Origin of the sequence: Pedobacter frigiditerrae (genome assembly GCF_032678705.1) — a bacterium.
In the GTDB taxonomy this organism is placed as follows: domain Bacteria; phylum Bacteroidota; class Bacteroidia; order Sphingobacteriales; family Sphingobacteriaceae; genus Pedobacter; species Pedobacter frigiditerrae_A.
Genome location: NZ_JAVTSS010000002.1, coordinates 1 through 115,343, shown reverse-complemented (window position 1 = coordinate 115,343; position 115,343 = coordinate 1). Strand labels below are relative to the sequence as shown.

The 115,343-nt window shown below is 34.8% G+C and carries 109 protein-coding genes (1 of these 109 running past the window's edge); 47 read left to right on the top strand and 62 right to left on the bottom strand.

Going from position 1 to position 115,343, the window contains the following annotated elements:
- On the top strand, positions 1-239 hold the final stretch of the coding sequence (locus tag R2Q59_RS11025; protein WP_316785541.1) for a M20/M25/M40 family metallo-hydrolase. 1,216 nt of this gene lie to the left of the window's left edge; only the last 239 of its 1,455 coding nucleotides appear in the window; its start codon lies beyond the left edge, outside the window; the stop codon is at positions 237-239.
- Positions 240-375: 136 nt separating this feature from the next.
- On the opposite strand, the gene R2Q59_RS11020 is transcribed toward R2Q59_RS11025, so the two are convergent.
- From R2Q59_RS11020 to recJ, 7 genes are all read right to left on the bottom strand, one after another.
- Positions 376-804 carry a CBS domain-containing protein gene (locus R2Q59_RS11020; protein WP_316785540.1) on the bottom strand — a complete coding sequence of 143 codons (429 nt, stop codon included), beginning with the start codon at positions 802-804 and terminating at the stop codon, positions 376-378.
- 394 nt (positions 805-1,198) lie between these two features.
- On the bottom strand, positions 1,199-1,606 hold the full coding sequence (locus tag R2Q59_RS11015) for a YkvA family protein (protein ID WP_316768847.1): 408 nt from the start codon (positions 1,604-1,606) through the stop codon (positions 1,199-1,201).
- Between the two features lie 40 nt (positions 1,607-1,646).
- Positions 1,647-2,495, bottom strand: a complete 849-nt coding sequence (locus R2Q59_RS11010) for a YARHG domain-containing protein (protein ID WP_316785539.1) — start codon at positions 2,493-2,495, stop codon at positions 1,647-1,649.
- Positions 2,496-2,508: 13 nt separating this feature from the next.
- Positions 2,509-3,084, bottom strand: coding sequence for a DUF2306 domain-containing protein (locus R2Q59_RS11005; RefSeq protein WP_316785538.1), 576 nt, complete (start codon positions 3,082-3,084; stop codon positions 2,509-2,511).
- A gap of 67 nt (positions 3,085-3,151) precedes the next feature.
- Positions 3,152-4,660 (bottom strand): GH3 auxin-responsive promoter family protein, encoded by a 1,509-nt coding sequence (locus R2Q59_RS11000; RefSeq protein WP_316768842.1) that lies wholly within the window; start codon positions 4,658-4,660, stop codon positions 3,152-3,154.
- Between the two features lie 7 nt (positions 4,661-4,667).
- Complete coding sequence (gene lptB / locus R2Q59_RS10995) at positions 4,668-5,402, bottom strand: LPS export ABC transporter ATP-binding protein (RefSeq protein WP_316768840.1); 735 nt, start codon at positions 5,400-5,402, stop codon at positions 4,668-4,670.
- 37 nt (positions 5,403-5,439) lie between these two features.
- Entirely contained in the window at positions 5,440-7,143 is a 1,704-nt protein-coding gene (recJ, locus tag R2Q59_RS10990) for a single-stranded-DNA-specific exonuclease RecJ (protein ID WP_316785537.1), read from the bottom strand.
- A gap of 129 nt (positions 7,144-7,272) precedes the next feature.
- Between recJ and R2Q59_RS10985 the strand changes: the two genes are divergently transcribed.
- Positions 7,273-8,037: an MBL fold metallo-hydrolase gene (locus R2Q59_RS10985; RefSeq protein ID WP_316787297.1), complete on the top strand. Its 765-nt coding sequence runs from the start codon at positions 7,273-7,275 to the stop codon at positions 8,035-8,037.
- A 79-nt stretch (positions 8,038-8,116) separates the two neighbouring features.
- Here R2Q59_RS10985 and R2Q59_RS10980 read toward each other — a convergent pair whose 3' ends face one another.
- The 11 genes from R2Q59_RS10980 to R2Q59_RS10930 all read right to left on the bottom strand — a co-directional run bounded on the left by R2Q59_RS10980 (position 8,117) and on the right by R2Q59_RS10930 (position 19,745).
- Positions 8,117-8,518, bottom strand: a complete 402-nt coding sequence (locus tag R2Q59_RS10980; protein WP_316768835.1) for a response regulator — start codon at positions 8,516-8,518, stop codon at positions 8,117-8,119.
- A gap of 139 nt (positions 8,519-8,657) precedes the next feature.
- Positions 8,658-9,251, bottom strand: a complete 594-nt coding sequence (locus tag R2Q59_RS10975; RefSeq protein ID WP_316768833.1) for a YceI family protein — start codon at positions 9,249-9,251, stop codon at positions 8,658-8,660.
- A gap of 362 nt (positions 9,252-9,613) precedes the next feature.
- On the bottom strand, positions 9,614-10,450 hold the full coding sequence (locus R2Q59_RS10970; RefSeq protein ID WP_316785535.1) for a PHB depolymerase family esterase: 837 nt from the start codon (positions 10,448-10,450) through the stop codon (positions 9,614-9,616).
- Between the two features lie 251 nt (positions 10,451-10,701).
- Positions 10,702-11,316, bottom strand: a complete 615-nt coding sequence (locus tag R2Q59_RS10965; protein WP_316785534.1) for a hypothetical protein — start codon at positions 11,314-11,316, stop codon at positions 10,702-10,704.
- A 471-nt stretch (positions 11,317-11,787) separates the two neighbouring features.
- Positions 11,788-12,375, bottom strand: coding sequence for a YceI family protein (locus R2Q59_RS10960; RefSeq protein WP_316785533.1), 588 nt, complete (start codon positions 12,373-12,375; stop codon positions 11,788-11,790).
- A gap of 502 nt (positions 12,376-12,877) precedes the next feature.
- Positions 12,878-15,757, bottom strand: a complete 2,880-nt coding sequence (gene gcvP, locus R2Q59_RS10955; protein WP_316785532.1) for an aminomethyl-transferring glycine dehydrogenase — start codon at positions 15,755-15,757, stop codon at positions 12,878-12,880.
- A gap of 226 nt (positions 15,758-15,983) precedes the next feature.
- A complete protein-coding gene (locus tag R2Q59_RS10950; protein WP_316785531.1) occupies positions 15,984-16,982 on the bottom strand; it encodes a hypothetical protein in 999 nt (332 codons plus the stop codon).
- Positions 16,983-17,029: 47 nt separating this feature from the next.
- Positions 17,030-17,593 (bottom strand): hypothetical protein, encoded by a 564-nt coding sequence (locus R2Q59_RS10945; protein ID WP_316768826.1) that lies wholly within the window; start codon positions 17,591-17,593, stop codon positions 17,030-17,032.
- Positions 17,590-18,501, bottom strand: coding sequence for a DMT family transporter (locus tag R2Q59_RS10940; RefSeq protein WP_316785530.1), 912 nt, complete (start codon positions 18,499-18,501; stop codon positions 17,590-17,592). Before R2Q59_RS10940 ends, R2Q59_RS10945 begins: the two co-directional genes overlap by 4 nt.
- Before the next feature lie 66 nt (positions 18,502-18,567).
- Entirely contained in the window at positions 18,568-19,284 is a 717-nt protein-coding gene (locus R2Q59_RS10935; RefSeq protein ID WP_316785529.1) for a pyridoxine 5'-phosphate synthase, read from the bottom strand.
- A 110-nt stretch (positions 19,285-19,394) separates the two neighbouring features.
- Complete coding sequence (locus tag R2Q59_RS10930) at positions 19,395-19,745, bottom strand: DUF6370 family protein (protein WP_316785528.1); 351 nt, start codon at positions 19,743-19,745, stop codon at positions 19,395-19,397.
- 116 nt (positions 19,746-19,861) lie between these two features.
- Here R2Q59_RS10930 and R2Q59_RS10925 point away from each other — a divergent pair, with 116 nt between their 5' ends.
- Complete coding sequence (locus tag R2Q59_RS10925; RefSeq protein WP_316785527.1) at positions 19,862-20,518, top strand: hypothetical protein; 657 nt, start codon at positions 19,862-19,864, stop codon at positions 20,516-20,518.
- A 470-nt stretch (positions 20,519-20,988) separates the two neighbouring features.
- On the opposite strand, the gene ahcY is transcribed toward R2Q59_RS10925, so the two are convergent.
- A complete protein-coding gene (gene ahcY / locus R2Q59_RS10920; protein WP_316785526.1) occupies positions 20,989-22,305 on the bottom strand; it encodes an adenosylhomocysteinase in 1,317 nt (438 codons plus the stop codon).
- A 142-nt stretch (positions 22,306-22,447) separates the two neighbouring features.
- Here ahcY and R2Q59_RS10915 point away from each other — a divergent pair, with 142 nt between their 5' ends.
- The 5 genes from R2Q59_RS10915 (at position 22,448) to R2Q59_RS10895 (ending at position 25,271) form a co-directional block, all read left to right on the top strand.
- Entirely contained in the window at positions 22,448-23,275 is an 828-nt protein-coding gene (locus R2Q59_RS10915) for an alpha/beta hydrolase (RefSeq protein ID WP_316785525.1), read from the top strand.
- A complete protein-coding gene (locus tag R2Q59_RS10910) occupies positions 23,265-23,918 on the top strand; it encodes a 1-acyl-sn-glycerol-3-phosphate acyltransferase (RefSeq protein ID WP_316785524.1) in 654 nt (217 codons plus the stop codon). Before R2Q59_RS10915 ends, R2Q59_RS10910 begins: the two co-directional genes overlap by 11 nt.
- A gap of 31 nt (positions 23,919-23,949) precedes the next feature.
- Complete coding sequence (locus R2Q59_RS10905; protein WP_316768809.1) at positions 23,950-24,273, top strand: DUF2752 domain-containing protein; 324 nt, start codon at positions 23,950-23,952, stop codon at positions 24,271-24,273.
- A gap of 4 nt (positions 24,274-24,277) precedes the next feature.
- The gene (locus tag R2Q59_RS10900; protein WP_316768808.1) at positions 24,278-24,709 is read left to right on the top strand and encodes a CCC motif membrane protein; all 432 of its coding nucleotides are present in this window, start codon (positions 24,278-24,280) and stop codon (positions 24,707-24,709) included.
- A 151-nt stretch (positions 24,710-24,860) separates the two neighbouring features.
- Complete coding sequence (locus tag R2Q59_RS10895) at positions 24,861-25,271, top strand: BrxA/BrxB family bacilliredoxin (protein ID WP_131552328.1); 411 nt, start codon at positions 24,861-24,863, stop codon at positions 25,269-25,271.
- 233 nt (positions 25,272-25,504) lie between these two features.
- Here the strand turns inward: R2Q59_RS10895 and cdaA are convergent, their stop codons facing one another.
- Positions 25,505-26,296 carry a diadenylate cyclase CdaA gene (gene cdaA / locus R2Q59_RS10890; RefSeq protein ID WP_316768804.1) on the bottom strand — a complete coding sequence of 264 codons (792 nt, stop codon included), beginning with the start codon at positions 26,294-26,296 and terminating at the stop codon, positions 25,505-25,507.
- Positions 26,297-26,408: 112 nt separating this feature from the next.
- Positions 26,409-27,269, bottom strand: coding sequence for a dihydropteroate synthase (gene folP / locus R2Q59_RS10885; RefSeq protein WP_316768802.1), 861 nt, complete (start codon positions 27,267-27,269; stop codon positions 26,409-26,411).
- Between the two features lie 52 nt (positions 27,270-27,321).
- Here folP and R2Q59_RS10880 point away from each other — a divergent pair, with 52 nt between their 5' ends.
- From R2Q59_RS10880 to R2Q59_RS10865, 4 genes are all read left to right on the top strand, one after another.
- Complete coding sequence (locus R2Q59_RS10880; RefSeq protein ID WP_316768800.1) at positions 27,322-27,864, top strand: DUF1599 domain-containing protein; 543 nt, start codon at positions 27,322-27,324, stop codon at positions 27,862-27,864.
- A gap of 111 nt (positions 27,865-27,975) precedes the next feature.
- On the top strand, positions 27,976-29,127 hold the full coding sequence (locus tag R2Q59_RS10875; protein ID WP_316768799.1) for a BT_3928 family protein: 1,152 nt from the start codon (positions 27,976-27,978) through the stop codon (positions 29,125-29,127).
- Entirely contained in the window at positions 29,128-30,183 is a 1,056-nt protein-coding gene (locus tag R2Q59_RS10870) for an ABC transporter permease (RefSeq protein WP_316785523.1), read from the top strand.
- Between the two features lie 79 nt (positions 30,184-30,262).
- Entirely contained in the window at positions 30,263-30,763 is a 501-nt protein-coding gene (locus R2Q59_RS10865; protein ID WP_316768795.1) for a shikimate kinase, read from the top strand.
- 55 nt (positions 30,764-30,818) lie between these two features.
- Here R2Q59_RS10865 and R2Q59_RS10860 read toward each other — a convergent pair whose 3' ends face one another.
- Together R2Q59_RS10860 and R2Q59_RS10855 are read right to left on the bottom strand one after the other, a co-directional pair.
- Positions 30,819-31,217, bottom strand: coding sequence for an acyl-CoA thioesterase (locus R2Q59_RS10860; RefSeq protein ID WP_316785522.1), 399 nt, complete (start codon positions 31,215-31,217; stop codon positions 30,819-30,821).
- Between the two features lie 198 nt (positions 31,218-31,415).
- Positions 31,416-33,119: a M28 family peptidase gene (locus tag R2Q59_RS10855; protein WP_316785521.1), complete on the bottom strand. Its 1,704-nt coding sequence runs from the start codon at positions 33,117-33,119 to the stop codon at positions 31,416-31,418.
- 139 nt (positions 33,120-33,258) lie between these two features.
- Between R2Q59_RS10855 and R2Q59_RS10850 the strand changes: the two genes are divergently transcribed.
- Positions 33,259-35,841 (top strand): AsmA-like C-terminal region-containing protein, encoded by a 2,583-nt coding sequence (locus tag R2Q59_RS10850; RefSeq protein WP_316785520.1) that lies wholly within the window; start codon positions 33,259-33,261, stop codon positions 35,839-35,841.
- A gap of 122 nt (positions 35,842-35,963) precedes the next feature.
- Here R2Q59_RS10850 and R2Q59_RS10845 read toward each other — a convergent pair whose 3' ends face one another.
- The 9 genes from R2Q59_RS10845 to R2Q59_RS10805 all read right to left on the bottom strand — a co-directional run bounded on the left by R2Q59_RS10845 (position 35,964) and on the right by R2Q59_RS10805 (position 44,771).
- Entirely contained in the window at positions 35,964-36,407 is a 444-nt protein-coding gene (locus R2Q59_RS10845; RefSeq protein ID WP_316785519.1) for a DoxX family protein, read from the bottom strand.
- An 86-nt stretch (positions 36,408-36,493) separates the two neighbouring features.
- Entirely contained in the window at positions 36,494-38,011 is a 1,518-nt protein-coding gene (locus R2Q59_RS10840) for a glycosyltransferase family 39 protein (protein WP_316785518.1), read from the bottom strand.
- Complete coding sequence (locus R2Q59_RS10835; RefSeq protein WP_316785517.1) at positions 38,011-38,688, bottom strand: DUF6498-containing protein; 678 nt, start codon at positions 38,686-38,688, stop codon at positions 38,011-38,013. The genes R2Q59_RS10840 and R2Q59_RS10835 overlap by 1 nt, the downstream gene beginning before the upstream one ends.
- Before the next feature lies 1 nt (position 38,689).
- The gene (locus tag R2Q59_RS10830) at positions 38,690-40,648 is read right to left on the bottom strand and encodes a beta-N-acetylhexosaminidase (protein ID WP_316785516.1); all 1,959 of its coding nucleotides are present in this window, start codon (positions 40,646-40,648) and stop codon (positions 38,690-38,692) included.
- Between the two features lie 49 nt (positions 40,649-40,697).
- The gene (locus tag R2Q59_RS10825; protein ID WP_316785515.1) at positions 40,698-41,150 is read right to left on the bottom strand and encodes a hypothetical protein; all 453 of its coding nucleotides are present in this window, start codon (positions 41,148-41,150) and stop codon (positions 40,698-40,700) included.
- Positions 41,151-41,185: 35 nt separating this feature from the next.
- Positions 41,186-41,566 (bottom strand): DoxX-like family protein, encoded by a 381-nt coding sequence (locus R2Q59_RS10820; RefSeq protein WP_316768780.1) that lies wholly within the window; start codon positions 41,564-41,566, stop codon positions 41,186-41,188.
- Positions 41,567-42,076 carry a GNAT family protein gene (locus R2Q59_RS10815; RefSeq protein ID WP_316785514.1) on the bottom strand — a complete coding sequence of 170 codons (510 nt, stop codon included), beginning with the start codon at positions 42,074-42,076 and terminating at the stop codon, positions 41,567-41,569. It abuts the gene before it with no gap.
- A 116-nt stretch (positions 42,077-42,192) separates the two neighbouring features.
- Positions 42,193-43,602 (bottom strand): D-alanyl-D-alanine carboxypeptidase/D-alanyl-D-alanine-endopeptidase, encoded by a 1,410-nt coding sequence (gene dacB, locus R2Q59_RS10810; protein ID WP_316785513.1) that lies wholly within the window; start codon positions 43,600-43,602, stop codon positions 42,193-42,195.
- Positions 43,603-43,778: 176 nt separating this feature from the next.
- On the bottom strand, positions 43,779-44,771 hold the full coding sequence (locus R2Q59_RS10805) for an aspartate-semialdehyde dehydrogenase (protein ID WP_316785512.1): 993 nt from the start codon (positions 44,769-44,771) through the stop codon (positions 43,779-43,781).
- 49 nt (positions 44,772-44,820) lie between these two features.
- Between R2Q59_RS10805 and R2Q59_RS10800 the strand changes: the two genes are divergently transcribed.
- Genes R2Q59_RS10800 through R2Q59_RS10790 form a run of 3 tightly spaced genes read left to right on the top strand, consistent with a single transcriptional unit; the run spans position 44,821 to position 47,825 of the window.
- Positions 44,821-46,620: a lamin tail domain-containing protein gene (locus R2Q59_RS10800; RefSeq protein WP_316785511.1), complete on the top strand. Its 1,800-nt coding sequence runs from the start codon at positions 44,821-44,823 to the stop codon at positions 46,618-46,620.
- Between the two features lie 54 nt (positions 46,621-46,674).
- Positions 46,675-47,040 carry a YtxH domain-containing protein gene (locus R2Q59_RS10795; RefSeq protein ID WP_316785510.1) on the top strand — a complete coding sequence of 122 codons (366 nt, stop codon included), beginning with the start codon at positions 46,675-46,677 and terminating at the stop codon, positions 47,038-47,040.
- Positions 47,041-47,081: 41 nt separating this feature from the next.
- A complete protein-coding gene (locus R2Q59_RS10790; protein WP_316768769.1) occupies positions 47,082-47,825 on the top strand; it encodes a YdcF family protein in 744 nt (247 codons plus the stop codon).
- Here R2Q59_RS10790 and R2Q59_RS10785 read toward each other — a convergent pair whose 3' ends face one another.
- From R2Q59_RS10785 to R2Q59_RS10745, 9 genes are all read right to left on the bottom strand, one after another.
- Positions 47,826-48,701 carry a TIM barrel protein gene (locus tag R2Q59_RS10785; RefSeq protein WP_316785509.1) on the bottom strand — a complete coding sequence of 292 codons (876 nt, stop codon included), beginning with the start codon at positions 48,699-48,701 and terminating at the stop codon, positions 47,826-47,828. It lies immediately after the preceding gene.
- A gap of 20 nt (positions 48,702-48,721) precedes the next feature.
- The gene (locus R2Q59_RS10780) at positions 48,722-49,948 is read right to left on the bottom strand and encodes a nucleoside permease (RefSeq protein ID WP_316785508.1); all 1,227 of its coding nucleotides are present in this window, start codon (positions 49,946-49,948) and stop codon (positions 48,722-48,724) included.
- A 134-nt stretch (positions 49,949-50,082) separates the two neighbouring features.
- The gene (locus R2Q59_RS10775) at positions 50,083-50,772 is read right to left on the bottom strand and encodes a DUF1080 domain-containing protein (protein ID WP_316785507.1); all 690 of its coding nucleotides are present in this window, start codon (positions 50,770-50,772) and stop codon (positions 50,083-50,085) included.
- 20 nt (positions 50,773-50,792) lie between these two features.
- The gene (locus R2Q59_RS10770; RefSeq protein ID WP_316768763.1) at positions 50,793-52,253 is read right to left on the bottom strand and encodes a Gfo/Idh/MocA family oxidoreductase; all 1,461 of its coding nucleotides are present in this window, start codon (positions 52,251-52,253) and stop codon (positions 50,793-50,795) included.
- Between the two features lie 24 nt (positions 52,254-52,277).
- A complete protein-coding gene (locus R2Q59_RS10765) occupies positions 52,278-52,664 on the bottom strand; it encodes a c-type cytochrome (RefSeq protein ID WP_316785506.1) in 387 nt (128 codons plus the stop codon).
- 13 nt (positions 52,665-52,677) lie between these two features.
- The gene (locus tag R2Q59_RS10760; RefSeq protein WP_316768761.1) at positions 52,678-53,730 is read right to left on the bottom strand and encodes a sugar phosphate isomerase/epimerase; all 1,053 of its coding nucleotides are present in this window, start codon (positions 53,728-53,730) and stop codon (positions 52,678-52,680) included.
- Between the two features lie 3 nt (positions 53,731-53,733).
- A complete protein-coding gene (locus R2Q59_RS10755; protein WP_316785505.1) occupies positions 53,734-54,888 on the bottom strand; it encodes a Gfo/Idh/MocA family oxidoreductase in 1,155 nt (384 codons plus the stop codon).
- A gap of 84 nt (positions 54,889-54,972) precedes the next feature.
- Complete coding sequence (locus tag R2Q59_RS10750) at positions 54,973-56,673, bottom strand: GMC family oxidoreductase (protein WP_316768755.1); 1,701 nt, start codon at positions 56,671-56,673, stop codon at positions 54,973-54,975.
- Positions 56,674-56,691: 18 nt separating this feature from the next.
- The gene (locus R2Q59_RS10745; RefSeq protein WP_316768752.1) at positions 56,692-57,372 is read right to left on the bottom strand and encodes a gluconate 2-dehydrogenase subunit 3 family protein; all 681 of its coding nucleotides are present in this window, start codon (positions 57,370-57,372) and stop codon (positions 56,692-56,694) included.
- 249 nt (positions 57,373-57,621) lie between these two features.
- On the opposite strand from R2Q59_RS10745, the gene R2Q59_RS10740 reads away from it, so the two are divergent.
- The gene (locus R2Q59_RS10740) at positions 57,622-58,566 is read left to right on the top strand and encodes an NAD-dependent epimerase/dehydratase family protein (protein WP_316768750.1); all 945 of its coding nucleotides are present in this window, start codon (positions 57,622-57,624) and stop codon (positions 58,564-58,566) included.
- A 74-nt stretch (positions 58,567-58,640) separates the two neighbouring features.
- Positions 58,641-59,369, top strand: a complete 729-nt coding sequence (locus R2Q59_RS10735; protein ID WP_316768747.1) for a YebC/PmpR family DNA-binding transcriptional regulator — start codon at positions 58,641-58,643, stop codon at positions 59,367-59,369.
- A 365-nt stretch (positions 59,370-59,734) separates the two neighbouring features.
- Here R2Q59_RS10735 and R2Q59_RS10730 read toward each other — a convergent pair whose 3' ends face one another.
- The 11 genes from R2Q59_RS10730 to R2Q59_RS10680 form a co-directional block, all read right to left on the bottom strand.
- Positions 59,735-60,511, bottom strand: a complete 777-nt coding sequence (locus R2Q59_RS10730) for a prolyl oligopeptidase family serine peptidase (RefSeq protein ID WP_316785504.1) — start codon at positions 60,509-60,511, stop codon at positions 59,735-59,737.
- 63 nt (positions 60,512-60,574) lie between these two features.
- Entirely contained in the window at positions 60,575-62,875 is a 2,301-nt protein-coding gene (bglX, locus tag R2Q59_RS10725) for a beta-glucosidase BglX (RefSeq protein WP_316785503.1), read from the bottom strand.
- A 16-nt stretch (positions 62,876-62,891) separates the two neighbouring features.
- Positions 62,892-64,649: a family 43 glycosylhydrolase gene (locus tag R2Q59_RS10720; RefSeq protein WP_316785502.1), complete on the bottom strand. Its 1,758-nt coding sequence runs from the start codon at positions 64,647-64,649 to the stop codon at positions 62,892-62,894.
- Between the two features lies 1 nt (position 64,650).
- Positions 64,651-65,988 carry a glucoamylase family protein gene (locus R2Q59_RS10715; RefSeq protein ID WP_316785501.1) on the bottom strand — a complete coding sequence of 446 codons (1,338 nt, stop codon included), beginning with the start codon at positions 65,986-65,988 and terminating at the stop codon, positions 64,651-64,653.
- 10 nt (positions 65,989-65,998) lie between these two features.
- Positions 65,999-67,666, bottom strand: coding sequence for a glucoamylase family protein (locus tag R2Q59_RS10710; RefSeq protein WP_316785500.1), 1,668 nt, complete (start codon positions 67,664-67,666; stop codon positions 65,999-66,001).
- A gap of 68 nt (positions 67,667-67,734) precedes the next feature.
- Positions 67,735-68,559: a LamG domain-containing protein gene (locus R2Q59_RS10705; RefSeq protein WP_316768737.1), complete on the bottom strand. Its 825-nt coding sequence runs from the start codon at positions 68,557-68,559 to the stop codon at positions 67,735-67,737.
- Positions 68,560-68,577: 18 nt separating this feature from the next.
- Positions 68,578-70,062 (bottom strand): RagB/SusD family nutrient uptake outer membrane protein, encoded by a 1,485-nt coding sequence (locus tag R2Q59_RS10700; RefSeq protein ID WP_316785498.1) that lies wholly within the window; start codon positions 70,060-70,062, stop codon positions 68,578-68,580.
- Between the two features lie 12 nt (positions 70,063-70,074).
- Positions 70,075-73,086 carry a TonB-dependent receptor gene (locus R2Q59_RS10695; RefSeq protein ID WP_316785497.1) on the bottom strand — a complete coding sequence of 1,004 codons (3,012 nt, stop codon included), beginning with the start codon at positions 73,084-73,086 and terminating at the stop codon, positions 70,075-70,077.
- Between the two features lie 323 nt (positions 73,087-73,409).
- Positions 73,410-76,313, bottom strand: coding sequence for a triple tyrosine motif-containing protein (locus R2Q59_RS10690; protein WP_316785496.1), 2,904 nt, complete (start codon positions 76,311-76,313; stop codon positions 73,410-73,412).
- Between the two features lie 123 nt (positions 76,314-76,436).
- Complete coding sequence (locus R2Q59_RS10685; RefSeq protein WP_410478919.1) at positions 76,437-77,366, bottom strand: rhodanese-related sulfurtransferase; 930 nt, start codon at positions 77,364-77,366, stop codon at positions 76,437-76,439.
- Positions 77,367-77,466: 100 nt separating this feature from the next.
- Positions 77,467-79,914 (bottom strand): DUF5686 and carboxypeptidase regulatory-like domain-containing protein, encoded by a 2,448-nt coding sequence (locus tag R2Q59_RS10680; RefSeq protein WP_316785495.1) that lies wholly within the window; start codon positions 79,912-79,914, stop codon positions 77,467-77,469.
- 131 nt (positions 79,915-80,045) lie between these two features.
- Between R2Q59_RS10680 and kbl the strand changes: the two genes are divergently transcribed.
- The 15 genes from kbl to R2Q59_RS10605 all read left to right on the top strand — a co-directional run bounded on the left by kbl (position 80,046) and on the right by R2Q59_RS10605 (position 92,234).
- Positions 80,046-81,233 (top strand): glycine C-acetyltransferase, encoded by a 1,188-nt coding sequence (gene kbl, locus R2Q59_RS10675; RefSeq protein WP_316785494.1) that lies wholly within the window; start codon positions 80,046-80,048, stop codon positions 81,231-81,233.
- Between the two features lie 227 nt (positions 81,234-81,460).
- Positions 81,461-82,501, top strand: coding sequence for a phenylalanine--tRNA ligase subunit alpha (gene pheS, locus R2Q59_RS10670; RefSeq protein WP_316768725.1), 1,041 nt, complete (start codon positions 81,461-81,463; stop codon positions 82,499-82,501).
- A complete protein-coding gene (locus R2Q59_RS10665) occupies positions 82,501-82,914 on the top strand; it encodes a hypothetical protein (RefSeq protein ID WP_316785493.1) in 414 nt (137 codons plus the stop codon). Before pheS ends, R2Q59_RS10665 begins: the two co-directional genes overlap by 1 nt.
- A complete protein-coding gene (locus R2Q59_RS10660) occupies positions 82,914-83,489 on the top strand; it encodes a TetR/AcrR family transcriptional regulator (RefSeq protein WP_316768721.1) in 576 nt (191 codons plus the stop codon). The genes R2Q59_RS10665 and R2Q59_RS10660 overlap by 1 nt, the downstream gene beginning before the upstream one ends.
- Before the next feature lie 91 nt (positions 83,490-83,580).
- A complete protein-coding gene (locus tag R2Q59_RS10655; RefSeq protein ID WP_316785492.1) occupies positions 83,581-84,720 on the top strand; it encodes a hypothetical protein in 1,140 nt (379 codons plus the stop codon).
- Between the two features lie 319 nt (positions 84,721-85,039).
- Entirely contained in the window at positions 85,040-85,618 is a 579-nt protein-coding gene (locus R2Q59_RS10650; protein WP_316785491.1) for a Crp/Fnr family transcriptional regulator, read from the top strand.
- Positions 85,619-85,719: 101 nt separating this feature from the next.
- Entirely contained in the window at positions 85,720-86,256 is a 537-nt protein-coding gene (locus R2Q59_RS10645) for a YceI family protein (RefSeq protein ID WP_316785490.1), read from the top strand.
- An 11-nt stretch (positions 86,257-86,267) separates the two neighbouring features.
- Positions 86,268-86,486, top strand: a complete 219-nt coding sequence (locus tag R2Q59_RS10640) for a 4-oxalocrotonate tautomerase family protein (protein WP_316785489.1) — start codon at positions 86,268-86,270, stop codon at positions 86,484-86,486.
- 4 nt (positions 86,487-86,490) lie between these two features.
- A complete protein-coding gene (locus tag R2Q59_RS10635; RefSeq protein ID WP_316785488.1) occupies positions 86,491-87,225 on the top strand; it encodes an SDR family NAD(P)-dependent oxidoreductase in 735 nt (244 codons plus the stop codon).
- A gap of 1 nt (position 87,226) precedes the next feature.
- Positions 87,227-87,679 (top strand): nuclear transport factor 2 family protein, encoded by a 453-nt coding sequence (locus R2Q59_RS10630; RefSeq protein ID WP_316785487.1) that lies wholly within the window; start codon positions 87,227-87,229, stop codon positions 87,677-87,679.
- Positions 87,680-87,690: 11 nt separating this feature from the next.
- Entirely contained in the window at positions 87,691-88,776 is a 1,086-nt protein-coding gene (locus R2Q59_RS10625; RefSeq protein ID WP_316785486.1) for a nitronate monooxygenase, read from the top strand.
- A gap of 789 nt (positions 88,777-89,565) precedes the next feature.
- On the top strand, positions 89,566-89,676 hold the full coding sequence (locus tag R2Q59_RS10620) for a phenylalanyl-tRNA synthetase subunit alpha (RefSeq protein ID WP_316785485.1): 111 nt from the start codon (positions 89,566-89,568) through the stop codon (positions 89,674-89,676).
- Positions 89,677-89,822: 146 nt separating this feature from the next.
- Positions 89,823-91,253, top strand: a complete 1,431-nt coding sequence (rlmD, locus tag R2Q59_RS10615) for a 23S rRNA (uracil(1939)-C(5))-methyltransferase RlmD (RefSeq protein ID WP_316785484.1) — start codon at positions 89,823-89,825, stop codon at positions 91,251-91,253.
- Positions 91,250-91,816 (top strand): hypothetical protein, encoded by a 567-nt coding sequence (locus R2Q59_RS10610; protein WP_316768682.1) that lies wholly within the window; start codon positions 91,250-91,252, stop codon positions 91,814-91,816. The genes rlmD and R2Q59_RS10610 overlap by 4 nt, the downstream gene beginning before the upstream one ends.
- A gap of 4 nt (positions 91,817-91,820) precedes the next feature.
- Positions 91,821-92,234 carry a hypothetical protein gene (locus tag R2Q59_RS10605; protein WP_316768680.1) on the top strand — a complete coding sequence of 138 codons (414 nt, stop codon included), beginning with the start codon at positions 91,821-91,823 and terminating at the stop codon, positions 92,232-92,234.
- A 109-nt stretch (positions 92,235-92,343) separates the two neighbouring features.
- Here the strand turns inward: R2Q59_RS10605 and R2Q59_RS10600 are convergent, their stop codons facing one another.
- The gene (locus R2Q59_RS10600) at positions 92,344-93,060 is read right to left on the bottom strand and encodes a head GIN domain-containing protein (RefSeq protein ID WP_316785483.1); all 717 of its coding nucleotides are present in this window, start codon (positions 93,058-93,060) and stop codon (positions 92,344-92,346) included.
- Between the two features lie 134 nt (positions 93,061-93,194).
- Here R2Q59_RS10600 and R2Q59_RS10595 point away from each other — a divergent pair, with 134 nt between their 5' ends.
- A complete protein-coding gene (locus R2Q59_RS10595; protein WP_131552386.1) occupies positions 93,195-93,704 on the top strand; it encodes a phosphoribosyltransferase family protein in 510 nt (169 codons plus the stop codon).
- A gap of 55 nt (positions 93,705-93,759) precedes the next feature.
- On the opposite strand, the gene R2Q59_RS10590 is transcribed toward R2Q59_RS10595, so the two are convergent.
- The gene (locus tag R2Q59_RS10590) at positions 93,760-94,713 is read right to left on the bottom strand and encodes a Fic family protein (RefSeq protein ID WP_316785482.1); all 954 of its coding nucleotides are present in this window, start codon (positions 94,711-94,713) and stop codon (positions 93,760-93,762) included.
- A gap of 149 nt (positions 94,714-94,862) precedes the next feature.
- Here R2Q59_RS10590 and R2Q59_RS10585 point away from each other — a divergent pair, with 149 nt between their 5' ends.
- Genes R2Q59_RS10585 through hemH form a run of 3 tightly spaced genes read left to right on the top strand, consistent with a single transcriptional unit; the run spans position 94,863 to position 99,126 of the window.
- On the top strand, positions 94,863-95,714 hold the full coding sequence (locus tag R2Q59_RS10585; protein WP_316768673.1) for a 4-hydroxy-3-methylbut-2-enyl diphosphate reductase: 852 nt from the start codon (positions 94,863-94,865) through the stop codon (positions 95,712-95,714).
- 23 nt (positions 95,715-95,737) lie between these two features.
- Positions 95,738-98,110: a TonB-dependent receptor gene (locus tag R2Q59_RS10580; protein ID WP_316785481.1), complete on the top strand. Its 2,373-nt coding sequence runs from the start codon at positions 95,738-95,740 to the stop codon at positions 98,108-98,110.
- Between the two features lie 2 nt (positions 98,111-98,112).
- Positions 98,113-99,126, top strand: a complete 1,014-nt coding sequence (gene hemH, locus R2Q59_RS10575) for a ferrochelatase (RefSeq protein ID WP_316768669.1) — start codon at positions 98,113-98,115, stop codon at positions 99,124-99,126.
- Here the strand turns inward: hemH and R2Q59_RS10570 are convergent.
- Positions 99,123-100,337, bottom strand: coding sequence for a 3-deoxy-D-manno-octulosonic acid transferase (locus R2Q59_RS10570; RefSeq protein ID WP_316785480.1), 1,215 nt, complete (start codon positions 100,335-100,337; stop codon positions 99,123-99,125). The two genes, hemH and R2Q59_RS10570, sit on opposite strands and share 4 nt — an antisense overlap.
- Positions 100,338-100,477: 140 nt before the next feature.
- Here R2Q59_RS10570 and galE point away from each other — a divergent pair, with 140 nt between their 5' ends.
- The 4 genes from galE to R2Q59_RS10550 are packed head-to-tail and all read left to right on the top strand — an operon-like array spanning position 100,478 to position 103,857.
- A complete protein-coding gene (gene galE / locus R2Q59_RS10565; protein WP_316768666.1) occupies positions 100,478-101,497 on the top strand; it encodes a UDP-glucose 4-epimerase GalE in 1,020 nt (339 codons plus the stop codon).
- Positions 101,498-102,064: a hypothetical protein gene (locus R2Q59_RS10560; RefSeq protein WP_316768664.1), complete on the top strand. Its 567-nt coding sequence runs from the start codon at positions 101,498-101,500 to the stop codon at positions 102,062-102,064. It begins immediately after the preceding gene.
- A 3-nt stretch (positions 102,065-102,067) separates the two neighbouring features.
- Positions 102,068-103,120 carry a dTDP-glucose 4,6-dehydratase gene (gene rfbB / locus R2Q59_RS10555; RefSeq protein ID WP_316768662.1) on the top strand — a complete coding sequence of 351 codons (1,053 nt, stop codon included), beginning with the start codon at positions 102,068-102,070 and terminating at the stop codon, positions 103,118-103,120.
- Positions 103,121-103,122: 2 nt separating this feature from the next.
- Positions 103,123-103,857, top strand: a complete 735-nt coding sequence (locus tag R2Q59_RS10550; RefSeq protein WP_316768660.1) for a tyrosine-protein phosphatase — start codon at positions 103,123-103,125, stop codon at positions 103,855-103,857.
- A 33-nt stretch (positions 103,858-103,890) separates the two neighbouring features.
- Here the strand turns inward: R2Q59_RS10550 and R2Q59_RS10545 are convergent, their stop codons facing one another.
- Both R2Q59_RS10545 and R2Q59_RS10540 read right to left on the bottom strand, forming a co-directional pair.
- Positions 103,891-105,120 (bottom strand): ABC transporter permease, encoded by a 1,230-nt coding sequence (locus R2Q59_RS10545; RefSeq protein ID WP_316785479.1) that lies wholly within the window; start codon positions 105,118-105,120, stop codon positions 103,891-103,893.
- Between the two features lie 91 nt (positions 105,121-105,211).
- Positions 105,212-105,565 carry a HesB/IscA family protein gene (locus tag R2Q59_RS10540; protein ID WP_131552396.1) on the bottom strand — a complete coding sequence of 118 codons (354 nt, stop codon included), beginning with the start codon at positions 105,563-105,565 and terminating at the stop codon, positions 105,212-105,214.
- 90 nt (positions 105,566-105,655) lie between these two features.
- Between R2Q59_RS10540 and R2Q59_RS10535 the strand changes: the two genes are divergently transcribed.
- From R2Q59_RS10535 to dnaA, 3 genes are all read left to right on the top strand, one after another.
- Positions 105,656-106,186: a hypothetical protein gene (locus R2Q59_RS10535; protein WP_316785478.1), complete on the top strand. Its 531-nt coding sequence runs from the start codon at positions 105,656-105,658 to the stop codon at positions 106,184-106,186.
- Between the two features lie 78 nt (positions 106,187-106,264).
- A complete protein-coding gene (locus R2Q59_RS10530; protein WP_316785477.1) occupies positions 106,265-107,809 on the top strand; it encodes a methylmalonyl-CoA mutase in 1,545 nt (514 codons plus the stop codon).
- 193 nt (positions 107,810-108,002) lie between these two features.
- The gene (gene dnaA / locus R2Q59_RS10525; RefSeq protein ID WP_316768653.1) at positions 108,003-109,433 is read left to right on the top strand and encodes a chromosomal replication initiator protein DnaA; all 1,431 of its coding nucleotides are present in this window, start codon (positions 108,003-108,005) and stop codon (positions 109,431-109,433) included.
- 121 nt (positions 109,434-109,554) lie between these two features.
- Here dnaA and R2Q59_RS10520 read toward each other — a convergent pair whose 3' ends face one another.
- The 5 genes from R2Q59_RS10520 to R2Q59_RS10500 all read right to left on the bottom strand — a co-directional run bounded on the left by R2Q59_RS10520 (position 109,555) and on the right by R2Q59_RS10500 (position 112,435).
- On the bottom strand, positions 109,555-110,094 hold the full coding sequence (locus R2Q59_RS10520; RefSeq protein WP_316768651.1) for an NUDIX hydrolase: 540 nt from the start codon (positions 110,092-110,094) through the stop codon (positions 109,555-109,557).
- Positions 110,095-110,098: 4 nt separating this feature from the next.
- Entirely contained in the window at positions 110,099-110,485 is a 387-nt protein-coding gene (locus R2Q59_RS10515) for a hypothetical protein (protein WP_316785476.1), read from the bottom strand.
- A gap of 54 nt (positions 110,486-110,539) precedes the next feature.
- Positions 110,540-111,322: a TPM domain-containing protein gene (locus R2Q59_RS10510; RefSeq protein ID WP_316768648.1), complete on the bottom strand. Its 783-nt coding sequence runs from the start codon at positions 111,320-111,322 to the stop codon at positions 110,540-110,542.
- A 1-nt stretch (position 111,323) separates the two neighbouring features.
- Entirely contained in the window at positions 111,324-111,767 is a 444-nt protein-coding gene (locus tag R2Q59_RS10505) for a TPM domain-containing protein (protein WP_131552405.1), read from the bottom strand.
- Between the two features lie 80 nt (positions 111,768-111,847).
- A complete protein-coding gene (locus R2Q59_RS10500) occupies positions 111,848-112,435 on the bottom strand; it encodes a LemA family protein (RefSeq protein ID WP_316785475.1) in 588 nt (195 codons plus the stop codon).
- Between the two features lie 207 nt (positions 112,436-112,642).
- Here R2Q59_RS10500 and R2Q59_RS10495 point away from each other — a divergent pair, with 207 nt between their 5' ends.
- Genes R2Q59_RS10495 through R2Q59_RS10485 form a run of 3 tightly spaced genes read left to right on the top strand, consistent with a single transcriptional unit; the run spans position 112,643 to position 115,054 of the window.
- Positions 112,643-114,181: an NAD(P)/FAD-dependent oxidoreductase gene (locus R2Q59_RS10495; RefSeq protein ID WP_316785474.1), complete on the top strand. Its 1,539-nt coding sequence runs from the start codon at positions 112,643-112,645 to the stop codon at positions 114,179-114,181.
- A 36-nt stretch (positions 114,182-114,217) separates the two neighbouring features.
- Positions 114,218-114,685, top strand: coding sequence for a DinB family protein (locus tag R2Q59_RS10490; protein WP_316768640.1), 468 nt, complete (start codon positions 114,218-114,220; stop codon positions 114,683-114,685).
- A 9-nt stretch (positions 114,686-114,694) separates the two neighbouring features.
- On the top strand, positions 114,695-115,054 hold the full coding sequence (locus R2Q59_RS10485) for a CoA-binding protein (RefSeq protein ID WP_316768638.1): 360 nt from the start codon (positions 114,695-114,697) through the stop codon (positions 115,052-115,054).
- Positions 115,055-115,343 lie beyond the last annotated feature (289 nt).

The following is a 115,343-nucleotide window of genomic DNA, read 5'->3' as shown; positions in this document are numbered from 1 at the left end:
GCAGATTGCCAAATAATTCTGGGCCGTACTACCATTCTGATGGAGACACATTTAAATTGGTTGATGAACAAGGAATGAAAAATACTGTTCGTTTCTCTGCGATGCAAACTTATGCTTTAGCTAATACACCAAAAATTCCGGTAGGCAAACAAAACGAAGTTGCTTTAGAAGCATTTTTAAGAGCGCAAAACTTAAAAGAGCCGCTAAAAATTGCTGGCGAATGGAGATGGAAAGACTAATTCGTTCATTAGTCATTGGTTCATTGGTGGTTATAATTTAAAGAAGAATAGTTATAATATTTCGTCATGCTGAATTTATTTCAGCATCTTCTTTGCAGGAAAGACTCTGAAACAAGTTCAGAGTGACGAATTGGGATTAACTATTAATATAGCTTTCTAACTGTGATATAGTTTGTTTTTGGTCGGCGATGATAAATTTAACTACGTCGCCAATTGAAACCATTCCTGCAACTTTTTCACCGTCTGCGATTGGTAAATGACGAATGTGTTTATCAGTCATGATTTGCATGCAAAGTTCAATGCTATCTGAAGGTGTAACCGTAATTGGATTTGCTGTCATTACATCACTAATGGCTGTGTCTTTAGATGACTTTCCTTGTAAAACAATTTTTCTAGCGTAATCTCGTTCAGTAAAAATGCCAACTAAACTATCCTCGTTCATGATTAATAAAGCACTGATGTTTTTATCAGTCATTATTTGTAACGCATCTAAAACAGATGTAGTAGGAGCTACACTAAAAACCTGAACAGGCTTAGTGTTTAAAATTTGTTGAACTGTTTTCATATCTGGTTGTTAATTAGCTAATTAAATTTAACTAATAAAAACATAAAAACAAATAGTCATTTTTTGTTTGCTATTTAAGTCGTTGAAAAGGTTTTGTAGAAAATGATGGGTCAGGTTTTCATAGATACTTCAGCCCTGCTATTGCCAATAGTCCTCGGTCGTTCCTCCCTGTGGGCTATTTGGCGCTATCAGGTTTATGAACAAAGATTTGAGCAGTAAAGCATGGGCAAAGGAAAGATTAGGCAATTTGATAGGCAACCTTAAATAGTTGCAATGGCTTTACTAATCTAAACCCGATTAAAGTGAATCCCGATTCTTCATCGGGAGAAACGGAAAGCGGGGCAGAACTTTAAAAGAACTACTGCAAAGCTTTTCAAAAAAGGTTAAAATCTAATTAAATGTGAATTATTCTTTTCTGCCCGTCTTTCCAAAGCTGGTACTTGTCTAGTTCCTTAACAACTTGTTTGTAAACCAAGCTTAAAATAAAAGCGTCATCAACAAAGCCTAAGCCTACCAAAAAATCAGGAATAACATCTAATGGCGAAATGAAATACAATAGTGCAGCTGCAACAGCTACAATCGAACTTTTTGGTATCGATTTATAATCCCCATTTGCATAATCTTTAACTAAAGAGAAAAGGAGTTGCAATTGGTCCCAAACGTTAGCAAGTGCACCTTGGTTTTCGGTAGCTTTTTTGAAACCTGCCTGAACTTTATTAAGGGTTTTATTTTTGTCTTTTAGCAAAGTGCTGGCAATTTTGCTAAAAGTATTGAAGGTTGAGGTAAGTTTATTGAAATTCATATTGATAGGTTTCTAATGTACTATCAATAAGCATACCTAATTAACGGCCGAAAGTATCGTAATTGTCCGTTGCATATTTTTCAAACCTTGTTAACTGCTTTATATTTGTTTTTTCTACAGCCGTTAATTCGCCATCAATGTTATCTGAAACTGGCACATACCACTCTACTGGGTCAAAAAACTGACGAAAGCTCTTCTTTTTAAATGTATAGCCGTGTCTTGCAAAAATGGTATTTCTTAGAATTTCTAAATCAAGTTTTTTCAGGTTCTTAAGTTCTTTTTCTGTTAGCAGTTTTGTAGATGAATTTAATGTGTAAACACTTTCGCTTGCTTGTCTATAATAGTCATCTGTATATTCTTCTACTTTGCCATCTTCTAAAGTATCTAATTCAGTTTTGCTTTTAGAATCTACATAATCAGTATAATCACCTTCACTAGACAACATTAAATTAGGGTTATAAGAAAACTCCTTCCTTACTAATTTAAATGAACGTTTTGTTACAGGTAAATTTGTGTTATATGCTTTCCAAAAACCGATTAAACTATCACCTACTAACTCAAATTCAAATGTGCCATCATACTTATCATCTCCAGGCTCAGCTAAATTAAAGGTAGTTTTGCCATTTCTCCTGTTAATTTTTCCTGATAAGGGCCTCTTGTTTCCCGCAACAATGCTTTGCGCACTAACAGTATCATTAATAATGCTTTTTATGGCAATATTAAGCTTATTGGTCGTTACAAATTCACTGCCATCCTTAGTTTCTTCAGCAACAAAATCTCCCACCCAAAAACCATTTAAATTTTTATCTGCCTGCGTTTGTTCTTGAACAGTTTCCTCTTGAGGTTTAGATTCTTTATTTGTGCAAGCAAATAGAAGTATAGTTATCATAACAAATAGTAGGCTATTTTTTTTCATGGTTAATGTTTTTCCTAATTAAATATTCAATAAGTAAAAGGTTTGGTATCCATCCTAGCCAAGCAATAATTTGATATATATCCATTGGCGAAGGATGAAATAAATATACTAAAATAACCTTCCACATGCGCAAGGTAATGGCAGAGAAAGCTAAGGCAAAACTTCGCATCATAAAATGACGATGGTTCTTAATATCCTTTTTTCGAATATAATAAACGGCCTTAATTGTAAAAAATAGCCAAAGTGAACCTAAAAGGATAAAGGAAATTTTAGATAGGAATCCACCATTTGCATGGTAACCCATAAAAATTCCTGATGGCGCAGCAAAGAATACCACAACAATAAAATACAAATAACCCATCGCTCTATGCAGTTTTTTGTATTTGGTAAGTATTGAATTGTTGAATTGGGTAAATCCGCCAAGTAATGCAAATACAGCTGTGTATACGTGGATGTAAAAAATAGGTAAGTAAGCTTTTACGCTTGTAACTTCCGTTTGTTTAATTTGTAAAAAAGCTACTTCTCTATGATATGGGATATAACGTAAAGTGATTTGAAGCATCAACAAAAAGAAGTATGAAAAGAACAATAACCATATCAGGCTAATATAGTTCAACTTCTTAAACATCTCACAATAGTTCTAAAATCTCATCAACATATTGGCGGTCGTTAGCTAAACGCGGCACTTTATGCTGTCCGCCAAGTTTTCCTCGAGATTTTAGCCATTTGTAAAAAGTATCCGCTGGTGCGTTATGAACTTTAGGCCGACAAAGTGCCATGTCTTTAAAGCGTTTTGCGTCGTAATCAGAATTAATTTCACGTAAGGTTTCATCTAATACATCTACAAACCTGTTAAAATCGTTTGGTTGAGTTTCAAATTCAATAATCCACTCGTGGCCGCCAGCCTTTTCTCCTTTAAAATAAATAGGGCAAGCTGTGTAGTCTTTAACTTTTGCTGAAGTTACAGCGCAAGCTTTTGTTAAAGCATTTTCGGCATTATCTATAATTATTTCCTCCCCAAAAGCGTTGATGAAATGTTTTGTTCTGCCAGTAATTTTAATCCTAAAAGGAGAAATTGAAGTAAATTGAACAGTATCTCCAATTAAATATCGCCACAAACCTGCATTTGTAGAAATAATGATAGCGTAGTTTTTATGAAGCTCTACCTGCTCTAATGATAAAGTCTTTGGATTTTCATCTTCCAAATTTTCCAATGGAAGAAACTCATAGAATATTCCGTAATCCAACATCAATAACAACTCTTCAGAATTATCTTGGTCTTGTATCCCAAAGAAGCCTTCAGATGCATTATAAGTTTCCAAATAATACATATTGTCTGATGGAATTAACTCTTTAAATTGCTCCCGATAGGGCGTAAAATTTACAGCGCCATGGAAATACAGTTCAAGGTTAGGCCAAACCTCTAATAGGTTCTTTTTACCAGTCATTTCCAGCACTTTTTTTGCCAAAACGATAGTCCAAGTTGGCACACCAGAAATATTGGTTACGTTTTCTTTAATGGTAGCTTCCGCCATTTTATCCATTTTTTCTTCGTAATTATCCATCAGGGCGATAGAAATATCAGGTGTTCTGTAATATTCGGCCCACATGGGTAGGTTTTTAATCAGCACAGCTGAAAGGTCGCCATAATGTATATCATCACAAAGCTGATTAATTTGATGACTGCCACCTAAAACTAAACCTTTGCCAGTAAACATTTGAGTGCCTGGACGATTATTACAATAGATAGAAATCATATCCTTACCGCCCTTAAAATGGCATTCTTCTAAGGCTTCTTCAGAAACTGGAATAAATTTACTTCTATCGCTTGTTGTGCCTGATGATTTGGCGAACCATTTAATTTCCGATGGCCATAAAATATTCTGCTCGCCTTTGAGCATACGCTCGATGTAAGGCTTTAAAGTATCGTAATTTTGAATGGGAACTCGTTCTTTAAATTGACTTGCCGTTAGAATAGACTTATAATCATACAATTTACCCCATTCAGTGTTTTCTGCACTGGAGATTAAGGTGTGCAACCATTCTTCCTGAACATCTAAAGGATATTTCATGAAAAGCTCAATCTGATGAATGCGCTTTTTCATGTACCAAGTAAAAATCGAATTTACAATTGCCATTTAGTATCTATAAATTTTTTCTACGCAGTACGAAATTCGAGCCTAAATATACTTTACGAACCATTTCATTGGCCGCTAATACTTCAGGTGTTCCTGATTCTAATATTTTACCTTCGAAAAGTAAATACGCTCTATCTGTAATTGATAAGGTTTCTTGTACGTTATGGTCGGTAATTAAAATGCCAATATTTTTCTTTTTTAGCTTAGCAACAATAGTCTGAATTTCTTCCACGGCAATTGGGTCAACGCCTGCAAAAGGCTCATCCAATAAAATGAAATTGGGATTTGCCGCCAAAGCTCTAGCAATTTCTGTTCTTCTACGCTCACCACCAGAAAGTAAATCGCCACGGTTTTTTCTAACTTTATGTAAGCTAAACTCGTTAATTAATTCTTCTAGTTTTTCGTGTCTTTCTTCTTTGGTTAACTTGGTCATTTCTAATATCGCCATGATATTATCTTCAACTGTCAATTTCCTAAAAACACTGGCTTCTTGTGCTAAATAACCAATTCCTTTTTGTGCCCTGCGATACATGGGGTCTTTGGTGATGTCTTGCCCGTCTAAAAATATGGTGCCTTCGTTTGGCTTAATTAAACCTACAATCATATAAAATGATGTTGTTTTCCCAGCTCCGTTTGGACCTAGTAAACCCACAATTTCTCCTTGGCTTACTTCAAAAGAAACATCATTTACAACAGTGCGTTGCTTGTATTTTTTAACCAGATTTTCGGCTTTTAATATCATTTATTTACGATTATTTTATGAGGGAAGCCTTATGCCTTCAACCCTCTACCTTAATACCTTTAATGTTTAGTTGTAAACGTTTTTTATCTCTCCAAACATTTTCTTCTATGGTATAACAAATAGAAAAAGGTTTGTTTGGTTTTATTAAATTTTCAAATTCTCCTAAGTTAAAACCAATGGTTTCAAAAATAGCTGAATTTTGTTGTTTTACACTTAATTTTAAATGTTTTGTGCCAACAATTTGTGCTTGACCGACTAGCGTGACCCCCTTAGTTAGGAAAACAGGCGCCATGTTTTGTGGTCCAAATGGTGCCATTTGTAGCAAAATGCGATAAAATTTTGCGTCAATTTGTGCTAAATCAATCTCACAATCTACAATAATCTCTGGTGTAAGTAAGTTGTCAGTAATAGTAGATGATACCACGCTTTCAAATTTATCCGAAAAAGGAATCAGGTTTTCTGGTTTTATGGTTAATCCAGCTGCGTACTTATGCCCACCAAATTGTTCCAATAAATCACTGCAAGAGAGTAGGGCTTCATACAAATCGTAACCAGCTACCGAACGAGCCGAGCCCGTGTAATTACCGTTAGATTCTGTTAAAACAATTGTAGGTCTATAATATTTTTCTGTTAATCGCGATGCCACAATACCTATAACGCCTTTATTCCAGTCTTGCTGATAAACAACCGTAGTTTTTCTGTTGATTAAAATTTCACTTTGCTCAATAATCGCTAAAGCTTCTAAAGTTATATTCTGGTCGAATGACCTTCTATCTGTGTTTTGTGAATTGATAAATAGACTTTGTTCATCGGCCAATACAACTTCATCGCTTAATAAAACTTTTACTGCATCTTTTGCATCACCCATCCTCCCTGCGGCATTAATGCGTGGTGCCAGTAAAAACACAACATCCATGATAGAATAGGTTTCTGTTTTACCAGAAATTTGCATTAGAGCTTTTAAGCCACAACAAGGATTCTCATTCAATTTGATTAATCCAAAATGAGCCATCACCCTATTTTCATCAACTATTGGAACAATGTCTGCAGCAATACTAACCATGCACAAATCAAGGTATTGCTCATACATTTCATCTGGTAAATCATTTGCCTGGCAATAGCCTTGTGCTAATTTAAAGCCGATTCCGCAACCAGATAATTCTTTAAATGGGTATTCGCAATCTTTTCTTTTGGGGTCTAATACAGCTATTGCATTTGGCAGTTCTTCTCCAGGTAAATGGTGGTCGCAAATGATGAAATCAACACCTAGCGAATTAGCATATGCAATTTTATCAACTGAGCGAATACCGCAATCTAAAGCAACAATTAAGGTAAATCCATTTTCCTTTGCAAAGTCAATTCCGGTTGTAGAAATGCCATAACCTTCTTTATGTCTATCTGGAATGTAATAAGCAATCTCGCTTGTAAACTGACTAAAAAAGCTATAGGTTAAAGCAACTGAAGTGGTTCCATCAACATCATAATCGCCATAAACCATTATTCTTTCTTGGTTTTGCAAGGCTGATGAAATCCTATCAATGGCTTTTTCCATATCCTTCATTAAAAAAGGGTCATGGAGTTGAGTTAAAGTTGGTCTGAAAAAGTATCTAGCTTCTTCGAAAGTAGTAACACCTCTTTGAACTAATATTTGGGCTAAACATTTATCTATATTTAACTCATTGGCAAGCACTTCACTTATCGCATCATCACCTTTTTCTACCTGTGCCCATCTTTTTTCCATCTATTCTGTATTGTTTTTTGGTTCGTCATGGTAGGTACAACATAGCTATATGTTCATTCTTGTTCTTTATATTTGCACTACCGTTCGTAAATATATCATTTAATTTCTTTCCAAAAAATAGCTATGTCTTTGCAAGTTTACACATTACATGAAGGTTCTTATTCAGTAGATATTTCTAAGAAATTTGTTCCGTTTGACCCAACAAAAGACAACCCTAATGACAGACCAGCTTCCTTGTTTATTCATGTGCAACCATTTTTAGTAAAACTTAAAAACGATTTGATTTTATTAGATACTGGATTAGGTTACAGCAATGCCGATGGCAAATTACACTTGCATGAAAACATTAAAAAGGCAGGCTTTAATCCGGATGATGTTACTATGGTTTTAATGTCACATTTGCATTTTGACCACTCCGGCGGGATGGTGCATGACTACAATGGTAAAATGGAATTAAGTTTTCCAGATGCAACTTATGTCATGCAAAGAGGAGAGTGGGAAACTGCATTTTCCAGTACTTCATCATCATATCATACCGAGATATTTGATTTTATTCAGCGTAATGCTCAGATTAAATTAATAGAAGGCGATGGTCAATTAACCGATGAAATCAGTTACGAATTAACAGGTGCTCATTGCCCATTTCATCAAGTTTTTTTGATTGATGATGGAGAAGATAAAGTCTTTTTTGGTGGCGATGTTTTGCCAGAACCGGAAGAATTGATTAGAAAATTTATTGCCAAATATGATTTTGATGGTCGCAAGGCGATGGAACTAAGGGAAGAATTTGGGCAAAAAGCAGTAGCTCAAAATTGGAAATGCTTGTTTTACCATTCTAAATCTAAAAGCCAAGCTTTTATTGAACAGGATGGAGATAGGTATAAGATTGTATAGATTAAATTAATACATTTCAGAATTAAGAAACTGAAAGACGATTTCCAATTAGCTCGATGTGTTAAAGAAGTTTGAAAAATTAAAGTTTAATTGCTTTAAGCAACTCTGTTAAACGCTCCATAGAAAGGGGTTTAGAGATAAATCCTTTAACGGACTGATAACTTTTTGTTTTTTCTATGTCGTTTTCATAAACAGAAGAGGAGAGAATGTATAGGTCGGCATCTTTCTTAAAATCTAATTCCTGATATGCTTCAATAAACTCCCACCCATTCATAACCGGCATATTAATGTCTATTAAAATTAAATGAGGGAATGCAGCATTTTGAGCAGTTACCTCTTCAAGGTAATCTATTGCTAATTTCCCATTGCTCTTAGCTACCATATCAATGTCGAACCCAGTTTTTTCGACAATCTTTTTGATGATAAAAATATTTATGTCATCATCATCTATTACTAAAAGATTTATCTTACTGTCTAGCATTGAGTGTTTTATAAAAAATAAGAAGGCTTTTCCTTATGGTTTTAAAGTTATAGATAAAAGTGGTATTTCCAATATCTTTTTAAAACAAAAAGACCCGATAAATTTTATCGGGTCTTTTAATTTCTTTTAAAACAGCAGCTTATTTTTTAGCCACTAATTTTACTGAAATGCTAAATTCATCATAAATGAAGTTGTCGCCGATGTTAGCAAAAACAGATTTAGATTTGAATTGAATACCAAATTTAGTTCTATCGATAACAATTTTATCTGCAGTTGCAGTAACTGATTTGTCAGCATTCCAAGTTAAAGTAGCAGGGAAAGTTACTGATTGCGTAATACCTTTAATTGTTAAATCGCCAGTTACATTAACAGCAGCACCGTTGCCAGTTACTTTTTTAATTACGAAGTTTGCAGCAGGGAATTTTTCTACGCCAAAAAAGTCATCAGCTTTTAAGTGTTTATCTAAGCCTGCGTTTGGCTTAGTTCCACCGTCCATAGTTTTGATGCTGGTCATGTTAGCAACAAAACCACCACCAGCTAGTTTTTTACCATTAAAGTCTAGGTTACCCGAAGTTAAGTCTACTGTACCAGTATGTGAGCCAGCAAATTTTTTGCCTTCCCAAGCAATGCTAGATTGTGTAAGGTCTATTTTATAAACGTCTGCCTTTGGAGTAAAAGCAACAAAACTAGCTACAACAGCTAATAATAAGATTGAAGTGATTTTTAATTTCATCTGAAAGTTTTTTAATTTTTTGTAAAGGTATTTAAATTGTTTTAGGTAAAAGTTATCATATGTTAAGATTTCAATTTTTTGACCTTTACAATATGACAGCGTTTTTGTTGGAGTAAATTTGCTTAAAAAGGTTTAATGATTTGTAGGAAAGATGTAAATTGTTTTTTAAGAAGAGTTGGAAAGCACTGATAAGCGCTATTATTTAGGTTAGTCCCGTCTGCCTGCGGTAGGCAGGCTTTCCATTACAAGTCCTCGGCTCGTTCCTCACCTTGCGGGCTTTCCATTTCTCCCCGATAGCAATCGGGACGGGTTTAAGAACAAAGGTAAGTGTTATGAAACTTAGGTATTCTTTATAGTCACAATTAGTTTCTGTACTGAAATAACCAATTAGGAATTTCTTCACTTAACAGAAATGGAATATTTATATTGTTATGGTCGAGTTCTGAAAATGTCGTAAATGTTGTTCTTTTAGATTTTTCTAGTCTTTTAAATAACTCGGCACTTCCTTTATATGGGTTTTCAATATCTTTTTGTCCATGAATAAGCCATATATTTTTATTTTTTATTTCTTTTAAATTTGAATAATCTGGAACAGCAGCAATAGATACCAAGCCAGCAAACATTTTTGGTTCTCTGTTTAAAATATTTTGGGCAGTTGATGCACCCATTGAATAGCCAACTAAATAAATCCTTTTACTATCAATGTTAGGGTATTCTTTTTCTAAGGTTTTGATGAGTTCCAAAACCATAGCAACATCTTCGGAAGACTTTGAAATTAAAACACCATCTTCATTTTCTGAATAATTTGAAGAACGTTTGTTAAACTGTGGTGCCAAGACAAAACATTTGTATTTATCATAAATTTCTTCTCTAAGCCAAATTCTTGATAAAGGTTCTAGTTGATTTTCATTATCATTCCCAATTCGTGTAGAATTATGAAAGGTTATAACCAATGGATATTTCTCAGTACTTGTATAATTTTTTGGTAATAACAAACGATAGGGTAGCTGCTTTTCTCTCGGTTTAAAATTTCGCTTTTCAAATTTTGTTGTTGAAAGACTGTTTAATATTGCCCGTGTTTGAACAAAAGTTGAGCTATCGACTTTGGTATTATTAAAATTCTGAGTTTGGGCAAAACAAGATGTTGTGATAAAAATGAATAAGAAAAATAGAGAAATAGGTTTGAAATGGTTTTGCATATAAATTGAATGGTTATTTTGCTTTTTGGTAGAAATACACAACCTTTTTGGCAACAATTGTCGATAGATCAGACGTCAGTTGGTGGTAAGGACATAGGAGAAGAATTAACCAGCTTATAATTAAAAATGCTTGCTCTTTAATAAATTTATCTAAAAGCTGATTTCAAAGTTGTTATTAAATATAATAATGGAAATGAATAAGTATATTTCGTTTTTGGGTGGAGTATATGTTATGAGAGTTATTATTTTGACTAATTATACTGTGATGATTGAAACACCTTCTCAATTAGCTTTTTTGGTAAAAGTGTTTCAAGAAATGATTTTTGCTTTTTCTCAACCACTATAAATTTCCAGTCATTTTTTCCGTTATCAGAAATAGCATAAACGGGTTTTTCTACATATATCTCAAAAAATTCTGTTTTATCATCGTATTTTACATTTTGGACACCAAATGTTTTTTCGAAGGAAAGTTTACCCAAATTGTTCTTCATTTTCTTTTCTTCTGTAGTCTCATTTCTTTCACTTTTAAATTTGATTCTCATTAAATTAGAATAGGATAAAAAAGAATAGAACTTGTTTTCAATCTTTTCAGAGTTTTGTATTTCGATTATTTTGGCATCTTTTAATTCAAATTCAATAGAAGGTTCGTTAAATGTTTGCTCCATAATTTTTATCATTTGAGCTTTAGGAATGATTTTAAAAACTTCTGGTGTTAAATAATTCATTGATTTTTCAAAGTCCTTACTAAAAAGGGCATTCAAATATTCCTTAAACTCTTTCTCAATCTCTTTTTTATAGTCTTGAGCCATTGCTACGGAACTAGTTGCAAGAAGTAGAGTAATGAGTAATACTTTTTTTAGTTTCATTTAAATTTTTGCTATTGTTAATAGTCCGAATATAATCGTTTAAGTTTAATTACTCGATAATTTGTATCTAATCTACACAGAACTTGCTGGCTCTTTCTTAGTTTGGTGCACAGCCTAATGTTTTCTAAACCTGATAAAGTGGAAATACTTTTTGAAGCACTCATCAAAAAGATTGCCACGTCGTTCCTCCTCGCAATGACGAAAAAGGACGCGTATTGCTCTTCTCAAAAAGATTGTAACGATAGCAGGACTAACATTAATATGAAACACTGAAACTGCTTTTCAAAAGAAGATGTGATTTTAAACCATTTATCTTTAGAGATTCTTCGCGATGCTCAGATCCGATAGCTATCGGATGACAAAGAGCTAAAAAAGCCCGAACATTTGTCCGAGCTATTTATATTATTTGACTGGTGAAGACACCGGCCAAGGGTTAAAAAGTGATATTTTCGATATGTATTTTAAGAAGAGTTATTTTTTAGCTACTATTTTTATAGCTAAAGTAAATTCATCATCTATAAAACTGTTTGCAAGTTCTGGAAAAAAGGATTTCGATTTATATTTAATATCAAACTTAGTTCTGTCAATAATAATTTTATCTGCTGTAGCAGTAACAGTTTTATCTGCATTCCATATAATGTTAGCAGGAAATGTTATGGAATTGGTTATCCCTTTAATTGTTAAATCTCCCGTAATATTTAAGATTGTACCAGAGTCTTGTATTTTTTTAATAACAAACTTAGAAAAAGGAAATTTTTCGACACCAAAAAAATCAGGAGCCTTTAGATGTTTTTCTAAACCAGCACTTTTGTCAGCATCTTTAATTGTAGTCATGTTAGCTATGAAACCACCATCAGTTAATATTTTCCCGTTAAAAGATAATGAACCCGAAGTTAGATTAATAGCACCATTATGACCACCACCTACTTTTTTTGCATCCCAAGAGACAGTAGATTTAGTTACATCTACTATGTAAACATCTGCTTTTGGTGTAAAAGCAAAAAATGTGAAGCTAGCAACAACGGCTAGCAATAGGATTGAGGTGATTTTTAGTTTCATCTAAAAGTTTAATTTGTAAGGGTATTTAAAGTCTTTAGCTAAAAGTTATCATGTGCTAACATTTCATTTTTTAATTGTTAAATATAATATCTTTTGTTGGAGTAAATTTGCTTAAAAATTTATGATTTGCATTTTGAGTTTGTTTTACAATTGTGCCGTAGAAGTAAATGCAGCCTTTTATTTGGGTATCTTTCTTGTCCTAAAGTTATTTGTATGTTGCACAGCTTTTTGTTTTCTAAACCTGAAGATAGAGAACAGGTAGCCAGATTCTTCATCGGTAGAATAAGGCGTGCAGGTGAATTAATATTAAAATGAAACAATGAAATTGCTTTTCAAAAAAATAGCCCGAACATTTGTTCGAGCTATTAGTATTTATTTTTTGCAAGTCCTTCGACAAGCTACCGATGTAAAATCGGCACAAGTTAGGATGACAAACTATAAAGGCAATCGTGCCAAAAAGGCATCCCTGTGGGATAAATCAAAAATCTACAGTTGTAAAACCCTATGCCATCGCTTCTTCTTCCATGTAGCTTTCTAAAGGAGGGCAAGCACAGATTAAAGACCTATCTCCATGACTGTCATTTACTCTACCAACTGATGGCCAGAATTTATAAGCAGCCACATAAGGCAATGGGAAAGCAGCAGTTTGACGGCTGTAGCTATGTTTCCAATCATTTGCCGTTACAACAGCAGAAGTATGTGGTGCATTTTTAAGCGGATTATCTACCTTATCAAAGCTTCCACTTTCTACTGAGGAAATTTCATTTCTAATGGCTATTAAGGCATCGCAAAAACGGTCTAACTCGTGTTTAGGCTCGCTTTCTGTTGGCTCTACCATCAGCGTTCCAGCAACTGGGAAAGAAACTGTTGGTGCGTGGAAACCATAATCCATTAAACGTTTTGCAATATCTACCACTTCGATACCGAAGTTTTTGAAACCTCTACAATCTAAAATCATTTCGTGAGCACAACGACCTTGAGCGCCAGAATATAACACTGGATAATGTGCTTCTAAACGAGCTTTCATATAGTTGGCGTTTAGAATTGCATATTTAGTAGCATCTGTTAAACCTTCGCCACCCATCATGGCGATGTACGCGTGAGAGATAATTAAAATTGAAGCAGAACCCCAAGGAGCTGAAGAAACAGCTGGGATAGATTTTTCGTTATTAATATCAACAACCGCGTGACCAGGTAAGTATTTTACTAAGTGAGCAGCTACGCCAATTGGGCCCATTCCAGGACCACCTCCACCATGTGGAATACAGAATGTTTTGTGCAAGTTTAAGTGACAAACGTCTGCGCCAATATTTGCAGGGCTTGTTAAACCAACTTGTGCATTCATGTTAGCGCCATCCATGTATACTTGTCCGCCGTATTGGTGTATAGTTTCACAAATGTCGATGATGCTTTCTTCGAATACACCGTGAGTTGATGGATAAGTTACCATCAAACAAGAAAGGTTTTCTGCATGTTCTGCAGCTTTGGCCTTTAAATCTTCAACATCAATGTTTCCATTTTCTAAAGATTTAACTACAATAATCTTCATACCCGCCATTGCTGCAGAAGCTGGATTTGTACCGTGAGCCGATGCAGGAATTAATGCAATGTTACGGTGGTGGTCGCCTCTATCTTGATGATAAGCTCTAATAACCATTAAGCCAGCATATTCACCTTGAGCACCAGCATTTGGTTGTAAGCTCATTGCGGCAAAACCAGTAATTTCACTTAACCATTTGTCTAATTCATCAAATACGGTATAATAACCTAAAACTTGGTCGGCTGGTGCAAATGGATGCACTTTACCAAACTCTGGCCAAGTAACAGGAATCATTTCGCTGGTCGCATTTAATTTCATGGTACATGAACCTAAGGCAATCATAGAATGACAAAGTGAAAGGTCTTTGGTTTCTAATGATTTGATGTAACGCAACATTTCATGCTCTGAATGGTGAGCATTGAAAATTTGGTGTGTTAAATAAGCGGAAGTACGTTGTAAGTTTGCAGGAATTGTAGTTTCAACATTTTCTGCAATTGTTAAGTTATCTGAAGAGATGCCTTTTACTTTAGAGAAAATGCGAACTAGTAATTTAACATCCTCGTAAGAAACAGTTTCATCTAAAGCGATGCTTACTAAGTTTCCGTTATAATTTAGGTTGATGTTATTATCTAAACATTCTTTGTGGATAGACCCTGTTAAATCGCCTAAATCTAATTGAATCGTATCGAAATAAGATTTGCTTAAAACGTTATAACCAGCTTCCGTTAAAGATTCTGCTAAAGTAACTGCTAATCCGTGGGTGCGTTCTGCAATTAACTTTAATCCTTTTGGACCATGGTAAACTGCATAAAAACCAGCCATAATTGCTAATAAAGCTTGGGCTGTACAGATATTTGAAGTTGCTTTGTCTCTACGGATGTGTTGCTCGCGAGTTTGCAAAGCCATACGTAAAGCGTAGTTGTTATTGCTATCTATAGTTACACCGATAATACGGCCAGGGATTGAGCGTTTGTACTCGTCTTTGGTTGCAAAATAAGCTGCATGAGGACCGCCAAATCCCATAGGTACGCCAAAACGTTGCGTAGTACCTACCACAACATCAGCTCCCCATTCTCCTGGAGGAGTTAATAAGGTTAGGCTCAATAAATCGGCAATAACAGTTAATTTGATGTTTTTAGCGTGTAGTTCGGTAGCGAAAGTTGTATAGTCAAATACTTCTCCGTTACCTGCTGGATATTGCACTATTGCACCGAAAAATTCTTCAGTAGCAGTAAATTCTTGGTGGTTGCCAACTACCAATTCTATACCGAATGGATTGGCACGAGTTTTTAAAATGTCTATGGTTTGAGCAAATACCAAGTCAGACACAAAATATTTAGTGGCTTTTTGGTCTTTACGCAAGCTGTATTGCATAAACATAGCTTCAGCAGCTGCTGTACCTTCATCTAATAAAGATGCATTGGCAATTTCCATTCCAGTTAAATCGATAACCATGGTTTGGAAATTTAACAAAGCTTGCAAACGACCTTGCGCAATTTCTGCTTGATATGGCGTGTATTGCGTATACCATCCTGGGTTTTCCATTACGTTACGTAAAATTACACCAGGGGTTAAGGTGTCATAATAACCTTGACCAATGTAAGATTTGAAAACCTTGTTTAACGAAGCTGTTTGTTTTAAGCTTGTTAAATATTCTATTTCAGACTTTGCTTTTGGTAAGTTTAAAGGTTGTTTTAACCTTATCTTTTGAGGAACGGTTTGTTCAATCAATTCATCAATTGATTTTACGCCAACAGTTTGTAGCATAGCCGCTGTATCTTCCGCGTTTGGGGCAATATGACGGTCTTGAAAGTCTTCTTGGTAATGGATATTTAAACTCATGCAGTTGATAAAAATAAGTTGCCGCAAAGGTAAGAAATTAGCAACTATTATTGTTACGAATTAATGTAAAAAAGCAGGTAGAATTGGCTTTTTAAATACCTTTATTTAAGCATCAAATCAAACGTTTGAGTTGTTTTATTTTGTTGGGAATTGTGGACTGGGCAATGTTTTTATTTTAATTATCCACAGAATTTAAAGGGGATCGACAACAAATTTAGTTGATGTATTATTTATTCCTATAGAAATAAATCCGCTTGTATGCATAAGCTTTTAAATTCCCTTCTTGTGGTGTTTCGTATAATTCTCTAATTAGCTTATCTGTATCAAATAAACTGCCAGAATGAACAGATGATGTACGGTATTTCCCTAATATGCTATCATAAACCATTGATACAATGATGCGATTATTGTTACTAAACTTTCTAGGAAAAGAGCTTGAATAAAATGTTATTTCTGATCCAATTTTATTAGAAGTAATCAAGTTGATATTCACATTTTCGGAAAAATCATTTAAACTTGGCCAATTTGCATTTTCATAAGTTAAGTATTCTTTTAAAAGTCTAAACTCAACTTGGATATCCATCATACGGCCGCTTTGTAAACCTGGGTTCCAACGTTTCTCAGATTTTATGAATGCTTCAATAGAATTGGATAAGTAATCCTTATTTGCTCTGGAAAGTACCCCTGAACGGTCTACGTTAAAATTAACTTTTTCTTTAGCAAAAACTGAATCTTGTATTAATTGTTTGATTGCAATTTGTTTTTTCAGAAAATCATGTAATCTTTTAGAAAATATTTTTAACCCACCTGGTGGTTGAGGTGAAGACTCCATACTGTAAAATTGATATACAGTTTCATCTTTTGATAGCTCTATATACACTAATGCACTATCTGAATACTGATCGAAATAAATAGTGCCTGTAAGTTTGATTGAATTTTGACTTTTTAGAAATTTGTTTATTCTAATATTTAGCGCATCAGATTTAGAAAGTGGCAACATATCATTGGCATTGCTGATTAAATTATACTTCTTTAACGAGCCACTATATTCAATTATAAAAGGTTCCCTTAAATCATGAATATTTTTACCAGAGAAATGATTTTCTATTGTGCTTTTTAAATTTAAAAGAATTGGTTTTAAATTTGTAGGTGTATCTTGAAGTTTTCCATAGCAAGAACAAGCAAATATTAACAATGATAGCATCAACATTATTTTTCTCATCATTATTAATTTGAAAATTATTAAAATCGAGATCCTTATAGCCTTCCACCTTACTTCACTACTTTCCAGCCTTCTTCTTTATCTAATTTTAGGCGATAGGTTTTGGTGATGAAATTGCTATTATCATCAGCGTTTTTTTGGAATGGTGCAAACGGTGTATTAACCTTTTTAAGCGACACCGTTACTTTTGCATTATTATCATTTACTCTGTTAAAGTTAACAGGCTTTTCACTTGCCAACTCGTAAGTAACAACTTTAACATTTGCTTTATCTTCTTCTTGTTTCAACACTAAATCACTCGCTTTATCGGTTAATTTAATCATATAAACAAAACTGCTGTCTTTAGAAAGGAATTTCTTTTTTGATTCTTGTAATGCTAATGAAACATAACCATCGCTTGCCAAGGTTTTGTATTTCTCTAGCTCAAGCATATCTTTCTGACTGTTGAACTTCATTTCGCCAAAATTGAAACGTGCAATTTTATATTCTGGATTTGCGGTTAAATATTCAGTAATTACTTCACCAGCCTCATCAGCATTAATTTTGGCAACATCTTTACATCCGCTAAAAGCGACAACGAATAAAGTTAAAATAGCAAAGATTCTAGTTTTCATAGCAAAGGTTTTTTCTTAAAGATATTTGGCTTTTTTATCATTTCCAAATTTGGAAGAATTAGTGCGCTTAATATAATGATAACGCCAATCCACCTGATTAAGTTTACTTCTTCGTGTAAAATTAAACTGCTCATCATTACGGCAACTGGAAGCTCTGCAGAACTTAAAATAGAACTTAAGGTTAAACCAATTTTTGGTATGCCTGCTGCAAAACAAAGTGGAGGAATAAAAGTGCCAAAAACAGCTAGGATAATTCCCCATTTTAATAAACTTCCACTCAAGGCTCCACTAATTAAAAATGTAGGTGGTAAAGCGATGAATATTAAAATGCAAGCGCCAGTAATCATCAAAGCACTCTTTTTTAATGGTGGATAGTCATTGCCTAACTTGCCGTTTAACATCAAGAATATCGCATAACAAAGTGCCGCCAACATTCCGAAAATTATTCCCTCTAGGTTGATTTGGTTAACATTTGTTTCGATGTAGCCGCTCGCCAAAACCGTTCCGAAGAGTATAACAACGATAGCCAATATTTGCATTTTGCTGGGTTTCTTTTTATAGATGAAAAGTTCCAATAAAACACTAATCCACACAAATTGCATTAATAAAATAATAGCTAAAGATGCTGGAACTAATTTTACACATTGATAGTAAAACATACTTACCAAGCCTGTAAATGCACCAGCTGCTAGTAATTTAAACCAATGTGTTTTAGATTTAGGATAAACTTTTTTACCAGTTTTTGTTTGGATAAAATATCCCGACCATAATAAAATAGCGCCGAAAAATGCTTGGGTTCCGGTGACATCGCTTAACGAATAACCATCGGCATAAGCTAGTTTTACAAATGTAGACAGGATGCCAAAACTACAGGCACCAAAAAGAACAAGGATTATACCTTTGAGCATAAAAAGGAGTTAAAAGCCTAAAGCATAAAGACCAAAGCTTTGTCTTTACACTTTGGTCTTTATGCTTTAAACTAGTTGTTTTAAATAAAGTTGAATGGTGTTTTCCAATCCGAAGTATAATGAATCGCTTATTAAGGCATGGCCGATGGATACTTCTAAAAGGTTTGGAATGTTTTGAGCAAAATATTTAAGGTTGTCTAAATCTAAATCGTGACCAGCATTAATGCCTAAACCTAGTTCATTTGCTTTTTTCGCTGCCGCTACATAAGGAGCAATAGCAGTGGCTGCATTTTGATGAAACTCGCTTGCGTAAGCTTCTGTATATAATTCGATTCTGTCTGTGCCAGTTGCTAAAGCGCCTTCAACCATTTCGATAACTGGGTCTACAAAAATTGAAACACGAATACCTGCATTTTGAAATAATGTAACAATTTCTTTCAAATAAGCTTTTTCCTTGATGGTATCCCAACCATGATTTGAAGTGATTTGGCCCAAAACGTCAGGCACCAATGTTACTTGTGCTGGTTTATTAGCTAAAACAAGGTCGATGAATTTTTGCTCTTTGCAATTACCCTCGATATTAAATTCAGTTGCAATAACGGCTTTTAAATCGAAAGTATCTTGGTAGCGTATATGTCTTTCATCTGGACGTGGATGTACGGTAATTCCTTGTGCGCCAAAACGCTCGCAATCTAAAGCTACCTTAACTAAATCAGGATTGTTACCGCCTCTGCTATTACGCAAAGTCGCAATTTTATTAATGTTGACTGATAATTTTGTCATAAGTTAATTTTTTACCGCAAAGAATATAGGAGTAACCGCAAAAAACACAAGGGTTAAAGCCTAAAAAAGACTAGTGCTTTTTCAACGAAAATCTTTGCTGTCTTCGTTATTTATTTTTTTTCTGGCAATAAAGTAATGGCTTTCGCTTTAAAACGATTGTTTACAATTTCACCAGTTACGGTTGCTTTACCAATTACATTGCAAAAACCATGTTTCTCATCATGAGCATCTCCGAAATCATCTACACTTTTTCCATCAACAAAGTAAGATTGTCCATCAACACGAATAGCTAAATCGCAACTTTTACCTTTCATTTTAAATTTGCACTCTCCACAAGCAATTTCTACAACTTTATCTTTAAGTGAAGTCGGTAGTTTAGTTGTTTTTTGTTGAGGTGTAGTTTGAGCATTTGCTGCAAAACTAAATGAGGTTAGACATAAGGCAACAATTAAAGCTTTCATATTTTAAAGAATTAAGTTTGATTAAGACAAATGTAGGTTTTTAAGGTTCATGGAACTTCAGTTATTTGTAAAATGAAGTTTTGAGCTGATAAAAAAATAATTGATATATTAGATAAATGAAAGTTGTTGCGCTGTCTATTATTATTTTAGTTTCTTCAATAGTTCTTGTTACTTGTAAAAAAGTCAAGCCTGGAATTTCAACCTCAGTTTCGGGCTTTGCTATTGATAGTGCTAAAAATAAAAGATTAGCCAATGCCTCAGTAGTTATTTATGGCTGTAGAATAAATAGTATGAATGGAACTAGGTTATGCGCAGACTCTTTAATAGGTATTAAAACTGATGTAAAAGGAGATTTCGATATGTCTTTTGTATCTGATGGTAAATATATTGGGTATGATGTTGAAATATCTTATAACGATATAAACTATGAACCAAAAAATTCTGTTAAGTTAAATCCTGGCGTAAAAAATTCAGTGATTTTATCTGCTATAGAATTAAGTAATCTAAAATTAGATTTAAAGATTTTAAGTAACCCGATTGGAGAAATTTCCGTTCGTTCATCTAAAACATCATATTTTCTAAAAGGAAGTTCTAACGATGTTGTCTTATATTTTAAGGTTTACCCTAATGTGAAAAATGATATTCACCTCACTGTTTGGGATCCTAAAATTGGAAGATACAGGAAGATTATAGAAAATATTTCTATTGGATTATTGGATACAACTACATATCAAAAAATAGTTCAAACTACAAACGATTTTCCTACTAATTGAAATGAGATATTCAATTAGCGAAATTCTGAGTTGATTAGTTAATTGTGCAAACGCATTTTTTTTCAGGAAATTAAAGTTATCCTTAAGAATGTGGCTAAAGCCGAATTGTATTTTGCTTTTAATCCGTTGGCTAAAGCCAATGGCAATGAAATTTTAGAGTTGCCATTTGCCGGTATTTATTGCCGTCTGCTTTAGCTGACGGAACAAATAAAGTTGTTGAAGGCTTTAGCCGCATAATTATTGCGATTTTGTACTTCCCAAGAACGGTTTGCTTTGTAAAATAAACCCAATTGAAGCGAACACAGAGGGTAGCCTTTTCGGTTACCCGAAGTAAAGCGGAAAGTGGGGCTGAACTAACCGAAGAGCTACTGCCTTACTTTTTCTAAAAAAAAGAGACATGCAAAATGCACATCTCTTTTCAAAATCTCACGGATGAGATTGCTTCGTTCCTCGCAATGACGCCGAAGGGACTAGTATCTATAAGTATCTGGTTTGAAAGGACCTTCTACTGCAACACCGATATAATCTGCTTGGTGTTGGTCTAAAACGTCTAATTCTACACCGATTTTTTCTAAGTGTAAACGAGCAACTTTTTCGTCTAGGTGTTTAGGCAACACATAAACTTTGTTTTCGTATTTACCTGGGTTAGTCCACAATTCTAATTGAGCTAAAGTTTGGTTAGTAAACGAGTTACTCATTACAAAACTTGGGTGACCAGTTGCGCAACCTAAGTTAACCAAACGACCTTCAGCCAAAACGATTACGTCTTTACCATCGATTGTGTATTTGTCAACTTGTGGTTTAATTTCCACTTTAGTATCGCCATAAGCACCATTTAGCCAAGCCATGTCAATTTCATTATCGAAGTGACCGATGTTACAAACGATAGCTTTGTCTTTTAATGCTCTGAAGTGTTTTTCACGAACGATATCACAGTTACCAGTTGTAGTTACAACGATATCTGCTTCTTTAATTGCCGTGTCTAAACGTTTAACTTCGTAACCTTCCATTGCAGCTTGTAAAGCACAAATCGGGTCAATTTCAGTAACGATAACACGTACGCCTTGTGAGCTTAAAGACTCAGCAGAACCTTTACCCACATCGCCATAACCGCAAACAACAGCTACTTTACCAGCCATCATTACGTCAGTAGCACGACGAATTGCGTCTACTAATGATTCGCGACATCCGTATTTGTTATCGAATTTAGATTTAGTTACAGAATCGTTAACGTTGATTGCAGGTAAGTGCAATGTTCCGTTTTTCATTCTTTCATATAAACGGTGAACACCTGTTGTAGTTTCTTCAGATAAACCTTTAATAGCTGCAATAAGCTCTGGGTATTTATCGAAAACCATATTGGTTAAATCGCCACCATCATCTAAAATCATGTTTAATGGTTTACGGTCTGGACCGAAGTGTAAAGTTTGTTCAATACACCAATCAAAATCAACTTCGTTTAAACCTTTCCAAGCATAAACTTGAATGCCAGCAGCAGCGATTGCAGCAGCAGCGTGGTCTTGAGTTGAGAAAATGTTACATGATGACCAAGTAACTTCTGCACCTAATTCTACTAAAGTTTCAATTAAAACTGCAGTTTGAATGGTCATGTGCAAACAACCCGCAATACGAGCGCCTGCTAAAGGTTTAGATGGTCCGAATTCTTTACGTAAACTCATCAAGCCTGGCATTTCTGCCTCTGCTAATCCGATTTCTTTACGGCCCCATTCTGCCAGTGAAATGTCCTTAACTTTGTAAGGGATGTACGTTGTCTCTACTGATGACATAATTATTTGTTTTTAAATATGATGCAAAGGTAAACCATTCCCTTATCAATAACAAAAAAGTAGCCGTTAGAAGATTAAACCTTATTTTAAACTGACAATAAAATATTTCCCTTATTTTTACAGCATAAGGGCTAAACTTTCAATGACCGACCATTACTTTAATCATTCGCTTGTTAGATTACACTATTATAAATTTGGTAATGGGCCAAAGGCGATGTTATGTTTCCACGGTTTCGGTATGCACGGCAAGCAGTTTTCTATTTTAAAAGAAAAGTTTGGGAACGATTATACCTTTTATGGTTTCGACCTATTTTTTCATAAGGAAACTAAGTTGCAGAATCAGTCTATAGAACATTTAAAAAAAGGAATTTCAAAAACTGAATTTTGTAAGCTTATTATTGATTTTTGTGATGCTCATCAAATTGATAGGTTTTCTGTCATGAGTTATTCTTTAGGTACTTATTATGCTACGGTGCTTGCAGAGTTTGAAGCAAAAAGGATAGATAAGCTCTTTATATTAGCGCCTGCATTTTTAAAAACTTTGCCTATTATTAAAGTTTTCGCTAAAAACAAGTTTGCGAACTTATTTTTTAGGAAGCTTTTTTTAAGTGAGCATGGTATTAGCATAGCATTAAATTTATTCAGAAGAATCAGGATTTTTGATTTGAAAAGTTATCATATTTTGCAAAAGGAGATGGCAACTGCCGAATTGCGTTATGCATTTTATGCAAATGTTACTTATTTGCGCCATTTAGAAACTAAGCCAAGTGATTTAATCAAAGCGCTAAATCTTAACCAGGTAAAATGTTATTTTGTATTTGGAGAAAGGGATAAAATGTATCCACAGCATCTGGCTGATGAAATAATACCACAATTGAATTTTGGCAGCAAAATTATTTTAGACGAAGACCACGATATGGTGAATAAAAATCTTCCTTCAAAAATTTATAGTTTAATTTATGATAATTAAGCCAAAACCATTTAGTCCGAAAATGATACTTTTTTTGGGTAGAATTTTAACCTGGTTCATGGGCTGGAAATTTAATAAGTTAAAAATTCATGATGCAGAAGTACTAAAAGATCATTCTTATGTGTATATGTGCAACCATTTTGGGTTTTGGGATGGGTTTTTTGCCTGTTATTTTTGCTTAAAATCAATTTATAAGCAAGAACCTAATTTAAAAGGGTTTTACATGATGTCTTTAGAAGCGCAAATGAAAAAAAATATGTGGTTGAGGCGAATTGGTTGTTTTTCTATTGCTCCAGGCACAAAATCGGTAAGTGAGAGTTTAGACTATGCTGCTGAAATTTTAAATGAGCCTGGGCATTTATTTGTTTTGTTTCCGCAGGGCGATTTAGAATCTTGTCACGTAGATTATATTAATGTTAAACCAGGCATTGCTGAAATTTTGAAGCGAGTAAAAGGTAGCTGTCAGTTGATTTGGAGCTCAAATATGATAGAATATTTTGAGAGCTTAAAACCATCAGTTACTTTTCATGGATTAAACTGTGGAACTAACCACGATTTTAATTTGGAGAAATTAACTAAGGAGATTAATGAGCATCACAAAGCTTCCATTAAAAAACAGTTTAGATTTAAGAATAGAGTTTAAAGACATTTGAAAAACTATTAAGTATTCGTTTATGATGGTTAGCGAGGGTAAAGGCTTTATTCATTGGTTGCAAAATCATTTGTTGGCTTGCCCGATGAAACAAACATTTGGCTTTGATTGCCCTGGTTGTGGTTTACAACGTTCCTTTATTGCCTTAATTCAAGGAGATTTGATAGGTTCATTTAAACTTTACCCTGCAACAATCCCCTTTTTATTTGTAATTATCTTTTCCATAGTTCATTTAAAGGCAGATTTTAAGTCTGGTGCACAAATTATAAAAATAGCAGTCGGATTTGTAGCAATCATTATCCTAATCAATTATATTTATAAAATATTTACACATCAATTAATTTAACGCTATGTCTGAAGAACAATTAGAACCACAAGAAACACCACAGCCAATTCAACCACCAACACCGCCACAAAATAATCCATTTCCACAGGGCGGAGGATTTAACGGAATGCAACAGAATTTGCCAAATGCCACTATTTCACTGATTTTAGGAATTTTATCAATTCCCGGTTGCTGCTGCTACGGTATTTTGGGTTTAATTTTGGGTATTGTTGCATGGGTATTAGGAGCGGGTGAAGTGAAGAAATTCAACTTAAATCCAAATGCTTATACAGCTTCATCATTAAAAAATGCAAAAGCAGGTAAAGTATGTGGTATCATTGGAACTGTTTTAGGTTCAATATATCTATTAATAATTATTGTTATGATTGCAATGTTTGGTTTCGCTGCTATTCAAGACCCTAATTTTGCTAAAGAGTTTGTAGAAAACATGAAATAATTGTTTTATTATCAAATAACTGAGGGATGCCAAGAATATTGGTATCCCTTTTCTTATGGCTGTAAGTCAGCAGATTGTTATTTTATGATGCAATAATTTTTGACGCATAATCTTTATTATCTTTGCATATTAATTAATAAAAGAGAAAAAGATGTATCCTGAATATTTAGTAGAACCTATGCGTGCTGAGTTAACCAACGTAGGTTTTGAAGAATTAAAATCTGCAGAAGCAGTAGATAGCGCAATTAAAGGCGAAGGAACTGTATTTGTTGTAGTAAACTCTGTTTGTGGTTGTGCAGCAGCAAATGCTCGTCCAGCAGCTAAAATTGCAGCAGCAAATGCTAAACACCCAGATAAATTGGTAACAGTTTTTGCTGGTATGGAAAAAGAAGCGGTTGATAAAGCTAGAGGTTATATGATGCCTTTCCCTCCATCATCTCCTTCAATGGCGTTATTTAAAGATGGTAAATTGGTGCACATGATAGAGCGCCATCAGATTGAAGGACGCCCTGCGCAAATGATAGCCGATAGCTTAATTGGTGCGTTTGAGCAGTATTGCTAAGGTAATTTTTCCTAAATACATAAACCCATCTTGTTCTATAGGATGGGTTTTTTATTGAAATCTGCCTTTCAACGGTTAATATAATTGCGATATTGAGTTACATCACCCTGAATTTTTCAGAAGTTTAAATTGATTTTAGCCTTCAAGAGAGCTTCGCTGTTTATTTCAGGGTCTTTTTGGCAGGAAAGATGCTGAAATAAATTCAGCAGGACGTATCGGTTAAGCTAAATGCCCTAAAAATCTTTATTGAGTAGCTTCTCTAATTCCCCGAAAGAAACATTCATTCTCACCCTGCCTTGTTTGGCATAAGCAATTTCTCCAGTTTCTTCAGAAATGATAACGGCTACAGCATCGGTAGTTTCAGAAACTCCAATTCCTGCTCTGTGCCTTAAGCCGAAATGGGTTGGTAATTTATCGTTATCTGTTAATGGTAGAATACAACTGGCACTTTTAATCTTATTTTCAGAAATAACTACAGCACCATCATGCAACGGACTATATTTTTGAAATATACTTTCCAATAACCTTTTAGAAATTTTAGAGTCGATAATTTCGCAACTATTATTAAAAAGTTCATCATCATAAAACTTAACGAAAACGATTAAGGCACCAGTTCTTGTTTTTTTCATGCTCTTACAAGCATCTATAATTGGCTTAATCCTAATTAGGTTATCTCGTTCTAAATCTTTGCTGCCAAATAAATAACCCCACCAAGCTTTGTTTTTTTGTAAGGATGTGCTTTTTCCTATGTGTAGTAAAAATCTTCTAATCTCTGGTTGGAAAATAATGACCAATGCCATGATACCAACTGCCATAAATTTGTTAATGATAGCAGATAACAAATCCATGTGAAGGCTTTTCACTAGGTGGTAAAACAAGAATATGATGAGTAAGCCTAGCAGTAGATTTACCGCAAGCGTATTTTTGATTAAGCTGTAAATGTAATAGATTAAAATAGCTACAACGATAATATCAATTGCACTAATCCACGTAAATTTCAGAAAATCAAAATCAAGACCTTTCATTGTGCCTAAGTTAATTAATTAAAGGGTTTTAATCAATTAAAAAAGCTGTTATTCGGCAAAAATGAAATTTAGCGTTAAAATGTTTGTCGGAAATGAAAATATGGGCGGATGATTAAGGATTTTTAATTCTTTCTGTCAGTTTTATACATTCCACTGCTTCTTTTACATCGTGAACCCTTAAAATTGAAGCTCCTTTTAGTAAAGCTGCTGTGTTTAGTATGCTTGTCCCGTTTAAAGCATCAGCTGATTTATTATTCAAGACCTTAGTTATCATCGATTTCCTAGAAAAACCTACTAACATTGGTAATTCAAAAATTGAAAAACTTTGCAGTTGTTGCAAAACTTCATAATTGTGTGTAATTGTTTTTGCAAATCCGAAGCCAGGGTCAATAACAATATCTTTTACTCCTAATTTTTTTAGCGTTGAGATTTTTTCAGAGAAATAATTTAAAACATCTAATGTTACATTTTCGTATGTGGGATTTTCCTGCATGTTTTGAGGAGTTCCTTTCATGTGCATCATTACGTAAGGAACTTGCAATTTGGCAACTGTTTCAAACATAGCGCTATCTAAATTGCCAGCAGAAATATCATTAATCATATGGGCACCCGCATTAATGCTTTCTTCTGCAACCTTGGCCCTAAATGTATCTATCGAAATCAGTGATTCAGGAAATTCTTTAGCAATTGCCTCAACTATAGAGATTAACCGTTGCAACTCTTCATCTTCACTAACATCTGCTGCACCAGGACGAGAAGAGTAAGCACCAATGTCTATAAATTTTGCGCCTTCATTTATGAATCTTTCAGTTGTTTTTAAAGCCTCATCAATGTTGCTTATTCGGCTGTTTCCATAAAATGAATCAGGGGTAATATTTAAGATAGCCATTACCACTGGGGTACTTAAATCTATCAGTTTCCCTTTGCTATTTAGTGTTACTTTTCGGTTTAAAAATGTATCTTTAGCCATCATTTAATACAAAAATAGGTATTAAAATAGCTTTAAACTAAATATTTTAATTGTTTTGGCAGTAAACACATCACACGAGTACGATAGCGTAATAGCGGTATGTAAATCGCTTTTTTTAAAGAAGACAAAAGATTATGGAACGGCTTGGCGCATTCTTAGGCCTTCGTCTATAACCGACCAAATTTTTATTAAGGCGCAACGTATTCGTACGCTCGAAGAAAAGAAAGTTTCTAAAGTGGGAGAGGACATTACCTCAGAATATATTGGTATTGTAAATTACTGTGTAATTGCAATGCTTCAATTAGATTTAACCGATAGCGACCCTAATGAAATGGAAGTTGAGTTGGTAGAAAATCTTTTTGATAAAAGAGTTAATGAAACTAAAGAATTGATGTTTGCTAAAAACCACGATTATGGTGAAGCTTGGAGAGATATGCGAATTAGTTCTTTAACTGATTTGATATTGATGAAGATATTTAGGGTTAAGCAAATTGAGGACAACTTAGGCCAAACGGTTGCTTCTGAAGGTGTAAAAGCAAATTATCAAGATATGTTAAACTATGCAGTTTTTGCATTGATTAAACTTGGCGTTAAATAACGGTTATCTGTTAAAGGTTACGAGTTACAGTCTAGGCTGTAAAAAATAAACGTCTAAAAATAGGAATTAAACTATGTCTCAATTCTCATATCTCAATTCTCACATCTAATTATGCAAAAAGTAGCTCTAAATTTCTCTAGGTGGTTTGTCGGAATTTTATTCATCTTTTCGGGCCTAATCAAGGCTAATGACCCACTTGGCTTTGGCTATAAACTACAGGAATACTTTGAAGTTTTCCATATGGATTTCCTAAACAGTTGGGCAACTGGTATAGCCATCATTTTATGTGTTTTAGAAATTGTTTTGGGTGCCTTACTGCTATTTGGCTTTTGGAAAAATCAAGTTACAAAGGGTTTACTTGGCTTGATCCTATTTTTTACGTTCCTAACATTTGTTTCTGCAGCATTTAAAGTTGTAACTTCTTGTGGTTGTTTTGGAGATGCTATTCCGCTAACACCTTGGCAGTCGTTTACTAAAGATTTAATCCTTTTGGTATTGATTGTTTACCTATTCATCAACAGGGAAAGGATAAATCCAATAACCACTAATGTGAAATTACAAAAAAGCTTATCTATTGGAGTTTTTGCAGCTTCATTATTATTTGGAATTTATACCTATAATTTCCTTCCAATCATAGATTTTCTACCTTATAAAGTTGGTTCAAGTATTCCAGAATCGATGAAACTTCCGCCAGGTGCGGCGCAAGATGAGTACTTGATTATGTACCAGCTTAAGAACAAAAAAACTAACGAAACCAAAACAATGAGCGATAAAGATTACATGGCTCAAGAAATTTGGAAGGATGAAAACTGGGAAGTTGTAGGTACACCCGATAGGAAGTTAATTAAAAAAGGCTACGATATTAAAATCAAAGATTTATTAATTACTGATGCATCGGGAACAGATTATACTAAAGAAATTGTAGAAAATCCATATTATAATTTAGTTGTTGTAGCCTATAATTTAAAAGATGCGAATGAAAAGGCAGTTCAAGAAATTAATGCTTTAGCTTTAAATGCTACTGACCAATTTAACATCAGAACAGTTTTATTGACCTCAAATTCTGCTCAAGACGCAGATGCTTTTAGTAAGAAAAATAAACTTTTTGCTGAGGTGTTTTATGCTGATGCTGTTCCGCTTAAAAGTATGGTAAGAGCAAATCCTGGTGTTTTATTATTGAAAAATGGCGTGATTATTAATAAATGGCATTTCCAAACCTTACCCTCATTCGATAAGTTATCAGAAAAGTATTTTAGTAAATAAATGGGAGCATACGCATTAAGAAAATTACTTTATGGCTTCGCAGTAATGGGAGGTGTAATTTTAGTGGTTTTTGTGCTGTTTAATATTTTGCCTGGCGACCCAGCTAGAATGACAATGGGTCAGCGTTCAGATGTACAATCTCTAGAAGCAGTAAGGAAAGAATTTGGTTTAGACCGTTCTAAACCTGTTCAGTTTTTTCTTTACATCAATGATTTATCTCCACTAAGTATTCATCCATTTACAAAAGAAAATCAGGAGAAATATCATTACCAAAAGCTTTTTAAAGTTGGGAATGATGTTGTAGTAATTAAAGTGCCTTATTTGAGAAGGTCATATCAAACTAAAAGAGATGTAACAACTATCCTTTCAGAAACTGTACCTAATACGTTTGTACTAGCGCTTACTGCAATGATTTTTGCAACGATAATTGGTGTTTTACTGGGTGTTGTTTCGGCAGTGCACCAGGGAACTTGGATTGATAATTTAGCAAACGCATTTGCTATTTTAGGTATTTCTGCTCCATCCTTTTTTGCAGGAATTATCATCGCTTGGTTATTTGGATTTCTATTGGCAGATTACACAGGTTTAAATATGAGTGGTAGTTTATATAGCTACGACCCTTTCAAAGGACAAATTATCACTTGGAAAAACCTATGGTTGCCAATGGTTACTTTAGGATTAAGGCCATTAGCAATTATAGTTCAGTTAACACGCAGTGCGATGTTAGATGTGCTGGCTCAAGATTACATCCGTACGGCTAGAGCTAAAGGATTAGGTCGTTATGCAATAATTTATAAACACGCATTAAGAAATGCCTTAAATCCTGTTATTACGGCAATTTCTGGTTGGTTCGCTTCTTTATTGGCTGGTTCTTTCTTTGTTGAATATATTTTTGGTTATAATGGCCTAGGTAGAACAACAGTTACAGCTTTAGAAATGTCTGATTTCCCAGTTGTAATGGGCTCTATATTATTCATCGCTTTTGTGTTTGTCGTAGTAAATATATTAGTGGATTTATTATATGCTTGGGTAGACCCGAGAGTGAAGCTTTCATAGATTTGCGAAGTGAGATATGAGATTTGAGACCAGTTTGCCAAAACAATAAAACAATTTATCTATACAACAATATTTTAGAATGAAAGTCTTCCTTATCGGATTCATGGGCTGCGGGAAAAGTACCAAAGCAAAACAGTTAGCTGCAAGATTAGAATGCCCAGTAATTGATTTAGATGCTGTAATTGTAGCGCAAGAAGGGAAAACCATTGCCGAATATTTTGAGGCTTATGGAGAAGCTTCATTCCGTGAGTTAGAGAGTAAAACCTTAAAAACTTATCCTTATCCAGAAACTTGTGTTGTGGCAACTGGCGGAGGTTTGCCTTGCTTTTTTGATAACATGGATTGGATGAATGAAAATGGCAAAACTGTTTATTTGCACATGGAACCTTCGATGTTGGTTTCACGTTTGCATAACCGCCAAAAAAGACCTTTGATAAAAGATTTTGATGATGAGCAACTTTTAGCTTTTATAGAAAAGAAGCTTGCAGAAAGAGACCCATTTTATACTAAAGCTCAGTTGATTATCAACGCTTTTGATTTGGATGCGGAAACTTTGGAAGAACGTTTAAAAGAAAATTAGTTCATTGGTTCAATTGTTCATTAGTTGTTTTGTACTCCAAACTCTCAACTCCAAACTACTTAGTCATATCATCAAACTGCTCTTCGATATATTTAATCTTTGTTTTGCCGTGTGGTGTTGGCTCACCGTAATCGTTAATGTTTACAAAGACAATTTTATCAATTGTTAAAATGCTCTTGCGGGTAATTTTATTTCTTACCTCGCAACACATTGTGATAGAAGTTGTACCGAATGATGTAGCTGTCATTCCCAACTCAATAATATCTCCAAGTTTACCAGAACTTACAAAGTTAATCTCAGACATATACTTGGTTACAACCTTTGGATTTTCGAGCTGTACAATCGCATAGATTGCTGCTTCTTCATCAATCCATTTTAAAAGGCTACCACCAAATAAGCCGCCATTAGGATTTAAGTCTTCGGGTTTTATCCATTTACGAGTGTGAAAATTCATAAGCTTTGAGATTTAAGCTAAGATAAGAAACTGGACAAGCACATTCGTAAATAAATCGTCATATATCGATATAGAGGGGATAACTTAGAACCTACAATCAAGAAATTCAAAGATTTCTCAATCGCGAAAGCTCATTTCGAAATGACGACATTTTAGAATCCTAAAATCATCCCATCCAAAAAATCCTAATAAAGACAATTACTTCAACTCGCTCAAATAAGCTTGTGTTTGTTTTTCAATTGCCAAAGTTGCAACCTTAATTGTTGAACCTATTCTAGTGGTTTTTGGAGCAACAGCCATGGTTCCAATAGTAGCTAATGCATCGGTATAATATTTACCCCAAACCTCAATGATATGTTTTTCATCGGCTACTGTTTTGCCATCGGCGATAGCTTTTTTACTCAACTCAAACTCAGTTTTTAAGCGAACTAATGCATCATTTTTTACTTGGGCAACAGTAGCTGATGCCGTATTTTCATCAGCAGTTACTAAAGTATAAGCAGCCGTTAATGCACAAACGCCAACATTTTTCATTGTTGTAGCAGAAACAGCACCTATTCTATCATTGTCAGTGTGGTAAAATACATCAGTAAAGTGCCACATCAATAAACCTGGAATTTTATTCTGTAAAAATGGAGTATGATCACTTCCACCTTCAAAAGGATTGTAATTAACTACCCAATTAGCAAACTTGCCTTGCGTTTTGCAGATGTCAAAAATGAAATCGTTGTAGTAGTGCGGAAAAAGGTCTTTCTCTTTCACATCACCAGCACCCCATTCGCTGTGTTTATCGGTGCCACGCGTCCAAATTGCAGAAGGGTCTGGCATTTTTTCCAACAAGAAAGTACCACCAGTTTTTTCAGTGTCTTCACCAACCATGTCTAAGCTCATTCCCCACAAAATTCCTTTCGCTCTTGTGGTATCTTCAACTATATACCTTCTGGTAGATACAATTTCATCGCCCCATAAAAATGTTAAAGTACGTTGAGGTTTTAATTTGCCAGATTTAATCAATGTAGCAGTTACTCTTGCCATTTCTGCCAAAGTACCAACGCCTGTTGCATTATCATTCGCCCCAGGTTCTTGTACATGAGCACTATAAACAAAACGTTCATCAGGTTTTACACTTCCTTTTACATTTGCAACAATGGTTAATTCTTCAGCTTTGTAAATCTTAGTTTCAATATTAACTTTTAATTCTACTTTTCCTTTTAAACAAGCAGCTTTCAGTTTTTCCTTCACGCCATAAGATAAAAACAGCGACCAAATTCCTGCATTTGCGGGCATACTTCCAAACGAAATAGAAGTCTGGTGTTTTTCTGGCTGATTATATTTAGGAACCGAATAACCCATTACTCCAATTGCACCAGCTTTTGCTGCCATTGAAATTAATCTTCCTGCAGCAGCATCTGCAAATACGATTTTTCCTTTTAAATCTTTTCCTTCCAAATCTGCAGCAGCTCCTTTGCCCACAAAAATTACTTCTGCGGTAATTCCTCCAACAGGTGTTGATGGACAATTAATTGGAATCATGTTGCGATTAGTCTGATAGGCAATTAGTGGTAACGACTCGCCAACTATGGTTACACTTGCATTTACTGGCTCCCAAGTATTTCTATTCATTGGGCGTTTTTCAATGCGATAAGTCATTGGCGCCTCAAACTCATTGTTTTTTTGTTCAACAAAGCCAGCTTTTTTCAATATATCTTCCACATGGTGGATGCTGGCATTAAAACCAGTATTGCCTGGTATTCTAAAATATTTTTCTACGAAAGCAGTAGTTTCATATGCATTTTTCTCGTTGAAGTTAGCACGTGTGAGCTTGAAATAATTAGCAGTTTGATTTTGTGCAAAGGCACTAATGGATAATAGAATTAAAGCAAAAAAAAGAATTCTTTTCATAGGTCGTTTCTAAAGTCGAAAGGTAATAAGTTTATTGTGAAAAATAATTATCAAATTGCCTAACTCTGTAAATTTATCTTTATAAACGCTTGGCGCATTAATTGCGTTTAATAACCATAAAATACAATATAGAATTGTCATGTTAAAAAAAACCATCATCACGCTCGCCATTATATTAGCCGTTTTGTTTGCAGCTGCGGCTTGTATCCCCTTAATTTTTAAAAAGGAGATTGTTGCTAAAGTAAAATCATCTATAAATGATAAGGTAAACGCTAAGGTAGATTTTGCAGAATTTGATTTAAGCCTAATTACTTCTTTCCCCAATTTGGGTATAGAATTGAACAATTTAACTGTTGTTGGAACCGATAGTTTTGCGAAGGACACATTGGCAAATATTAAACAACTTAAGTTAAATCTCAATTTAATGAGTGTAATTAAAGGCGAGACCTACGAAATTAACTCTGTTAATTTGGATGAACCTATAATTTATGCTAAGGTTTTAAAAAGTGGTAAAGCCAATTGGGATATCATGAAGCCAGATAGTTCAACAACAAAAGTTGATACGGCTAAAACAACATTCAAAGCTGCACTTCAAAAGTATACCATTGAAAATGGGAAGATTACTTATGATGATGCTTCCCTAGGATTTTTTATGCAAGCCGAAAATCTAAATCATAATGGTAAGGGCGATTTTACTCAAGATATTTTCACCTTAAATACTCAATCTGATATAGAAAAATTAACCGTTAAATATGGAGGTATTCCATATTTAAACAAAGTGAAATTGGATGCAGGACTGCCTTTGGACATCGATATGAAACAGATGAAATTCACTTTCGGCGAAAACAAGATTAAGCTAAATGAACTACTGCTTTCTGCTGTTGGTTATTTGGCAATGCCGAATGAGAATGATATGGTAATGGACTTTAAATTTGATGCTCAAAAATCTGATTTGAAAAACTTTCTTTCTTTAATCCCGGCTATTTATGCTGCTAATTTTAAGGATTTAGAAGCAACAGGGAAATTTGCAATGAACGGAACTGCAAAAGGTACATATAACGATAAATCCATTCCTGCCTTTAACGTAAACTTGGCTATTGAAAATGGTAAAATCAAGTATCCTTCTTTGCCATCTGCGATAAATAACATTCAAGTTAAATCTACTATCTCTAATCCTGATGGAGTTTTGGACAATACAGTTGTAAATGTTCCAGCGTTCCATTTAGAGTTTGGTGCAGCACCAATTGATGGTCGTTTGCTAGTTAAAAATCCAATGACAGACCCATTTGTTGACATGGCTTTAAAAGGGAATTTAGATTTAAAACAATTAACAGCCATTTTCCCGATGAAAGATATGACTTTAACAGGTCTTTTAAATGCAGATGTTCAAGCAGCGGGTCGTAAATCTTCAATTGATAAAGGTCAATATCAAGATTTTAAAGCAAGCGGACAAATGCAAGCTAGCAACTTTGTTTACACTGGGAAAAATGTGCCTATGCCGGTTAGTGTGCCATCGGCGAAGATGAGTTTTAGTCCACAAAATATAACGCTAAGCAATCTGGTTGCAAAAGTGGGTAAAAGTGATTTTGCTGCCAATGGTACAATTAATAATTATTTGAGCTATGTATTTAAGAAAAATCAGTTATTAAAAGGGAATTTCAATTTAACATCAAATTTAATAGATGTGAACGAGTTGATGGGCCCGCCAAAAGCAACTGCAGAAACAAAAGCAGCAGATGCAAAAATGACAGTTTTTGAAGTGCCTGCAAATATTGATTTTAATCTTGGTGTAAAAGCGGCTAAGGTTAATTACGATAAGTATGACATCAGCAATGCGAAAGGGGCTTTACAAGTAAAAGATAAAACTGTTTATTTTAAGGATATGGCGTTAAATATGTTAGCTGGAACTGTAAAAATGAATGGCTCTTATGCAACTGTAGACCCTAAAAAACCAAAAGTAGATATTGATTTTGGTATAGAGAAAATGGATATACAGCAAGCATTTAATGCTTTTAATACCATTAAATTATTAGCTCCAGTAGCTAAGTTTACTAAAGGAACATTTTCTACTAACTTAAAATTCGATTCAGATTTAGACCAAAATATGATGCCGATTTATTCTTCAATAAACGCTGAAGGTTTAACAAATATCATTCAGGCTTTGGTAGAAGGTTTTGAGCCTGTAAATAAATTAGCCGCAGCTTTAGGCTCAACGGATATGAAAAAGATAGAGTTAAATAATGTTCTAACTAAATTTAAGATTGCAAATGGTCGTTTAAATGTTTCTCCATTTGATATTAAGGCCAAGGGCATTGTCATGAATGTAGCTGGTTCAAATGGTATAGACCAAACTATGGACTATAATTTAGCTTTAAACGTGCCAAGGGCGATGCTTGGTGCAAGTGCCAATAATGCTGCAAATGCAGTTATTGCAGGTTTAAACAGTAAGGCTGGAACGAATCTATCGATGGGCGAAACAGTAAAGGTTAATGCTGTTTTAGGCGGTACGTTCTTAAAACCAACTATCAAATTAAAATATGGAGCTGGAGATGGCACAGCCAAATCTGCATTGAATACAGTTGTTTCCGAAAAGAAAGCTGAGCTGCAAGCCAAAGCTCAGGAAAAAGTAGACACACTAAAAAAGAAAGCTGTTGAAAAAGCAACTACTGAGATTGGCAATAAATTAAAAGGTTTGTTTGGAAAGAAAAAAACGGAAAATTAAAGCTTTTGTCATTCTGAGTGCAACGAAGAATCTCTGCAATGAATTCTCAGGTGAGATTCTTCACTTCGTTCAGAATGACAAAATTACTTGTCTATCGGTCGGTGTCTCACCGACCGAAATTTTTAACGTTTTCTTCTCATTTGCTGGTCAACAGAAAATGGACCAGAGCCTACAACCCAGAATAGAACCAAAAGAAATAGAACAATTACAGAAAGCCACAATTCTGAATTTAAACCAGAAAAGCCATTTGAAATATTAACAAATAAAATGGCACAAATTAAAATAGGAATTTGAATAACTACGGCAAATCGAGTAACCAAACCAATGGTGATTAAAATGCCGCCAACCAAATGTGCAAAAGCCACCAAATGAATGGCAACACTCGACATCATTTCTGAGAAACCAAAAACATTATTTTTTAACAAGAGTTCTTGCTGTGGACCAGTATCGCTAATTAGCGAAATACCTTTTGTAAAAATTATTAAGCCTAATACGATGCGAACAACATCTAACCATTTTGCGTGATGGGCATCGCCCCAATGCTCAACTTTTTGGATAACGTTCATGATAAACCTCCTTTTCTAAGCTATATGAAGTTACAAAAATTATTGAGATTTGCAAATTTATTTGCTGGTAATGAATGTTTTAACTCCTAATCTAAATTCCCCGCCGCTCGCTCTTTCCTTAATAATTTGGCAAGGTCAACTTTAGGGTTGCTTAACAGGATGATTTGAGTTCCCTTTTCCCTTGCATACTTATTCTCTATTGTTCCAACATTCTTTATCGTTTCAAATAAGGATAAGTCCCTTGTAGAATTTAAATTCTCCACAGTCTTTATTCTGATTACTGTTTTAATCTCTTTGTCTAAATCTAACCAGTTTACATAATCATCAGTAAATGAATTAGCCTGTAAACCTTTAATTTTCGAATAATAATTTATCGCACCAGTTTGGCCATAATTATCACAAAGGATAAAAATGCTTTTTTTATCGGGGATGCTATTATAGATAGAATCAGTTTTAGCTGCTAATTCTTTCCAACCTAACATGTCAGCAAAATCTTGAGATATTGGATGTTTTTTGCCATCTTCCCATGTATGCTCACTGAATGGTTTATGTTGTTCGGCATTCTTAACATACGTTTCTGGTGTATATATTGGCATTGATGTTTTTAACAGGCCATAAAAGAAAAATAAGATAATCGCAAAAGCCAAATAACGTAAATAAATCTTCCAGCCTTTATCCAACAGCAAACTCAAATAAACAGCACCAAAGGCGAAGAAAATAGGATATAAGCCAATTGCATAATAATCTTTTGCTTTGAAGTAGATAAATAACGCTATCGTAAAAATATAAACAGCTGCCAAAAAACGATAAGGTTTAAATGGAGCATAGCTGAAAAAAGAAATGAAAGCTGCGATAAGAATAAAGATAGACCCAATAAAAAAGAAAACCTGTTCTTTTAAAAAATCCATTCTGTTTACATGAACTAATTGTGTATCTGCCAATTCTTTCATGTGTTTTAATACAGGAAAATCATTCTGTAATTGCCATATCAGGTTTGGACTTATCAATGCCAATGCTAAAAGAATGGCGTAATAAAACTGAGCTTTTAAGAATAATGCTCTGTGTTTAGTTAATAATAGTGCGGGTAATAATCCCAAAATGCAAAAAACAATGTTGTATTTGTTTAAAAATCCAATAGCAAAGCTGATGGCTAGAAAGTACAGCCACTTGTAATTATTAGTTTGGATGAAACGAATTAATTTAAAGTAAATTAACGTCCAACATAAAATATCCAAGGAATTGGGTTGGTAAAGAATATTTATCCTTAACAAAACCGAACAAAGCAAACCTGTAGCGGCTAGTGTGCAGGCAAATAAACCTCCTTTTAAACTTTCTATTGTTTTCCAAACTACAAGTAAGGTTAGTGCTCCAAATAAGGCTGGAAAGAACTTAATCCAAAAAACAGAATTACCTAATTGAAGTATCAGCCAAGAAATCCAAGAAGTTACTGGCGGAACAGAATGAAATCCCCATGCTAAATGTTTTGCTTGGTCTAAATGCAAAAATTCATCGCGTTGCAACTCATAAACAGGGTTGATGACCACATAATGCAAAACCATTTTTAATAATATAAATAACAAGAGTAAAATGGTTCCTTTTTTCATTAGTGATTTTGTAAGGTGTCTAGCACTGTTTTGTCTTTTTCGCTGTGATTAATAGCATATAAATCTACCAGAAACTTAATCAAGAAAAACGGTAATATAATGGCGTATTTATTAAGTAGACCTAAGCTAAAACTAAAGTTTACAAATTTCCCACTGGTAAACGCCCATAAAAAAGCGCCAAAAATGATAGATAAATGAAGGGTTATCAGGTGCCCACTCATTGCAGTAAATGTTGGAATGGGTTCATCTCTACGCAATGATGTTGACCTGATTTGGAGAATTTCTCGCACAATAGCTATCATTAAACAAACGTTAAATGAAATATCATGGAACATAAATATTTGAACATTTTTAATTAGAGCATCTTTCTCGTCTTGGGCTAAATGGAAAAACAAACCAAATACCAAAACAATAAAAACAGAATAGATAAAAAGAAAGAAAAATCTTGTTTTAATATTGCTGATGGCTTTTTGCCTTGTAAATTCCCTAATATTTTTAGGGTCTTCTCTATGCATTCTAACTTGAATAAGTAATGATACATTGCGGATTAACTCATCAAACCAAAATAAGTAAATGATAAAAAATATACTGGCACTATTATAAATTATGCTATAAATGGCATAGGCGCTAAATAAAAGCATCATAATGATATTGATATTTCGTTGCGCTTTATTCATGTTACCTTTTGCCTGCTCTTTTTTCTAATTCTTCAATTGGCATATTCATCATTCTGCCAACTGGAGTTTTACCTCTATAGGTTATTACTTTTAAAACTTTAGCATCTACAGGAGGAACTAATGGGGTTGTATATTTTGGATAAAATCTATCAGGGAAAGAATTGTCGAAACTATAATAGATATCCAAACCTTCAACCTCTGTTGTTAACGTAATTAATAAATTTCTATCCGCAGTTCTTCTAACCGTAAAAATAGGGTCGTAAACACTTGGAGCATATTTAGTTTCAGCAATATCTAAACGTTTAAAATGTTCTTCAGTACGAGCAAAAAAGTTAGTCCAGTTTTTTTTCTCTTTTGGCGACCAAACCGATTCTGCAATGGCAAAACCTCTCGGCCAAGTCATGTATTCTGCCTGACGAATGTTATAAACCTGTTCAGTCCATAAATTGGCTTGTCCACCTTTGATAAATTTCGGGTCTACACCTGCAGGAACAGGGTCAAACTCATAAGATTTACTTAAACGTAAACTAGCATAAACTTTAGGTTCTGTAATCGCATCAGCTTGCATGTAATCTATGTAGGCAAATTGAGTAGGGCTCATCACTACTTCGTGACCAGCCTTTGCTGCATCAATACCATGTTGCATATTGCGCCAACTCATTACGGCTGCGGTTTGCGAAACACCGCCTTCTAAAACCTCATCCCAAGCCATGAATTTTTTACCTTTAGATTGAATGATAGTTTCTACTCTTCTTTCAAAATAAGCCTGCACTTCTGGAATGGTTTTTAAGCCTTCACGTTTCATCAACTCCTTAATTTGGTCATTCTTCTCCCAAAAATTACGGGCAACTTCATCGCCACCAACATGGATGTATTCAAAAGGGAAAAGCTTAGCAATTTGAGAAAATACAGTATCTAAAAACACGTAAACCTTTTCATTTGCCGGACAAAGCGTATTGTCTACCAGACCTAAAGGTGGCGCACCTCGGCTCCAATCCATAATCTTTTCGCCACTACGTACTTTATAATTTATCGCCTCTGGTGTACATGATAATTCTGGGTAAGAAGCAATGGCTGCCAAGCTGTGTCCAGGCACATCAATCTCAGGCATAATATTTACAAAACGAGCTTTGGCATATTCGACCAATTCTTTTATATCTTCTTGAGTATAAAAACCACCATAATTTCTTGGCTCATCAGCTGTAGGCGTAATAAAATCTCCAAATGTGCCAATGCGTTTTACATTCCAAGCACCAACTTCAGTTAACTTTGGTAAACCTTTAATTTCAATTCGCCAACCTTCGTCGTCAGCTAAATGCAGGTGTAAAATATTGTATTTATAGCGCACCATTGCATCTATATACTGTTTTACTTCTTGTTTGGTAAAAAAATGTCTTGCTACATCGAACATTAAACCTCTCCAACCTAAACGCGGATAATCAGTGACCTCAACACAAGGCATTACCCATTTAACACCTTTAACTTCTTCCTTGCTTTCTATTTCTTTAGGCAATAATTGTATTAACGATTGTACGCCATAAAATAAACCTGCAGGTTTGTTAGCTCTAATTACTACTTGTTTTACCCCAACAGAAAGATGGTATCCTTCAGTACCTATACTTGCATCTTCTGTATCATTTATAATTAATTTGATAGTTGGATTAGCTGCTAGTGGATTGATAACATTTACGTGATATCCTGTAGGTATTGAAAGGCGCTCTTGTAGAAAGGCAATAGTTTGTTTTAATTCTGGAGACTTACCCACTTGAATAGTGATGCTATTAGGCAAAACGAAATGTCCCGCCAGCTTAGTTAAGTTTGCTGGTGCTGGTATAATTGCAATTTCGTTGTTTGCAAAACTTTCTAAATCTGTAGGAGTTTCTGAATTACCTTCTATAGCTTGAGCGAAAACAATGAAATTGATGGATAATAGAAAAATGAATGAAGCAATGAATTTCATAATAGGGATTTGCCGATTAAATTTGAAATCGCAATTTATTAAATTTAGCTTAAATAGCTTGGCTGTTTTTGCGGAATAGATAAGAAAGGGGTAAACCAATACAAACTATTAGAATAATTATATTGGTAATTAGGCCAGACCAAGAAAATGGAATTTGTGAAGCCTTAGATAAGGGAACAATAGCTAAATTCATAACTATCCAAACAAATATTCCATATAAAATGGCGATTAAAATTATGTTTTTCAACCAGGACCAAAGCATTTTGTAAATAACAGAGAAGAAAAGAGTAAAGATAAAAGCAATGATAAAATGTAATAATAGTCCGGTAAGTATCATTTCAATACCACCTGCCATTGCTTCTTTACCAAAAATAGCACTGGCAATATATTTTAAAACTATGGTTGGATTTTTTCCTGTTTTATAATAGAAATTTAAAAATGCAGCGATGATATCTAAAGTTCCTGCCAGTAAACCTGCTTTAATAATTAGTTTAGAGTTCATGGTTAATTCAGTTTAAAATATTGAAGATAAGTATTTTAAAAATATTTTCTATCTCTTAAATAAAACTCATTGATGAAAATCAGCACCATAAACATTGCAGCAAAAACGATGTTTAATTTTCCGAATAGCAATAAATCTGGAGCTAAAAAGAATTCTAAAACATTCATAGTGCCAATGATAAGAATTTGTAAGGTTGAACAAATTTTAGCTTTTATCTTGGTTAAAATCCAAAAGAACATTGCAACTTCTAATAAACCAATTATCATTGTTAAATTTGGTGCAACCTTATTTCCTAAAATCGTTGCTACAATTTCTTGATGCCTTGGCACGAAATTTAAAACTTTGCAAAATAAACCATTCACAAGCCATACAATGGCTATAAATAGTGTTAAGAAATATGAAATAGACTTTTTCAATTAAAGATTTACTGGTTTTCTAATGCCATAAATCATTTCATCGTAAACTGTTCCGTTTTTGTAAAAGGTTTCTTTTAATTCTGCTTCTAAAGTAAAACCTGTCTTTTCTAAAACTCTCTGCGATTTAATATTCGTGTCAAAAGTTCTGGCAAAGATTCTGGTAATGTTAAACGTTTTAAAGCCATAACTAACCATTAACTTTATGGCTTCAGGAACAATTCCATTGCCCCAATATTCTTCTTCAATCCAATAGCCCATTTCTGCATTTTTGCAGTAAAAATCCGCTTGCGGATGTACGCCAATAGAACCTACAGCTTCACCATTAACCACTATCGCAAATATTTCTTGAGGCGTAGCCGATAATGCTAAGTTGATAAAAGCAATGCCGTCATTTTGAGTATAAGGAAAGGGGAATTTATTACTTAAGTTTTTGGCAATATTATAATTATTGGCGTGTTTAACCAAACTTTGTAAGTCACTTAATTGAAAGGGGCGAAGTTTGAAGTTCATAGTTATTATATAGTTTTGTCATTCCGACTTTGGCTTGTCCCGATTTAACATCGGGGAGGAATCTAACGTGATGAATTTACCTAATAGATTCTTCGCTTCGCTCTGAATGACAAAGATTATTTCAAAGCATCCAAAACCTTAAACAATTTTTTACTAATGCCAGAGCCATTGTAATTATTAATATTGATAACTGCAATGTACTTGTTCCCCTTTACATCGGTAAAATATCCAGCATAAGCTGAAACATCATTAATGCTACCACTTTTTAATTTCATTCCGTTGTTATCTGGAAAAGAATTATAATAAGCAGCAAACCAATCTTCTTTTTGCACTTGAAATAATATAGAAGCCATTGCTAAAGTGGTAACCCTTGTTCCAGGAGAAAGCCCACTGCCATCTAAAATATTCAAAGCATTTTTGTCAATTCCCTTTGCCGACCAAAAATTAATAACCGATGATGCTCCGTTTCTTGTACTAGGTGTTTTGCCTAATTTCCAAGCGATAGTTCTTAATAATTGTTCGCCATAAAGGTTTACACTTTTTTTATTAAACCAATAAATGATTTCACTCAAAGTTGGTGAACTTACCGTTGCTATTTTTTGTGATACGTTTGGTAATGTTTTTCCTTCCAACCCTAACCTTCTAGCCGTTGTAGCTTCCTTAGAACTTGTAATATTTAACCTTAATAAGGTGTCCTGTAAACGATAAGCTGCATCAAAAGCTGGGTCTGGCATTGCCAAAGAAATTCCTGTTTTGCTAATTCCCATTCCCCAAGTGCCACGTAAATAAGCCAAATTGCCAAATGGAGGTAAATAAGCATAAGCATTATCGCCCGAGCCAGATGAACCTGTTTTTAGTTCATTAATAACTTTTAAATATGGCATTGTTGGAACAGTTTTTTGAATGCTAACATCAGCACCAATACTACCGCCTGGTTTTAAATGAATGTCAAATTGATTTTCTCTCCAAGCTAAAGCCGAACTTCCTGCTCCATAATAGTTCCCCATATCTTGCCAAATCCAACCTTCGGGCATTGTTTGGGTGCCCCATAAACTATCATCACCAATTATGGTACCTTCTATTTTTTTAATGCCAGCATTTTTAATGGCACTAACCCATTGATTTAAAACTGCATTTTCTTTGGTTTGCTCATAACGCCAAGAGCCTAAAGTTGGATCTCCAGCGCCGATGATAATTAAATCTCCTTGCAAGGTTCCATCAGGTGTAATTTTTCCACTGTAGGCTAAAGTAGTTTGATATTTAAAATCTTTACCCAAAACACTAAATGCTGTAGCCGATGTAATGGTTTTTAAAGTAGAAGCAGTCGCCAATCCGATATTTTCATTTTTAGCAAAAATCACTTTTCCGCTTTGCGCATCTAATACACAAAGAGATGTAATGGCATATTTTGCTTGTTCGTCGTTAACTAAGTTTTGGTAGGCTTGCTCTAATTTTGCAATGGGGAATTGGGCAAAAACGTTAAGTGATAACGCGATTAATAATATGGATAGTTTAATTGACTTCATTTTAAATCTTTATGGTAAAAGCTTAGTTATCTCATTAGCTAATCTAAAATTTATATATAATTTTTAGATTATAATCTCGTTTTTATATGTAATTTTTAGATTATGACAATATGTTACATAAAAAAAGTGATGCATAAATACATCACTTTTTTGATTTTTCAAATATTTATATACTGTTATACTAACTCTTTTCTTACCAAATACTCAGCAATTTGAACAGCATTTGTAGCTGCACCTTTGCGTAAGTTATCAGCAACAATCCACATGTTTAAAGTGTTTGGCATAGATTCATCTCTACGAATACGACCTACAAAAACTTCGTCTTTTTCGTGTGCATCTTTTGGCATTGGGTATTTTAAGTTTGCAATATCATCTACCACAATTATTCCAGCAGTTTGTTCTAATAATGAGGTTACTTCTGCTAAATCAAAATCGTTCTCAAACTCAATGTTTACCGATTCAGAGTGACCACCCATTACTGGAATACGAACTGTAGTGGCTGTTAAACGAATATTTTCGTCGCCCATAATTTTGCGGGTTTCGTTAATCATTTTCATTTCCTCTTTAGTGTATCCATTTTCTGTAAATACATCAATTTGTGGAATAACGTTTAAATCAATTTGATATGGATAAGCCATTTCGCCATCGTAAATGCCTTTACGCTCGTTCATCATTTGGTCAACTGCTTTTACACCTGTGCCAGTAACCGATTGATAGGTAGAAACTACTACACGTTTAATGCGATATTTATCGTGTAATGGTTTTAAAGCAACCACCATTTGTATAGTAGAGCAATTTGGGTTAGCGATAATTTTATTATCCAATGATAAAATGTGAGCATTTACCTCAGGCACAACCAAAGGGATAGCTGGGTCCATTCTCCAAGCAGAAGAATTATCAATTACAGTAGTTCCAGCTTCTTTAAATCGTGGTGCGTGTTCTAACGAAGTGCTTCCACCAGCAGAAAATAAGGCAATATCAGGGCGCATTCCAATCGCAGTATCCATGCTAACGATTGGAAACTGTTTACCCTTATACGTAATTAACTTACCAACGCTCTTTTCAGATGCAACTGGGATTAACTCAGTTAACGGGAAATTTCTTTCTTCCAATACTTTTAACATTACAGTGCCTACTAAACCTGTGGCACCTACTACTGCAACTTTCATTTTTTCTGTTTTTTTATTATATTTAGTTAATTCTTAATATCTACCAAATATGAGAAAAACTTTACTTTTTTTAATGCTTTTAAGCGTTAAACTTACATCAGCACAAGTTGTTGACGACTTTTCTGATGGGAATTTTACTTCAAATCCTGCTTGGGTTGGCAGTAATTCGTTGTTTAATGTTAACTCATCAAAGCAATTGCAAACCTCTTTAAGTTCTACTGGTCAAACAGTTAGCTTGGTTACATCAAATCTTTTAGCTTTAAATGTTAAGTGCGAATTTTTGGTGCAAATGAATTTTGACCCATCCACAAGTAACGAGGCAAAAATTTATTTAATTGCTGATAATCAGGATTTAAATGCACCTTTAAATGGATATTTTGTCCAAATAGGAGAGAGCGGAAGCACAGATAGTTATGATTTGTATAGGCAAAATGGAGCAACGGTTACTAAGATTATTGATGGTCCAGCTAAAACAAGAGTAGATGTAAATACACTTTTAGCTCGAATAAAAGTGACTAGAAATGATGTAGGAAAGTGGGAATTGTTTACCGATATAACTGGCGGAACAAACTATGCATTAGAGGGCAGCGTTACAGATTTAACATATACAAATTCAGATTGGTTTGGTGTGCGGTGCGAATATACAGCCACTCGTTCTACTGGTTTTATATTTGATGATTTTACAGTTTCAGAATTAACGCCAGATGTTACCCCTCCAACTTTGGTAAGCGCTAAAGTGCTCGACGAATTGAATGTCGAAGTAGTTTTCTCTGAACGATTGCAACCTTCATCAGCCTTGATGGCTAACAATTATGCTGTAGCTAACTTAAGTGCGCCAACAAGTGTAACGGCTACTTCCATTGCAAATGTTTACAAACTAACTTTTGCATCGGCTTTGCCATCGGGCGATTATAAGTTAACCGTTACGGGTGTAAGGGATTTAAAGGGAAACCAAATAGGAGCAAATAATACAGCAACATTCTTTTATGTGAAACCTTATACGCTTAAAAAAGGCGATGTTTTAATAAGTGAAGTTTTATCTAACCCAAGAACTGGAGGCGTAGATTTTGTAGAAATATACAACAACACCAATCAAACTTTAGATTTAAAGGAGTTGCAATTAGCTAATATTGATGCGACTGGAGTTCCAGCAAGTATCAAGAATGTAAGTAGCGCTTCAGTTTATATGCCAGCAAAAACTTATTGGGTATTAACAACAAATCCAACTGTTGTTAAGCAACATTATAATGCAAAATTCCCAAACCAATTTGTACAAATGAGCAGTTTCCCTTCCTATAATAACGATAAAGGCTCGGTAGTTTTACTTGGAACAATAGGTTTGTTAGAGCGATTCGATTACGATGAGGGTATGCACATTGCATTGTTGAAAGATGGCGATGGGGTTTCATTGGAGAGAACTTCCTTTTCAAAAGAGGCAAATGCTTTAGGAAACTTTAAATCCGCCGCAAAATCGTCTGGTTTTGCAACACCAACTTATAGAAATTCGCAAGAAGAAAATGCAGCTCTCACTAAAAATAAAATTAGTTTAGTTAGCAAAACATTTTCGCCAGATGGCGATGGATTTGAAGACTTGATGCAAATAGATTATAGTTTTGTTAATAATGGTAATTTGGCTAACGTTAATATTTACACGGATAAAGGAATATTAGTTAGAAAACTAGAGCTAAATACTACAATCGCAACTGCTGGAAGTTTTACTTGGGATGGTTTAAATGATGCTGGTCAGCAAAGTAAAATTGGTATTTATGTTATCAAGTTTGATACGTTTGCTTTAAGTGGAAAAACAGAAAGTTTTAAACAGACTTGTGTTTTAGCTGCTAAACTTTAGATTTTTTAAACAATATAAAAATTACTTTGTTGTTTTTAAAAAAAATCTTGTCTTATGAAATACGGAAAAATTATATCGAAAGTTTTAAACAGAAGAGAGAGCAACAACGGAATGGTTGCGGTTGCATTAATTGCAGGATTAGCTGCGGGAGCAGTAATTAGCATTTTATTTGCGCCAGAAAGTGGAGCTGATACTAGAAGAGCAATCGGCGATAAAGCTAAAGGTTTAGGTGAAGGCATTAAAAACTCTTATGGGTCTTTAAAAGAAAGAGTTTTTGGTGTTGATGAAGTTATAGAACCAGCTGTTGCTCCAGAGGTCCCTCACTTTGTGCATACTACGCAAAAAAGAAAAAAATCAGACATTAAGGAATTGATAAATGAATTCCATAATGGAGAACATCATAACGAACAGCCTATTTAAAAGCAATTTAAAATCCTAATTTTAAAGGATAAATTGCTGCTATGGTATTTGTATTGTCTAAAATTTTATTGTTTCTACTTAAGCCATTAGTTTGGGTTATTTTCTTATTTGTTCTCGCTATTTGCACAAAGAATTTTAAAAGACGTAAAAGACTTTTAATTACAGGTTTGGTTCTATTGGTACTTTTCTCCAACTCTTTTATTGTAGGGAAGTTTTTTAATCTGTATGAATCACCATATCCTCCAGACCAGAAAGTTGATGTTGGCATAGTTCTAGGAGGTTTCTCGAACATTAACGAAAGGAATAATAAAATCAAATTTGGCTGGGCAGGAGATAGACTTTTTCAAGCTATTTCTTTATATAAGTCTGGCGGAATTAACAAAATTTTGGTAACCAGTGGAAGCGCCAATTTAATCGATAAAACAGTTAAGGAAGGAGATTTAGTTTTTGACTACTTAAAGCAAATAGGTATTCCAGAAGCTGATATTTTGATTGAAAACCAAGGTAGAAATACAATAGAAAATGCTTCTTTGAGTTTTTTATTAATAAAAAAGATAAATACAGATGCTAAAGTTATGGTTATAACCAGTGCTTGGCACATACCAAGAGCCCGTATCGCCTTTTCGAAATACTTTAAGAAAGTAGCGTTTTATCCAACAAATTATATTGGAAAAACTAGTTATGATTTTTCTAATTATGTAATTCCCAGCGCTGAAGCCTTAAGCAACTGGGAATTACTTTTTAAAGAATGGATAGGTCTATTAGTTGATAGGTTTAGAGCTTAATTATAAAAGCTCATTATTCACATAATCAAAACTAGTTTTTATAGAACCTAATTCATTTGGTTTGTAATTAGTTTCATGCTCAACAAAATAATGTTTAACACCAGATTGTTTATTGCCTTTAAAAATACCTTTAAAATCAACAGCGCCTTGTCCAATTTCAGTATTAAATGAACTTTTGCTCTTATCCATGTCTTTAATATGCCACATGGTAAAACGACCAGAGTAAGCTTTAAATAAAGCCAATGGATCATTTCCAGATCTTACTGCCCAGTATAAATCCAATTCAAAATCAACTAATTTTTTGTCGGTTTCATTTAACATAATATGATATCCTGTCGTATCGCCTATTTTGGCAAATTCGAAATCATGGTTATGGTATGCAAGTTTTAGCCCAGAAGCTTTGCAAAGTTTACCAGCCTCATTTAATTTCTGTGCAATTTTTTTGTAGTCATCAGCTGTTTGTCTGATGTTAACACCTAACCATGGAACAGTAACATACTCACTACCTAAAATATTTGCTGCTTCTATGCATAATTTTAAACTATCGCTGGTTTTACCCGACATAAAATCATCTAAATCATAATGCCCACTTGGGGCTTTTATACCGTTATCCTTTAATAAAATACTAAACGCTTTCGCATCTAATCCCCAAAAACCACCTTTTTTAGAATATCCATAAGTTTCTACTTCTTTATAACCAATCGCAGCTACTTTAGAAATAATACCTTTTATATCGTTTTTAATAACATCTCTCAAACTATATAATTGTAATCCAATGGGATGTTTTTTTGGTAAAGTACAAGCAAAGGAAGGTGCAACTGCTATACCTGCGGCTAATAAACCGGTTTGTTTTAAAAATGTTCTTCTAGAATTCATCGTAAGGGATTAAATATTAATTATACTTCTGGTTCAGGTTTTGTTTTGTCGTTAAATAGCAATGCGAATATTAAAAATACAACAAAAGCAATGCCAGCAGGAATAATCCATACCATTTTCCAGTCTTGAGCTCCATTAACTTTGTACATTTCAGTAATTTGACCTGCTACCATAAATCCAATTAGCATTCCTATTCCATAGGTAGCTAAAGTAATTAGGCCTTGAGCTGCACTTTTAAATTTATCGCCTGCTTTTGAGTTGGTATAAATTTGACCAGAAACAAAAAAGAAATCATAACAAATTCCGTGTAGGGCTATTCCTGTAATCAGCATAAAGCTTAATTCCCCAGCATTGCCATATGCAAACAACACATAGCGAATTGCCCAAGCAAGCATACCAACTAATATCGTTTTCTTAAATCCAAACTTTTTAAAGAAGATAGGTAAAGCTAAAAGGAACAATACTTCTGAAACTTGTCCAATTGTCATTTTTCCAGTAGGATTATCCATTCCAACATTTGTAAGGAAATTATTGGCATTTTGATAGTAAAACGCCAACGGAATGCAGATTAATATTGATGAAATAAAGAAGATTAGGAAATTCTTGTCCTTCAATAGTTTTAAAGCATCCAATCCTAAAATATCAGAAATAGTAACCTTTTCGCCTTTACCCTTTGGAGGTGTTTTTGGTAACAGGAAGCTAAATAAACCAAGAACAATTGAAGCAATACTTGCCATTAAGAATGTGTTTCTTAGCAGGCCATCTTTTACACCTTCTTGAGAATCCCAATGGAAAGCGAAACTAATTAGTAATCCTGCTGCAATCCAACCTAATGTACCCCAAATTCTAATACTCGAGAACTCTTTTTCAGGATCTTTCATTTGATTAAATGATACTGAATTTACTAGCGCTAATGTTGGCATATATAAAATCATGTAACTTAAAACGTAAGGATAAAACACCGAAATATCAGCTGCATTATACATTTGATACATTAATATGGCGCCAAGAATATGTAAAACACCAAGAATTTTTTCAGCATTAAAATACCGATCTGCAATTAACCCAATAATGAATGGTGCAATGATTGCTCCCCATGATTGTGTAGAAAATACTGAGCCAGTTTCTGGACCTGAAGCGTTTAAATTTTTAGCTAAAAATGTACCTAGCGTTACGAACCATGCGCCCCAGATAAAAAATTCTAGGAACATCATGAGTGAGAGTTTAATGCGGATAGTTGAGTTCATTTTATATTTGGTTTTAAAGCCCCACCTAAATCCTCCCCAGAAGGGAGGACTTTAAGGCTTGTGGTTTATTTGAGTTTGTAGAAAATAGGTAAGGTTGAGCGTTCCACCCTAAACCTTTCTACTATCTACCTTTATTATAGTTCTTTAATGCTAATATTTTTGTACCAAACTTCATCGCCGTGATCTTGCAAAGCTATTTTGCCAGTTTTGTATGTGCCAAAACCTTCCCAGGTTTTAAATTTGCTACCAGCAATTAAAGCTTTCCAATTGTCATCCCACATCGTAGTTTCTACAATCGTAACTCCATTTAATTTGAAGGTTAATTTTCCATTGTCAGATAAAATCTCGGCTTTATTCCATTGTCCAACAGGTTTAACTGGCTCAGATGTACTTTTTAATATGTCGTACAAGTCACCAGCTCTGTGCTTAATGATTTTTCCATCCTTATGGCCATCATTGTCGATTACTTGCATCTCTGGTCCGGTAAGGTAAGTTTGGCCATATTTTTTATCCTCATGAACATAAAAAATAACACCACTATTTGCTCCTGGGGCAACTTTCCAGTCATATTTTAAATGGTAGTTTGAATATTCTTTATCAGTCACTAAATCGCCACCACCAGCTGCACCTTTTTTAGCAGGGTTCATATGTAATGCACCATCAGCTACTTCCCAAGCTGATCCAACACCAGTTTTATTATAACTATGCCAACCTGTTGTGGTTTTTCCGTCAAATAATTTTACAAATCCCTTCTTTTTCGTTTGGGCAGTAGAGCTACAGCCCATTGCAACTATTGCTATTACTGCAAATATGTATTGTTTCATGTTCTCTTTTAAATTTAATATTATGATCCTAAGGTCCAACCTTTACGGTACTCTCTTTTTACAAATTGGTTTACATCTTCAAAGTTGGTTACCTTCATTTGGTCGTTATCCCAAAGTAATTTAGAATATCTTCCAGGATAAGTGATTTTTCCGTTAGCGTCTTTACGTTGAATATCAGCTCCACGGATAGCCAAGTTAGCCATTAGTAAACACTCTGTTAGTGGGCCAGCAATTTCAAAAGGAGAACTTAACTCTTTTTTGCCAGGGCCAGCAATACAAGCCTCTACCCATTGTGCGTAATGTCCATTTGCTTCATCCTTAACACGAGCAAATTTCTCTTTTACCTTTATTTCTGCAGTTTTAGAAGTTGGCAATAAACGAGGGTTTAGTCCATAAGTACCAGCCATCATTTTGCCTTTTGTACCAATAAACAAAGTAGCATTACCACCATCTCCAAATGTTTCATTTGCCCCCAATTCTTCTGGTCTTGCTGGCTGCACACCACCATCCATCCAATGTACGGTTACATCGCCTTTTGTTTTTGCAGTTTTAGGGAATTTTAAAGTTACGTGGCTAGAAGGAGGGCAACTGTCTGGGAAATAACCTCGTTTAAATTCATCGACATAAACAGAGCCAACACTTGCTTGTACTTCGGTTGCATATTTTAAGCCCAATACGCTAAATGGCGCTTCTAACAAGTGGCAACCCATATCTCCAAGTGCGCCTGTTCCGTAATCCCACCACCCACGCCAGTTAAATGGAACTAATTTGTCTACAAATTCTTTGTAAGGAGCAGTTCCTAACCATAAATCCCAATCTAATTCCTTTGGAATGTCTGCTTTATTTGCCGACCATGGAATACCTTGTGGCCAAACTGGTCTATCGGTAAACGCATAAACGGTATGCACATCACCAATTAAACCTGCGTCATACCACTCTTTCATCTGGCGAGGGCCATTGTTAGATGCACCTTGATTTCCCATTTGGGTAACTACATTATATTTTTTGGCTGCTGCGGTTAATGCTCTTGCTTCGAAAATATCATGTGCTAAAGGCTTTTGAACATATACATGCTTGCCTAATTGCATGGCGGCCATGGCTTGTACAGCGTGGTTATGGTCTGGTGTTGAAACAGAAACAGCATCAAAATTTTTGCTTTCCTTTTCATACATTTCCCGCCAATCTTTATAAAATTTAGCTTTTGGGAAAGCTTTTACACTATCCGCTGCTCTACGCGTATCTACATCACAAAGAAATCCAATGTCTGCTTTGCCACTTTTATCAAACATGGCAACATCGCTTTTACCTTTACCGCCAACACCAACACTTGCAATAATCAATCTATCGCTTGGAGCTACGAATCCTGTTCCACCTAAAACATGGCGTGGTACAATCATAAATCCAGCTGATGCAACTGCAGTCGTTTTAATAAAATTACGTCTACTTTTACTCGCTTCCGTTTCTTTTTTTACATTATCCATTTGGTTAGATTTTAGGGTTGAATGTTATTTTTTTAGTGAAAGAATATATTTAACCATCGTTTTTGCTTCGTCTTCAGTTATTTTTGTATGAGGTGTCATTGGTACTGCTCCCCAAACACCTTTTCCGCCTTTTATGATCTTGCTTGCTAAAAGTGCAATATTTTCATCATTAGATGGGTACTTTGCAGCAATCTCTTGGTAAGCTGGACCAATCAATTTATTTTCTTTGTGGTGACAACCAACGCAGTCTGATTTTACGATTAATAATTCCCCTGGTTCCATAGCCGTTGAAGACGATGAAGCCGCAGGTGGTGGAGTACTTGCTGAACTTGAATCTGAAGAATCTGAAGAACCTCCACAGGCAGCTAAAAATAAAGTAAGTCCGCTTAAAAATAAAAGTGTTTTTTTCATTTGTTTGTGTGTATTATATGCCTAAAATAGTTTTGTTAAAATTTGAATCCCCTCCAGCTGATGCAAAATCATCAAATGCTTTTGTAGTTACAGGGATAATGTGATTTTTAATAAATTCGGCACCTTCTCTTGCGCCAGTTTCAGAATCTTTTATACAACATTCCCATTCCATTACAGCCCAACCTTTATAATCGTACTGCGTTAGTTTACTAAAAATGCGTTTAAAATCTACTTGTCCATCTCCAGGCGAACGGTATCTACCAGCACGGTTTGCCCAGCTTTGGTAACCGCCGAAAGTCCCTTGTTTTCCTGTCGGATTAAATTCTGCATCCTTAACATGGAAAGCTTTAATACGCTCATGATAAAAATCGATGTATTGAATATAATCTAATTGTTGTAACACAAAGTGAGATGGGTCATAAAGCAAACAAGCTCTTGGGTGATGATTTACCTTTTCTAAAAACATTTCGTAAGTTTCTCCATCAAATAAATCTTCTCCTGGATGAATCTCATAACAAACATCAACACCGCAGTTATCAAATTCATCTAAAATGGGAGTCCAACGTTTTGCTAATTCTGTAAATCCCTCATCAACCAATCCATCTGGTCTTTGCGGCCAAGGATGAAAAGTATGCCATAATAAAGAGCCACTAAAAGTAGCATGGGCTTTTAATCCTAAATTTTGAGAAGCTTTAGCCGCATATTTCATCTGTTGCACAGCCCATTCTGTTCTAGCTTTTGGATTGTTTTTTACCTCGTCAGCTGCAAAAGCATCAAATAAAGAATCATAAGCAGGATTTACCGCAACTAGTTGACCCTGCAAATGCGTAGAAAGTTCGGTAATTACCAAGCCATAAGATGCTACTTTTGCAGTTAATTCATCAGCATAAGTTTTACTTTCTGCTGCTAATTTTAGGTCTATAAATCTTTTATCTAAAGTTGGCATTTGTATGCCCTTAAAGCCTAAGCCTGCTGCCCATTTACAAATTCCATCTAATGAATTAAATGGGGCTTCATCTCCAATAAACTGGGCTAAAAATACTGCTGGTCCTTGTATTGTTGTCATTTGTTAAATTTTAAAATCGAACCATTTTTGATCTGACTTACTTGAAGCAACTACGTTTTCTATAAATGCCATTCCTCTTACACCATCATCAGCACCAGGAAAATCTAACATTTCTGGGCTTGGCTTTTCTCCACTTTGTAAGGCAGATATAGTTTGTGCGAAGTTTTTATAAATATTAGCGAAAGCTTCTAAATATCCCTCTGGGTGACCAGAAGGCGTTCTTGTATTATATTTAGCAATATCAGAATTGTAGCCATTGCCAGTTCTATAAACTTGCATAGGCTGGTCTAACCATTTTACGGTTAATGTATTCGGCTCCATTTGATGCCATTCTAAGCCACCCTTTTCCCCATAAACATAAATCTTAATTGCATTTTCCTCACCAGCTGCTATTTGCGATGCAAATAAAACGCCATTGGCTCCATTATTAAATCTCAATAGCACGTTACCATCATCATCTAATAATCTACCTTCAACTAGAATATTTAAATCCGCACAAATTTTAGTGATTTGCAAACCAGAAATATATTCAGCTAAATGAGCAGCGTGAGTGCCAACATCTGCCATGCAACCACTAATCCCACTTTTTGCTGGATCTGCTCGCCAAGCAGCTTGCTTATTATCACTTGGTGCAGGATTGCTTAACCAACCTTGAGGATATTCTACAACTACTTTTCTTATTTTTCCTAAATCGCCATTGGCAACCATTTGTTTAGCCTGTTTTACCATCGGGTAACCCGAATAAGTGTGCGTTAAACAAATCATTAATCCGGTTTCTTCTGCTTTTTGTTTTAGAGCTTTAGCTTCTGCTAAACTAAAAGTGATTGGCTTATCTATTAATACGTGGAAACCATTTTCTAAAGCCAACATTGCAGGTTCAAAGTGCAAATGATTTGGTGTTACAATGCTTACAAAATGCATTCTTTCAGAAGCTGGAAGTTTGCTTTCTGTTAAAATCATCTCAGTAAAACTGGTATAAACTCTATCCTCAGGAAGGAATAAATCTTTACCAGATGCGATTGAATTTTCAGCATTTGAACTAAATGCTCCACAGCAAAGTTCTATTAAACCATCTAGGTTAGCAGCCATGCGATGAACAGCGCCAATAAAAGCCTGCTTACCACCGCCAACCATACCCATTCTTATTTTTTCTTTCATAGTTTTTTGAGCTAAAAGAGTAAAGACCAAAGACTAAAGCTATTTAGTTTGCTTTAGTCTTTAAGCTTTTGCCTTTATGCCTTTCTATAAGTTTCCTTTTTTTAATTCGCTAACTGCAAAATCTGCTGCTCTAGCAGTTAATGCCATATAAGTTAATGATGGATTTTGACAAGCTGCAGAAGGCATGCATGAACCATCAGTTACAAATACATTTTTAACCTCATGCATTTGGTTCCATTTGTTTAACACTGATGTTTTAGGATCAAGTCCCATTCTAGCTGTTCCCATTTCGTGAATAGCCATGCCTGGTTCAGAACCGTTATCAAATGTTTTAACATCTTTTAAACCAGCAGCTTCTAACATTTCAGCAGCATCGTTCATCATGTCAACTCGCATTTTTGCTTCGTTTTCTCCAAATTCACAATCAATTGCCAATACTGGTTGACCCCACTTATCTTTTTTAGATTTATCGATATAAACGTGGTTTTTATGAAATGGTAAAGTTTCGCCGAACCCACCTAAACCCATTGTCCAGTTGCCAGGGGTACTCATTAGATCTTTGAAGTCGCCACCAAAAGCTAATTCAGCAATCTCATCGTGCCAATTGCCTCTGCTTGCCGAACCTTGGAAACCAAAACCACGTACATAATCCCTTTTATCATTACCAATATTTCTGTAACGAGGAATATAAATCCCGTTAGCTCTTTTACCGTAAGTATATTTATCTTCAAAACCTTCAGCTTTTCCATTTGCACCACAACGGAAATGATGATCCATCAAGTTATGACCAAGCTCGCCACTTCCATTTCCTAATCCATTTGGATGTTCTGCGGAAGTTGAGTTTAATAATAAGAAAGTTGAACCCAATGTTGAACCGTTTACGAATACAATTTTCGCGAAATATTCATGATGTTCCATTGTTTCAGAATCGATAATTCTTACTCCTTTTGCCTTTTGAGTTTCTTTGTCGTAGATAATTTCATTAACCAAAGAATATGGTCTTAAAGTTAAATTACCTGTTGCCACCGCGGCTGGCATTGTAGAAGATTGTGTGCTAAAATAAGCGCCAAAAGGACAACCTCTACTACATAAATTTCTATATTGGCAACTTCCTCTTCCGCCGTGTTCTACGGTTAAGTTAGCTACGCGACCCATCGTTATAATTCGAGACCTATTGTAATGCTCTTCAACACGTTTTTTAACAGTTTTTTCTACAATGTTCATTTGCATTGGTGGCAAATATTGGCCATCCATAAAATGAGGGAAGTTCTCTGCTGCGCCACTAATTCCTGCAAATTTCTCTACATAATCATACCAAGGGGAGATGTCCTTATATCGAATTGGCCAATCAGCACCATGTCCATCCTTTGCGTTTTCTTCAAAGTTCAAATCGCCTAAACGATAACTCTGACGACCCCACATTAACGATTTTCCACCAACGTGAAAACCGCGATACCAATCGAATCTTTTGATTTCAGTATAAGGACATTCTTCATCGTTAACCCAAAAACTTTCGTTAAATTCTGTATATGGGTAATCTCTTTTTTGTACAGGATGAGTTTTTTTCTGCTCTTCGGTTAATTTACCACGATGTTTAAATTCCCATGGTTTCATCATGGCTGTGGTATAATCCTTAATATGTTCAATATTTCTACCGCGTTCAAGCAGTAGAACTTTTAATCCTTTTTCAGTTAATTCTTTTGCTGCCCATCCACCACTAATTCCAGACCCTACAACAATAGCATCATAGGTGTTTTGTGCAGTTGCTTTTATATTTAAATTCATTATAAAATGAGATAAGATTTATGAGTAAACTTTTTGACCAGGTTTCATTTTAACGTCTCCATCATACCTGCCAGGAATAGCTATGTATTCGTAGGCTTGTGTAGCGCCAATTTCTGAGGTAAAGAAACCTAGCATTGTTAAATCTCTAGCTATCGCGAAAAATTGAGGAGCTGTTTTTGGTTTTTCTTTTACAGCCATTGGATTACCTGGTTTTTCTATTTCAGGTTTGATTTCTTTATTTTCATCTTTTACTGTTTTTTCACCAGCCTTATTTTCATCACTTTTATCTTTTTCGGCTTTCTGAGCAGCAATAGTTTCATCACGAACTTTCGTAATTAATTCTTGGCGCTCTTTAACTGAAATTTCTAAGAATGATTTGCCAAAGTCTTTGTTAGACCTTTCTTCAATGTCTTCAAGACCTTTTACAAATGCTTTTTGAGCATCTTCAGGATAACATTCTTTTACCATCATGGTAATAAAAGGGCCTACATTTGCAGCTTTAGCACCTGGAGATTTCGCTGTGGTAGGGATAATGATGTCGGCAATTTCTGTAACTAATTTCTCTTGGTCTGCAGTAAATAAATTATCACTGTTTTTACCTGGAGTATTACAGCTATCGAATAAAGTGGCAATTGTAGTGGCCGATAATGCTCCGCCAATCAAAAAAGCAACACTTTTTACGGCTTCTCTTCTGTCCATAAGATTTGGTTATGTTTTGGTAATCCAAAGGAACTCCTTTGGAGCAATTAAATTAGGTAAAATATCCTAACATAACGAAACTAAAAAAGTAATTTATACAAACCTTATTCAATTGAGTGTACAAATTACACTTTCTAGCCATTTTAAAGCTAAATAAAGCCTTTTGTAAAAATTAGTTTACATTAATAAAACGTTTTACCTATAAGCAGATTTATAGATTTTTTTACCTTTGCTGCTTACCCATATTGTATGAACGAAAAAATATTAGTTTTAGGTTCCAACGGACAAATTGGAACTGAGTTAGTAACCGCTTTGCGAAAAGCTTATGGTAATGATAACGTTGTAGCTTGTGATATCCGCAGACCTGATTACGAAACTAAAAATGCTGGTCCGTTTGAATTTGTTAATGTTCTTGATAAAGAAATTTTAAAAGACATTTTTCAAAAGTATAAACCCTCTCAAGTTTATTTATTGGCTGCTTTGTTATCTGCCACTGGTGAGCAAAACCCTAAATTGGCTTGGGATTTAAATATGAATGGTTTATTGAACGTTTTAGACTTAGCTTTGATTTATAAAACGGCTAAAGTCTATTGGCCAAGTTCAATAGCAGTTTTTGGCCCAAATTCTCCAAAAGACCATACACCACAATATTGTACAATGGATCCTAATACAGTTTATGGGATCAGTAAACTAGCAGGGGAACGCTGGTGTGAGTATTATCATCAGAAATACAATTTAGATGTAAGAAGTATCAGGTATCCTGGATTAATTAGTTGGAAGGCTGCCCCAGGGGGAGGAACAACAGATTATGCAATTCATATTTTCCATGAAGCATTAAAAAAGGGGAGCTACGCTTCGTTTTTATCGGCAACAACAGAGCTACCAATGATGTATATGGATGATGCCATTCGTGGTACAATAGAACTAATGGACGCTCCTGCAGCAAACATCAGTATTAGATCAAGCTATAATTTTGGAGGAGTTCATTTTACGCCAGAAGTTTTAGCAGCAGAAATTAGAAAACATATTCCTGAATTTAAATTAACTTACGCTGCAAATGATCCTCGTCAGGAGATCGCCGATAGCTGGCCAAGATCAATAGATGATAGTCAGGCACAAAAAGATTGGTTGTGGAAACCAGAATTTAACTTGTCTAAAATGACAGAAGACATGTTAAAGAACTTAAAAAAATAATAACGTAGAGGGCTTGAAGATAGAAAGACATAAAGTCTCATATCTCACATCTCAATACTCAATACTACAAAAAAATGGGAAGAGCATTCGAATTTAGAAAAGAAAGAAAGTTTAAACGTTGGGCTAAAATGGCCGTACAGTTTACGCGTATTGGAAAAGATATTGTAATGGCGGTAAAAGAGGCTGGTCCACATCCAGAAACTAACTCTCGTTTACGCAGTGCGATGCAAAATGCCAAAGCTGTAAATATGCCAAAAGATAGGGTAGAAGCTGCAATTAAGCGTGCATCTGATAAATCTATGGCAAACTACGAAGAGATAGTTTATGAAGGTTACGCTGCTCATGGTGTTGCTGTTTTAATTGAAACCGCTACTGATAATACAAATAGAACAGTTGCTAACGTGCGTAGTTATTTTAATAAAACTAATGGTACGTTAGGTAAAACAGGTTCGCTAGATTTTATATTTTCTCGTAAATCTATTTTTAGGTTCGCACCTGCGGAAAATTTGGATTTAGAAGAATTGGAATTTGAATTAATTGATGCTGGCTTAGAAGAATTATACGTTGAGGCTGATGAAGATGGAAACGATATAGCAGTAGCACAAGGCGCTTTTGAAGATTTTGGTCGTTTGCAAAAAGCATTAGAAGAAAAAGGAATTGAACTGAAAAGCTCAAAACTAGAGCGTATTGCACTTTCTCACCATCCTATAACAGAAGAACAAGCTGTTGATGTTTTAAAATTGATTGATAAGTTAGAGGAAGACGATGATGTACAGGCCGTATATCATAATATGGCTGAATAAATACTATATAATAATTATAAAGGCTTGGAGATTGTTTCTTCAAGCCTTTTTTGTTTCTATGTTTTGAAGAGCAATGGCAGCGAGTATCGGTTACATCAGTCCCGCCATCACTTCAAGTCCTCGGTCTTGTTCCTCAACCTTGCGGGCTTTACGTTTTGTCGGGTCTAGTTTACTTAGGTTAGCTTAAGTAAATTAAACCTGACAGGAACGAACACGAAGACGCTTCTTCAGCGGCAAGTAAAGTGAATGGCAGGACTTTCGGCTCCGATAGAAATAAGAACCTTGCTTTTCAAATTCTCATTGGTGATAAAGATTGTTTAATGATTTCTTCTCACAAAGACAGTAAGTGAAGGAGATGTGATAAACTATTTCTTATTACGAAATAACCAAGGCAATAATTCTGGTTCGGCAAAAGCACTATCCCAACTATTATGGTTTGCTTTTGGGTATATAGTGTATTTAGGCTCGTTACCCAATTTTCTTAATTCTCTATAAACGCTGTAAGAAAGCTGTGGATTAACAACATCATCTAATCCGCCATGGAAAATCCATAATGGAACATTTTGGTACTTTTTTACATTCGCAATATTATCTCCACCACAGATAGCAAAAGCCGCAGCAAAAGTTTTTGGTTTACGCCTCAAAATCTCAAAGGTTCCCATTCCGCCCATAGATAAGCCACCCACATAAATTCTGCTTTTATCTGCATAAGTTTGACTAAGTATTTGATCTGTTAACTTTAATAAAAGCCCCATAGATTTTGTGGGTTCACCATCTTTTTGAAAAGTGAAAAACCGTTTAGTATTAATTGTTTCTATCTCTACATTAGCCCAATAACTTTCTTCTGCACATTGCGGAAAGATAATAATTGAAGGAAAATTCTTTCTGAAATCATCAGATAAGAACATTTTAGAGCCGTGAGTTAATTGTTTTTCATTGTCATTCCCGCTTTCACCACGGCCATGCAAAAAGAACAATACAGGATAGTTCTTATTCGCATCAAAGTTTTCAGGATAAAGAATACGATACTTTAAGGTATCAGATTCTTGAATGAAATTCTCTTTCTTAAATTTTGATAAATCTTGAGCAAATGCCGAAGAAATTATCAAACAAAGAGTAAGAATTAGGGATGTTCTTTTCATTTTTTTAATGTTTTAGATTTAAGACGAGACGACCTTCAACCTTTCTATCTTTATGCTTCCGCCTTATTTAACTAATTTAAAATTAGCTTCCTTAACATCTCTTGAATTAGTGCCAATAAATATCTTAAAGTCTCCACGTTCAGCAATAAATTTAAGATTACTGTTATAAAATTTCAATGTTTCTTCACTTATGGTAAATGTGGCTGTTTTACTTTCGCCAGGTTGTAAAGCAATCTTTAAAAATCCTTTTAGTTCCTTTACTGGTCTAGTTATAGAACCCACCAAATCTCTAGTATACATTTGTACAACTTCTTCTCCTGCAAATTTTCCAGTATTGGTTAAAGTTACTGTGGCTGTAATTTGTTGTCCAGGTTTTAATGTATTAGAACTTAATTTTATATCGCTATAGCTAAATGTTGTATAACTCAAGCCAAAACCAAAAGGATATAATGGATCATTACTTACATCTAAATAATTAGAGCGAAATTTCTCGAACCATTTTCCTTCTGCTAATGGTCGACCAGTATTTTTATGTGAATAATAAAGAGGGATTTGCCCTACATTTTGTGGGAATGTTGTGCTTAATTTTCCAGAAGGATTTACATCTCCAAATAAAACATCGGCAATAGCATTTCCAGCTTCGCTACCAGGAAACCAAACATTTAGAATCGCTGGGATATTTTCTTGCTCCCATTTTAATGCTAATGGACGACCAGTAAATAAAACTAATACTATTGGTTTACCGGTTTTAGCTAATTCTTTCAGTAAGTTTTTTTGTGTCTCTGGAATTTCAATGTTAGAAACACTACTGCTTTCTCCACTAAACTCAGAACCTTCGCCCATTACAGCCACAATTACATCAGATTTTTTTGCGACATCTAAAGCTTCCTTAATCATATCAGCTTCTGAGCGTGAATCGTGTTTATAAGTGGGGTTATGAACATTTACATAACGATGTTCTAATGCAGAATCTGCTAGAAAGTTAGAACCTCTAGCCATTAATATTTTTGCATTTGTTCCCAAAGCATTTTTTAAACCTTGTAAAACAGTTACAGATTTATCTAGTAATGCTGCAACACTCCAAGTACCGTACATATTAGCTGTATTTTCTGCTAATGGACCGATTAAACCTATAGTTCCTGATTTTTTTAATGGTAATACATTGTTGTTGTTTTTTAGAAGCACAAAACTTTTGGCTGCTATATTCCTTGCAACAGCACGATTTTCTGGAGTGAAAACTTCTTTTTCTGCTCTAGTAACATCGCAAAATTTATAAGGATCTGTGAATAATCCTAATTTGTATTTTGCTTCTAGAATTAAGCGACAAGCATTATTGATTTGAGAGATGGTCACTTTTTTCTCGGCTAGTGATTTTTTAAGTGTTCCTAAAAAGCCATTTCCAACCATATCCATATCAATACCAGCATTTAAGGCTAAAGCAGAAACAGTTTGTAAATCTCCCATTCCGTGTTCAATCATTTCAGGAATACCAGTATAATCAGTTACAACAAAACCTTTAAAACCCCATTGGTTTCTTAAAACATCGGTCATTAACCATTTGCTACCCGTCGCGGGTATTCCTTCAACTTCATTAAAAGAAGCCATAATACTTGCGGAGCCTGCATCAACAGCAGCTTTATAAGGAGGCAAATACTCGTTATACATTCTTACACGGCTCATGTCAACTGTGTTATAATCTCTTCCAGCTTCTGCTGCGCCATAAAGCGCATAATGTTTAACACAGGCTAAAATTTCATTATTTGTCTGTAGTCTACCTTGATAACCCGTTACCATTGCCTTTGCAATTTGCGATCCTAAGTAAGGATCTTCCCCACTTCCTTCAGAAATTCGGCCCCAACGTGGGTCTCTAGAAATATCCACCATAGGTGAGAAAGTCCAATTAATCCCACTTGCACTAGCTTCAATGGCCGCAATTCTTGCAGATTTTTTTACTGCTTCCATATCCCAAGTACAGCTCATTCCCAAAGGGATAGGGAACACAGTGTTATAACCATGAATTACATCCATTCCAAAAAGCAAAGGAATTTTTAAACGGCTATTTTCTACTGCAATTTTCTGAACGTCTCTAATTCTATCTACACCTTTTATGTTAAATAGCCCTCCAACTTGACCAGCTTTGATGTTTTTGCTAATGTCTGAACTATTTGCCTGACCAGTTGTAATATCTCCCGAACTAGGAAGATTCAATTGGCCAATCTTTTCATCAACTGTCATTTTAGACATTAGATTGCTAATGAAATTATCCATTTTTTGCGTTGCAGGGTTAACAGTTTTTTTCTGTTGAGCAAAGCTTGACGAATAGGAGAGTGCTAGTAAAATAATTAGGAGTTTGATTTGCTTCATTTTGTATGTGTTTATTCTAATCTACTTTTTTAATTTCTGTTTTTGCTGATACACCATTTTCGTTTATGGCCTCAATGGTAAAGTAATAAGCTTTTTTACTATCCATTGCTTTAAACCAATATTCGTTAAAGTCATGAATCATTATACAGCTGTAAAGTTTATCTGGTGCAGTACCATAATATAAGTTATAGGCAAAAGCGTTATCAACTGGCTGCCATTTTATATAAGCGCTACGTTTATCTTTCTCTGTGCGTAAAACGATAAGATTTTTTACAGCATCAGGTTTCTCACCATTACCTTTTCCGAAAACCCTCAAGCCACTAATAGCAAATTTTCCACTTGGCATATGAACGTTTACCATTTTTATGAAACGCGTCTTAATTGGCTTTTCCAGTTCGATATAGTCATGTGGTACATCTGTCTTGTTTTTGCTTTTATCAATTAATAAGCGCCATTTTTTACCATCAATGGATGAATAGAGCTGATATTGATGATAAATGGTAGTTTGTTTGCCTAAAAAAATGGCATCTTGATCAGCATAATTGATTTGAATTGCATTAACAGTTGCTAGACTTCCTAAATCGGTTTGTATCCATTCTCCTTTGTCAGCTGTTTTGGCGCTCCAATAGGTTTTAATACTCTCATCTACAATATTATTGGCGTTGAAACTGCCTAATGTAGACGAAACTGTGACTGGTTTTTTATAATTAATTAACATCCATCCAGGGCCTATCGGGCCATCCTTTTTTCTTTCAGATGGCAAATAAAGAGGATAATCTCCGAAAGCGGTATTGGTCCACATTACATCGTCGTTATCAAAGCCAGTTGGCCAAATGCCCATCCTTCTTTCCCAAGTGTTTTTTACACAAATTATACTTGTGGAGATGTGCCAATAATTTTGACTGTTATCTTGAAATGTAGACCCATGGCCAGCGCCACGAGAAAATCCTCCTGGCTTATAACTTAAAGGGTCAGATTGCGGGGTAGCTACTATTCCGTCAAACAATGGTTTGTTCCCTACCACCACGCCATCAGCATAGCCACTAAACTCAGTGCCAGGTGCGCCATATTGAAAATAATACTTGCCATTGTGTTTGGTCATCCAAGCGCCTTCAATAAACGGATCTAGAAAAGTATTATCCATGTATTCGCCAAAACGTTGCCAACCATAGCGCCAATCTTGCAGTAAATACATGGGCGTTCGAGTTCCGATAGGTTTAAATGTTTTTCTATCTAATTCTACACCATAAACAGGATAGTTATTACTACTGCCATTATACATATAAAACTTACCATCATCATCCGTAAAAAAAGCGGGATCCCAGCCTCCAATTTCAAGTGAATCTACTAAGGGAAACCATTTATTGCCTTTTGGATCTGTGCTTCCCCATAAAGTAAAATTTTTGGTATAAGTGCTGCCCATTACCACCATGGTATCGCCAATTATACCTACTGCAGGGGCGCATAATTCATCGAGGGTTTTATTCCATGGACGAAGAAATTTACGTTCTTCAAATTTCCAATTCAGCATATCTGAGCTATGCCAGTATCCCCATTGGTTGGTACTAAATAGATAAAAGTCTCCTTTATAATTTACAATTACTGGGTCAGCAGTTGCTCTATGTTTACCCCATTCTGTAAACGATGGAAATGGCGTATAACCATAATCTACATTAATTGGATTGCAGTATGTCTTTTGCTGAGCAATAGTAATAAGACTGCTTAAAACGAGCAGTAATGCAATGCTAATACGTTTACAGATATTGAAATACATCTTAGTTTATTTTTGGACTTTCGAAACCTAGCTTTTTTAACCCAGTTTTAATTTCTGGGGCACTCATAAACAAATCCCATATTAAACCTGTTCGTCCGTTTTCTATCATCACCACAATCGGTCCTTGATCGATACCTATATAGCGCTTTGGAAACCAGTTATCTGTTTCACTGTAAGCATCATAAAACCCAAACTCCCCCCACACTTTGTCGGCCATATTTTCATATAAATTTCTGATCACTTGCATACTTTCTTTAGGTGTATAGGGGTAAGAAGAAAGTGCTGCTGTCGGACTAATTACTCCAAAATCTTCGTCAGGCATATGAGCAGCATAACCTTTTACGGAGTAGCTAGCTGTTAAACCCCATGAATTTGCACCATATCCCTTATATTTTTTGGGATTAGCAATAGCATAGTCGTAATTAATTAAAGAATGATTTTTATTTTCTTCCCAGTAATTGGCATACTTATCTTTTAATCCTTTAGGGTTTAAAGCTAGGTAAGAATAATGGGCCCAAAAAAGTGGTCCAACGCTTTGGCCAACAACATTGTGTTTTAATTTAATAGGATGACCATACATAGAAAAACTAGTATTCATTGCGCCACTTTTAGCCCAACCTTCATGGTAAACCTCTGCAGGAACACCATAGGTAGGAGAACAGGCAGCCAAAACATAAGTAATTAAACATTCGTTATAACCCGTAATGGCGAAATTCATTTTCCAGCCAGAAACAGGCGACCAATGCCAGTATAAAACATTTTTGTTATTTTGCCTGTAAAAATTCCAATCAATTCCTTTCCAAAGTTCATCAGCTTTTTTAGCTAATTCTTTTTCTTCTGCACTACCATTTGCATAATATTGTCGTACACAAATCAAAGCTTGGGCAAGAAAAGAAGTTTCAACCAAATCTCCTGCATCATCATTTTTTCCAAAGGGTTTTGGTTTACCACTTGGTAACATCCAATGTGGCCAAGCCCCATGAAATCTGTCCGCTTTTGCTAAAAAATCTAAACCCTTTTTTAAGTGCTCAAGTCCTTGTTTTTTGGTAATAAATTCACGTTCGATAGCCACAATAGTTCCCATTATGCCAAAACCACTTGCTCCAGTTGCAATAATATCCTTATCATTTTGAGGGTAAACATTATCGCTATGATAGCGCTCTCTAGATAGTCCTGAAACAGGTTCGGCACCTTCATAAAAATACTTGTAGGTTTGTTTTTGAACCAAGTTGAGTAATTCGTCATCAGTTAATTTTTTTTGCGAAGCCACAACGGCTTTGCGTTGTGAACTGCAGCTACTCAAAATAATGAAAAGTGAAAGTATAGATATAAATTTCATTAGTGTGGTATTATAAGTTTGGGCTAGAAAATCCTAAATTCTTCATTCCTGTTTTTATTTCAGGAGCGCTCATAAATAAGTTCCAAAGTAACTTACTGCGATGATTTTCTATCATGATAATAATTGGTCCCTGGTCAATTGCTAAAGTTGAGGTAGCAAACCAAGGTTCACTTAATTTAAATGCGTCAACAAAACCGTAATTCGACCATAATTTATCTCCTAATTTGTAATAGAAAAATTTAAGAGCAGCCATAGACTCTGTTGGTGTATAAGGAAATGACGATAAAGCTGCAGTTGGAGCTATTACACCTAAATCATTTGTTGGAGAACTAGCAGCATATCCACTAGGAATATCACTTGCAGTTAATCCCCAGCATTCAGGCCCGTAGCCAACTTGTTTAGCTGGATTAGCTACACAATAATTATAGTTAATTTGAGTGTGAGCTTTAGTTTGTGTCTCATAGTTGGCATAAGCATCTACTAAACCTATAGGATTTACACCTAAAAATGTATAATGTTCTAAAAATAAAGGGCCACCATTTGCAACTCCTAGAGGCAGTTGAACGCCATAATATGAATTTCCATTCTTCATCGCGCCACTTCTTGACCAACCTATATCGTAAACAGATTTTGGAATAGCATAAGTAGGAGATGATGCTGCCATAATGTAAGTGTTTAAAGCTTCATTCCAGCCCTGCAATGGTAAATTCATATCCCAGTTAAAGTTTGGACTCCAATGCCAATACAACACATTTCCATTGTCTTTTCTAAACCAAGACCATTCAACTCCATTGTAAATTGAAGTGATATCTGTTCTAAGTGCCGTTTCAGCGGCATCAGCTCCAGTAAAATATTGGCGAGCAGTAATTAAACCTTGCATTAAGTAAGATGTTTCTACTAAGTCTGCACCATTATCTTTTGTACTAAAAGGTACAGTGGCACCTGTTACACCGTTTAGCCAATGCGGATAAGCGCCATGATACCTAGTTACATTGTTTTTAAGAAAGCTAACAATTTTTTGCATCCTAGCTAAGCCTTCTGCTCGTGTAATAAAGTTTCTGCTTATGCCAGTTACGATAGCCATGGCGCCAAAACCAGAACCACCAGTAGTTACAATATCTCCAGATGTATTTCTTTCTCTTGCTAAACCACTTATCGGATGCCCAAAATCCCAGAAATATTTAAAGGTTTGTCGTTGTACGAGCGTTAAAAGTTCATCATCTGTTATGCGTAAAAATTTGTCTGAGTTGTCTATGGACGTAGTTAAATTTACAGTAATGCCAGATTGAAGTTTATCACCGGTTTTCGACAACAAACCTGTATTCGCAGTTAAAATATATTTTGTAATAGGTTGTAAAGTTGATGTTGTAATTACAACTGTATTATCGTTATTCTCTAAGGTTGAAGTAAATGCTACTGAATTTCCAGTTGCATCGGTTAAAATGATGTTTCCACTGATTGAAGTAGGGTTGATAGGAGATGAAAAAGTGATTTTGATAACAGGGTTATTGTTTAAGCCAAAATAGGTAAACCCATTAAAAACGCCGTTTACTTTTAAATCTGAAAATGAATAGGTTGATGGAGGGGGGGTAGTGTCAATAGGCTTAACATTATCACTCTTTTTGCAAGCAATTAAACTATGTACAATGATTAATAAAAAGATAGGGATTTTTTTCATTCTTTTTTAGTTGAAAAGGGTTGCCAAGAGGCAACCCTTTTTAATGTGCCAATTTAGAACTAGCAATCTTATTTACCTCTACCTTCTAGTTTAGCTAAAGAGCTAATTTCGGTAATTGTTAAAGCTTTGTTATAGATTCTAACTTCGTCTAACTGACCAGTAAGATAACTTGCCCAAGATTGTGAACCAGTTGCACTTGTTAAACTTGGGTTTGTTTGGAAATGGACTGTTCCAAAAACCATTTTACCTGCATTCTGGAAAGTTAATGGGCCATTGCCCGCAATAACTTGTGTAGCAATGATAGAGCCATTTACATACACCTTGTAAGTAGACGTTGTTTGGTCATAAGTAACTGCTATTTGATTCCATTTATCCCAAGGATTTGCCATGGCATAGTTTCCCAACCAATTATCTACACCGTTATTATTAACATGAACTTTTAAATTGCCAGATGCCGAAGTTCCGCCATTTTCAAAAAAAAGTGTCATATTTCCCCAAAATTGAGTGGAATTAGAAATATCAACTAAGCCGACAATCCCATTAGCGTTTAGGGGCATATTTTCCCAACATGTAATGGTAAAACTTTTAAGATTTTGTACCGCTGTTGGAGTATTTGATATCACATAGCCATTTAAAGCACCTTGTAAAGCTTGGCCTTTTATACCAGCAGTAAAAGCAGTTCCAGTGGCTACTCCATTGGTATTGCTCATTTTTTCAGTTAAAGTCCCATCAAAGCTCCAATAAGCAATTAAGTTACTTGGTGCAATTTGATCAGCACTTGTATAACCGCCAATATTTAATGGTGGAGCATAGCTTGCTGGATCAAATTCTTTTTGGCAAGATGATAGCCCTAAGGTTATTGTTGCCATCAATAATATATATATTCTTTTCATTTTGATTAAAATTAGACCTTAATAATTAGGGTTTTGAGTTAATTTACCAGCACTTTTATCAATCTCGGTTAATGGAATTGGCCATACTTCGTTTTTACCAGCTTTCCAACCTTTTGCACCGAACACTGTTGTACCACGTCCTTGGCGAATTACATCAAAGTAGCGATCATATTCCATTGCTAATTCAACTTGTCTTTCTTTCCAAATCGCTTGGCGAATAGCATCCTTATCGGTTGATGTTACATCTGGCAGTACGCCTACAACACCTCCGCGAGCACGAGCACGTACTTTATTTAATGATGTTTTTGCTAGGGTAGCATTGCCTTGTTCATTTGCAGCTTCAGCATTCATTAGCAATACATCAGCGAAACGAATTACACGAACATTTTGTTGAGCTCCTTCATTGAATCCAGAAATAATCGAATTAAATGGAACATAACTCTTCTGGTTATACATAGGATTATCCCCAGTTGCAGGTATAGCATCACCTTGTGGTGTGGTTTCGCCTCTAAAAATTATTGTCGCATCTCTACGTACATCACCAGCTTCATACGCAGCGGCCAAAGTAGCAGTTGGAACATTAAAACCCCAACCTCCTTTAGTGCCTCTTACGCCTTGAACTTGACTATATTGTGATGTAGCTGAACCAGCAATAGTTTGATTTATTTCACATTGAATTTCAAATATCGATTCGATATTATTTTCATTGTTTTCCCTGAAATTTTGCTCGTAATTAGGAAAAAGATTATATCCCATACCCATAACGGTATTAGTTAATGATAAAACTAAATCCCATTTACCTAAATACATGGCCACTTTTGCGTGTAAAGCGAGCGCTGCTCCTTTTGTTGCCCTACCTAAATCAACTGCAGGGTATGTTTGTGGTAAAACTAAAGCTGCATCATCCAGATCTTTTTCAATTGCTGCATAAACTTGAGCTTTAGGAGTTCTAGGGATGTTAAATTCACTAGCATCTTTAGGCACGTTTAAGCGTAATGGCACATCGCCAAATGCTCTTACTAATCTAAAATAAGAGTAAGCCCTAACAAATTTTGCCTCAGCTAAATAACGTGTTTTTAAAGTAGCATCCATGCTAATTGCAGGGATATTATCCAAAACTTGGTTACATAAATTGATGTTTTGATACTGAGCTTCCCAAAAACCCTGAAGCTGCCCTTCTGTTGAAGTAACAGTAAAATTATCAAAGCCATTTAAGTAACTAGCATCATTAGCAGAACTTCCTTTTTCCGCATCATCACCACCTATACTTTCTACTGCAATTGCTGGGAAGGCTGTGTTTCCCCATGTACGTAAATTTGCATAGATAGAGTTAACTGCTTTTGTAGCATCTTCTTGAGTTTTCCAGAACGTAATGGCAGGTTGTTGTGCCTGTGGGTCTACTTTTAAAAAATCATTTTTACAAGCAGGTATTACTAAAAGACCAGTGCATAAAGCAATTAATCCAATCTTTTGTATATAATTATTTTTATAATTCATTTTCATTGCTTTATCTAATTAAAAGGTAACTTGAAGTCCGAATCTGTAAGTTGCAGATAATGGATAAACAGTAGCATCAATACCTGCATTTGTTGGTGATCCACCAATCTCTGGCGTAAAGCCTTTATAACCAAAGAAGTTAATTGCATTTTGAGCATCAACAAAAACTCTAACTCTTTTTACTGTTAGTTTGTTTGTGAAGCTTGAAGGTAGTGCATAGCCTAACTGAACATTTCTTAAACGAATATAAGAGCCATCTTCAACGTAAAAAGAGTTAGGAGCTGAATTTGCTGTTGATCCAACATTTGCCGATGGATAGATAGTTGAAGTGCCAGCACCATGCCATCTATTATCGTAAAAGTCTTTGCTGTAGTTTTCATTACCAAAACGATAAGCAATGTTTGCATTGTAAACATCTACATCTGCTACACCTTGTATATCAAAAGAAAAATCGAAATTTTTATAATTCAATGTTGTGCTCACACCATAACTGTATTTAGGATTTGGATTTCCTAAAACAACTCTATCTTTTCCATCAATTATGTTATCTCCATTTTGATCTATGTATCTAAAATCACCTGGTTTGGCTCCAGTTTGTGCCGATGCGGCAACTTCTGCAGGAGTTTGGAAAATACCTGCAACTTTGTATCCAAAGAACGAACCGATTGGATCACCTTGGACAGTACGTGTTGCCAAAGCTCCATTTGCAATACCAGCACCACCTGCGTAAATAGGGTTCTGACCTGTAACAACCGATGAAACCTCGTTATTGTTAATGCCAACATTAGCGCTCACTGAGTAGCTAAATCCATTTTGGGCTTTGTCAGCATAGGTGGCTAGGAACTCAAATCCACGATTTCTAAAATCAGCTTGATTGCCAATAACTGTTCCTGATGCTGTACCTATAGAAGATAAGATTGGAATAGCGAAAATCGCTTGTTCAGTTTTTTTATTGTAAAAACCTGTTTCAATGGTTAAACGGTTGTCTAAAAGCCTAGCTTCTAAACCAATGTCGGTACCAACGGTACGTTCCCAGTTAAGGAAAGAAGGAACAATTGAAGTTACGTTTGCACCAGTATAGCCAACACCATTAAAAAATGCAACTAAACCTCCACCTTGTGATATGGTTAAAGTGGTTGGATTTACTGGTACACCAGCGTTACCAACTTTACCCCAAGATCCTTTTAATTTTAAATAGTTAAATACTTTTTGATCCTTCATGAAGTCCTCATTACTGATTACCCATCCAGCACCAACGGCAGGGAAATTACCCCAAAGGTCACCTCCACCAAAGAATTGTGATGCCCCATCTCTACGAATAGTTGCATTTAGTAAATAGCGGTCTTTGAAAGAGTAGTTCACACGTCCAAAATAAGAAGCGGATGTAGATAATGCTCCACCATCAGATACAGTGCGTGTTGCAGCAGTTCCAAGAGCAAGATACAAATCACCTTCGCTAGAGTAAGGGACATTAACAGCAGACGAATTTATAAAGTACGATTTTCTTCTTTGAGCAGTAGTACCCGCTAAAACAGTGATGTTATGATCACCAAAAGTATTTTTATAAGTAAGCGTATTTTCTAAAATCCAATTTCTGTTTTCAGATTTATTAATACTCAATGTGCTTTGAGTGGTTTGTTGGCCTTGTGTAGCTTTATACAACGGGGTATAGTTTCTCACTTCATTTTGACCAAATTCTCCTCCAGCACTAGTTCTAAACGTAAAGTTTTTTGCTATTGTTAATTCTGCAAAAACATTACCTGTATATCTGTAATTTTTAGATTTTTGATTGAAATAATCTAAAGTTACTTGAGGATTAAAATTGTTTCCACCTCCTAGGCTAAAATCATTTGCATCGCCATAGGTTCCATCAGCATAGTAAACAGGAACCACTGGGCCAGCGGCATATAGTTGACGGAATATACCTCCATTGATATCTTTTGAATTAATAACAGTTCCAGAAACTGTATAGCCAATTTTTAATGGTTTTAATACTTGAAAATCGTTTGAGAATTTCGCAGTATAGCGTTTCCAGTTTTGAGTTTTAACTATACCATCCTCATCTGTATAGCCAAGTGAAAAATTATAAGAGCTTTTTTCTGTACCTCCATTTACCGAAACCTGATGATTAGTTTGTAAAGCATTTCTAAAGGCTTGATTATACCAGTTAGTACCCACACCAAAACTTGCTGGGTCGGCAAAAAGAGCAGCAGCACCATTTGATGCAGATAATTCATTAATTATTGTAGCATATTCAGTAGCATTAGCCATTTCTACTTGGTTGGTTACTTTTTTATAACCTACCGAACCATTATAGCTAATTACAGGGTCGCCGTTTTTACCTTTTTTAGTTGTTATTAAAACAACTCCGTTAGCAGCACGGATACCATAAATAGACTGAGATGAAGCATCTTTTAATATACTTAACGACTCAATGTCACTTGGATTTAAGAAACTTACTTCGTCAAACCATACCCCGTCAACTACATATAGTACACCTGTGTTACCGTAAATTGTTCCAGTACCACGAATGGTTATTGTAGGTGAAGAACCAGGGGCACCATTATTTACAATGTTAACTCCTGCAACTCTACCTTGCAAAGCACTAATTGCATTAGTAGATGCCTGTTTTGAGATGTCTTCTCCTTTTACAGTTGCTACAGAACCAGTAACGTCTATCTTTCTTTGCGTTCCATATCCTACAACAACTACTTGTTGTAAATCATTAGCTGTGGCAGAAAAATTTACGTTAATTGTTGTTTTGCCATTGATGGCGATTTCTTGTGTAGCATAACCTAAATAAGTAAATACAAGGGTGCCGCTTGAAGGTGCACTGATGGAATAGTTTCCGTTTCCATCTGTTTGCGTTCCATTCGTTGTTCCTTTTATCATGATACTTGCAGATGGAACAGGTAATCCTGTTTCGTCTTTTACCACACCTTTAACTGTAATATTTTGGGCATAGGCAGTGTTTAATAAAAGCAAACTTAGAACGATTAAAACAGAAAATTTTGTAAAGAGTTTTTTCATACTGTTGTTCATATTTGTTTAATTGATTAATCTAATTTTGGGTTTTAGAATTTAACCTGCAAACAAAATCGCCTATACATTAATACATCATAGTGTATATGTGTAGTTTCTCATACCACTAAACAAAATTGATTTTTAGCCTAAAAACAACGTTTTTGAAACGCTAACAAGAATATTACAGCTACTACAAGCTGTTTATTAAATAGTTTTAATGATGTGATAAAAAACGAAGCATGAGAGGTAATGATGTAGTGCTTTGATTGATTATTTACCTTGGAAATTAAATTACGCAAACGTTACCATAACGTTTATTACTGGTTAATTTAAAGCTCTAGCAAAAATTCAGTTAAGTTTTTATCATGAGGAACTTCTAATTTTTTACGTAGTCGATAACGACGAATTTCTACACCCCTAAGTGAAATATTAAGTAGTGAAGCCATCTCTTTACTACTCATATTCATGTGCAGATAAGCACACAACTTCAAGTCGTTAGGAACAAGGTCTGGATGGTTAGCTTTTAGCTTTTTAAAGAAGCTCTCATGAGCCTCATTAAAGCTGCTTTCGAATAAATTCCAATCACGCTCATCATTCATTCCGTCATCTATTACTTTCTGAATTTTGCGCAACTGGTCTTCTGAAAGCTTTTTGCCATTTTCATCTTTGAGCTTGGTCATCTCTTCACTTAACTTTTGCAATAGTTCATTTTTATAAACTAAGCTCATGGCAGAGTTGGCAAGCTCTCTATTTTTACTGGCAAGTTCTGCCTGCAGTTTTTCTGTTTGTAATTTGATGATTTGCTTCTCGGTATTTTCAGCCTCTTTTTTCAGGTATGCTTCTTTTTCTTGCTGAAGTTTTTCCTTAATTAATTGTTGGTCGCGATTTAACTTTGCTTCATATATTTTTTTACCAGCAATAAGTGCGATAACAATTGCTATTAGATAAAAAACAACAGCCCAGTTGCTTGCATACCAAGGCGGCGCAACGCTAAATTTAAATTCAGTGATTTCACTGACTATCGATTCGCTAATTTTAGCTCGCACTTTAAATTTGTAACTTCCTCTACTAAGGTTTGTGAAATCCTTTTGGCTAGCATAACTCCAGTCAGACCACTGTTTAGAATATCCCTCTAAATAATATTGAAACTTGATTTTAGATTGTCGGTAATAGGGTAGTGAGAAGGATATCCGAATATTATTCCTGCTAAATGGAATTTCTATGCCCTCATCGTTATTCCCATTTTCTGTGATGGTTGAATATTTGTCTGTAATGTCTTCAATCTTTCTAATTAATACAGAAGGCAGTTTTAGATTTTGAGCAGTTTTTTCTGTATTTGTAGTATTATAGATTACAAAGCCATCATCAACACTAATTAAATAAATCTTGTTGCTGATTTGGCTAATATTTTCATAGTATTGAACCATTCGCCCATCTAAGATACTAAACCTGCTAGAGTCGATTTCGATTTTTCCAGGTTCTGCTAAGTCAACCAAACTCATTTTGCCATGGTTTATAAACCAATATTTTTTAAGGCCAGCAGGAATAATTTTATTTGATGCAGCAAAACCTCCTAATTTACTGTTCAGCGATTCATAATTCGTAAAACGATTGCTAATTTCATCATATACCAAAAAACCAACATTAGACGAAAAGACAATTTTATTCTCTATGTTAAAAATATTGATATTGAAGTTATTTGGCAGGCCATTTTTTTCATCAAAATATTTAATGTTTGTAGCTGTTTTTAAATCTGTACTTAAAGTTAGTTTATACAAACCTTTATAAGCTTGACCAACCCAGATATCACCTTTGGTATCTTGTTCTACATATCTAGAGGGTTCGCTAAAACCATCAATTTTATGACTAAACTGCCAATTACCATTTTTGCCTTTCGAGAAAATAGCTAAACCTGTATAGGTGCCCTGTATTAGAAAGTTAGGGTTAGAATTTAATTTTTTAATCGTCCAACCTCCACTTATGGTCGTAAGTTTTTCAATCTTCTCATCTGTTACGCCATAGGTTCCGTTGTTATGACCACATAATAATTGACCATCAATTAATTTAAGTTCCCAAACCTGACCTTGCGAGTTTGGAATTAGTTTAAAATCGAATGAATTAAATAATTTGCCATCTTCAGGTAACCAAGGACTACAAAATAGACCTTGATTTGTGCCTAAGTAAATTTTGTTTTTTACAATCAAACTCGAATAAACCGTGCCGAACTGGCCAGTTTTATCAAAATAAAAATATAAGGGAGAGTTCAATTCAACCCTATCAATTCCATTATCTAGACCCGCCCAAAGATTTTGCTCGTTATCGGCATATAAACTTAAAATGGTATTGTTTTGTAAGCCGCTTGATTTATTAATACGTTGCACAACATTTCCATTCTCATCTATAATGATGATGCCGTTCAAAATTGTTCCGTAAGCATAATACTTACCCAAAATTTTGGCCCCATTATTTAATTGATAAGTTTTAAGGAAGTTATTAGCCGCACTTGCTAAAGGTGTAAATGTTGTGCCATTATAAGTAAACAGCCCATTTTTACCAGTGCCAATAATAAAGCTATTGTCCTTGTATGGTAGAATTGACAGGATGCCCGTACTTCCTAATATCTCGCTTCCTGGTAGTGGTTTCAGTGAGTTTCCTTGAAGTTCGAAAAGTCCCTTACCTAATATTTCTGCAAATAGCCTTTTTCCAGCCTGATGCAAAAACAAGAATGTTGATGACGGTTTTAATACGCTAATTTTTTGATTTTCGTAAATATAGATGGTTGAGAACGATTGAAAAACAACCTTTTTGCCAACCACGTATATCTTCCAAATCTCATCGTTAAATTTAAATTTTTTAGGAATAAATTTTATTAGGGACGTGTAGGTTAGGTGTTTGTCTTTATATTTCCAAAAACCAAACTCACCGAAGCTACCTGTATAAATTAAGCCATCCGCAGCTGCGGCAACAGCACGAACAATCTGGCCATTTGGCATTTTAGATTGTTGCCAATATTTTCCATCAAAAGTTAATAATCCTTCGGCATTGCCGAAGTACATGATGCCATTTTTATCCTTTGCAATTGACCAATTTTGATTACCAGATAAATAAGAAGATTTAGGATAATTTTGAACGTATGGAACACCTATACTTTGTATATCGTTAGCAAATATCCCAGTGGGGATAAACCATAATATAAGATATACAGTAAAGTATTTAAACAAATTATTGGTCATTACAGAAGAACTGTTAGTCAAATATTTTTACAAAATAATTAATTAATAGGGATAATGAGCAATAATTTCTATTTCATCACAAAAGGAAAAATCTATTATTAACTTACGAACTACCTTAACAAATTATTTGCTTGTCACGGGTTGAGGAACTTTCACATAATAACCTGTGCCATCATAAGTTCGCTTACGTGGGTGTGTGGTACATGCAACAGAGCAGCAACCTTGTAAATTATCTCCACATTCATCACACTGTGTAATGTGCTCATTACACTCTGGATTTGCACAGTTAATCATTTTTGGCGTTGTTTTGCCACAGTTATAACAGACAGAAACGATGGTAGGGTTTACAGAGTTTACATCAACGGCGATTCGGTTATCGAACACGTAACATTTGCCTTCAAAATCTTTTCCGCCTGCTTCCTTGCCATATTTTATAATACCGCCATGTAATTGGTAAACATCAGTAAAACCGTGATGTAGTAGCAAAGCTGATGCTTTTTCGCACTTAATGCCGCCAGTGCAATAAGTCATTACTTTTTTGTCTTTGTATTTGGCTAGGGCCTCAATCTGGTCAGGGAAATCGCGGAAGTTTTCGATATCTAAAGTTACAGCGTTTTTAAACTTGCCTAGATTGTGCTCATAATTAGACCTCACGTCTAAAACAATCACATCATCTCTATCTAACATCTCGCTAAATTCTGTAGGCTCCAAATATTTCCCAGTTTTTTCATTCGGATTGATGATACTCGTATCTCTTAATCCAGAATGTACAATCTCCGCTTTATAGCGACAATGCATTTTAATGAAAGAAGGTTCGGCAACCTCATCAATTTTAAAATCAGTTTTGGCAAAACGTTCATCAGCTTTGATATGAGCCATATAAGCTTCACAAGCTTCTTTTGTGCCAGAAACTGTTCCGTTTAAACCTTCTTCAGCTACGATGATACGGCCAACTAATCCTAAGGATTTACAAAAAGTTAAGTGGTCTGCAGCAAATTGTTCTGCATCTGCTATTGGAGAATAGCAATAATAAAGTAAGGTGTTGTATGTCATAATTCATTGATACTGTTGCAAACAGCGTTTAATGCGCTACAAAGATAGGAAAAAGAGCTGAAAGCGTAAAGACTAAAGCTTTCGTCTTTATGCTTTCAGTTTAAAAACCAAATGCAATTCTAAAACCTTGATCTACCTTATAGTTTCCATTGTATGAATAACCATAACTTACACCAAATCCAAATCTTTCAACTCCGAAATAAAACTCTTTATAGTTCTTCTTTCCTGGCTCAGTTAAATAATTAAAACCTACAATTTCTTCCAATTTAAGTTTTCGCAATAGCGGAATTTTATTAACGATAAAGCCAGCAAAGTTATGCTCAAAGTGAGCCTCAATATATTGTTTACTAGTGCTATACTGATAGAAATCTAAATATCTAAACTTTCTTAAGTTTGAAGGGAAGATAGTTGAATTATTTCCTCTGAAGTGCTTACTATCTGGATAAAAGACAGCATTATTATTCAAGAATTTCCCCGCTCCAACTACTATTGATGAATAGCCAACTAAACCCATTCTCACATGTTCTTGGTAAATCTCAAAACTTAATAAATCATAATCAACATCACTATTCAGGATGCCTTTAAAGCCTTTTCTATACCCTAAATTAAAACGTGGAAACTTAGATTCCTCATAAATTTTAGCGTCTGGTCTTGTAGTGTATTTCTGCCCAATGGTATAATTTAAACTTGCTGATATACTAAAAGATTGATAAGTTGGAAATAAAGGTGTTTCTGTTGTCGGGGTAAAAGGGTTGTTCGAAGTATATTCTTCGTCCTTAACATTTCTTATTTTGTAATCACTAGTATTTTGCAAAGTCCTGTTCTGTGCATAATCAATGGAAATAGCGGCTTGCAAACCATCAGCTAATTCTCTAGTCGTGTTTATGTTTGCAAATTCTTTTCTATAGAATTTAGATAAATTTCTTTCAAATAATAATGAATTTATTGTGTTTGAAAGCAGGGTCATAGAACCATATCTATTCAAATCGGCGATGTCAGACCCAAAACTACCACTAATACTGGCACGTTTTAGTGGGTCGTAATAATAAGTTCCGCTTATGTTTCCTGTAAAAATATGATTTGAAAAACCATATCTCACCTCTGGTCTAATAGAATAAAATTTTCTATCCTCAAGCCTTTGTGTATAAGTTACGCCATACTTTGCGGCAAATCCTTCAACTGTGTTAAAGAATACAGATCTGATAATTGGATCGAAAGAAATGGTTCTTTTTTCGTATCTTTTATTATATCTATATCCAGACAGAAATAACTTTACTAAGCCAAATTCATTACTTTCTCTTTCTGTGGAGTCTAAATAATGCTTAGTTGTTTTGCGCAGGGCGATACTATCTTTCCTTTTATAATCGAATCTTTCTTCGTCCGTTAAAGGGATCGGCCTATTGTTCATCCAATACAATGAATCTTTCTTATTTACCGACTTGGTAATTTTTAAAATCTCTGAAGTAAAATAACTTTTTGGGAAATCTGGGAAAGTAAAATTGCTAAAGATTCCAATGAAATAACCTTCAAATTTAAACCCTAATGCTTTTCCATTAAATTCAAATTTTGTAGTTGCTGGCATATAAACCTTTTCTAACTTAACAAACTGTTGTCCAATGTTTAATGTGTCAACAAAGTTGATTCCCGCATCTTCAGTTAAATAAAGATTTGTGCCCATAATTCTCCAGCTATCATCAGCAATGTAAATGATCCCTCTAAAAACTGGGTCGTTTTTACGACGTGGGATAACCTCAATTTTATTAATAGTCACACCACTTTCTTCAGTTGTGCCTAAAAGCTTGTACTTATAATAAAACATTGCATTGTCTGATATGGGAGAAACGAAACTTCTTGAGCTTAAGCCTGAACCTTCAAGCAAAAGATTCTCATAAAAGTTAATCAACATATCAGATGCTTTGTTAAAACTAAAGCCATTGTTGTTTCCTGAAATTTTAGAAGAAACCATTTCTTCCTTAATTTTATCAGGACGCTGGAAACTAAATATCGATTGGGATTCTGATAGATAAATAATACCCTTTCTATTGGTGTCTAAATCTAAAGTCTTTTGAACATCTCTGCCAAAGAACTTTTTTGGTGCACCTACTAGTTTTTGTAATCCTTTTATATATACATCAGCCTTATAAGATTCTACTTCGTTTAGGTATTTTTTTCTATTCTTTACGGCTTGTCTTATAATTTCAAAAGCAGGATCTTCGGCATTTGCCTTAATTACTACATCTTTTAAAGTATAGCTTTCTGGAGCTAAAGTTTGGTTAACAGTCATATCCTGTGTAATTGTTATGACTTTTTCCAGCGCTTTAAAACCAATTGCTTTGTAAACTAAGGTGTAGTTGCCTTTATCCAAGGTTAATTTATAAATGCCATCAACGTTACAAGATGCCCCTTTTGTAGTGTTTTTTATAAACACCGATGCAAAGGGAATAACTTCTCCTACGTTATCAGTAATTTTTCCAGTAATTTGAAATTGGGCGAACGATACGTTTATAACTGTTAAAACAACAATTATTGAGAGGTATATTTTCTTCATAAGTTTATCAAAGGCGTAAATATCGTTCTAAGTTATAGTACTTAACACAATTAATGTGTTAAAGTTTGTTAACTACTAATATATTTGTAGCTTATTTAACAAGCACACAGCTGCGTCAAAATCATATCTATATGTACAAAACCCTTCAACCTGTTCTACAGAAAGAACTTCAAGAAATAGAAAATGCTGGTTTATTTAAGCGTGAAAGAATTATTACCACACCACAAGGAGCAGATATTAAAGTAAGCTCTGGAGCAGAAGTAATCAATTTTTGCGCAAATAACTATTTAGGCCTATCATCTCACCCAAAAGTAATTGAAGCCGCTAAAAAAGCAATAGACGATTATGGTTATGGTATGTCATCTGTTCGTTTCATCTGTGGCACACAAAATATCCATAAAGAATTGGAAGCAAAAATTTCTGAATTTTTAGGTACTGAAGATACTATTCTATATGCTGCTGCCTTTGATGCAAATGGTGGGGTTTTTGAACCATTGTTTGGTGCTGAAGATGCAATTATATCTGATGAATTAAATCATGCTTCAATTATTGATGGTGTTAGACTTTGTAAAGCACAACGTTTCCGTTATAAAAATGCTGATATGGCAGATTTAGAGGCGCAATTAATTGCTGCTAAGGATTGTCGCCACAGGATTATTGTAACTGATGGTGCATTTTCTATGGATGGTTCAGTTGCGCCATTAGATCAAATAGCAGATTTGGCTGATAAATATGAAGCTTTAATTATGATTGATGAATCTCATTGTACTGGCTTTATTGGGAAAACTGGACGTGGTACACATGAGCATTTTAACGTAATAGACAGGATAGACATTATTACTGGTACATTAGGTAAAGCTTTAGGTGGCGCATCTGGCGGATTTACTTCAGGTAAAAAAGAAATCATCGATATGTTGCGTCAACGTTCTCGTCCATATTTATTCTCCAATACTTTGGCTCCGGCAATTGCAGGTGCATCTGTTGCAGTTTTAGATATGTTAAGCGAAACAACTAGCTTACGCGATAAACTAGAAAACAACACAAAATACTTCCGTGAAAAGATGACAGATGCTGGTTTTGACATTAAACCTGGTTTTCACCCGATTGTGCCTGTAATGTTGTATGATGCTAAAATTGCGCAAACTTTTGCAGCTAAAATGCTTGATGAAGGAATTTATGTTGTTGGATTTTTCTATCCTGTAGTTGGACAAGGAAAAGCAAGAATTAGGGTTCAGCTTTCTGCGGCTCATGAGCAACATCATTTAGATAAAGCAATTACTGCCTTTACCAAAGTAGGTAAGGAATTAGGTGTAATTTAGTAGGCGTTACAATAAATATAGTCGCAGAAAAGTCTCAGCTTTAGATTTTGGTTTATTCTTTTCTGCGACTACTGTTTTTGCTGCACGGTAAAAACATCATTTTTAATTAAAAATTCACTCTCGGTTTCTTGCTGCTTAGTTCATTTTCTTGTAATAAATGCGTTTCAAGATAATATTTGAACCGACAGCATATAAAACTATTCTATAAATTGCTGTATATTTGGCAGATGTTACAAGACCAGATCACACAGTATACCGCAGAGATCAATGCATTTGACACTACAAGTGCAGATGAGCTGGAACAATTTCGTATCCGCTTTTTGGGAACTAAAGGTATAATCAAAGATATTTTTGACGAATTTAAAGCAGTTTCTCCAGAAGAGAAGAGAACGCTTGGTAAAGTATTAAACGAATTTAAGCAATTAGCAGAAGCTAAATATCAAGCTTTAAATGAAGTTACTGCTAACTCCAAACTGAAAACTGAAAACTCACAACTGGATATGACTTTACCAGGCGAAGGTTTTGAGGTTGGTGCTCGTCATCCTTTAGCTTTAGTTAGAAGAGAAATCATCGAAATATTTAATAAACTTGGTTTTAGTGTTGCTGAAGGTCCTGAAATTGAAGACGATTGGCATAACTTTTCTGCTTTGAACTTTCCTGAAGAACATCCTGCAAGAGATATGCAAGACACTTTCTTCATTAAAAAAGGCGGCGAAAAAGGAGATATCGCCTTGCGTACACATACTTCTTCTGTACAAGTACGTATGATGGAAGCTGGTCAGCCGCCATTTAGGGCACTAATGCCTGGTCGTGTTTACCGTAACGAAGCAATTTCTGCTAGAGCACATTGTTTTTTCCACCAAGTAGAAGGTTTGTATGTAGATGAAAATGTTTCATTTGCAGATTTAAAGCAAACCTTATTTTACTTTGTTCAAGAATTGTATGGAGAAGGAACAAAAGTTCGTTTCCGTCCGTCATATTTCCCTTTTACAGAACCAAGTGCCGAGATGGATATTTCTTGTACCATTTGCAAAGGCGATGGTTGCCAAATGTGTAAACACAGTGGATGGGTAGAGATTTTAGGCTGCGGAATGGTAGATCCTAACGTTTTAGAAAACTGTGGTATAGATAGTAAAAAATACAGTGGTTTTGCTTTCGGAATGGGAATTGAACGTATTGCCAATTTAAAATATGTAATTAAAGATTTGCGTCTTTTCTCTGAAAATGATGTACGTTTCTTAAAGCAATACAAATCAGCAATTATCTAATGAAAAAGTATATCGGATTAGTTATGGTTATTTTGCTTTTCACCTCTTGTGCGAAGGAAGAAACTTTAATTCCCGATTTGCCTGTAAACTTCAGTGCACCGCTAACCGACCCAAGATTAAGTAGGTTAAGTACAGCAGGAGGAGCGGTAACTTTAACAGGTTATGGTGTTGCGGGTATCATAATTTATCGCAGGGCTGATAACGCTTATGTAGCTTATGATCGTTGCAGTACGGTTAATCCAGAACAAAAAAATGCTGTTGTGGTAGATGACCCAAGTTTAACTGCAACTGATCCGGTTTCTGGCGCTAAATATTCTTTATACGATGGTAGTCCAGTTAAGGCTCCAGCAAAAACTTCTCTAAAACAATACGGTGTTACCATTGCTGGTAATACATTACAGGTAACTAATTAATGGAGCCAGAAAAAATAAAAGAAAGCATTGTAAGAGCGGCGAAAGAGCTTTTTAGGAAATATGGTTACCATAAAACCAGTGTAAATGAAATTGCCAAAAAAGCTCGAATAGCAAAGGCAACCATTTACAAATATTTTGATAGCAAGGAACAAGTTTTAGATGCTATTTTAATGGATTACCTAGATGTAAATCTTCATGAGATCATCAGCAATAAAGTAACCTTTGCTAATGAAGAAGAACATTTAAAGGCTTTGGTGATGAAAACATGCCGTTTATCTTACACGGTTTGTAATGAATTTATCGGATGGGATTTCGTACGCGAAAATGCTAACTCTCAAGAATTCTTAAAACATCTTTCCGATCAGCTTGAAGCACTTTTATTATCTGCATACCTAGAACTAGATCACTTTAAAAAGAACCCAGCTCGCCGTGGTGGATTGGCATTTTTATTAAAAGCTAGTAAGAGTATCGTATTCTCATTTGCCTTTACGTCTGTAAGTGATGCTGATGTACGCAAGAACTTCGTCACCTTTCAAAAAGAGTTATTGCCTTACTTGGTAAAGGCGGCTTTGTAGGGATTCTTAAATTTTCCGTCACCCTGAATTTATTTAAGGGTCTGTGAGAAAGGCACTTATTATTTCTAGCTTTTACCTATCTTGTTTGCCTATGAAAAAGGCAGTTTTTGTAATTCTAATTCACATTGTATTTGTTGGTAAAATCTATAGTCAACAATCAGATTCAACTTTAATTATTGGTAAACCTGCTTTTTATTTAATTCCAGATACTAATGTAAGAGTAGAACTTACTAATTCCTTAAAAGGATTTCTAAAAGCTAGAAGCGATGCCGCGAACCCTAATCCATTTATAGATTCTGTTTATCTGAAAGAAAGTGTTGAGCCTTTCTATTGGTTACTGACTGCCGATGGAAAAAAGCCAAATGGCAAGAACTTTTTTATTCCAACATTATTGACCGTAATGCCTATTGGTGGCCAACGTTATATTATGAAATTGGCTTATATGGCTGTAAGCAACGGCGAATCAAATATTCCAGAATTAAAAATAATAACTTCATTTGAAGCGAGGAAGATAGGTAGCAAGTATCTATTTTACAATACAATTAATTATAATACAAGGTTATATAATGTAAAGGAAGTCGGAAACATCAAATATGTATACCCTAATAAATTGGATGAAGAAAAGGCGAAGAAAATGAATGATTTTAATGCATCCTTTGCTAAAAAATTTAATGTTGCCCCTTTAAAAGTTACTTATTATAAATGTGAAGACCCAGAACAATTATTTAAGATGTTGGGTTTTGACTACATTGAGAATATGTATTATTCTTTGGCGGGAGGGTTGGCTTACCCATGGACAAATACCTTGCTCGCAGGGAATAACTCAGAGCTGTATGAACATGAATTAGTCCATTTTTATACTTCAATATTATTTGAACATAAAACGAGGGTCGTTGATGAAGGATATGCGACTTACATTGGTGGTTCAGGTGGAATTAATATAGATAGTCTTGCAGTATTTGCTAAAAAATATATTAACGCAAATGTGACTTCAGACATTTGTGATGTAGCTACTGATTTTAAGGTTAGAGTAGATGGTGGTGTACCAATAACATATATACTAAGTGGTTTAGTTTGTAAGGACGTTGAAGAAAGGTTAGGGATAGATGGCATTAAGAAACTATTTAATCCAGAACCTCAAGAAGATTATTTTGCAACATTAAAAAGAATTAATGGAATTGGTAAAGAAGAATTCCCAAAATATATAAAAACATTGTTGGCTAAGTATTAACAAAGTTTGCCTGCAAATCGTCCTCGTTTGTAACGAGGATGTTCGAGCATAGCGATTTTATCGCTGATTAATCAATACGTTTTGGATTGGGCATATCTTTAACAAACTATTCAACCCCAAATAATTGCACCGTCCCAATTTTTCTAAACCCGATATTCGTGAATGCCGTTTTTCACGGCAGAAACATTAGCGGGACTTTCCTTTTAAAAGTGCTTCTATCCCTGCTTTTAAAAACCTTAATATTATTGGCTCTCGTGATTGCATATTGTTTGTAAAGAATCCTAACTTTAAATATTGTCTATCTTAATTATAACAACTAATGGAGGCTAAAGAAATCTTAAAAAATCACGTAAGCAAAATAACGCAGCTAACTGATGAACAGTTTGATTATTTTTTCTCGCATTTTAAAAAACAAAGTTTTAAAAAAGGACAAGCCATCATTAGCGATGGAGATCAGGTAGACTGTGAATACTTTGTGATTTCAGGTTGCTTAAAATCTTTCTTTATCAACGATGACCTGAAAATGTACATTCTTCAGTTTGCCATGACTACATGGTGGGCATCAGATTTTAATGCACTCTATAATCATACAAAAGCTACCATCAATTTAGATTGTATCACTGATGCAGAAGTGCTTTGCTTGTCTAATGACGATAGAGAAAAACTATGCAATGAACTTCATGCAGTAGAACATTTTTTTAGATGGAGAACAAACAGAGGTTATGTGGCTACACAAAAAAGGCTATTGTCACTAATGAACAATAATGTAAAATATAGATATGAGGAACTCCTAAAAATGTATCCAGAACTCTATAATATTGTGCCGAAGAACCTTATAGCAGCGTATTTAGGTGTTTCAAGAGAAACCCTTAGTCGATTATATACTGCCGAAAAGTGACTTACATCACATAAATTATTAGCCATTTCAAATGTGATGTAGGTCACGTTAGCACACGAAAAATCCTACCGTACTTTGTGTTGTAATTAAACATAAAGAAAATGAAAAATCAAAAATTTGAAGTGCTAAATGCACAAAGCAAAATTCACTGGGTAGGTAAAAAAGTAACAGGGGCACATGACGGTACCATCGATATTAAAGAAGGGGAACTTACTTTAAATGATGGTGAACTAATTGGTGGAAAATTCATAATTGATACTACATCCATCATCATCCTCGATGTAACCGACCCTACAACTAATGCACAATTTGCAGGTCACCTTGCATCCGATGATTTCTTCTCAAGCCAAAAATTTCCAGAAGCAACGCTCGAAATCAACTCTGTTTCGGGTAAACATATCGAAGGTAACTTAACTATCAAAGGCATCACGCATCCTGTTGGTTTTGATGCAGAAATTAACACCAATGGAGATTTACTAACAGCAACAGGTAAATTAATCATTGACCGTACTAAATATGAAATGAGATTTCGCTCAGGTAATTTCTTTAAAGATTTAGGCGATACTTTAATCTACAATGATTTTGAACTAACCGTAAGTTTAACCGCTAAAGAGGTAAGTGAAACCATTATAGCCTAAAAATTATAGCCATGCCATATATAAAAATAGAAGTAACTCGCGAAGGAGTTACAAGAGCGCAAAAACAAGCTTTAATTAAAGGCGTAACAGATTTAATGACAACTGTTTTAAATAAAGACCCACAATTAACTTCTGTTGTAATTCAAGAAATTGACCTTGATGATTGGGGACAAGGTGGAGAACAGGTATCTGTATTGAGGGAAAAAGGTATCACAGCAGATAAAAAATAAAGCGATGATAAAGCAAACGATAATTGTTACAGGTGCCTCATCTGGCATAGGTAAAGAAATAGCTCGCCACTTTTTAGTAAAAGGGGATAATGTAGTCATCAATTCCGCAACCGCTGAGAAATTGAAAGATGTTTATCAAGAATTAGGAGGAGGAGAAAACTTAGCAATGGTTGCGGGTGATGTAAGCAAGAAAAAAACGGGGGAAGAGCTTTTGGCTACTGCAATTGAAAAATTTGGCTCAGTAGATGTATTAGTGAATAATGCAGGAATTTTTGAGACAAAGGCATTTTTGGAAGTAGATGAAGCTTATCTAGACAAATTTTTAGGGACAAACTTGAAAGGTTCATTTTTTACTACGCAAGCTATAATTCCACAAATGATTAAACAACAAGGTGGAGTAATCATAAATATCGGGACGCCATTGGTAAATCATGCTTTAGGTGGTGCGAATATTACGGCGCAAATGGCTTCTAAAGGAGCTGTGCATTCTCTTACCCTACAATTAGCAGCAGAATTTGGTAAGAACAATATAAGGGTTAATACGATTGCTCCTGGTACAATCCGTACACCTATGCATGGCGATAGTGTTGATGAAAGTGCAGGGCTACACCTCCTGAACCGAGTAGGTGAAGTGCAGGATGTTGCAGAAATGGTTTACACTGTGGCCAAAAGTAATTTTATCAGTGGCGCTACCATCAATATAGATGGAGGTATGGGGGCCGGACATCACTTAAATTAATATGAGAACGCTTTTATTAACTGCTATTCTATTTTGGGCAACGCTGTTATCAAAAGCACAAAATCTAAAGAAAATGGAAAATAATCAGCAAGATTTATTAGCAATAACAGAAGTGCTAGAAAAATATTACATCAAAGGAATTTACGAAGGTGATGTAAACAAATTAAAACAGGTTTTATTTCCTGGTACTTTATTATTTGGCGATGTAAAGGGGGAACCTTATGCAAAAACACTCGATCAGTATCTTTATGGAGTGCAACAACGTCAAAGTCCAAAAGATTCGGGCAAATTATTCAAAGGAACAATTATATCAATTGACATAGTTAATTCTATTGCAATGGCGAGGGTTCAGGTTAAAATGTATGATTTTAATTATACTGACTTGCTATCTTTTCATAAATTGGATAATCGTTGGTTCATTGTAAATAAGATGTTTACAGATATTGTCAACTAAATTTTAAAATTATGTGGTATCAAACAAAAGCATCAGAAATATTAGGTGTACAATATCCTATTTTACAAGGTCCATTTGGTGGTAATCTCTCTTCTGTTGAGCTCGTGTCAATTGTGTCTAATGCAGGTGGGCTAGGGGGCTACGGTGCATATACATTAAGTCCTGAAGAGATTATTAAGGTTAACCAGGAGATAAAAGCATCAACAAATAAGCCTTATAATATCAATTTGTGGGTCTCAGATACAGATGCTGTAGATGGTAGAGTGTCAGACGAACAATTTAAGAAAGCAGAAAGATTATTTAAGCCTTATTTTGATGAATTAGGAATTGCGCTGCCAGAAAAACCAGCGCCTTTTAAAACCCGATTTGAAAACCAAGTGGAAGTAGTTCTCCATCAAAAACCTCCTGTATTCAGCTTTATGTTTGGTGTTCCATCGGCAGATATTCTTGAGCAATGTCATAGATTAGGTATAATTACAATTGGAGCTGCAACTACACTGGATGAGGCCATTGCATTAGAATCAGCAGGTGTTGATTTGATCATTGCTTCAGGATTCGAAGCAGGAGGGCATCGGCCATCTTTTCTCAGGTCTGCTGAATCGTCTACTACTGGAACATTTGTATTACTACAATTGATTAAAGAAAGGGTAAAAACTCCAATTATAGCAGCTGGGGGTATTGCAAATGGTAAAGGTGTAGCTGCTGTAATGATGCTTGGTGCAGATGCCGCTCAGATCGGTACTGCATTTTTGGCTACAAATGAATCAAATGCCACTGATAAACATAAAGAAATGTTGTTCTCAGATGCTGCGAAGTATACGACGCTATCAAGAGCTTTTACAGGAAGGCTAGGTAGAGGGATAACCAGTAGAATTGCTAAGGACCTAATTCATCAAGAGAAAGATTTTTTACCCTTTCCATTACAAACACAATACATGTCGCATTTAAGAAAAGCTGCTATTGAACAAGAAAAATGGGATATGATTTTATTCTGGGGCGGACAAATTGCCCCCTTACTAAAATATAAAAAAGCTAGCGACTTAATGAAATCTATACTTGAAGAAACAAGCAATTATTTTGAGGAATTGAAGGCGTAATATTAATAGCCACTAAATCTTCTTAGCCTGTCTTATCAAAAATTCGCCAAAGGATTTTTAAGGCTAGATGAATCTTGCAATATCTTGCTGACAAGATTGTAAATGCATAAAATAATAATTGGATTTTCGTGTCAATTGTTTTCTTTGCAACTGAATTTTTTACCGTTTTTTCGGAAAGATTTTATCAATTAAACGATATGATTTAAACTAACTATAAGTTTGAACAGATAAATGTTTATTGGTTTTTCTAAAAATTTAGATCCTCAATTTGCTTTGCCTTCATTCGTATCTGTTTCGTAAAAGAGAGATAAAAGATTAAGGTTTTCGACGGACTTTAGTCGGACTTAGTTCGGACCTATGACAATTGAACCCGAAGAAAGTGCGTCTAACGTCCGAATAAAACACTAACTAGTATATAAGGCGATATTTTCCTTTTATTATCCTCTATATAATTAAGGAGATTTAATTTTTAATTGTTGTTACATCTATTTAGGCTTAGCAACTTAATAATTGCACAATCTCAATTTTTCTAAACCCGATTTAACGAAAATCCTTCTTTTGTTTTTCCAAATAGTCATCCGATGAATATGGGCTAGAGTACAATATTCATCGGATGACTTCAATAGATGCCAAAAAAGATTGAAGTGATAGCAGGACTTTCCTCTAAAAAGAGCTTTAAACCTGCTTTTCAAATTTTTCGATTAAACATAATAGAAAATTAACATATACCGCTTTGGTTTTTGGTATATAAAAGCCTATATTTGCATAATAAACATCATAATTATAGCTATGAGTCAAGAGATATTAGAAGTTTCTGTAATGGTTGATGAACAATTTGATATGAAGTTTAATTGGCTAGAAGGCGCTTTTGGATTAATCCTTAAAGTTTTTGGCAAATAAATTTAGGAGTTGATCGTTTTTTACTAATCGAGTTCCTCAACTCGAAAGGTACTTTTTGCTTCATTTTTTGATTCTAAAAATTTTAACCTAGGAGTCTCAGTACTCACTTCTCCATACTCACATCTCTTTTTACTATCTTTGCAGCAATGAGTAGAAACAGAAAAAATGCTGAGCCAATCCGTATTACAGGATTAAGCATTATTGATATTGCAGAAGAAGGAAAAGGTGTTGGCAAAGCCGATGAATTAGTGATTTTTGTTGACAAAGCCGTTCCTGGCGATGTGGTAGATATACGTGTAGTAAAAAAGAAAAAGAACTTTGCAGAGGCCATTGTAGAAAATATCCAAACACCATCTGAGCTTCGTCAAGATCCATTTTGTAGTCATTTTGGTACTTGTGGTGGTTGTAAATGGCAGCACATGGAGTATGATGCCCAACTAAAATTCAAACAAAAAAATGTAGAGGCCGCCTTACAGCGTTTGGCAAAAATTGATACTTCTACAATGGAACCAATTTTAGGTTCTGCAGCAAATAGATATTATAGAAATAAATTAGAATATACTTTTTCAAATAAACGTTGGTTAAATGCAACTGATATGGAATTTGAAGCTGAAGGAAGAGAAATGAATGCCTTAGGTTTTCACGTTCCCTTACGTTTCGATAAAATATTGGATATTGAACACTGTTATTTACAAGCAGAGCCAAGCAATAGCTTACGTTTAAGAGTACGTGAGTATGCTCTAAAAAACGACATTAGTTTTTACGATTTACGTAATCATGAAGGTGCATTAAGAAACTTGATCATCAGAACATCTTCAACTGGAGAGGTAATGGTGGTGGTGGTTTTTGCCTATGCAGAGCAGGAGCAAATTAATGGTTTAATGGAACATTTAAAAGTTTCATTCCCAGAAATTACAGCTTTACTTTATATAGAAAATCAGAAGAAAAACGATACAATTTTTGATCAAGAAGTAATTACTTACGCAGGTAGAGACCATATTTTTGAACAAATGCCTGTAGATAATGGCGTAGTGAAATTTAAAATTGGAGCTAAATCATTCTATCAAACTAATTCGGATCAGGCTTATGAATTGTATAAAATAACTAAAGAGTTTGCCGGTTTTAAAGGTGATGAATTGGTGTATGATTTATATACCGGAGCAGGAACAATTGCTAATTTTGTAGCTGGTAACGTAAAACAAGTAGTAGGTATAGAATATGTGCCAACAGCTATAGAAGATGCAAAGTTTAATTCTGAATTAAACGGAATTAATAACACCATTTTTTACGCTGGTGATATGAAAGATATTTTAACGGGTCATTTTATTGCAGAACATGGCAAGCCAGATGTAGTAATTACAGACCCGCCACGGGCTGGAATGCATACTGATGTGGTAGAACGTTTATTGGAAATGGAAGCTGAAAAAATTGTTTATGTAAGTTGTAATGCAGCCACACAAGCAAGGGATTTAGCTTTGTTAAAAGAAAAATACGATGTAGTGCGTATCAAACCTGTAGATATGTTCCCACACACGCAACATGTAGAAAACGTAGTTTTATTAGAACTAAGGTCATGAACAAAATTTGGATTTATTTCTTAGCGTTCGCTGTATTAGCTGCCTGCAAAGGCAAAGTTAAAACAGAAGAAAAAGTTGATGTAAAGATTGATTCTCCTCAAGTGAAAATCGATATAGATACGACAGAGCAAGAAATAGATACCGTATTATTAGCGACAAAAGACACTGCATTTGTGGTTAAGGATAAATTGATTAAAGATGACATGGGCGATAAACGTGAGGAGTATGTCATCAACGTTTTCTTTAGTAATGCCAAGTTTCCAAAATTGACTTACAACAGTGCTATTGGAGCAGATTTAGCCTTGGTTGGGGATTTAAATGGCGATGGTTTGCCAGAATTACTTTTAAGACCAGATTGGTTTAGCAGCTGTTGGGCAAGCATAAATCTATTTTCCCTAAAAGGAAATACTTGGAAATTGATAAAAAAAGGAAGTATGTATTTCTGTTCTGACGAATACCCATTACCAAAAAGAGTAGTTAAAACTGAAACAGGTTATGGTCTATTAACCGATAGCTTAGCAGATGATAAATTTATTACGATAAAAAGAGAGATTAAGTTTTAAGAATATGGAGAGTGAAGAGTTATTGGGCAATTTAAGCTCAGATGAAAATGGTGCACCAAAAAAGGAGAAGAAAAGTCCGTTGGTTAGTTTAGAGAAAGATTTAACATTCTATGCTGATTCGATTAAAGAAGTAGCGGTTGAAATAATGATGGAAGGAATTTCTTTAAATCCGATTTTCATTGCTCACCAACACGAAGTTAGCATTGGTGAAATTATATTAAATAGAGCCGATTTAAATACAGATTGGACTATTCAGGCCTCAACTTTAGAAGAATTTATTCAAAAAGGAATTATTCATCCTGATAAGAAAGAACAATTTTTAAAAACTTACAAAAAGCCAGAAAATTACATGTGTGTTTTTGTGATTGTGCCAGAAGGAGCAAACTTTGTTTATTATCCTTATCCGAAAGCAAAGTAAGCTCATAGTCCATGGTCTATGGACCATCAGCCATTATCCAAGAAAATGAAAGCCAGTATTGCATCCACAACACTGGCTCTCCGAAACTTAAAACTAAACTAAAAGAAGTCTAGTTAATACGACTAATATCACCACTTCTTGAAGAAGTAGTTTTCTTTAATGCCGCATTACCTTTGTAATTAACATCACTGCCGCCACTAGCGCCAGCTTCTAATCCTTTATTTACATATATATTCGCATCGCTACCACCACTTACATTAACCTTTGCATAATTAACAACATATCCAAGAGCATCAATGTCACTGCCACCACTAGCCGAGGCATTCATGTTTTCTCCACTTCCTTTTAATTCGGCATCACTACCGCCACTAATACTTAAATTAAGATCTTTTACTGTTAATGTCAGTTTTAAATCAGAACCACCACTAGCCCTTAAGTTTAACAAGTCGGTTTTTAAAGTGTTTTGAGTAAAAACATCGCTACCACCACTTGCTGTTAAAGCTTTTAACGATTTATAATTTACATATACTTTGATACTCTGGTTTTTAAATAATCTACTCCAATTCACACCATCTTTATATTTAATCTTCACATCTGTGCCAGTCTGTTCTACAATAACATCTTTAATCAGGTCGTCATCACCTTTAATAGTTAATGTTTCTGTAGTTCCTTGTGTTAAATACAAATCGATTCCGCTGCTAACTGTAATGCCGTTGAAGTTTTTTACACTAACATTTTTGCTGTTTTGTGCATTTGCAATGCCATTGCCAGCTATAATTATCGATAAAGTAAGGGCACTAGATTTAAGTACATTAATAAAATTCATATATTTTTTGCTTTAGGTTGTAGTTATTAGACACATAAACACCACAAAACGTTGCAAAAAATTGAAAATATTTTTTTGTGTTTGTTTTTGAGGCTTAAAATCGTTCTTTTGCATAGCGATAATTGCCCTAGACTATGCCAGAAAATCAAGTACTTATTTTAGATAAAAAGCAAATTGAACAGAAAATCAACAGAATAGCATATCAAATTCTGGAAGATAATCTGACTGAAAAAGAGATTGTTTTAGCAGGTATTTGGGACCGTGGTTATAAACTAGCCATAAGATTAAAAACAGTTTTAGAATCTATAGCAACTTTTAAGGTTACTTTACTTCGTGTAGACTTGGAAAAGCAAAACAGTAAACTGGTTGCTAAAACAGATTTAGGCGAAAGTGAATGGAAAAATAAAGTTATCATTCTGGTAGATGATGTTTTAAATAGTGGAAAAACCTTGGCTTATGGCTTAGGCGTTTTCTTAAACACACCACATAAAAAAATAAGAACTGTTGTTTTGGTGGATAGAAGCCATAAGATTTTCCCAATTGCAACAGATTTTGTGGGTTTAGAATTAGCAACAATTTTAAAAGAACATGTAGATGTGGTAATGGATGTAGAAGGAGAAGAGGACAGAGTCTACTTGAGTTAGCATAGTTTTGTATTCTTTGTAGCCCCCTCTCCTTTGGAGAGGGTCGGGGAGAGGCTTACCTTTCCCGTTTCCTTTTGCTCATATAGTCTTCAATAGCTGCTTTGGTGGTAAGCCAATTTCTGCCTTCTTTATAGGCGTCAATTTTACCTGTTCTGGCTAATAAGCTCACATACTCTTGACCGTATTTTGCGCCTGGTTCCTCTACTATAGAAGAAATAGGTTCGTAATTATAATAATTACCAGGTAAAACATTTAAATAAATATTTAAAGAACGCTCTAAAGCTTGCAACATTAATAAGCAGAGTTTGTGGTAGCTTCCCTTGTTTGCTTGGTTCAAAGCCTCATAGTATTTTTTCCTGTCGTTTTTTAAAATAATGGCAGGTGGAAAACCTTTACGCATCAAAAGTAAATTCATGGCAAGCCTAACAGTACGCCCATTGCCGTCAAAAAAAGGATGTATCCAAGCTAATTTATGATGGAAAATTGTGGTTAGTATCAAGTTATCTAAACCTAAAGGATTTTCATTTACAAAATCTATTAATTCATCAAAAAGGATAGAAGCTTTGCTCGCATTTGGCGGAGTAAAATTTGCTCCCATGATACGAACACCGCCGTTTCTTAAGCGACCAGCAAAATCGTCTTCAATGCTGCGTAATACAAAACCATGTAGATTTAAAATATCAATACTGCGTAAAGTATAATTTTCATTTACTAAGGTATATAAATACTCAATGGCCTTTTCATGGTTATGTACCTCAAAATGCTCCCTTAAAGATTTACCCCTAATGGTAATTCCTTCTTGTAGAATTAATTGGGTTTCTCGTAAGGTAATGGTGTTTCCTTCAATGCTGTTAGAATTATAAGTCCATTCTAAGGTTAAATCTTCCTTAATTTTTACCAATGCGCTGCTAGGCAAAGGTCTAGCTGCATCAAGCTTTGCCTTTTTTTCATACAACCTGTCTATTTGAGGTTGTAGCTCTTGTAAATCTTCCAGATTAAATTCCCACACACACAAATGTACTAATATCGTTTAAGGATAAAGAATATTTATCCGATATTAAAAATTTTTTTACAAAACATTGCATCTCAATAGCTTCAATTGTTAAAATCTCAATATCATTTTATGTATTTTTGTGATTGTATTTTTAGCAAACTGAAATGGCATACGATTTAAACGTCACAATTGATAAATCTTCGGGCTTTTGCTTTGGTGTTGTATATGCCATAGATATGGCAGAAGATATACTCGACAACGAAGAATACCTTTATTGTTTAGGTGATATTGTGCACAACGATGAAGAGGTAGAACGTTTAAAAGCTAAGGGTCTTCGAATTATAGACCATGAGCAATTACATCAGCTAAAAGATGAAAAAGTATTAATTAGAGCACATGGTGAAGCACCTTCTACGTACGAATTAGCTTTAAAGAATAATTTAACGATGATTGATGCTTCTTGCCCAGTTGTTTTAAAACTACAAAATAGAATAAAAAACTCTCATGACGATGAGGAGCAAATTCTGATTTTCGGAAAGCATGGTCATGCAGAGGTTATTGGATTGCAAGGGCAAACAAATGGTAAAGCAATTGTTTTTCAAGATTTAGCAGAGCTTGATGAAATGGAATTGCCAAACAAAATAACCTTGTATAGCCAAACCACAAAAAGCACAGATAAATTCTATCAAATTAAGGACGAGTTGTTGAAAAGAGGATTTGACTTAAAAGCTAATGATACCATTTGCAGACAGGTTTCTAATCGTTATGAGGAGTTAGAAAATTTTGTAGCCGATTATGATAAAATCATCTTTGTTTCAGGTAAAAAATCATCAAACGGAAAAGTGCTTTATGATGTATGTAAAAAGTATAATCCTAATTCTTATTTTATCTCAAATGTAGAAGAGTTAGACAAATCTTGGTTTGCTAAAAATGATAAAGTTGGCATTTGTGGCGCAACATCTACTCCAATGTGGTTAATGGAAAAAGTGAAATCTGCATTAGAAAATCTTTCGTAAATAGCTGAAAAATCCATCCCTTAATGAAGATTAAATTTATTTTAGTTCTCCTTTCTATATTTTCTACTTTTTCAGTTCTAGCTCAAAACGCAATTATTAAGGGTAAAATAACCGATGACTTTACCAACAAACCTGTTGTTGGAGCTACAATTTCCATCCAGGGCAAAACCAATAATGCACTTACAGATAGTTTAGGGAATTATAGTTTGTCGGGTTTATTACCAGGTGTTTATAATTTGCAAATCAATTTTATTGGCTTTAAATCTAAAACTGTTTATGATATCACTGTTAGTAATGCAAAATCAACTATTTTGGACATTAGTTTGGAAACTGAGGTTAGTCAACTTAATGAAGTTGTAGTTCAAAGAGCAAAATTTATTAAGCCAATAGAAAGTCCTCTTTCTCTTAGAACAATTGGCTCTACAGAAATAAAACGAAATCCTGGAGGCAATAGGGATATTTCGAAAGTTATCCAATCCTTGCCAGGTGTTTCTGCTCCAGTAAGTTTTAGAAATGATATCATAATTCGTGGTGGTGCACCAAATGAAAATAGATTTTATATAGATGGTGTAGAAATTCCAAATATCAATCACTTCACTACGCAAGGGTCCTCTGGAGGTCCAGTTGGATTAATAAATGTTGATTTTATAAAAGAAGTTGATTTTTATTCTGGCGCTTTTCCTGCTGCAAGAGGAAATGCATTAAGCTCTGTTTTTGAATTTAAGCAGAGAGATGGTAATCCTGATAAAATGGGTGCGTCTTTAACTATCGGTTCAAGTGATTTTGCTACAGTAGTTGAAGGACCGATTAGCAAAAAGACAACTTATATGGCTTCGTATCGGCTGTCGTATTTACAAGGGCTTTTCAAGTTATTGGGTTTGCCATTTTTGCCTTCTTACCAAGATTTTCAGTTTAAGATTAAGACGAAATTCAATACTAAAAATGAGTTAACCATCCTAGGTTTAGGTGCTTTAGATAAAGCTGTACTCAACTTCAATACTGAAAAAACAGAAAATAATTTATATACCATTGCCAATTTTCCTGAGAACAAACAAAACAACTATACCATTGGAGCTGTATATAAAAACTATAGAGAGAAAGGGTTTTCTACTATTGTTTTGAGTAGAAATTATCTGAAAAATGAGGCCTACAAATTCCAAGACAATGACGAAAACAAAATTCAAACCTTAAATTATCAATCTACAGAAACTGAAAATAAATTAAGAGTTGAAAATTCATCTCGTGAAGGGAAATACAAGATAAATTTTGGTGCAGGCATAGAAACTGCTGATTATACCACAAATAGCTTACAAGTTTTACCTGGTGGAACTGAAGGTTATGTTTCTGCCATCGATTTTATTAAGTATGGCGCTTTTGGACAAGTTAGTGCACCATATCTAGCAGATAAACTAAATCTTTCTTTTGGATTAAGGTTAGATGGTAACAGTTTTAGTTCCAAAGGAGAAAACCCTTTTAAGACGCTGTCTCCAAGGTTTTCAGCATCTTATAATTTTAATGAGAAAGTTAGCTTTAATTTTAATACTGGTATTTACTATCAGTTACCTGCCTACACTGTTTTAGGTTTTAGAAACAACACAGGTGGCCCGTTGCTTAATCAAAATGTAAATTACATCCGCTCTGCACAAGTTGTTGCTGGTTTAGAATATAATACCTTAAAAAACACCAAGTTTACTGTCGAAGGATTCTTTAAAAACTACAGCCGCTATCCTATGGTAAAAGTTTTTGGTGATGTAATTCCGTTGGCAAATTTGGGTGCTGATTTTGGTGTTGTAGGAAATAAACCAGTTGTTGGCGAAACTGATGGAAGAAGTTATGGCTTAGAGTTTTTTGCGCAACAAAGATTAAATAAGGGGTTTTATGGAATTTTTGCTTTAACGCTCTTCTGTAGTGAGTTTAAGGATAAATTGGGAGAATATGTGCAGTCAAGTTGGAATAATCGCTATATCTTAAGCATGACAGCAGGGAAGATTATCCCTAGAAACTGGGAGATTGGCGCTAAATTTCGCTTAGGTGGTGGCAGTCCTTATACACCTTATGATATTGCTTATTCTTCATTAAAAAGTAATTATTCTATATTTCCTCAAGGTGTACAGGATTATGATAGGCTGAATGACAATAGATTAAAAGGGTTTTATCAATTAGATGTTAGAGTAGATAAAAAGTATCCTTTTAAGAAATTTAACCTTAACGTATATTTGGATATTCAAAATTTGACTTACAATAAATACGAAACACAATCGCAGTTAGTATTAGATAGAGATGCAAATGGAAATGCACAAGATGCAACAGGAGATGTAACTCGATTTAAAACTAAATTGCTAACAAATACTAGCGGTAATATATTGCCAACAATTGGTGTAATATTCGAATTATAATTATGGGAAAGAAGGGAGTTTTATTAGTTAATTTAGGTACACCAGATAGTCCAGAAGTGCCGTCAGTTCGTAAATATTTAGACCAGTTTTTGATGGATGAAAGGGTTATCGATATCCCAAAATTCAACAGAACTTTATTGGTAAAAGGAATTATTGTTCCTTTTAGAAGTCCTAAAACGTCAAAATTATATAAAGAAATTTGGAACGAAAACGGTTCGCCACTTCTCCATTACAGTAAAATTCAAGCTAAATTGTTGCAAGAAAAATTAGGTGATGAGTATCATGTAGAATTAGCTATGCGGTACCAAAGCCCATCCATAGAAAGTGCATTGGCCAATTTAAAAGCTGGTTTAGTAGAAAGCATTAAGGTTATTCCAATGTTTCCTCAATATGCATCAGCAAGTTCTGGTTCTGTTATGCAGTTGGTTATGGAGTTGGTAAGTAAATGGCAAACTGTTCCGCCAATATCTTTCATCAATTCTTTCCATGATAACAAACAAATGATTGAAGTTTTTGCGGAAAATGCAAGGAAGCATCAACCAGAAAATTATGACCATGTGTTGTTTAGTTTTCATGGGTTACCCGAAAGACAATTACTTAAATGCGATCATACAGGAAGTTATTGTTTGAAAAATTCAGATTGCTGCGAAACCTTAAATGATACTAATAAATTCTGCTATTCTGCACAGGGTCACGACACAGCGAGATTATTGGCGGCGGAACTAGGTATCTCAAAAGAAAATTATACGGTTTGTTTTCAATCTCGTTTAGGTAAAGAACCTTGGGTTCAACCTTATACAACCGATGTTTTAAAGAAATTGGCAGCCGAAGGAAAAAAACGCTTGTTAGTTTTTAGTCCAGCATTTGTGGCAGACTGCCTAGAAACTCTATATGAAATTACAGTAGAGTATCATGAAGAGTTTAAAGAATTAGGAGGCGAACATGTTCAATTGGTAGAAAGCTTAAATGATCATCCTAAATTTATTGAGGCGCTAGCGGAAATGGTTAAGTCTTAATTTCTGTTTAAGGTTTCAATAATCATTTCTGTTGCTCCTTTTTTCTCTTTAACATAGTTTTTCGCATCGGCGGATGCCCTTTCGTTTGCTTTAAAATCTTCAAAAGCAGCAATTAATTCATCAGCAGAAGAAATACTTTTTGCAGCTCCAATTGCTATTAAATCTTTTGCTTCTTGAAACTTATCATATTTGGGGCCAAAAATTACTGGTAACCCAAATGCTGCGGCTTCTAAAGTGTTATGAATACCAACTCCAAATCCACCACCGATATAGGCCAATTTGCCGTATTGATATAGAGAAGAAAGCATTCCGATATTATCGATAATTAAGATTTGGGATGAAGTTGCTGAAACCTTCGAACTAAAAACTGAAAACCTGGTTGCTTTTGGAAATAGACCTTCAATTTCTCGAATATGATTTTCTCCAATTTCATGTGGCGCAATTATAAACTTCCAATCTGGATACTTCTCAGTTAATAAAACCAAAAGTTTTTCATCTTCTGGCCAAGTACTACCAGCTATGAAAACCCTAGAGTTACCACAGAAAGTTTCAATTAACTCTAATTTTTTTGGTTGTTGAGCATTTTCATAAACTCTATCAAAGCGTGTATCTCCTGCTAAACTTACCTCATTTATTCCGATGCTTTTCAATAAAGAAACGCTTTCTTCATTTTGCACAAAAAAGTGAGTAACATATTTTAAGATATTTCGATAAAAGCCACCATAGCTTTTGAAGAAAGTTTGATCAGATCTAAAAATTCCAGAAATTAAAAAAAGTGGAATCTGGTTTTTGTGTAACTCCTTAAAATAATGAAACCAAAATTCGTATTTGGTAAATATGGCTGATTTTGGATTTACTAATTCTATAAATCTTTTTGCATTTGAAGAGGTATCTAATGGTAAATAAAAAACATCCGCCAAAGCGTAATTCTTTCTAATTTCATAACCAGAAGGGGAAAAAAAGGTGACTACTATTTTTTGGGAAGGATTTTCGGATTTTAATTTTTCTAAAACAGGTCTACCTTGCTCAAATTCTCCTAAAGATGCAAAGTGAAACCAAATTGGCCTGTCTTTAACATTCACTTTTTGGGCTATGTTTTCAAATACGTTTTTCCGTCCGTTTACAAAAAGCTTTGCTTTTTCGTTAAAAAGTGATGCAAGCTTTAATAATAAGCCATACATTACTATTCCAATATTATAAATCCAAAGCATTTTGCGTCTTATTTCTTATCTTCGTCGCAAGATAAATCAATAAATTTAAAACCTTCGAATATTATATGAAGAATGCAGGTATTTGAGTTTAAAAGGTGATTAATCGACGATATAATAATCTCAATTTTAATTAGAAAATAATGGCAAAAATATTAGTTACTGGTGGAGCAGGATATATTGGGTCTCATACGGTTGTTGAGCTTTTTAATGCTGGATACGAAGTAGTTGTGGTAGACGATTTTTCAAATTCAGACCCTAAGATGTTGGATCAAATTGAAAAAATTTCAGGAAAAAGACCTGAATTTGCAGAATTAGACTTATGTAATGAGCAAGCAGTTAATTCATTTGTTAGCCAACACAAAGATATTGATGGGGTAATTCACTTTGCCGCATTTAAGGCTGTAGGCGAATCAGTACAACAACCTTTAAAATACTATCGTAATAATTTTTACTCACTAATTAATATTATAACTGCCTTTAATAGCAAAATTAAATTAGTTTTTTCTTCATCTTGCACGGTATATGGCCAGCCAGATAGTTTACCTGTGACAGAATTTGCCGCTGTAAAAAAGGCGGAATCACCTTATGGTAACACAAAACAAATTGCAGAAGAAATTTTGCAAGAAACTTGTGCGGTAACGCCAGACTTAAAAGTTATCGCATTACGATACTTTAATCCAGTTGGTGCACATAAATCTGCCTTAATTGGCGAATTACCTATTGGTGTTCCTCAAAATTTAATTCCTTTTATAACCCAGTCTGCAATTGGAAAAAGAGGTGCAATAACCGTTTTCGGTAGTGATTATAATACGCCTGATGGTTCTGCAATTAGAGATTATGTTCATGTTGTAGATTTGGCAAAAGCTCACGTTGCTGCAATTAAAAAATTAGAAACACAGAGTGTTGATAATTACGAAGTTTACAATATTGGAACGGGAAAAGGAAGTTCTGTATTAGAAATCATTAATGCGTTTGAGAAATCGACTGGTGAGAAATTGAATTATGTGATTGGAGCTAGAAGAGAGGGAGATGTTGAACAAACTTATGGTGATGTTGAGAAATCTAATAAAGAATTAAACTGGAAAGCTGAATTAGGTATTGAAGAAATGATGAGTTCGGCTTGGAATTGGGAAAAATATTTAAGGGATAATCCTTTTTAGATGAAGCTAAGTGAGCACAAAGATTTAAAAGTTGAGATTTTAGCTTTACCTCCAAAAGAGAAAGATAAACTCTTACTTCGCTTGGTGGCAAAGGATAAGGTGCTTACAGAACATCTGCATTTTTTATTATTGGAAGATGAGAGTAATCTAAGAGATAGGGTAATCAACATTAAAGAACTTATTTCGCAAAACCTGCAAAACTTTAAGTCTGCAAAAAGTGTGAATCCTAAAGATGTTTTAGCTAATTTACGTAAATTGGCTAAGGCAGTTAATCATAATTTTAGAGTAACCAAGGCCGGTTTTGAAGATGTAGAATTGAGATTATTCTTATATAACAATACAATAACCGAGTTTAAATCAGGTCTTTTTTCATCTTATAAAAACTACGAGGAGCTTTTTGCAAAGTTTTTTATAAAATCTACTTTAATAACCTTGCGCAAGTTTGGAAAGTTGCACGAAGATTTGCAATTTGATTTGAAGAATGAAATGGACAATTTACTAAAGAAAATATATACTGGAAATATGGCAAGGATAGCTAAAGAGTTAGGTTTGCCGCAGGAACTTTAAAAAATGAAGAAGATTTTAATTACAGGTGGTGCAGGCTTTATAGGCTCGCACGTTGTGCGAAGGTTTGTAAATAACTACCCCCAATATGAAATAGTTAATTTAGATGCATTAACTTATGCGGGCAACTTAGCTAATCTTACTGATGTAGAGAATAAATCCAATTACAGATTTATAAAAGCCGATATTACCGATGCAGCAGAAATTAACAATCTTTTTAAAGCTGAGAATTTCGATGCTGTAATTCATTTGGCAGCAGAATCTCATGTAGATCGCTCCATTGTAGATCCAACTGCATTTGTAATGACTAATGTGATAGGTACTGTTAATCTTTTAAATGCTGCCAGAGAGTTTTGGAAAGGTAATTATGCAACGAAACGTTTTTACCATGTTTCTACAGATGAAGTTTACGGAGCATTAGGCGAAACTGGAATGTTTACAGAATCTACAGCTTATGATCCTCATAGCCCATATTCTGCATCAAAGGCTAGTTCTGATCACTTTGTGCGTGCCTATCATGATACTTACGGATTAGATGTTGTTATTTCTAATTGTTCTAATAATTATGGGTCACATCATTTTCCTGAAAAATTAATCCCATTGGCCATAAATAACATAAAGAATAATAAACCTGTTCCTGTTTATGGAAAAGGTGAAAATGTTAGAGATTGGCTTTGGGTAGAAGATCACGCAAGAGCGATTGATGTAATTTTTCATCAAGCTAAAACAGGACAAACCTATAATATTGGCGGTCATAATGAATGGAAAAACCTAGATTTAATTCATTTGTTATGTACTATTATGGATCAAAAATTGGGAAGAGCTCAAGGAGAATCTGCTAAATTAATCACATTTGTAACTGACAGAGCAGGCCACGACTTGAGATATGCAATTGATTCAACAAAACTTCAAAACGAATTAGATTGGGTGCCAAGCTTACAGTTTGAGGAAGGTTTGGCAAAAACGGTAGATTGGTATTTAAATAACGAGGATTGGTTAAATAATGTAACTTCAGGAAATTATCAGGCATACTATGATAATCAATATAAAGGGAGGTAATTTTGTTCAATTGGTTTAAAAAGAAAAAAGAACCAGAATTTGATTTTTCAGTGATTGGAACAGATATGCACTCGCATATTTTACCAGGTATTGATGATGGAGCAAAAAACATCGATGACTCCATATTGCTAGCCAAGCGTTTTAAAGCCTTAGGTTTTAGAAAATTAATTGCCACGCCACATATCATGGCCGATTATTTCCGTAATACGCCTTCAACAATTAATAGAGCGTTGGATGTATTACGAGAAGGCTTATTGCAAAATAACATTGATTTAGAAGTTCATGCAGCAGCAGAATATTATCTAGATGAAACCTTTGAGAGTAAAATAGAAAAAAAGGAAGTGTTAACTTTTGGGGAGAATTACCTTCTTTTTGAATTATCTTATATCAATGCTCCTCATAATTTGTTTGAAATTATTGCCAAAATTCAAGATGCTGGTTATCAGCCTGTCTTGGCCCATCCAGAAAGATATCCCTATTATTATAACTCTATAGAAAGTCACCAACAAATTAGGGAGACTGGCTGCTTGTTGCAGTTAAATACCATTTCCTTAACAGGATATTATGGTAAACACAGCAAATCAACAGCAGAAGAACTGTTAGACAATTACTGTGTGAATTTTCTAGGGACCGATATGCATCATCTTCGCCATGCAGATGCTTTAAAAGAATCCTTAAATTCAGAAAGACTCCAAAATTTATTGGCCCAGCCTCAAATAAATAATTTGTTGTTGTAGAATTTTGCTGTAAACTGCCAATTGAAAACTGAGTTATTCGTATCTCAATGCTTCAACAGGGTCTAATTTTGATGCTTTCTTAGCAGGATAATAACCAGAAAGTATGCCTATTCCAACGCACAATGCAAAGCCTATCATAATAAATATCCATGGCATTAAAAAAGCACCTCCCATAGATAATGAAATTAAATTTCCAATTCCAACACCTAACAGGATGCCAAAAAATCCTCCAAGTAAGCAAATCACAATAGCTTCAATTAAAAACTGTTTTCTAATTACAGATGGATTTGCTCCAATAGCTTTTCTAATTCCAATTTCACGTGTTCGCTCAGTAACTGATACCAACATTATGTTCATCAACGCTATGGATGCTCCTAAAAGAGTTATGGCGCCAATAGCAATTCCACCAATCACTACATATTTTAAGTTTTCATCTAAAGTTTCTGCGACAGAATCACTTTTGGTAATCTCAAAGTTATTTGGTTGACCAATTTTAACCTTTCTTATATTTCTAAACTCTGAAGTAGCTTCACCAATTACATTATCCATTAATTCTTTACTTGGCACATTAACTGTTATGGTGTACGATGGGTTTGAATTGGAATTAATCAGCTTTGCTTTATATAAAGGGACATACACTGCTCTATCGGTATTCGGGCCCATTCCTGAACCTTTTTCAGCAAGCACACCAATAACTTTAAACTTATTGTTGCCTACATTAATTACTTTGTCTAATGGAGTTTCCTTTTTGAAAACTGTTTTGGCAATCTCACTTCCAATGATACAGATGTTGTTACCTAAAGTGGCTTCAGAATTTGTGAAATTTCTTCCCAAAGAAAGATTCAAACCTTGAGAGCCTAAACCATTTTCATCAATACCTTGTACATTAATATTAGGATTTGTTTTTTCTTGCTGATACTTAACTGTTGAACCTCCACTGGCAAATACACTTACAGAAACATTTGCAGGTGCATTTAATCGTTCTTTAAATTTCATTGCATCTTCATAACGAATTGATTTAAATGGTTTTGGCCTTTTGCCATTTCCAATTCTAATACCACTTCCTCTATTTCTAATATTAAATGAATTAGCTCCCATGCTAGAAAAAGCTTCTGTCATGCTTGTTTTTATGGCATCGATAGTAGTTAAAATACCAACTAAGGCAGACAAGCCAATCGCGATAATTAACGCAGTAAGAATGGTGCGAAGGCGATTACTTTTGATAGATTGTAGTGCAAGTCTTACGTTTTCGGTATAAGTCATTTGATGTAAATAAATACGAATTAGGAGTAAAAATAAAAAGTCCCGCTGTTAAGACAACGAGACCTGTTAAAATGTTACAAATATAATGTGCTTAAACTGAGAAGCTAGTTCCACAACCGCAAGAGCTAGCTGCATTCGGGTTGCTAAAAGTAAATCCCCTTGAGTTTAAACCATCTTGCCAATCAACCTGCATTCCTAATAAATACATTTGATGTGCTTTATGCATAAATATCTTAATTCCATCAACTATAAATTCTTGGTCGCCATCTTTCTTTTGGTCAAAACCTAAAACATAGCTCATTCCAGAGCACCCACCACCTTCAACTCCAACCCTTAATCCAAAATCATCAGCTATTTCTTGTTGGTCTTTAAGTTTCAAAAGTTCCTTAACCGCAGTTTCTGTAAATGATACAGGTGCAAAAGTAGTTTCTACTGTGTTACTCATATTTTTATAATTAGTACCTACAAATATAAATATTAATGTACATTTTTGTTCGTTGCACTTATTAATATTACGGTATTCAAACAAAATAGAATGAACCTCACCTACTTTTTTACTCAAGTTGCCATTATTGCATTTGGCGGAATAATAACTGTTGTTGCAGCCTATTTTTTATTAAAGAATGATATTCAGAATTATTTCAGATTTAAAACTTTAGAAGCGAATAAGGATAGTCGTGGCTCACTTTTTCCCCTTCGTCTGCAAGCATATGAGCGGTTAATTATTTTTACAGAACGAATTAACCCCGCAAATCTTTTAGTAAGGTTACATCAACAAGGCATTGGCGTTAAAGAATTACAGGCGATTATATTAAATGATATCAAATCAGAATATCAACACAACATCACTCAACAGCTTTATGTTGATTCGGTAAGCTGGAATGTAGTTCGTAAATTAAAGGATGATACCATTGCAATGATTAATAATGTGGTGCAAGGGCTGCCAGAAACGGCAACTGGTATAGACATTAGTAAAAAGGTTTTGCAGCACATGAGTGGGATAGAAGAAAATCCGTACGATTTAACAATAGACCATCTTAAAAAGGATATACATAAATTGTTTTAATAGGTTAATTGTTTAATCGTTTAAACTGGTTAATTGAACAGTTAAACAATTAACCTCATCTACAGTTAACCGAAAAGTATGAGCAAGAAATTTACCACAACATCAGGAATTGAAATAAAGGATATTTATACTTCTGCCAAACCCATAACAGAAACTCCAGGCGAATTTCCATTTACCAGGGGGATACAAAAAGACATGTATCGTGGACGATTATGGACTATGAGGCAATATGCTGGTTTTTCAACCGCCGAAGAATCCAATAAACGTTATCATTATTTGTTGGCGCAAGGTACAATGGGTTTGTCTGTTGCATTCGATTTGCCAACACAAATAGGTTACGATTCCAACCACGAAATGGCAGATGGAGAGGTCGGAAAAGTTGGGGTAGCGATAGATTCATTAAAAGATATCGAAATTCTTTTCGATGGAATAGAGCTAAAGAAAATAACAACATCTATGACAATCAATGCCACGGCTTCTATTTTATTAGCGATGTATATCGCATTAGCTAAGAAACAGGGGGCAGATTTAAAGGAAATATCTGGCACCATTCAAAACGATATATTAAAGGAGTACGCTGCTCGTGGAACATATATTTATCCACCGAAAGCATCAATGCGTATCATTACAGATATTTTCGAGTATTGTAGTAAAGAAGTGCCAAAATGGAATACCATTTCTATTTCCGGTTATCACATTCGCGAAGCAGGTTCTACAGCTGTGCAAGAATTAGCTTTTACTTTAGCAAATGGAAAAGCTTATTTAAATGCTGCATTAGAGAAAGGATTAGATATTAATGTTTTTGCAAAGCGATTATCATTCTTTTTCAATTGCCATAATAATTTCTTTGAAGAAATTGCCAAGTTTAGGGCAGCTAGAAGGATGTGGGCAAACATTACAAAATCTCTTGGCGCAATAGACGAAAAAGCAATGATGCTGAGGTTTCATACACAAACAGGAGGCTCAACACTTACAGCTCAACAGCCATTAAATAATGTAATTAGAGTTACTAATCAAGCAATGGCTGCGGTTTTGGGCGGAACACAATCTTTGCATACGAATGGTTACGATGAGGCTTTGTCTTTGCCAACTGAGGCTGCGGCAAAAATCGCATTGCGTACACAACAGGTTATAGCTTTTGAAAGTGGGGTAACTGATACAGTAGATCCATTGGCAGGTTCTTATTTTGTAGAGACACTGACAGATGAGATTGAAACTGCAGCACTTATATATATCGATAAGATAGATGCAATGGGTGGTTCTGTAAATGCAATCGAAAATGGATACATCCAACAGGAAATTGCAAACTCGGCTTACCAATATCAAAAAGAGGTAGAGAGTGCAGAGCGAATCATCGTTGGCGTTAATAAATTTACTCAAGAAACAGAAGCTATTACTGATACCCTAACCATAGATGAAAGCATCAGGATTATCCAAACAGAAAAAATAAATAAGCTCAAAGCAGAAAGGAATAATGAAAAGGTTTCTTTAGCGTTAAATAACTTAACAGAAGCTGCCAAATCCAATGGCAATTTAATGCCTTTTATCCTTGTTGCAGTAGAAGAATACGCTACATTGGGCGAAATAGCAGATTGTTTAAGAAACGTGTTTGGGGAATATTAATTTGTGGTTAAAAAATAGTTATCAACACAAAAAATTTAGGTTAAGTAGTTTATGATACTGCTTCTGAACTACTTACAAATTAATTAAAAAAAATGTTCTTTTTGTTGATAATTTTTTGAATATTCGATGTTCCAAAAGGGCACCTCCGTAATGTCCTTATTAGAACTGAAAACCAACAAATTAACGAATAACAATGGAAAAAACTTGTACCGAAGTATGGAAGAACTGTCTCCAAATAATTAAGGATAACATTCCGAACCAAAGTTTCAAAACCTGGTTCGAACCGATATCAGCACTTAAATTAGAAGGAAAGGTTTTAACCATCCAGGTGCCTAGTTTATTTTTTTACGAATGGCTTGAAGAACACTATGTGGGCTTGCTTCGTAAAACAGTAAAAAAGCAATTGGGAGATGAAGGAAGATTAGAGTATAATATCGTAGTCGACAAGTCGTCGAACACAGGCTCTCCTTACACAACAAATATGCCCTCAAACGGAAATGGGGCAGAAGCAAAAATGCAATCAATGCCAATTCCTGTATCAATAAATAAGGATATCAAAAATCCTTTTATTATACCTGGATTGAAAAAGTTAACTGTAGATCCACAGTTAAATCCAAATTACACTTTCGAAAACTATGTTGAGGGAGATTGTAATAGATTAGCTCGTTCTGCAGGATATGCCGTAGCGGCAAAACCAGGCGGCACTTCATTTAATCCATTAATGATTTATGGTGGTGTGGGCTTAGGTAAAACGCATTTGGCACAAGCTATTGGTAACGAGATTAAACGTAGCATGCCTGATAAATTGGTTATCTACGTTTCTTGTGAAAAATTCTGCCAACAGTTTGTAGATTCATTAAAGAATAATACCATTAACGATTTTGTAAACTTTTATCAAGCAATGGATGTAATCATTATGGATGATGTACACAACTTTGCAGGTAAAGAAAAAACTCAAGATATTTTCTTCCATATCTTTAATCACTTACATCAATCAGGTAAGCAGGTTATCTTAACGTCAGATAAGGCACCTAAGGATTTAGCGGGATTAGAGGAAAGATTATTAAGCCGTTTCAAATGGGGATTATCTGCAGATTTGCAAGTGCCAGATTTGGAAGTTCGTATCGCTATTCTTAGAAAGAAAATGTATGCTGATGGCATTGAATTGCCAAGCGATGTGGTAGAATACGTAGCGCACAATATTGATAACAATGTACGTGAACTAGAAGGAGCAATGGTTTCTTTACTAGCACAGTCTACGTTGAATAAAAAAGATATCGATTTGGCCTTGGCTAAACAGATGTTAAAGAACTTCATCAAAAATACTTCTAAAGAAATTTCAATGGAATACATCCAGAAATTGGTGTGCGAATACTTTGAAGTTCCTGTTGATATGGTTAAATCACAAACTCGTAAACGCGAAATTGTACAGGCTCGTCAAATTTCAATGTATTTGTCTAAAAGCCATACCAAATCTTCATTAAAAACAATTGGTGCTTTTTTTGGAGGTAGAGACCACTCTACGGTAATCTACGCTTGCCAAACAGTTGAAGATTTAATTGAGACAGATAAAAAATTCAAAGCTTATGTTAACGATATTCAGAAAAAACTGAAAATGAGTTAGTACCTAATCGGCATTGCGAGGAGGAACGACGTGGCAATCTATTTTGCTGTGTTTTTAAAAATTGAGTTTAACAAAAAATGCCCTGAATTTTCAGGGCATTTTTTGTTAAACATTAATTAATTTACACATGCATCAATCCATAATACAAAGCGGCAACATGTAAAGCTTGGTCTATTTTATTATCCTTTAAAAGTTGCTTCACTTCTTCAATTGTATATTCCTCAACATTTAAAATCTCGTGTTCATCTAAATGTTGTTCGTGAGTTTTAACGCCACCTTTTAACAGATAAGTAAAAGTCTTGTTGGTTGATGTTGCAGGATTAGGATATAGCGTAGCAATTAATTCACAGCTTTCAAAACTATAGCCAGTTTCTTCTTGTAATTCTCGTATTATTCCAGCTTCTGGTTCTTCGCCGTCATCAATAACTCCACCTGGTACTTCTAAAGAGATTATATCTGCCGCAAAGCGATATTGTCTTACTAGAATTATTTTGCCTTCTATTGTTAGTGCAACAGCATTCGCCCAATTTGGATATTCAAGTACGTAATAATCGTCCTTAATACTTCCATTTTGTAATTTGCAAGTATCAACTCTTAAAGTAGCCCACTTTTCTTTTACTAAATATTTAGAAGCAATTTTTTGCCACTTTAAAATTTCCATTTATTTATAAATATTGTTGAATTATTTTTTGACGATGCATGTTTACCAAATGCACAATTTTATGCTTGTTTGATAAGTGCTCGTAAATTTGATTCAATTTCGGTGCGATAATTTGATTTTGTTCTATGCTAGTGCTTAATTGATAATACAAAAATTCACTTAAAGAATCTAGTTTTTCAGCAGGGAGGTCAGATTCATTTAGCCATTTTTCAAAGGAAGAATTATCCTTGTTATATAATATAGAATTAGAAAGTGAAAAGCTATTCAACATTGTTTCATTAAACAGTAATTCTGCTTCGTCTAACTTAAGCTCAAGTTTTAACCCCATTATTCTGGCTAAAACCTGAGCAAGCTTTTCTATTTCTGCTGTAATTAGGTCTCTTCTGTACATATGATATACTTGTATGTCAATGTAAAATCGTAATTCTTAAATAGTAAATTAAACTTACCAACTACCACTGCTACCGCCACCACCAAAACTTCCACCTCCAAATCCGCCAAATCCTCCTCCACCACTGCTTCCGCCTCCAAAACCACCACCAAAACCACTTCCGCCAGAATTACGACCACTGCCTCCTAATAATGCTCCAAACAATAGGGCTTCTGCAACACCACGTCCGCCAATAACTTGACTTCCGCCACCGCCACCACCTTTTCTAATAACAACTGCGATGATAATAATGATGATGAGCACAATAAATCCTGCGCTGCCTCTGCCACCCCGTGATTTAGATTTTGGATTATCATTTTTGTATTCGCCCTTAATTACCGAAATAATCGAATTAGTTCCAGCATCAATCCCTGCATAATAGTCACCGGTTTTAAAAAATGGCTTGATATCATTTTCTATAATTCTTTTGGTGTATACGTCAGGTAAAGCACCTTCTAATCCGTATCCAGTTTGGATAGACATCTTTCTATCACCAATGGCAATTAATAAGATAACACCATTGTTTTTTCCTTTACCGCCAATTCCCCATTTGCGACCAAGTTCAAGGGCATATTCATTAATATCATAATCCCCAACTGTCTTAACCAGTACTACAGATATCTGATTAGAAGTCGAATCGTCCAATGCAACTAGTTTTTGCTCTAATTGTTGTATTTGACCGGCACTTAAAGTGTTGGTATAATCGTTAACCAGTGTATTTGGTTTTGTAGGAAACTCTTGGGCAGAAGCAAGAAAATAACCAAAAGTAAATAAAAGTAAGAGTGCTAATTTTTTCATTTTATTTGGTTTCATCTTGGTCCATATAAATAATGTCATTCGGCAGCTCATTTACATCACCACTTTGATAAGGAAAAAATAAGGCAAGTTTCTCACCAGCAAGTGCTACTCCTGCAATAATTCCTTCAGCAATATTGCCACTTAAAAAATGAGCTTTCATTGCAACTTGTGTTGTTTCCCAAAAATCATCTGGTACAACTGTATCAATTCCTCTATCGCCAATAATAGCAAATTTGTGGTCGGCATAAGCTAAATAGATAAGTACGCCATTGTGTTGCGCTGTTTTATCCATGCCTAACTCGGCAAAATATTCGGTTGCTCTTTCGAAAGCACTGCCATGGCAGTTTTTTTCTACAGCTATTCTAATTTCTCCTGAAGTTGCTTTTTCAGCATCTGCAATGGCATTGGCTATTAATTCTTGTTCTTCTGTTGTGAAAAAAGGCATATAAATGTTTTTATAAAATTAAAGGGTAACATGTGTTCTGTTATTAAAACACACATTACCCTAATTATGTTATTTTACAACTAAAATGCTACAGTTGGTGCTTTTTCTGCGCCTACTTCAGCAACAAATCCTGACTTCTCTTTGAAGCCAAACATTTTTGCCCATATATTGCTTGGGAACGACCTAATGCTAGTGTTGTATCCTTTAACAGCATCATTGAAATCTTTACGAGATGTTGCGATTCTATTTTCGGTACCTTCTAAGGCAACAGAAAGATCGCTAAATTGTTGAGTAGCCTTAAGTTCTGGATAGTTTTCTGTTAAAACCATCAAACGACTTAAAGCTTGTCCTACTTGACCTTGAGCTTGTTGATATTTGGCAATATTTTCAGGTGTTAATTGACTTGGGTCTACTTTTATCTGACTAGCTTTAGCACGAGCTTCAACAACGGCGGTTAATGTACCCTGCTCAAATTTTGCAGCACCTTTTACGGTACTCACTAAGTTAGGTATTAAATCAGATCTACGTTGATACTGTGTTTCTACTTGGCTCCATTTGTTCTGGACCTCAACATCGGATGCAACTAAACCATTGTAGCTATTACACCCACCAATTAGTGCTATTAAAATTACAACTCCAATTATTCCAAAGATTACCGGTTTTTTCATTTCTATTTTTGTTTTTTAGGTTTCTATTTCAATTTAGATATCAATATTCATACCTTGTTACTAAAGAAGACAAAATACTGACAAGTTGCCATAAATGCTACACTAATATACTAAATAAAGCCTAATTGCAAATCTTGTCAAAAACTGTCAACTGTAATTTGAAAACTGTATTTTTGTACTATTCGAGATAAAAACTCGACATGAACTATGCAAAAAGAAATCGAAATCACCATTGCTCCAGAGCATATTGCTAATGAGCAAATCATTCTTCAAAACCTTTCTAGAGCTTTAAAGGTTGATATTTCTACAATCAAGCATCACGAAGTTTTAAAACGTTCAATAGATGCTCGTTCACGAAAAGTCATTTATCGCTTACAGGTAAGGGCATATATTGATGATTCTCCAATTAAGGAAGAATCTATAATTACTTACCAAAAAGTAACGGATACTAAAACAGTAATTATAGTTGGCGCTGGCCCTGCAGGGTTGTTTGCCGCTTTACAATGCATCGAAAATGGATTAAAACCAATCGTAATAGAAAGAGGTAAAGATGTTAAACAGCGTCGAAGAGATTTAGCAGCTATCAATAAACAAGGATTGGTAAATACCGAATCTAATTACTGTTATGGCGAAGGTGGTGCAGGCACTTATTCTGATGGTAAGTTATATACTCGTTCCAACAAACGTGGAGATATCAATAAGGTATTGCAAATTTTTGTACAACATGGTGCTGATGAAGATATTTTAATTGACGCTCGTCCACATATTGGTACAAATAGACTCCCTCATATTATTACTGCAATTAGAGAAACAATTCAAAATGCAGGTGGTGAGGTGCTTTTTGATTCCAAATTAACAGATTTCATCATTGATGATGTAAAGATTAAAGGCGTAATCATTAACCAAGAACAAGAGCTCTTGTCAAATTCAGTTATCTTAGCAACAGGTCACTCGGCAAGAGATATTTACGAATTACTTCATCAAAAGAATATCTTAATTGAAGCTAAACCTTTTGCATTAGGCGTAAGGATAGAGCATCCTCAGCAAATTATTGATAGTGCTCAATATCATTGCGATATAAGAAGTGAATTTTTGCCTCCTGCATATTATAGTATGGTAGAGCAGGTAAAAACCAGAGGCGTGTTTTCTTTTTGTATGTGTCCAGGGGGGATAATTGCTCCCTGCGCTACCGGACAAGACGAAATTGTGGTAAATGGTTGGTCTCCTTCTAAACGAAATAATCCTTTTGCTAATTCTGGCACCGTAGTTCAGGTTACTTTAGATGATGTACAAGGTTATGATCCCTTGAGGATGTTAAACTTTCAATCTGAGATAGAACAGCTAGCTTTTGAAGCCGGCGGTGGCAATCTTGTAGCTCCCGCACAGCGGATGATAGACTTTGTAGAAAACAGATTGTCCATCGATTTGCCCAAAAATTCTTACTTACCGGGTACAAAAAGTGTGATGTTAGATAATATTCTGCCAGAATTTGTAGCCTCAAGCTTAAAAGCAGCATTACCATTGTTTGGCAAAAAGATGAAAGGTTATTATACAAATGAAGCCATTTTGGTCGGTGTAGAAAGTAGAACTTCTTCCCCTGTTCGTATTCCTAGAAATAAAGAAACCTACCAACATCCACAAATTAATGGTTTATATCCTTGTGCAGAAGGCGCAGGTTACGCAGGTGGAATTGTCTCTGCTGCCATAGATGGTGTCAATTGTGCAAATGCCATTTTAAACAATTAATAATTTTAAACGTTATAACTATAAATTATCCTATTTATGATAAATTTAGTGGACGAACTCCAAAAAGCATATAATGGCGATGCTTGGCACGGTGGCAATGCATTGAGTTTGCTTGAAACAGCTAATGCAGATAAAGTTTTCACGCATCCCATACCGAATGCACACTCCATTGCAGAGCTTGTTTTGCATTTAACATCTTGGACAGAAGAAGTGCTGGACAGAATAAATGGAGGAACTGCAAAAGAACCCATAAGGGGAGATTGGCCAATTCCTACAAAAATGTCAGAAACCGAATGGAATGAAATATTGAATCAATTTAAGTCTGCCAATCAAAAGCTAATAGAAACTTTAGGTGATTTAAATTTTTCTCACTGGTCAAATGAGGTAAAAGATGAACGAAATCCTTCATTAGGTTCTGGAGTAAATAATGCCCAACTCATTAACGGATTAATTCAACATCACGCTTATCATTCAGGTCAAATTGCTTTATTGTTAAAATTTTAGAATCATATTATGAAAAAGACTTTAATTATAGGAGCAACTCCAAACGCAGATAGATATGCTTATAGGGCGGCTCATATGTTAACCGCTAAAGGACACCCAATTGTTAACATAGGAGTTAAACAAGGGGAGGTAGCGGGCGTTAAAATCGAAAAACCTGAAACTCCTTATAACGATATAGATACAATAACCTTATATATAGGTCCTGATATACAAAAGAATTATTTCGATTATATATTAGAAACTAAACCTAAAAGAGTAATTTTTAACCCAGGCACAGAAAATCCTGATTTCGAAAAAATGCTCGACTTACATGATATAGAACCTGTTGAAGCTTGTACATTGGTGTTATTAAGTATAGGTCAGTATTAGAAAAGCAAATTACTGCATCTTTTTACGGAAAGTCCCGCCAATCACTACAATCTTTTTGTGCAACTTCTGTTAATTCGTTCGATGAATAACATCTACAATGCAAATATTCATCGGATTAATAAATTGGCACTGTAAAAAGTATTTACGTTAATGTCGGGTTTAGGTGGCAAAACCAGTGCTAATAACAACCTTTTCCCTTCCATCGCCATATCCGAAATTGCTAATCATAAATTTTTCCTATTGTTATTCATATAGTTAGGTATTTAATTGCAAATAAAAGCTGTGTGAT

Bases quoted from the DNA above. Each gene is read 5' to 3' on its own strand.
- R2Q59_RS11020 (WP_316785540.1), bottom strand. From the start codon at position 804: ATGAAAACAGTTCAACAAATTTTAAACACTAAGCCTGTTCAGGTTTTT.
- R2Q59_RS11015 (WP_316768847.1), bottom strand. From the start codon at position 1,606: ATGAATTTCAATAAACTTACCTCAACCTTCAATACTTTTAGCAAAATT.
- R2Q59_RS11010 (WP_316785539.1), bottom strand. From the start codon at position 2,495: ATGATAACTATACTTCTATTTGCTTGCACAAATAAAGAATCTAAACCT.
- R2Q59_RS11005 (WP_316785538.1), bottom strand. From the start codon at position 3,084: ATGCTTCAAATCACTTTACGTTATATCCCATATCATAGAGAAGTAGCT.
- R2Q59_RS11000 (WP_316768842.1), bottom strand. From the start codon at position 4,660: ATGGCAATTGTAAATTCGATTTTTACTTGGTACATGAAAAAGCGCATT.
- lptB (WP_316768840.1), bottom strand. From the start codon at position 5,402: ATGATATTAAAAGCCGAAAATCTGGTTAAAAAATACAAGCAACGCACT.
- recJ (WP_316785537.1), bottom strand. From the start codon at position 7,143: ATGGAAAAAAGATGGGCACAGGTAGAAAAAGGTGATGATGCGATAAGT.
- R2Q59_RS10980 (WP_316768835.1), bottom strand. From the start codon at position 8,518: ATGCTAGACAGTAAGATAAATCTTTTAGTAATAGATGATGATGACATA.
- R2Q59_RS10975 (WP_316768833.1), bottom strand. From the start codon at position 9,251: ATGAAATTAAAAATCACTTCAATCTTATTATTAGCTGTTGTAGCTAGT.
- R2Q59_RS10970 (WP_316785535.1), bottom strand. From the start codon at position 10,450: ATGCAAAACCATTTCAAACCTATTTCTCTATTTTTCTTATTCATTTTT.
- R2Q59_RS10965 (WP_316785534.1), bottom strand. From the start codon at position 11,316: ATGAAACTAAAAAAAGTATTACTCATTACTCTACTTCTTGCAACTAGT.
- R2Q59_RS10960 (WP_316785533.1), bottom strand. From the start codon at position 12,375: ATGAAACTAAAAATCACCTCAATCCTATTGCTAGCCGTTGTTGCTAGC.
- gcvP (WP_316785532.1), bottom strand. From the start codon at position 15,757: ATGAGTTTAAATATCCATTACCAAGAAGACTTTCAAGACCGTCATATT.
- R2Q59_RS10950 (WP_316785531.1), bottom strand. From the start codon at position 16,982: ATGATGAGAAAAATAATGTTGATGCTATCATTGTTAATATTTGCTTGT.
- R2Q59_RS10945 (WP_316768826.1), bottom strand. From the start codon at position 17,593: ATGAAAACTAGAATCTTTGCTATTTTAACTTTATTCGTTGTCGCTTTT.
- R2Q59_RS10940 (WP_316785530.1), bottom strand. From the start codon at position 18,501: ATGCTCAAAGGTATAATCCTTGTTCTTTTTGGTGCCTGTAGTTTTGGC.
- R2Q59_RS10935 (WP_316785529.1), bottom strand. From the start codon at position 19,284: ATGACAAAATTATCAGTCAACATTAATAAAATTGCGACTTTGCGTAAT.
- R2Q59_RS10930 (WP_316785528.1), bottom strand. From the start codon at position 19,745: ATGAAAGCTTTAATTGTTGCCTTATGTCTAACCTCATTTAGTTTTGCA.
- R2Q59_RS10925 (WP_316785527.1), top strand. From the start codon at position 19,862: ATGAAAGTTGTTGCGCTGTCTATTATTATTTTAGTTTCTTCAATAGTT.
- ahcY (WP_316785526.1), bottom strand. From the start codon at position 22,305: ATGTCATCAGTAGAGACAACGTACATCCCTTACAAAGTTAAGGACATT.
- R2Q59_RS10915 (WP_316785525.1), top strand. From the start codon at position 22,448: ATGACCGACCATTACTTTAATCATTCGCTTGTTAGATTACACTATTAT.
- R2Q59_RS10910 (WP_316785524.1), top strand. From the start codon at position 23,265: ATGATAATTAAGCCAAAACCATTTAGTCCGAAAATGATACTTTTTTTG.
- R2Q59_RS10905 (WP_316768809.1), top strand. From the start codon at position 23,950: ATGATGGTTAGCGAGGGTAAAGGCTTTATTCATTGGTTGCAAAATCAT.
- R2Q59_RS10900 (WP_316768808.1), top strand. From the start codon at position 24,278: ATGTCTGAAGAACAATTAGAACCACAAGAAACACCACAGCCAATTCAA.
- R2Q59_RS10895 (WP_131552328.1), top strand. From the start codon at position 24,861: ATGTATCCTGAATATTTAGTAGAACCTATGCGTGCTGAGTTAACCAAC.
- cdaA (WP_316768804.1), bottom strand. From the start codon at position 26,296: ATGAAAGGTCTTGATTTTGATTTTCTGAAATTTACGTGGATTAGTGCA.
- folP (WP_316768802.1), bottom strand. From the start codon at position 27,269: ATGATGGCTAAAGATACATTTTTAAACCGAAAAGTAACACTAAATAGC.
- R2Q59_RS10875 (WP_316768799.1), top strand. From the start codon at position 27,976: ATGCAAAAAGTAGCTCTAAATTTCTCTAGGTGGTTTGTCGGAATTTTA.
- R2Q59_RS10870 (WP_316785523.1), top strand. From the start codon at position 29,128: ATGGGAGCATACGCATTAAGAAAATTACTTTATGGCTTCGCAGTAATG.
- R2Q59_RS10865 (WP_316768795.1), top strand. From the start codon at position 30,263: ATGAAAGTCTTCCTTATCGGATTCATGGGCTGCGGGAAAAGTACCAAA.
- R2Q59_RS10860 (WP_316785522.1), bottom strand. From the start codon at position 31,217: ATGAATTTTCACACTCGTAAATGGATAAAACCCGAAGACTTAAATCCT.
- R2Q59_RS10855 (WP_316785521.1), bottom strand. From the start codon at position 33,119: ATGAAAAGAATTCTTTTTTTTGCTTTAATTCTATTATCCATTAGTGCC.
- R2Q59_RS10850 (WP_316785520.1), top strand. From the start codon at position 33,259: ATGTTAAAAAAAACCATCATCACGCTCGCCATTATATTAGCCGTTTTG.
- R2Q59_RS10845 (WP_316785519.1), bottom strand. From the start codon at position 36,407: ATGAACGTTATCCAAAAAGTTGAGCATTGGGGCGATGCCCATCACGCA.
- R2Q59_RS10840 (WP_316785518.1), bottom strand. From the start codon at position 38,011: ATGAAAAAAGGAACCATTTTACTCTTGTTATTTATATTATTAAAAATG.
- R2Q59_RS10835 (WP_316785517.1), bottom strand. From the start codon at position 38,688: ATGAATAAAGCGCAACGAAATATCAATATCATTATGATGCTTTTATTT.
- R2Q59_RS10830 (WP_316785516.1), bottom strand. From the start codon at position 40,648: ATGAAATTCATTGCTTCATTCATTTTTCTATTATCCATCAATTTCATT.
- R2Q59_RS10825 (WP_316785515.1), bottom strand. From the start codon at position 41,150: ATGAACTCTAAACTAATTATTAAAGCAGGTTTACTGGCAGGAACTTTA.
- R2Q59_RS10815 (WP_316785514.1), bottom strand. From the start codon at position 42,076: ATGAACTTCAAACTTCGCCCCTTTCAATTAAGTGACTTACAAAGTTTG.
- dacB (WP_316785513.1), bottom strand. From the start codon at position 43,602: ATGAAGTCAATTAAACTATCCATATTATTAATCGCGTTATCACTTAAC.
- R2Q59_RS10805 (WP_316785512.1), bottom strand. From the start codon at position 44,771: ATGAAAGTTGCAGTAGTAGGTGCCACAGGTTTAGTAGGCACTGTAATG.
- R2Q59_RS10800 (WP_316785511.1), top strand. From the start codon at position 44,821: ATGAGAAAAACTTTACTTTTTTTAATGCTTTTAAGCGTTAAACTTACA.
- R2Q59_RS10795 (WP_316785510.1), top strand. From the start codon at position 46,675: ATGAAATACGGAAAAATTATATCGAAAGTTTTAAACAGAAGAGAGAGC.
- R2Q59_RS10790 (WP_316768769.1), top strand. From the start codon at position 47,082: ATGGTATTTGTATTGTCTAAAATTTTATTGTTTCTACTTAAGCCATTA.
- R2Q59_RS10785 (WP_316785509.1), bottom strand. From the start codon at position 48,701: ATGAATTCTAGAAGAACATTTTTAAAACAAACCGGTTTATTAGCCGCA.
- R2Q59_RS10780 (WP_316785508.1), bottom strand. From the start codon at position 49,948: ATGAACTCAACTATCCGCATTAAACTCTCACTCATGATGTTCCTAGAA.
- R2Q59_RS10775 (WP_316785507.1), bottom strand. From the start codon at position 50,772: ATGAAACAATACATATTTGCAGTAATAGCAATAGTTGCAATGGGCTGT.
- R2Q59_RS10770 (WP_316768763.1), bottom strand. From the start codon at position 52,253: ATGGATAATGTAAAAAAAGAAACGGAAGCGAGTAAAAGTAGACGTAAT.
- R2Q59_RS10765 (WP_316785506.1), bottom strand. From the start codon at position 52,664: ATGAAAAAAACACTTTTATTTTTAAGCGGACTTACTTTATTTTTAGCT.
- R2Q59_RS10760 (WP_316768761.1), bottom strand. From the start codon at position 53,730: ATGACAACAATACAAGGACCAGCAGTATTTTTAGCCCAGTTTATTGGA.
- R2Q59_RS10755 (WP_316785505.1), bottom strand. From the start codon at position 54,888: ATGAAAGAAAAAATAAGAATGGGTATGGTTGGCGGTGGTAAGCAGGCT.
- R2Q59_RS10750 (WP_316768755.1), bottom strand. From the start codon at position 56,673: ATGAATTTAAATATAAAAGCAACTGCACAAAACACCTATGATGCTATT.
- R2Q59_RS10745 (WP_316768752.1), bottom strand. From the start codon at position 57,372: ATGGACAGAAGAGAAGCCGTAAAAAGTGTTGCTTTTTTGATTGGCGGA.
- R2Q59_RS10740 (WP_316768750.1), top strand. From the start codon at position 57,622: ATGAACGAAAAAATATTAGTTTTAGGTTCCAACGGACAAATTGGAACT.
- R2Q59_RS10735 (WP_316768747.1), top strand. From the start codon at position 58,641: ATGGGAAGAGCATTCGAATTTAGAAAAGAAAGAAAGTTTAAACGTTGG.
- R2Q59_RS10730 (WP_316785504.1), bottom strand. From the start codon at position 60,511: ATGAAAAGAACATCCCTAATTCTTACTCTTTGTTTGATAATTTCTTCG.
- bglX (WP_316785503.1), bottom strand. From the start codon at position 62,875: ATGAAGCAAATCAAACTCCTAATTATTTTACTAGCACTCTCCTATTCG.
- R2Q59_RS10720 (WP_316785502.1), bottom strand. From the start codon at position 64,649: ATGTATTTCAATATCTGTAAACGTATTAGCATTGCATTACTGCTCGTT.
- R2Q59_RS10715 (WP_316785501.1), bottom strand. From the start codon at position 65,988: ATGAAATTTATATCTATACTTTCACTTTTCATTATTTTGAGTAGCTGC.
- R2Q59_RS10710 (WP_316785500.1), bottom strand. From the start codon at position 67,666: ATGAAAAAAATCCCTATCTTTTTATTAATCATTGTACATAGTTTAATT.
- R2Q59_RS10705 (WP_316768737.1), bottom strand. From the start codon at position 68,559: ATGAAAAGAATATATATATTATTGATGGCAACAATAACCTTAGGGCTA.
- R2Q59_RS10700 (WP_316785498.1), bottom strand. From the start codon at position 70,062: ATGAAAATGAATTATAAAAATAATTATATACAAAAGATTGGATTAATT.
- R2Q59_RS10695 (WP_316785497.1), bottom strand. From the start codon at position 73,086: ATGAAAAAACTCTTTACAAAATTTTCTGTTTTAATCGTTCTAAGTTTG.
- R2Q59_RS10690 (WP_316785496.1), bottom strand. From the start codon at position 76,313: ATGACCAATAATTTGTTTAAATACTTTACTGTATATCTTATATTATGG.
- R2Q59_RS10685 (WP_410478919.1), bottom strand. From the start codon at position 77,366: ATGACATACAACACCTTACTTTATTATTGCTATTCTCCAATAGCAGAT.
- R2Q59_RS10680 (WP_316785495.1), bottom strand. From the start codon at position 79,914: ATGAAGAAAATATACCTCTCAATAATTGTTGTTTTAACAGTTATAAAC.
- kbl (WP_316785494.1), top strand. From the start codon at position 80,046: ATGTACAAAACCCTTCAACCTGTTCTACAGAAAGAACTTCAAGAAATA.
- pheS (WP_316768725.1), top strand. From the start codon at position 81,461: ATGTTACAAGACCAGATCACACAGTATACCGCAGAGATCAATGCATTT.
- R2Q59_RS10665 (WP_316785493.1), top strand. From the start codon at position 82,501: ATGAAAAAGTATATCGGATTAGTTATGGTTATTTTGCTTTTCACCTCT.
- R2Q59_RS10660 (WP_316768721.1), top strand. From the start codon at position 82,914: ATGGAGCCAGAAAAAATAAAAGAAAGCATTGTAAGAGCGGCGAAAGAG.
- R2Q59_RS10655 (WP_316785492.1), top strand. From the start codon at position 83,581: ATGAAAAAGGCAGTTTTTGTAATTCTAATTCACATTGTATTTGTTGGT.
- R2Q59_RS10650 (WP_316785491.1), top strand. From the start codon at position 85,040: ATGGAGGCTAAAGAAATCTTAAAAAATCACGTAAGCAAAATAACGCAG.
- R2Q59_RS10645 (WP_316785490.1), top strand. From the start codon at position 85,720: ATGAAAAATCAAAAATTTGAAGTGCTAAATGCACAAAGCAAAATTCAC.
- R2Q59_RS10640 (WP_316785489.1), top strand. From the start codon at position 86,268: ATGCCATATATAAAAATAGAAGTAACTCGCGAAGGAGTTACAAGAGCG.
- R2Q59_RS10635 (WP_316785488.1), top strand. From the start codon at position 86,491: ATGATAAAGCAAACGATAATTGTTACAGGTGCCTCATCTGGCATAGGT.
- R2Q59_RS10630 (WP_316785487.1), top strand. From the start codon at position 87,227: ATGAGAACGCTTTTATTAACTGCTATTCTATTTTGGGCAACGCTGTTA.
- R2Q59_RS10625 (WP_316785486.1), top strand. From the start codon at position 87,691: ATGTGGTATCAAACAAAAGCATCAGAAATATTAGGTGTACAATATCCT.
- R2Q59_RS10620 (WP_316785485.1), top strand. From the start codon at position 89,566: ATGAGTCAAGAGATATTAGAAGTTTCTGTAATGGTTGATGAACAATTT.
- rlmD (WP_316785484.1), top strand. From the start codon at position 89,823: ATGAGTAGAAACAGAAAAAATGCTGAGCCAATCCGTATTACAGGATTA.
- R2Q59_RS10610 (WP_316768682.1), top strand. From the start codon at position 91,250: ATGAACAAAATTTGGATTTATTTCTTAGCGTTCGCTGTATTAGCTGCC.
- R2Q59_RS10605 (WP_316768680.1), top strand. From the start codon at position 91,821: ATGGAGAGTGAAGAGTTATTGGGCAATTTAAGCTCAGATGAAAATGGT.
- R2Q59_RS10600 (WP_316785483.1), bottom strand. From the start codon at position 93,060: ATGAATTTTATTAATGTACTTAAATCTAGTGCCCTTACTTTATCGATA.
- R2Q59_RS10595 (WP_131552386.1), top strand. From the start codon at position 93,195: ATGCCAGAAAATCAAGTACTTATTTTAGATAAAAAGCAAATTGAACAG.
- R2Q59_RS10585 (WP_316768673.1), top strand. From the start codon at position 94,863: ATGGCATACGATTTAAACGTCACAATTGATAAATCTTCGGGCTTTTGC.
- R2Q59_RS10580 (WP_316785481.1), top strand. From the start codon at position 95,738: ATGAAGATTAAATTTATTTTAGTTCTCCTTTCTATATTTTCTACTTTT.
- hemH (WP_316768669.1), top strand. From the start codon at position 98,113: ATGGGAAAGAAGGGAGTTTTATTAGTTAATTTAGGTACACCAGATAGT.
- R2Q59_RS10570 (WP_316785480.1), bottom strand. From the start codon at position 100,337: ATGCTTTGGATTTATAATATTGGAATAGTAATGTATGGCTTATTATTA.
- galE (WP_316768666.1), top strand. From the start codon at position 100,478: ATGGCAAAAATATTAGTTACTGGTGGAGCAGGATATATTGGGTCTCAT.
- R2Q59_RS10560 (WP_316768664.1), top strand. From the start codon at position 101,498: ATGAAGCTAAGTGAGCACAAAGATTTAAAAGTTGAGATTTTAGCTTTA.
- rfbB (WP_316768662.1), top strand. From the start codon at position 102,068: ATGAAGAAGATTTTAATTACAGGTGGTGCAGGCTTTATAGGCTCGCAC.
- R2Q59_RS10545 (WP_316785479.1), bottom strand. From the start codon at position 105,120: ATGACTTATACCGAAAACGTAAGACTTGCACTACAATCTATCAAAAGT.
- R2Q59_RS10540 (WP_131552396.1), bottom strand. From the start codon at position 105,565: ATGAGTAACACAGTAGAAACTACTTTTGCACCTGTATCATTTACAGAA.
- R2Q59_RS10535 (WP_316785478.1), top strand. From the start codon at position 105,656: ATGAACCTCACCTACTTTTTTACTCAAGTTGCCATTATTGCATTTGGC.
- R2Q59_RS10530 (WP_316785477.1), top strand. From the start codon at position 106,265: ATGAGCAAGAAATTTACCACAACATCAGGAATTGAAATAAAGGATATT.
- dnaA (WP_316768653.1), top strand. From the start codon at position 108,003: ATGGAAAAAACTTGTACCGAAGTATGGAAGAACTGTCTCCAAATAATT.
- R2Q59_RS10520 (WP_316768651.1), bottom strand. From the start codon at position 110,094: ATGGAAATTTTAAAGTGGCAAAAAATTGCTTCTAAATATTTAGTAAAA.
- R2Q59_RS10515 (WP_316785476.1), bottom strand. From the start codon at position 110,485: ATGTACAGAAGAGACCTAATTACAGCAGAAATAGAAAAGCTTGCTCAG.
- R2Q59_RS10510 (WP_316768648.1), bottom strand. From the start codon at position 111,322: ATGAAAAAATTAGCACTCTTACTTTTATTTACTTTTGGTTATTTTCTT.
- R2Q59_RS10505 (WP_131552405.1), bottom strand. From the start codon at position 111,767: ATGCCTTTTTTCACAACAGAAGAACAAGAATTAATAGCCAATGCCATT.
- R2Q59_RS10500 (WP_316785475.1), bottom strand. From the start codon at position 112,435: ATGAAAAAACCGGTAATCTTTGGAATAATTGGAGTTGTAATTTTAATA.
- R2Q59_RS10495 (WP_316785474.1), top strand. From the start codon at position 112,643: ATGCAAAAAGAAATCGAAATCACCATTGCTCCAGAGCATATTGCTAAT.
- R2Q59_RS10490 (WP_316768640.1), top strand. From the start codon at position 114,218: ATGATAAATTTAGTGGACGAACTCCAAAAAGCATATAATGGCGATGCT.
- R2Q59_RS10485 (WP_316768638.1), top strand. From the start codon at position 114,695: ATGAAAAAGACTTTAATTATAGGAGCAACTCCAAACGCAGATAGATAT.